Genomic DNA, 85,695 nt, shown 5'->3' with positions numbered 1-85,695 from the left:
AGGGCTATTTGGCATTTTGGTGCGATGTTGCCATTGATGCCAAGTTAGAACCGTTTCGCAAATTTGTAAACACCATCAAAGCACATTGGTCTGGTATAGTCTCTTATTTTGAGAATAGAGGCGTTACCAATGGTGTGCTAGAAGGTATTAACTCTAAAATTCAACTGGCCAAAAGAAGAGCTAGGGGATACAGCAACGTAGACAACTTCATAAGAATGATCTACTACATGTCGGGTAAACTTGACATGGCCTACCCACACGATTCGTTATAGGGCCATAATTTTTTATTGTCTATTTCTTTCCCTTCCGGTGTGAAAAATGCTACATGACGCCCCTGTGCCTCCAAAACAGTTGCGAAATTTTCATGTAGATTTTTAATGTAACTGTTTAGCTTTTTCCGGTTGGTGTCCACAAATTTTATTTTGTATTTCTCAATAAACTCTTGCTGCTTCGGTCGTTCAAGTCCTATGCATTTAAATACATAATGACCTCTGCTGTCAGAAACCTCGAGAATTAACCCCGGAAGTCCGGAAAATTTCCAAGGGCCTTCGTGTATCGGAATAGCTGGCGCAAACCAAGCTGTGTAGGTTCTGCCCAGATAGGTGGTGGTAGCAGCCTGACAAGAATAGTTGAGTATTTGTTTTCTTTGGTTAAGAATTTTCCAGACTTGCTTAGGAATACTTTCTATATAACGATAGGTGTTATGATCGGTCAATTTTACATTGACCTCCATTTGGTTCGTTTTTTTGTTTTTATAAATAATGGTGGCGGCAAGACCTCTGCCTTCTACATTAAATGCAGAACCTTTGGGAGCTTTCTTTTGCAGATTGTCTATGCCATAATACTGAGAATTCATCAATTTGGTATAGATATTCCCCAATGACAAAGTCAATTGATTGGTCAGTATAACATTCTTTTTTGTACTGTCAGGCAAAAAACTAAGTTCATAAGAAACCATAAGTTTGACAGTATCTATCACAACTTTCTCTTTTGTGTTGAAGGGAATAATACCTCCTGTACTTTGTGCATAAATGCTTTTAAAACTATATCCTAATATGATAAACAATATAATACTCTTCTTGCTCATAATATTTTATTTAGGGTTCACTAAATACCTTTCTTGGAGTTTAATTTCATTCTAATTCAATCGGATTGTAAGGAAAAGAAACGTTTTTACTCCCGTCTCCTCCTCTTACGGAAACATTGCTTCCGTACATAGCTTTTAAAAATGCGACAGGATTATCGTGATATCGTTTCATCGTTTTATTTAGTTTTATTCGATTTGTTCTTTCACTTTTTACGGAATATTTCACAATAGGTTCCTTCTGTGTCGACTTTTCAATTCCAACACACGAAAAACGATAATGTCCCCGGACGTCGGACACATCTAAAATAAATCCCGGCAGATTACCAAATTTCCAAGGGCCATTATTCACAGGTATCGCAAAAGTAAACCAAGCTTCGTAAGTCCTACCCAGATAATCACATACAGCCTTTTGGCATTGATATCCTTTTATTATTTTCTTTTCATTGGTTATTTTCCATTGGATATTCGGAATAGCTTCTTCATATTCCCATTTTCCTGACATATTCATTTGCACAACAGTCATTTTCCCTGCTTGAGTATTTTTTATAATCTCAATATCCCCAATTCCCCTACTGTCAATGTTTTTTTGAAAAGATTTTGTACGGTCTGTTTTTACTGCGTATTGCGAATTGAAAAACTTTGAATATTTATTGCCTATCAGTAAAACATGTTCACTATCCAAGGTTTTCATTCCATGCAAACTGTCCGGAATAAATTTTAGATGATACGTAAAACGGTAATTGGCACTATCCAACACGTTGAATTTCTGGTTGTCAAAAGGGGCTACTTGTGACCATGCACATAATGATGCCATTAAACAAATCACATTTAAAAATATTTTTTTCATATTTGATTACAGTTCAAGTTTATTTCACATAAAGATAAAGACAAATCTATTTCCATTTTATTCCAATTCAATAGGATTATAGGGATAGCTCAACAAATCAGCATTCGCTCCGCCTTTTATATGGATACCGCTTCCGGTCACGCTTTTAAAAAAGGCATTAGGCCTCTCATGCATATTCTTTATAAAGGGACGCATTTTCTCTCTTGTAGAGCTTTGATAATCCCATTTCCAATACTTGATAGGTTGCTTTTTCTTTAGTTTCTGTATGCCGATACATTGATACTCAAACTCGTTTTTATCATCGGAAACCTGTAATATCAATCCCGGAAGCCCATGGAATTTCCATGGTCCTTCAGATAGCGGTATTTCCGGTGTAAACCAAGCAATGTATGTTCTGCCTCGAAATGTGCATACAGCTTTCTGACATTGATAATTAAGAAGTGTTTTGCGATCGGAAAGCAATTCCCATTTAAATGTAGGCATAGGTTCTTCGTATTTCAAAACAGGACCGGTCATAAAGGTCCTGTACGAGACGGTCATTTTCCCTTTCGGATGATTTTTGTAAATATCTTCCGGTGATGCCAATCCTTGATATATAGGAATATTTCGTGTCCCTTTTTGGATTAGCATTGTACATACCGAATCATTATCAAACAGGTATTTGCTATACGTTTTAGACACATCGTTACCTATTTGCAGAATTTGTATATCCGTATTCCTATCATTAGTCGCTGTGCCACTTATAGCCTGCACTTCATAGGTTATGATGTAATTTGCAGAATCTAATACCATATATTTTGCATGACTTTGATATCCAGGTGGCATTTGTGCTTTTGCGTAATAGCGCACACACAGTAATGCCAAGAAGAACAGAAAGAGAAATTTTCTCATAAGTAAGTTTGCTTTTACCTTCATTTGTTCCATTTTTAATTATAATTTAAACAGATCGTAGTTTTTAATTGTTCCATATTTCGATTGCATCGTTTTCAAATGCTTTCTCAAAAGCGTTACAGTCCTTGCCAATAAAACGATGCAGACAAACTACAATTGGCAAAGGCAAAACAGCTCAAGTCGGTTTTATATAAAAGTTTTTTCATTTTACTCTAATTCAATGGGATTATAAATAAAAGTTAGTTGTTCTCTGTTGTTTATATCATTACCGTTTATCTCTCCAACGTAACCTTGGCCGGTTAACATTTGAGAAAAATGAGTGTGTAACTTTTTAATCACCTTATTTATTGATTCTCTATCTGTTTTTTCATATTTGGCATTGTATTCCACTATCGGTTTTTTATTTTTCATTTTTTCAATACCTATACACATAAAATGATACTCCTTTCTTTCATCAGATACATCTAAAATAAGCCCAGGCAATCCGTAGAATTTCCAAGGGCCCTCAGAGACGGGTATCTCAGGTGTAAACCATGCAATATATTTCCGTCCCAAATAAGTTGTCGTAGCTTTTTGACAAACGTAATTATGTATTTTCTTTTTCTCTGGTCCGATCAGCCATGATTGTCCTTGCAGGCTTTCGGCATAGGTATAAACAGTATTTCTTACACCAAAAAGCATAACTGTTACTTTCTGCATTTTGGATGTATATAGCTTGTAGATTTCCGTTCCTCCTAATCCAACGGCATCCATATTCCTAACCTCTCCTTTCTTATACTGTTCTTTCAGTGCACTTTCGTTATCCAAATAGAAATTATTAAAAAATTTAGAACACTTATTCCCTACAAGGAGAGCCATTATATTTGTCTCTTTCTTATTTTCCACCGTATCTCTCATGAAATTCAGCTGATATGTAAACAAATAATTGGCGGAATCTAACACGGTGTATTTTCTAACATCCAAAGGGGTAATGCGTCCTATCGGACTTTGAGCCAAGCAAACACATACATGTGCATATAGAAAAGTAGAAAGCGATAAAATGAATCTAAATTTAGACTGTTTTCTCATAAAGCTGCAAGTTTAAAGAATTCTCGAATGTTTCATATTTCGGCTGTATCGTTTCAGGCTATTTATTTAAGTGTTACGGCCCTTAAGGGAATAAATGCTCAAGTTAGTTTTACATAAAGCATGAATACCTTTTCCATTTTACTCTAATTCAATGGGATTATAAGGAAAAGACGAACTTCTTGTTCCACCTTTTACAGCCACAACTATCCCTCCCATACTTTCTATCATTGCAACAGGGTTTATATGTTCATTTTTAAACATTTTATTGAGCTTTTGTCGCGTCGTTTTTTCGTATTTGAAATTATAAACAACAATGGGCTCTTTTTTTGTCAATTCTTGTATTCCGATGCACTCAAACACGTAATGTTCACGGGTATCCGAAACTTGAAGAATTAATCCCGGAAGTCCGCCAAATTTCCAAGGGCCGTTGGGTATGGGAATTTGATGGGTAAACCACGCCGTATAATTTCTTCCCAAGTATCGAGTAGTCGCTTTTTGACAGGAATAGCCTTGTATTATTTTCTTTTCGGTACCAATTTCCCAGTTTTGAACAGGATAATCTTCCGTATATTCAAATTTACCTGTCATCCCCATTACTTTTACATTCATCTTGTTATTCGCTTTGTCTTTGAAGACTTCAGTTCCTCCAAGTCCTTGCATATTCATTCCTACAGCAGATCCTGCTGGAGCCGAAATATCGCTTTTGGACTTTTCGTATTCGGCATTATAGCTTTTGGATATTTTATCGCCAATCAACAGTATAAGTCTCTGTTCATCAACTTGCTGTCTCTTGGAGCTGTCCGGCATATATTTTAGACTATACGTGAAGCGATAATTGGCCAAGTCGATTTGGGTGCTCTTTGTCGGATCAAAATATCGCCCACCTCCTATACTTTGCGAAACTCCAGGGAAGCAATGAGCAAATATAATAAATCCAATGATTAATAACTTCTTCATATAATAATTACAACCATCTACAGAGTGTCCATTCGGACCTAATTTAACATAAGCACAAGAGCATGAGCAACCCCAAGAGCCTCCTCCTTTCAATTCTTTTATCTCCCGATTAGCCAAACTGTTTCCGGCCAATTTATTCAATTTAAATTGCTGAAGTCTCATGCCTTAAGTTATTTGTTTTTTCATTTTACGGTTAGCCAAACTGTTTTCAGCTGATTTATAAGGTTTAACTTTAATATCGCAATTTATTCCAATTCGATGGGGTTGTAAGGGTATGAAATCTTTTTTACTTCGGCTTCGCTTTTCCCGGGATAACGTAATTTGGTGCCAATACTTACTGCAAAATCAGCCGGTTGTTGATGCATCCGTTTTATCATTGAGTTCAGTTTTTCTCGATTTGTTTTTTGTGTATCCCATTCCCAAAAGACAATCGGTGTTTTCTTCTTTGGTTTCTGTATCCCAATACAAGTGTATGAATAATGATTCTGCGCATCAACTATTTGAAGAATTAAGCCCGGTAAACCTGCGAATTTATACGGCCCCTCTTTTATTGGAATTTCCGGAGTAAACCATGCCTCGTAGACTCGTCCTCGAAAAGAAGTTGTAGCTTTTTGGCAAGTATATCCCAGTATTGTTTGTTTCTCTGTAAACACTTTCCATTCAAAAGTTGGGATATTTTCCACATATTCCATAATGGGGCCACTCATAAAAGTACGATATACCACTGTATTTTCCCCCTTAGGATAGTTTTTGTAAACAATTACAGGTGGAACTAACTCTTGAAACAATGGAACTGCTCTTGTTCCTTTTTTTGTCAAAATAGAATTTATTGAATCCGCTTGATAAAGTAATTTACTGTACGACTTTAAAATTTTATTTCCTACTTCTAATACGACTATGTCTTTAGCCGGCTTCTTTGACTCTTCCGGATTATTAACAATAGTCAATTCGTATGTAACAAAATAATTTATAGTATCAATAACCGTGTATTTATCTATGCTTACCGGAATAACAGGTAATTGGGCATTGGTCGGCAAGAACCAGCATAATCCTACAAGGAATAAATATATTTTTCTCATTGGGGTATCAAATTTATCGTTTAAGTTTTATATTAATGTTACTTCAAAACTCACCTGAGGGAGTGTTGGCTAAGCACCTTTTTTATATCACCGGGGCTTAAATATTCTTTTCATACTTATTCTAATTCTATGGGATTATATGGGAAAGTCAACGTCTTCGTATCTCCGTGAAACTTCACACCTGTCGATTGAAAAAACAAGGTCGGATTTTTGTAAAAACTACGCAATAATTTATTCATTTTGATTCGTTCTATTTCTTGAAATTTCCATTTCCAAAGTTTAATGGGAGCTTTTTGTTTTAAACGTTCAATACCAACGCACTTGTACGTATAATGTTGCTGCATATCATTTATCTCCAAAATTAATCCTGGTAAGCCATTAAACTTATAAGGCCCTTCTTTCAATGGTATTTCTGGAGCAAACCAAGCTTCATATGTACGACCGCGAAATTCTGTAATCGCTTTTTGACAGTTATATGAAAGTATCCTCTTTCTTTCCGGCAATAACTTCCACTGAAAAAAAATCGCGGGTTCTTCATATCTAAATATAGGACCTGAAAAAAAAGTTCTATGTGTGACAGTCTGTTTTCCGATGGGATAATTCCTATACACTTCTACTGGTGGAACTAATTCTTGAAACCACGGGCTGGATTTTGCTCCTTTTTTTAACATAGCCGTAGAAATTGAGTCACCCTTAAAAAGCAATAAACTATAGGTCTTAGACAAGTCTTTTCCTATTTGTAATATGTGGGTATCCGTTGTAATCTTATTTGGTTTTGCCGGATCATTTATAATAGCAACATCGTAAGTTATAATATAGCTGGCAGAGTCTATGACTGTGTATTTATCTGTCATTTGAGGGGCCGGAGCAAATTGTGCTGACAACTGAATGTTACAAGCAGCAAAAAAAATCATACATAAGAAGGCTCTCACAATATTCATTTCACTGATTTTTAAAGATACTAAAGAGATTTATTTCCTGTATATGGAGTGTAGGTATTCTCACATCCGGGGCTATAATATCCGGATTTAGCACTTACCGCCAAATTAGCTCCGGAATGTAGAATTACCAGATTTGTCTTTCATAACACCAACCACAATCACAACACGCAGCATCACCGCCTTTCAAATCATTCATTTCCCGATTAGCCAAACTGTTTTCGACTAATTTATTCAATTTATTTTTTTCAAGTTTCATATCTGCAATTCTTTTAATGTTTATTGATTTTTTATTAGTGTCCACTAAAATCGCTAAGCGTTCTTTGAGATTATTGATATTTAGATAATTGTAGAAAAAATCCGAGAGAACGGACTTGAATTGGCAAGGACCACAATCTTTTTTCATATCTTATGATATGTTTAAAGATAAGTATGTATTCGCTCAACTTACATCCTTCTTGGATAGAAGCAAGTTTAATCGTATTGTGGCCAAGTATCAAGGCGACAAATACGTCAAGTCCTTCACCTATTGGAATCAACTCCTCGCTATGATGTTTGGCGGGCTTTGTAATCGTGAAGGTCTTCGAGACCTCATAGTTGCATTACAAGCACATCAAGAGAAGTGGTACCATCTTGGATTGGGTAAATCCGTTACTCGTAGCAATCTTTCGAAAGCTAATGAAAACAGAGATTACCATATCTTTGAAGACTTCGCATACTACATGGTCGAGCAAGCTAGAACAAAACCTATCAAATGGAGAAGACGAATGCCTAAAAATGTCCTTTCCGACTCAGAAGGGATATTGACTGTTTATAAGTCCTCAAAGGACTATCCAATCAAAATCCGTAAGGTTGAGTATTGGGATGAAGAACAGAATTGTCAATTCGTTTTCCTTACAAATGCTTTTGATTTGACCGCACTTCAAGTTGCCCTACTTTATAAAAACAGATGGCAGGTCGAGTTATTTTTCAAATGGCTCAAGCAACATCTGAAGATAAAAAAGTTTTGGAGAACGTCAGAGAATGCAGTACGAATCCAGGTCTATTGCGTCATCATATCGTACTGTTTTGTTGCTGTCGTTCAGCACGACATGCAACTGGAAAGAAGCATATATGAGGTACTTCAGATCCTTAGCATTTCACTTACCGACAAGTTTCATTTGGTTGATTTCTTCAGTCAATCTAAATTCAATAATGTCAAAGATCAAAGTGGTCTTGATGGACTTAGTTTGTTTGATAATTTTAATTTTTAATCTGTCCGATAATTTTTAGTGGACACTAGTGTTTCCATAATTACAATATAAACAATCTAAGTTACAGGCATCTGTTATCTCGAAAGTTATTTGTGGAGTATTCGCTAGTGCGAACTTAATGTCTTCTGGTTTTAAGAATGATTTAATCTTTGGCATAATTCCTTGCTTTTTAATATGTTATTATTTTATTGTAGCTCAATCGGGTTGTATGGATAATTCATTTTCTTTCTCGCTTCTATTGGATCTCCTCCTATAGCTTGACCTATGCTGATACAATAATTATAAGTATTGAGGTACATTCTTTTTTTTAATTTTTGCAATTGCTCTCTAGTGATAGTTTTATAATCCCATAACCAAAATTTAATCAAGCGTTGGCTTTTAGTTTTTTGAATCCCAATGCATTCAAAAACAAAATTATCTTGAATTTCTTTAATAGATAAGATTAGTCCCGGAAGCCCTCCAAATTTCCATGGTCCATTAGAAATAGGAATATCATTTGTAAACCAGGCTTCATAATCTCTACCTCTAAAATTTGTGGTAGCTCTTTGACAAGAATAGGATAAAATTTTCTTTTTTTCCGGTCGTAAAGTCCAATCCATAAGATTGCTATCTTCTTCGTACTGGTAAATAGGTCCAGTGAGTATAGAACGAAAAATAATCTTACTCGTTTTTGTATTGAGATTTTTATATACATCCTCTAAAGGTATACTTTCTTTTGCTGTAGGGAGAACACTGGCTCCTTTTTTTAGCCATTCTGTACTTGTTGAGTCAGCATCAAATAAAACCTTAGAGTAGGATTTGGAAAAGTCTTTACCCACTTCAACAATTATAATATCATGTCCCCTTTTTAAATTTTGAGGATCTTTTATGAAACTTAATTCATACGTTATTACATAATCTGCATTGCCTAGAACTTTGTACTTATCTAAGCTTTGTGGCATAGGTACTGGTTGAGCATAGGCACTTATACAAAAAATTGTTAAAGCAATTATATGCCCAATTTTTATATTTCCTAAATAAGTACATATTTTAGTTATATGTTTTATAATTTTTATTTTTTGCATCTGAAGAAATTTTATAATAAGACCTGGATACATTTTCAAAAAGTCACAATCACACAATCAAAAAGACTTTTCTATTCAAGCTCACAAGGCTACAGCCTTAGAAAATACAATATTTGATACGTAATGTAAAAAACTCCAAGATAGTTGAGATGGTTATGCTAAATCATCTCAACTTAATCTTTTGAAGTTTCATATCTGTAAAATTTTAATTAATAAATGTTTTTCGTATCGTTTTATGGGATTTCCATACAAAAATCTCCAAGCCCTTACCAATCAAACAATGCAAGTGAAAATCTCAAAATCGGTAAGGGATAGAACAAGCCAAGTTTGTTTTGCACAAGAAGTGAATATTATTTTTAGTTACTCTCATGGTCTCAAAATATTGAGTTTGTTCTCATAATAATCTGAACCTCACTTTCAGCATTACCGCCATCGGCCGGATGCCGTATTCGGAATAGTACGAATTTAGCGCACCATAAGATGCCGAAACGTATTTTTCCGTATTGAAAATGTTTGTCCAATCGAGCGAATAACGCACGCCTCCATTCACATACGTCAAGCCCAAATCGGCAAGCGAGAAGTTCTTGTCGCCCTGAATGGCGCTGTTATAATAATGTTCCAACGAACCGTTCAGGCTTATGCCCAACGGCAGCGAGATGTCTATTACGGCTCGGTGCGTAAGCGATTGTATCGGCTCAAAACTCTCTCCCGAACTGACCTTTCCCTTGCTGCGTCCCCACGATATTTTATATTCTGTGAGAAACCAACGAAACGGCTTTAAGTTTACCGACGCGCTTGCGTTTGTCCATTGGCTTTTATAGGTCACCAACTTACTTTGACGCATTTGTTCGCTTGCGGATTTTCCCCACGATGCGTCTGCCGAAACGACCAATGCCTTCCAGTCAAAACCTTTGCTCATCCGTCCGTTTACCGAAAAAGAATTACCGCCGTTGGATTGCATGGCGACTTGAGTTACGGACAACAGCCCGTCGAAGGTTTGAGCGTACATCCCTTCGCTATGGTAGCGATTGAACGAAATGCCGCCGCCCGCAAAAAACATATCTAAAATGTTCTTGTAAGATAAACCGAGCGAAGCGAATAAACTGTTTGAATCAAAAAGTTGTGTGTCATATCTGTTGATGCTGCGATAGTTTTGCAGGATATAGCCTGTATAAAGCGACGCGAGTCCGGGTGTCCGGGTGTAATATCCTGCCCCGCCGTTGGCTTCCAGCTGATTGGTGAAATTGTATCGTGCCGAAAGAGACGGTTGGAAATAAAATTTGCCGACATGCAACGTTTTATCATTCGTCTGCCGGTCATTCATGGAGGTGTACCGATACGTAACAGGCATAAAAAAGCTGATTTTCAGATTATCTCCGTTGTATGTCGCGTCAAGCGAGATACCGGCATTCATACGCGTCCAAGTTATGTCATTTCGCATTTCGGCATTCAGAACCGGATGAATAACGTTGCTATTGTCCGTTGTTTCCATATCGGAACGCAATGTTTGATGTTCAACATTGACGTTTGCCGTCGGGTTAATCCGCACATTACCTATCACTGCCGCCGATAGAAACGAAAATCTGTTGTTCGACGCGAAAGCGTTGTATCGCACGTTTTGCGAAAGAGCGGCGTATTCATTGCCTGCGTTTATAAGGTCAGGGTACAATCCCGGAGTAATGCGCAAGTGATGCGGCTGTGTGCGATAGGCGTTCCGGAGCATCAACTCTACGCCCTTCTCATTTTCTCCGCGTTTTATCCAATGGGTAACATTATTAGCGAAAAAACTTTTGTTATCCAACCGTTGTCCTATCGTTTGCCGAGTGTTTACTTCCCCCGAAGCGTCGTCCCAACTTCCCGAAACGTTGAGAAAATTATTGAAGTAGTTGCGGTCTTTGTTTAAGTTGTATCGAAGTTCCGTTTCAATGTTATTGGTCCTGTTTCGGGTCGAAATATCTTCTTCGATGATTTTTACATCTTCTCCCGGCAGTACGTATGATGTCCGGGCAAAGCTGTGGCGCCGGTCTTCGTTGTTGAAATAAATCAGATTGACGTTTACTTCGGCATCGTTTTTCAACTTGAACAGGTTGTTTGCCGTAGCTGCATGCGATGTGTTGAAGTTGTACCGCTCAAAACGTATGGATGGAGGCGAAGGCTGTTGCACGCCCGTCATTTGCAGTCCTCCGATAAGGTTGTCGGCGGTAAAAGAGCGCAATTCTTTGTTTACATCCGTACCGTTGTTGTTGGTTTTATAGGTAAACAGGTGCTGACGTCCTTTGGCGAAATACATCCCGGTAAGTTCTTCCTGCCACAAAAAGCTTTTATCGGTGCCTAATCCCAACATGGCCATCATACTGAAAATGCCTTTTTTGCTTTCCTTTATTTTCAGATTGATTGCCGCATCATTGGAAAATTGCGTTTTTTCCAATGCTTTTATGGGTTGATGATTCTCGAGAACTTGTACGGTCGCTATATCATTGGCGGAAATATTGTTGGTTGCAATGCCGTAGCGACCTTGCAACATATCGAGATTCTCAATATAAAACTTATTGATAGGCTTGCCTTTGTAGGTGATCTGCCCGCTTTCTTTCACATCGATACCGGGCATTTTCTTCAACACATCGCCAATGACAATGTCTTTTTTATCTTTGAAAGCCGCAACGGAATAATTGATGGTGTCTTTTTCGCCCCACATTTTGATTGGTTTTACAACCACCTCCCGAAGGGTAATGCTGCCTTCTTCTGTCGTAAAAGTAACGGTCTGGCTTTTGTTTTCCACGCGCTTGATTTGCCGCTTGATATCAAATGCGGATATGGTGATTAGCAGATGCGGACTGTTGCCTTTGTAAGAGAGTTTGTAATTCCCTTTTTCGTCCGTGAAGCTGTAATCCACTATGGCGCTGTCTGCCGGAAGCATCAGCATTACGGATATGTCGGGCAAGCCTTTATTGCCTTTGTCGATTACTCTTCCGGTTATGACCGTTTGGGAAAACGAAGGAAGCGTACTGCACAATAACAGCAGCCACCATGTTGGAATGAATATTTGTTTGTAAAAACAATGATTATCCATGTGATCAAGTATCAGAAATAAGAATGACACAAAGATATATTTTAAAAGCTAAAAACAAAATTCATCCGATAAATCCGTACTTTCTTTTAGTAAAAATTTATATGACTGTAAAAAGACCCAAAAAAGGCGGCGGGCTTTGAAAGTAAACACGCACGGGCTTTGAAAAAAAGGCGGCGGGCTTTGAAAGCAAACACGGCGGACTTTTTTTCAAAGCCCGCCGCCTTTTTAGACAGCTATGAAGTTCTTTCTCAGAAAAGATTCTTTTGCTATTGCACCCTAAAGCTGCTGCCGGCAATCGAGGGTGAAGAAGAGCTGAACAGACGTTACCAAGGACTAAAAATCAATCCCCGCGGTGAAGCACCGACCGAAGAAGCAGATAGCCCAAGACACCTGAAAGAATGGAACCGGAGAGGACTCCGAATTTAGCCTGATTCAGCAATACCGGATAATCGACGCCGAACGAGAGATTGGCTATGAAAAGAGAAACGGTAAAACCGATACCTCCCAGCAGAGATACCCCGGCAAGGTTGGTCCAGTTCATGCCTTCGGGCATGGTAGTGACACGTAACTTGATAGCCAATCCGGTAAACAGATAAATCCCGATGAATTTTCCAAGCAGAAGGCTGAGGGTAACCGCCATGCTGACATGACCTATCAAACTATCTCCGCCACCGAATACAACGCCTGCATTGACAAAAGCGAAAAGCGGAAGGATGAAATAGTTTACCGCCCCATGCAGGTTGTCTTCCAACGACTGAAGGGGGCTGATCACGCGGTCGGAAGCAGACTCCACTTCTTTCAGTTTGGCAATCTGCTCGTTAGTCAACACGATACTTTCCGACTCCATTTCAGGAAATTCGGAAATCGTATGACGGATACGTTCGATATATCTTCCGACATCAAGACGGGGCTTGGCAGGAATCACAAAGGCCAGAAGAACTCCCGATATGGTGCTGTGGATGCCTGATTGAAGGAAGAGATACCAAATCAGCACACCGATAATCAGGAAAAAGATCTTATTGTTCGTACCGCGTTGACCAATCAGATAGAGTACTAAAAACAGAAGGGCGGCAATCAACAAATAATCTACTAAAATATGAGAGCTGTAGAATATGGCAATCACCAGAATACCGCCGATATCGTCGACTACGGCAAAAGCGGTCAGGAATATCTTCAAAGACAAAGGAACACGATTGCCGAGCAAACTCAATACGCCCAAAGAGAAAGCGATATCGGTTGCCATCGGGATAGCCATTCCTCCACCTCCTTCAGTGCCCGGAGGGCAAATAAACGTATAAATAAGTACCGGGAGTAGCATACCGCCACAAGCGGCAATGAAAGGAAGAACTGCTTTACCGAAAGAAGAAAGCTCGCCTACCAATAACTCACGTTTAATTTCCAATCCCACCATCAAAAAGAAAATGGTCATCAAACCGTCATTGATAAACTCGATAACCCGAAGATTTTCTCCACCGTGTGAGAGCAGGTTCAATCGTCCGATCTGAAGATTGAGTTCGTGATTCAAAAATTCTTGATAAGCCGGAGCAAAAGAAGAATTGGCAATAACAGCAGCGGCAATAGCTGCCACGAATAGAAGGATACTCGCCGCAATATCTGACGACGAGAATTTCCGAAGATTCCTAAAAACTGACATATTACAAATTATTTTTATATAATGCCCTCAAATATAGTCATTTGTTTTAACCTCTATAGCTTATTAATGCTAATTTTTTGACCCATACGACAAATATACCAGTTAAAATCAAATTTAACACCAATGTAAGCACTGAAATCACCAATGCAGGACCTCCCAAATGATAACCTAACGCAATAAAAATAATTCCGGCGCCTACTTCACCGCGGGTAAACATGCCGATAGAAAGTGCCAAACGCTCTCTCAACTTCCTGTTACGATAGAAAAAAACAGGACAAAGCTTGCCGATATTCGACAGAAGTGAAACAACGAGTACATGGAAAAGAATCATTTCCCAAGACATCATAGGCTGCGAACCGGTGAGCGAATGTATGCCCGAATGATTCTCGGCAACACCCATAAAGTAGGGCATGCTCATACCCACCAGAAACATGAAGAGAAAAGAAATGCCGCTAGCGACTTTTTGTTCGGCCGGGCTATCATGGTTTTTATGCTTCATGACCATACCGAGCACGAAAGCGGGCAACAGCACTTCGATATGAATACTGCCTTCCGCCCCGTACAATTCTTTAGTTCCCAGATAGAGCAGATGGGTAGAAAGGAAAATCAAGACGGAATAAAAAAGAATGGCTTTCCAGTCTTGACGCAGATCGTATTTATTGAGTTGTTTCCAGCCCAAAGACAAAAGCAAAAATACGATGAACACAACAATAATAAGTTGCCAACGCATGCCGATCATCATTATCTGAAGCGGAATCATCAGGAGAATCGTATCCAAATCGTCGAAAATAGCCAATACCTGTATCTTCTTATAGATCCAACTGGCCTTCAGTCCGATGGCAGCGAGCATGGTAAACAGAATACCTGCCGAAGTAGGCGCGGCGAAACGGCTCAGGAGAAGATTCTCTTTCCATGCGCCCGAATGGTTCCAATACTCGGGAGGCATCAGCACGAATACATAATACACCGCAAGCAGAAGCCAGGGAAGCGCGGCTGTCACCATGGCGATCAGATAATCTTCGGCATAGCTTTTCCAACGCGACTTGTCGAGTACGAACTCCCGCCCCACATTAATCATTATAAAACTAAGACAGACATAAAGCAGTACATTCAACACGGATTTCACTGTTCCATAATCTTCTCCTGCCATTGCAGGAAGAAATTGCGAGATAATGAGCCCCAGCATCAGGAAGCCCGAAAAAGACAGAACTTTTCTCATATTTTACTTATTATTGTTGTTTTAAATAAAGCAGTTGCCACGGAAAGCTCTGCAGACAAAAGGCAACTATTATAAAATAATAAAACAGCAAGAGAATTTGTTCGGGACAATCCGGACAAATTTCTTGCTGTAATCGTTAATCGAGTTTCAACACGGCGAGGAATGCCTTCTGAGGAACTTCCACATTACCGATCTGTTTCATTCTCTTTTTCCCTTTCTTTTGTTTTTCGAGCAACTTGCGCTTACGGCTCACATCTCCGCCATAACACTTGGCTGTGACATCTTTTCGAACCGCCTTTATCGTCTCGCGGGCGATGATCTTGGCTCCGATGGCTGCCTGAATGGCTATCTCGAATTGCTGGCGGGGAATCAGTTCTTTCAGTTTCTCGCACATCCGGCGCCCCATGTCGTAAGCGTTGTCGAAATGCGTCAGTGTGGAAAGCGCGTCTACCGGCTCGCCGTTCAGAAGGATGTCGAGCTTCACCAGCTTGGAGGTATGGAACCCGCTCGGATGATAGTCGAACGAGGCATAGCCTTTCGAAATGCTCTTCAGCTTGTCGTAGAAGTCGATCACGATTTCTCCCAAAGGCATCTTATAGAAAAGCTCCACGCGGTTGCCCGATATATACTCTTGTTTGAGCAACTCTCCCCGCTTGCCGAGACAGAGTGTCATGATAGGCCCTATGTAGTCGGTGGTGGTAATGATAGACGCTTTAATATAAGGCTCTTCGATATGGTCTATCAGCGTGGGGTCGGGCATGCCACCGGGGTTGTGCACCTCTTTCACCCCACCCTGCTTATCGTATATCAGGTAAGAAACGTTCGGCACCGTGGTAATCACATTCATATCGAACTCGCGGTCGAGACGTTCCTGTACGATCTCCATGTGAAGCAATCCCAAGAATCCGCAACGGAAACCGAATCCCAACGCCAACGACGACTCGGGCTGGAAAGTCAGCGAAGCGTCGTTCAGTTGCAGCTTCTCCAAGGAGGCGCGCAAGTCTTCGAAATCTTCCGCTTCGATGGGATACACCCCGGCAAACACCATCGGCTTCACCTCTTCGAATCCGGCAATGGCCTTCGCACACGGACGGGCAATATGCGTAATCGTGTCGCCCACTTTCACCTCTTTCGAGGTTTTGATGCCCGAAATAATATATCCCACATCGCCGGTGCGGAGTTCTTTACGCGGAACCATATCCATCTTGAGAACTCCTACCTCATCGGCGTCATACTCCTTGCCTGTATTGAAGAATTTCACTTTATCGCCGGTGCGGATCACTCCGTTTTCAACCTTGAAGTAAGCGATGATTCCCCGGAAAGAATTAAATACGGAGTCGAAGATCAACGCCTGCAACGGAGCTTCTTCATCGCCTTCGGGATGAGGAATACGTTCGATGACCGCTTCCAGGATCTCTTCGATTCCCATACCCGTCTTTCCCGAAGCGCGAATAATCTCCTCGCGCTTGCAACCCAGCAACTCTACAATCTCGTCTTCCACCTCTTCGGGCATGGCGCTTGCCATGTCGCATTTGTTGATGATGGGAATAATCTCCAAATCATGCTCGATTGCCATGTAGAGGTTCGAAATGGTCTGGGCCTGCACCCCCTGCGACGCGTCTACAATGAGCAACGCCCCTTCACAGGCGGCGATGGAACGGGATACTTCGTACGAGAAATCGACATGTCCCGGAGTGTCGATGAGGTTGAGCACATACTTCTCTCCTTTATAAGTGTACTCCATCTGAATGGCATGACTTTTAATCGTGATGCCTCTCTCCTTCTCCAGATCCATACTGTCGAGCATCTGTCCGTTCGTCACCTGGATAGTGTGCGTAAATTCCAGCAGACGGTCGGCCAATGTAGATTTACCGTGGTCGATATGGGCAATGATGCAAAAGTTGCGGATATTTTTCATTCTATATTTCTGTTATTTTTATCTTTTTAGAGCGCAAATATACGTAAATGAAAGAAAATAAAAAAATGCGTTGATTACATTTAATACCATGTACCAACGCATTTTTTTATTGCTTAAGTGAGTTACTCGCTTAGACCAATTTGAAGAAGAGTTCACCTTCAACTTCTGCCACAGAGACTTTGTCTTCTCTCAACAGCCAACCAAGGCCGAGGAACAAATCTTTGTCAACCAGCTTGGCAGCTTTTTTCAGTTGCTTAGCAGTCATACCTTCTGTTCCGTTCAACGCGTTCCAGATCTTGCCTGCCATTTCACCTGCTTTTTCTTTCAACATTTACTTTGAAGTTTTAAGTTAGACATGCCGATAAAAATCATCCGGCCGAAGCTTTCAGATTTTATATCGGAGGCAAAGATAGTTATTTTCATGCTATATAACACGTGAATCAGCAATTTTTTATTAAAATTGTAACAAAAAGATGTTTTTTCGTTTATTTCGGATGCTTTTCGAGGTATTCCGCCCAAATACGGGCAGCTTCTTCCACCATTTTAGCGCAAGGTCTTTTGGCGTAATAGTGCGGCGTTCGCTCTTCGGGAAGAGACGATAGCGATTCTTTTTTATTCAGTCCGAGCAACTCTCTGCAAATCAACGAGCCGTTTCGTTTCTTAAACTCCGCCGCCAACTCCTGTACCAAGGCATAAGTGGCAGCTTTTCCCGCGCGGTCGGAAGCTTCAATGGTTCCCTTTTCCAAACCGGCAATCAGAAACATGCCGCATGCCGCTCCGCATGTCTCGCGCATACGACCTATGCCGCCTCCGAAAGCGGCTCCCATACGTAGGGCTTGCTGTTCGGTAAAGCCATACATATCGGCAAAAGCAGCCACTACAGACTGCGAGCAGTTGTATCCGCTCTTGAAAAGAGCGACTGCTTTTTCTACTCTATCTTCCATTTCTTCATTCATGTTCTATTTCCAACAGCATCGGACAGTGGTCGGAATGCACAGCTTCGTTCAAAATAGCCGCAGCTTTCAGCATGGGGCGCACCGATTCTGTCGTCATGCAATAATCAATCCGCCATCCTTTGTTCTTGGCTCTCGAGTTAAACCGATAGCTCCACCAGGTATACTCCTGCTTTTGGGGATGCAACAGGCGGAACGTATCGATAAACCCGGCCGACAGGAATCGCGTCATCCACTCCCGCTCTTCGGGAAGAAATCCGCTGTTTTTGGCATTTCGTATCGGATCGTGAATATCTATCGGCTCATGACAGATGTTATAGTCGCCGCAAAGCACCAGATTGGGGCGCGACTCGCGCAACTTCGTCACATAATCCTGATACGCTTCGAGCCAAACCATTTTAAAGGCCTGACGCTCGTCTCCGCTGGTTCCCGAAGGATGGTAAACGCTCACCACCGACAAATCTCCGAAATCGGCGCGGATAAAACGTCCTTCACGATCGTACACGTCGATTCCCATTCCGTATTCCACATGATCGGGCATTCGCTTCGTCAAGATAGCCACTCCGCTATAGCCTTTCTTCTCCGCGCAATGAAGGTAAGAGTGGTAACCCAGCGCTTCAAACATTAGCTCAGGATACTGGTCGGGCTGAAGTTTTGTCTCCTGCAGACAAACCACATCCGGATTTTCTCGCTCGAGCCACTCCGCAAAACCTTTTCCGACAGCGGCACGCAATCCGTTTACGTTGTATGTGATAATTTTCATTTTTCTATTCTTTTTATATTCAAGCAAACAGTAACATGATATTCAGCGCAGACACGATGGCGGCAATGGTATATAGCACGAAGGTGCTCCACCGGCTGTTGACATAGTCGCCCATCACTTTCCGCGAGGAGGTGAGCCCCACTTGCAAAAACACCGTGAAAGGCAGTTGGACGCTCAAAATCATTTGCGAAACGATCAGTCCCTTAAAGGGATCGCCGATAAAGAAAATGAGCAGCAAGGCTACACCCAACGACAAAAGAATGCCCACTTGCGAGTGACTGTCTTTTACATGATACGACTCGCCGAAAATACCGGCAAATATAGAACCCGCAGCCATCCCGCTCGTTATGGTAGACGAAACGCCCGCCATGAGCAAAGCCAACGCAAACACTATCGCCGCATTATTGCCCAACAGAGGCTCCAGGAGAGACTTGGCCTGTTGCAGCTCCTCCACCTGAATGCCGCTCTTGAAGAAAGTGGCGGCAGCCAGCAGAATCATGGCGCTGTTGATGGCCCATCCCACAATCATGGAGAAAAGCGTGTCAAACAATTCATATTTCAGCACTTTCCTGATGGAAGCCTCGTCTTGCTTGTTGTACTCATGGCTTTGTATCACCTCCGAATGCAAAAACAGGTTATGAGGCATTACCACCGCTCCCAACACGCTCATAATGATGAGCATGCTCCCTTTCGGGATAGAGGGAGTCACCCATCCGGCAGTGGCTGCCTGCCAATCGATTTCCACTAGGAAAAGTTCGTAAATAAACGAAAGTCCGATGACCGAAACAAAAGCGATAATCGAACGCTCTATCTTTTTATAAGAATTGGTAAACAGCATGATCGAAACAAACAGCGCGGTGAGTACCGACCCCCAGATGATGGGTATATCGAACAACATCTGCAACGCGATAGCGCCTCCCAGTATCTCCGCCAACGAAGTGGAGATGGAAGCCAGCACGGCGGTTCCGAGAACAGGACGGGATATCCATTTGGGCGTATATTTCGTAGCGGCTTCCGAAAGACAAAGCCCGGTGACAATGCCAAGGTGCGCCACGTTGTGCTGAAGAATAATCAGCATAACGGTAGAGAGCGTCACCACCCACAGCAACGAATAACCGAACTCCGATCCTGCCGCAAAATTGGAAGCCCAGTTTCCCGGATCGATAAATCCCACCGTCACCAATAATCCGGGACCGATGTATTTAAAAACGTCCAACCCTCCGAGATAACGTTTATGGTCTCTTCTTTTTAAGTCTTGAAAAATATTTTTTATCATTCTATCCTTTTTATTATTTCTCTTGAAAAGTATTCGTAATAGAACGGCAGAGATAAACGTTTTGTTCAAAAAAGAACAGCCTTCGGCAACCGAGGTCCACCAAAGGCTGTTCTTGCTTTCAACGAAAGGAATGTCCCGAAAATCGGTTTTTAAAAAGTTACTCTTCGCCTTCGGGTTTCATGTTGGTATAAACGGTTTGCACGTCGTCGAACTCTTCCAGACGCTCCACCATCTTGTCCAAAGTCTCACGCTGTTCCGCAGTCACGTCCTTCAGGTCGTTGGGGATATACGTAAAGTCACCGCCTACATCCTCGAACCCGCACTCTTCCAGATGCTTCTGAATAGCCGCATAGCTCTTCGGATCGCCGTAAATGGTGATTGTTCCCTCTTCCTCGTCCTCTTCGAACTCGTCTTCCACATCATAGTCGATCAGATCCAGAATCAGTTCTTCCATATCGATGCCCTCTTTCTTTTTGAAAGTGAACATGCATTTGTGGTCGAAAAGGAACGCCAACGATCCCATTGTTCCCAGATTCCCGCCGAACTTATTGAAAACCGATCGCACATCGGCCACCGTGCGGGTGGGATTGTCGGTCAACGTGTCTACGAACACCGCTACCCCGTGAGGCCCGTATCCTTCGTAAGTCATGCTCTTGTAGTCGCTCTGGTCTTTCCCCATCGCGTTTTTAATCGCGCGGTCTATATTATCCTTCGGCATGTTCTCACGTTTCGCGTTCGCGATAATGGCACGCAGCGTAGGGTTATTTTCAGGTTCCGGTCCGCCGGCTTTCACGGCAATCGCAATCTGTTTGCCGATTTTGGTAAACGTACGGGCCATGTGACCCCATCTTTTCAGTTTCGCGGCTTTTCTATATTCAAATGCTCTTCCCATTGGTTTATATTTATTTATTCTAAAACTTTATTTATCTCAATTTCGCTCCCAATTTGTCTTCCAGATTCTTCACCAGCTTCGACATGATTTTATCGATCATCTTATCGTTCAGCGTCTGTGTTTCATCCTGAAGCATGAAGCTCACCGCATACGATTTTTTTCCCGCTTCGAGGTTTTTCCCTTCGTACACATCGAAAAGTTCCACTTCTTTCAGCAGCTTCTTTTCGGTTTCGTAAGCAATCTTTTCAATCTCGGCAAAACGGACGTTTTTGTCGATCAACAACGCCAAATCGCGTTTCACAGCCGGGAATTTCGAAATCTCCTTATAACTGATTTTCACCGAACGCACGGCTTTCATCAATTCGTTCCAGTTGAGATCGGCATAATACACCTCATTGTCGATATCGAACGCTTTCAGCAATTTACGGGTCACCACGCCGAACGAGGCCAGGCGTTTTCCTCCCCGCGTGTTGACCGACAGCGCGGCGGCAAATACATCATCCGTCAGATTGCCGATTACCAGATTATGCAAATCCAAACCCAAACGCTTCAATATGTTCTCCACATACGCTTTCAGGTCGTACACCGAACTCTCTTCGTCGGGATGCGCCCACGAGTTGGAAACATTCTTTCCGGTCACCCACAGTCCCAGATGGTAATTCTCGGAGTAAGGGGCCAACACCTTCTCGGCGTTTTTCTTTTCACCGTCGAAATAATAGCAATTACCGAATTCGAAGAATTTCAAATCGGCATTTTTACGGTTGGCATTGTGGGCAATACTTTCCAGACCTCCGAACAACAACGTCTGACGCATGGCATTAAGGTCGGCGCTCAACGGGTTCATCAGCATCACCAGCCGTTGCGGCGGATAAGCTTCCAGCCCGTCGTAATAAGCGGCACGGGTCAGCGAATTGTTGAGTATTTCATTGAACCCGCATCCCACCAACTGCTCGGCAACCAGGTTCTGCAATTTGTTCGATTTATCGTGCTCGCCCTTCGTCGTCAGGCTCGACTTCAGTGTCGACGGAATCTCCACATTGTTGTATCCGTAGATGCGGAGGATATCTTCAATCACGTCGCAGTCGCGCTGCACGTCCACCCGGTAAGGGGGAACCGCCAACGTCAGTCCTTCCGGCGTCTCATTCATAATCTTCATCTCCAGGGCGGTTACGATGTTCTTCACGGTTTCCGCAGGAATCGCTTTGCCGATCAGGGTATTCACCTTTTCGTACGGCAGCTCCACCACGAAGTCTTCCGCCGGAGCAGCGCATACGTCTTTGATTTCAGAAGAAATGCTACCGCCCGCCAGCTCTTTAATCATCAGAGCCGCCAGTTTCAGGCAATAGACCACGCCGTTCGGATCGATTCCGCGTTCGAAACGGAACGAAGCGTCCGTATTCAAACCATGGCGGCGGGCAGTCTTGCGCACCCACGTAGGATGGAAATAAGCGCTCTCGATGAATACATCGGTGGTGGTTTCCGTAGAACCCGAATCCAAGCCGCCGAACACACCGGCAATGCACATCCCTTCCTCGCTGTTGCAAATCATCAGGTCGCGTTCATTCAGTTTGCGTTCCACGCCGTCCAGCGTGACGAACGAGGTACCTTCGGGCATTGTTTTCACAACCACTTCGTTGCCTTTTATCTTGCCGGCATCGAAGCAATGCAGCGGCTGACCGAATGCATGAACGATATAATTCGTGATATCCACCACATTATTAATAGGGCGTATACCGATCAGACGCAGTTTGTTCTGCAACCATTCGGGACTCTCCTTCACCGTCACTCCTTTCACGGTTACACCGGCGTAATGCGGACAGGCTTCGCTGTTCTCCACCTTCACCGCAATATCCAAATCATGGTTTTCCACCTTGAATCCTTCCACCGACGGACGTTTCAGTGTCGTCTTTTTTCCGCTCTGAATCAGGTAAGCGTACAGGTCGCGCGCTACCCCGTAATGCGAACAGGCATCGGCACGGTTGGGCGTGATATCCACCTCGAGCACGTAGTCGCTTTTTATGTTGTAGTAATCTTTGGCAAGCGTACCGGGCACGGCATCCGCAGGCAGCACAATGATTCCGTCATGGCTCGTACCGATACCGATTTCATCTTCCGCACATATCATACCGATCGACTCCACACCGCGGATTTTCGATTTCTTGATGGTAAAGCATTCGTCTCCGTCGTAAAGCTTCGTCCCCAAGGTGGCGACAACCACTTTCTGACCGGCAGCCACGTTCGGTGCGCCGCATACGATTTGTACAGGATCACCCTCTCCCAAATTAACGGTAGTAATATGCAGGTGATCGGAGTTGGGATGCTCCACGCAAGTCAGCACCTCGCCGATGACCAGTCCCTCCAGACCGCCTTTCACGGTCTGCACTTCTTCTACACCACCTGTTTCCAAGCCGATAGAGGTCAACGCCGCAGCCGTCTCTTCGGGAGTCAGCTCAAAATCGACATACTCTTTCAGCCAGTTATAAGAGATATTCATATCATCATTAATTTTATATTGTTTCTCAAAAGACTTGCAAAGTTAATAAGATTTTTCGGTTGGCGGGAAACGTTTACAGAGAAAATTATTAAAAAGGCAACGGCCCGTCGCCCGGCGCTCCGAACGGATTGTCCGTCTGCGGAACAAAATCCGGTGAAGGCGGAAGAGGCGCGGAACCCGAATTCAGTTTCGATCCCAGCATGGCTCCCGCAGGATCGCCCGGCATGGGAATCACCATATCGTCCTCCGGATTCGAGAAGCGGGTAAACTCCCCTTTGAATCGAAGCAACACATCGCCCACCGCACCGTTACGATGCTTGGCAATAATAATCTCCGCCATGCCGCGAAGGTCATTTCCACGGTCGTCCTGATAAATTTTATAGTATTCGGGACGGTGGATGAAACAAACCATATCGGCATCCTGCTCTATTGCTCCCGATTCACGCAGGTCGCTCAACTGCGGACGCTTCCCGTCGATACCTTCCCGGTTCTCCACCCCACGGTTCAACTGCGACAGGGCGATGATGGGGATATTCAGTTCCTTCGCCAATCCCTTCAGCGAGCGTGAGATCGTACTCACCTCTTCCTGACGGCTTCCGAAAGCCATGCCGCTGGCGTTCATCAACTGAAGGTAGTCGATAATAATCACACGCACACCGTGTTCGCGTACCAGCCGGCGCGCCTTTGTGCGAAGCTCGAAAACGGACAACGAAGGGGTATCGTCCACATACAGCGGAGCATCCAGCAGATCCTTCAGTTTATAGTCCAACTGCTGCCACTCGTAACTTGCCAACTGTCCGCTCTTGATTTTCTCGCTCGGAATCTCGCAGACGTTCGATATCAGACGATTCACCAGCTGCACATTGCTCATCTCGAGAGAGAATAAAGCTACCGGATTCCTGTAATTCACGGCAATATTCTTCGCCATGGAAAGAACGAAAGCCGTTTTACCCATTGCGGGACGGGCGGCAATGATAATCAGATCGGAATTCTGCCAACCCGAAGTCATCTTGTCGAGTTTGGTAAAGCCGCTCTCCAAACCGCTCAACCCATCCGTCCGCGCGGCAGCCTTCTGAATCAGCTTATACGCTTCGTCAATCACCGGATTGATCTGGGTATAGTCTTTCTTCATGTTCTGCTGCGAAATCTCGAACAGCTTGCCTTCCGCTTCCTGCATCAGATCGTCCACGTCCAGCGTCTCGTCGAATGCCTTGCTCTGAATATGACTCGTAAACGTTATCAGTTCGCGTGCCAACGCTTTCTGCGCAATGATCCGGGCATGATACTCGATGTGCGCCGAAGAAGCCACCTTGCTGCTTAGCTGAGTGATGTAGAACGGACCTCCCACTTCCTCCAGGTCCCCGCGCTTGCTGAGCTGCTCCTTCACCGTGAGAATGTCCACCGGCTTCTGATTTACCGCCAGATCGGTAATAGCAGCGTAGATCAACTGATGCCGGCGTTCGTAAAAAGAGTCCGGACGCAGGATTTCGCTCACCAGCGAATAAGCGTCTTTCTCAATCATCAAAGCGCCCAATACCGCTTCTTCCAGCTCCGGAGCCTGCGGTTGAAGGCGGCCATAATCATTGACCGGTTGTACTTTTGTCGATTTTGTGCTACGGGTATTTCTTCTTTGTTCGGCCATCCAGACAGTTGAGATTTTACAATTTACAATATACGATTCACTAAATTAGCAAGACTCATAAAAATCTTCTCCCACGTAAGGGATGACAAAGATAAAACATAATAACGAAGAATAGTAGCGGGCATCAAAGTTTTTATTATTTTTGCATTCACAAGCATTGTTCATTATTCGGTTCATAAATGCCGTACAGGCAATGCCGGTCAGTAACGGCCGACTGTCAATAATCAATCTTCAACTGTCATGATCTGTTTTCCGAACGCTAAAATAAATTTAGGACTGTCTGTCACAGAAAAACGCCCCGACGGATACCACAACCTCGAAACTGTTTTTTACCCTGTCGCATTGGAAGATGCGTTGGAAATCAACACTTCATCCCGAAACGGAGAAAAATTCCGGCTCACGCAGTATGGAACCAAGATTGCCGGCAACCCCGAAGACAATTTGGTAATCAAAGCCTGCAAACTACTCGACAACGATTTCGACCTCCCTCCGCTCGATATCCGTCTCTATAAGCACATCCCTTCGGGAGCAGGACTGGGCGGCGGGTCGTCCGACGCGGCATTTACGCTCAAGCTCCTTAATGAGTATTGCCGGCTTCATCTGTCCGAAGAGAGTTTGGAAACCTATGCCGCCATGCTGGGTGCCGATTGCACTTTTTTTATCCGCAACAGGCCCACCTTTGCCGAAGGCATCGGCAATCGGTTCTCACCGGTATCCCTTTCACTCAAAGGATACCGCATAGCAATCGTCAAGCCCGATGTTTTTGTCTCCACCCGCGAAGCTTTTTCAGCCATCCGCCCGCACCGCCCGCAGTATGCGGTGAAAGAAACGGTCTCCCTTCCCGTGCGCGAATGGAAAGAGAAGCTGGTCAACGATTTCGAGGCAAGCGTATTTCCGCAATACCCCGTCATCGGTGAAATCAAACGGGAACTTTACCGCTCGGGTGCCGTTTATGCGTCGATGAGCGGCTCCGGCTCTTCAGTGTTCGGGCTTTTCGAGCCGGAAGCCATCATCCCCTCTTTCTCTTTTGGCCCCGAAACATTTACTTTTCAAGGAGTGCTATGAGAGTAGCTGAAAAGTCAAGGAATCAAAAAGAAAAACCTCTTTTTTATAAAAACAAAACCCAAAGAAAGAATGAACCATAATATTGCAACGATATATTTATTCCAAGTACTGATACTGAATTTCAATACAGAAATTTATTTCTCATATTTTTTTATCAATAAAGAAACAAATTCCTGTAAATCTCCTTTCTGATTAGTTTTAATATATGCAGTCGACTTCACCCAAGAATCTTCAAAAGTTTTTATTTGTCTGTCAAGTTGTCCTTGATCAAAAGACTTATTGTGTTCTATAGCATCAATTACCGCATCAAAATATAAATTCCATCGGTAAGTATAATAATTCGACACTAATCCTGACCAAGTACGACTCGCATAATCGTTCAAACTTCCACCCCAAGTAGTAATCAAGTTGCGTGCATTCAATTCATAATAATCAGCCAATACAACATTTTCACTATACTCACGAGCTTTATTCAACCAATGGTGTATAGAAGTAAACGGATGGAAAGAAGTAAGTTTGTCGATATCGGTCAACAAATCTTGCATTTTCAAAATATATTTCTGTAAGTCTGCTTTATTCTTTGCGTGATAGGCCTTATCAAATTTGTTTTTTAATTCCAGAAAGTAATTCCCCATCCATTGTCGACCCACAGTAATAATATCAAGCTGTAAGGCATCCCTTTGAGAGATGTTTGCAGAGACCAATAGCTTCCAGACCTCAAACAAACGGTCATTATCATACTCTATTACCGTCCGCTTGTTCTTTTTATCCATGACTGGCCTCAAATTGGGCAACACTCCTAATGTCTTTGGTACTTGTACGTAAATATCATTGAAGAGGATTTGCCAGGCTTCACGAGCTTTCTTAGATATCCCTCCCACATGTCTGTCTGCTAAAGCATTAACCCATTGTTCATCAGTCAGACAATCAGTCCATGCCTTCTCAAAAATATATTCATAAGGAAATTGAACCACATCCAATCCCTCCAAAGTAGAACCAATACCACACAAATTGCTTCCGCCGTTCAGCAAGGCATTATTAAGGCGCTCACCACTTTCCTTCACATTACCCGTAAGAGTCGTATTACCTCCAAAATTTCCCAAATAGCACCAAATATAAGGCTGTCCATGAAAACTTTTTGTCGTTTTCCAAAGCTCTACATTCTCGCAATGATAATCCAATAACACCATTTTATTTTGAGGAACACCTGTCAATAAAGCCTCGACACGGGATGGAGTCCATTTTTTGCGATCAAAATAAAACATCCAGGTCATTTGCATCCATTCTGCTTTCGGATCAGCTTGCGTCAGAGTCTTATACATATCGGATGAGACCTGCTTCAAATAATCCGGTTCCCAACTGGGAGGATCTACCTCATTAAACGGATCTACTCCATAAATATGATCAGTACCGAAAAGCATATTCTGCTCATGCAGAAATAATTGTTGAATTTCCGCAAACAAAGGTTCTTCAGGATTTAAGAAATGACAACGATTTGCATCTGAGAACCCTGCCCATTTACTCAAATATTTAATATTTATGTGGGGATAGAGACGTTTCAAGGCTCCGGGCACATGTCCTGCAAAAGCGGGAAGTACAGGTCGCATTTTTAATTCACGTTCACGTGCCAATATTTTCTTCTGAAGTTCTACCTGAGTATCCAACCAATGTTTTGGTAAAGGTCCATTCCAACCGTCAATATTGGCCATACGATGCCAAGGGAGATAAGTCGGTCCTGTAAAATACGATCGGATTTCTTCATCGGTCAGCCCCAGTTTACTCCACACTTTATACCACACAGCTTCTTGTCCGGTAATAGCCAACGGCATGTTGACACCGTTCAGTGCCATCCAATCAATTAACCGTTCCCAATCGCTCCACTTCCAAAAAGGCATAGTATAACCATAAGTACAATAATTAAGGAAAAAGCGTCGTTCCACTTTCGCTTCTTTCCGAATCGGATAAGGTATGATAGGAAGCACTTCCGGCATCTCTACAGGAATATCAGCATACCAAGAAACTGTAGTTTTACAATAATACTTCAGATAATAGTTAAGCGCTACTGCCATCGAATTAGCGGAATTGCCACGAATCAAGATTTTTCCATCTTTACTTTCCAAAGTAAAAGAATCCTTTCCATCTTCTTTCTTCTCTTGACTGAAACAGAAGTAGGCAGTATATTCGGGAATCAAACGTTTAGCTAAATTCGTTACCACAACTGCCTCATCGGATAATGCCGACAAAGGAAGACATGTCAAACTTATCAATAATAAACAATATATTCGAGTCATAAAATAAAAATAATAGAATAAAATCAAGAAATAAAAAAGTAAAGTAATGCTGAAGAAACGGCTAATATCATTCCTATCAATGTCTCATAAGGAATCAACTTCAATCGGTCCTTAAAAATCAATCCACACACGCCTCCTGTAGTATGGAAAAACGAGCCATGCGGCAAATGATCTAATACCGTAGCACCGGCATTTACCATCAAAGCTCCCCATACACCAGAAATTCCGACTGATATGAGCGTATCGGCAAAAGACGCGGATGCCAACATCGCTCCAGCTGTGGTAGATGCAGTAGCTGCCGACATCAAAGCTCCCGAAACCGGGGCTACTATAGAATCGCTTAAATGACAATAGTTCAAAAACCAAAGAAGAAAGCTGTTAAGATCCGAGTTTTTGATAACTCCAGCAATAGTTCCTGTGCCAATAAGCAATGTAGCTACAGGTGCCATCTTTTGTAGTCCTAACTCAAGTATTTGGGGCACCTTTTTCCAACACCGGATACTGAGAATGCCTGCAACTCCACCTAAAGGCAAAGCAATAAGGGGATCAATAACGACACCGAACAACGGACGTAATGCCAGCAAAACAATAGTAACCAAAGGAGCCATCAGACTAGACCAAAGAGAAAGTTGTTCATGTGACTCATCTTTAACTTCAAAAACAAATTCTTTCGAAACCTGTTTTTTTTGAGATATCCATTCAACAAGAATCATCGTCATTACTAATCCAATAAATGCTGGAATTATACCTGCAAACATTACCGATGATAAATCGGTGTTGAAATTCTCAGCAGCGATAATGGTATTTGGGTTAGGAGAAATGATATTTCCCGACTTTCCTCCGCCTATCATAGCCAGTAATAAAAAGGAGGTCGGGATGTCTAACCGCTGATGAATAGACAAAGCTATCGGTGCTACTGTAATAACTGCCACATCGATAAACACCCCTACCGCACACAATAAGAAGGTGGCGAAAGATAAGGCTAAATAAATATGCTTCCTGCCTAAACGTAAAATAATAGTATTGGAAATCTTAGCAGCTGCTCCCGTTTCAATCAAAACGCCAGACAACACTCCTGCTGACAAGATGCGAATTACAGCCGGAGACACATCTCTGACGCCATCGACCATCACATTAACCGTTTCTATAAGCGAAAGCCCACCAGCAAGTCCACCAGCCAAAGCACCCGTCATCAGCCCATATACAGGGTGGATTTTATTTATAATAAGCCAAATAGCCAGCAATAAACCTAGCAAGGCACCCAGAGTCGTATACATTTCATTTGTCGTTTTATCAAGATTTCACACGTAGCATCAATCGCAAGATCTGAACAACCGTCCGGTTCAGGTTCTCTAAAGTCATTTCTTTCCGCATGGCTTTCTCCAACGAAAGCGGCGACGACTGAATGGAAAAAACAGCCGTAAAGCCCAATTCGTTCAATTTTTCCACCTCCTCTATGCAACCGCCCAAAGCGACAACGGGAACCTGTTTGGCTACAGCCCTGCCCAATACACCGCTCAATGCCTTGCCCATACCTGTTTGAGCGTCGATCTTTCCCTCACCGGTCAGCACCACATCCGCATCCGCCACCTCCTTGTCGAAGCCGATAAGATCAAGTACGATATCGATACCGGGTTTCAACGTAGCATCCATGAAAGGAAGCAAGCCGCCTCCCATCCCTCCGGCCGCACCGGCACCCGAAAGAGTGGCTACATCCTGCCCCGTTTCTCTCAACAGCACCTCCGCATAATGCCGAAGTCCTCTGTCGAGCAGGTCGACCTCTTCCGGAGAAGCTCCCTTCTGAGGAGCATACACGTATGCAGCGCCCTCCTTGCCGTAAAACGGATTGCTCACATCGCACGCTATGACAAACGAAGCCTCTTTCAAATCCGGTCTCAAACGCGAAAAATCGATCCGCTTTATTTTTCCCAGATTCCGCCCGATAGGGTGGAGTTCATCACCGGCTTCATCGAGAAAACGCAGGCCCAATGCCCGCATCGCTCCCGTACCGGCATCGTTGGTAGCGCTGCCTCCCAATCCGATGACAAACTTCCGATATCCTTTATCCAACGCGTGGGCTATCAGCTCCCCTGCTCCATAGCTTGTCGTATTCATGGGATTCCGGCGGTCCATAGGCACCAGCGGTAAACCGGCGGCAGCTGCCATTTCAATAACCGCCGTACCATCTTGTGAAACAACATACGAAGCGCTCCGCTCTTCCATAAGAGGACCATGGACCCGGCAGGAAAGGGTTTCTACAGGCAGATACCTGCCTATCGCCCGGGCCGTTCCTTCTCCTCCATCGGCTATAGGGAATGACTTCACCTCGCATTCCGGCCACAGTCGGCGGATGGTTAAAGCCAGAGAGTCACTTATATCCGAAGCGCTCACAGACCCTTTAAAGGAATCGAAAGCCAGTACAATCTTTCTCATAACGGTTTACATATTACGTAGTTTATTTACTTCTTTTATGGCAGCGTCCAATGCATTTTCAAAAGGTTGCGTACTATTATTCCAAGGAAGAGAAAGCCATTCTTCTTCCCAATTTTGAAGTTGATCGCGATGTGAAGAAAAATATAGCTCCATTCTCGGAATATAGTAATCTTTTATCAATCCACTCCAAAAACGTGCGGCATAATCTCGTTGACGCCCTCCCCAAGTTGTAACAAGACGCTTCGCATTCTTCTCATAATGGACTTTCTCATCAGAAGTAACGCCATAATCACGGGCCATCTTTACCCAAGGTTCCAAACGATATAACGGATGAGAAGCCAAAAGACGATCTACTTTCAACAAAATGTCAACAGCTATTTTCAAGTTATCCCGGGCATTTTCCTTGTGTCCTACAGAATCCGCTCTTAATGCTGCAATATAGGCTTTGTCAGCTTTTGCCGCTAGATAATAAGCTGCAAACTCAATAGCGTCATTAACATAAAGCCGGGAGCCTTTCAGACTATCGACGCAATCCAAAAACAATTCAACTCCATGTAAGAAATCGTCGCCAACATCTATTTTGCTTAACCTATGAGTATCGGGGACAACCGTTTGCCAAGTAAAGCGCGGATAAGAATATAAGCTCGAATAAGCTGTCTGCCGGAAGATATTCCATGCCATTTTCATCTTTGGAGGGAAAGAGCCATAACGCGCCTTACCATAGTTGTCAATCCAAGAATTCAAATGAATAGGTTCGTCAGTCCAGCCCATGTCTGCCAAAAGCTCATAAACTACCTCATTGTTCTCCAAACCTTCGGGGGCAGAGCCGAAGCCGACCAGGTTGCCTTTATTCGAGGTATGAAGTGCCATCGAAGATGAAGAGGCATACATCTGCAAATCACCGGTCATCGGAGTTTTTCCTCCAAAATTAGGGACATAACTAAATATCCACTTTTTACCATAAAATCCATCGTGCACTTTCCAAGTTTGCTCGGTATTCCATACCCATTTAGGATAATCATTTCCCAAATCAACAATAATCATCTTATCATCAGGAACATGACTTAGAAGAGCTTTCAAACTTTCTTTATCCCAAAAATCATGTTGATACCCGAAAGTCCATCCTTGCGTGACCCAAACAGCGTCTTTATTTCCTGCTGCAATAGATCGATAAATAGATTCGCCATATTGAGCGAGCAACTTGTGTTTCCCTTCCACATCGCTTTTATCAACCGGAAGGCGCATTTCATTAAAGCTATCCGAAAGATAATAAGTGTGTTTGCCGAATTCCTTTTCCCATTCCTGAACAAACAGTTTACCTATCTCTTCAAAATAAGGAGAGTCGGGTGGTAGCACGTAAGCATTATATTTAGGTCGAAAACCACCCCATTCTAAATGTTTAAAACTTATTTCAGGATGTTGATCAACAAAGGCTTTCGGCACAAAACCTGCAAAAGCGGGAACAATGGGTTTCATTCCAAGCTCATGCATACGATCAAGAACTTTGTGTTGCAGTTTCACCTGCTTTTCCATCCATTCGTCAGAAAGAGGACCTTCCCATGTAGTCAGGTTCCCCATACGATGCCACGGTAAGTGAGCAGGTGCGGTAAAGAACATACGTACTTCTTCTTTCTTTAATCCCATCTTCATCCACACCCGTTCAGCAATAGCTTCATTGGCAATAGTGGCAAGAGGCATATTCACACCTCGAAGTGCCATCCAATCAATTTCTCGTTCCCAACGGTCCCAATCCCAATAAGGTGTTGTGTAACCAAAAGTGCAAACGTTGAGGAAATACCTGAACTCATACGGCGAAGTCTGTTTTTCACCAAAATCAGGCCATTGATCCGGTAACTGGAAATGCTCTCCTCCCCAAGTTTTCAATGAATGACAAGCTTTTTTCATATAGCTATGAAAAGCATAACATAGAGCTACACTGCTACTGCCACTCAAGGTCAAATTACCATGTTCTGCTTTTATTTCATAAACATCTCTGTTCTCAACAGCAGGAATGATTTTCAAATTTATATCTGCTGCCCGACTCCCTATTTGCCTATAGATAACATCACGGGCAGCACGAACTTCAGTACTCGACTTAATTTTATGATATTCCAAATCAGTCACAACAGGTAAATGATCGGAAAGAGTGGAAAAAACAGGTTGGCTTCGAATTACCTTCCATCCTTTCATCGGCTTAGCAAACAAAAAGTCGATTCTTCGAACAGGATTTGAAGAGGGAATAGTTGGTCTAACATCCGGATCGGAAAACCAATTCTTCTCCATTGTTTTCACCACCTTGGATGAAGGAATGGAATTAAAATCACCTCCCAAAATAAGCGGATACTTCACATTCATAAAATGGTTGCAAATAAAATCGGCTTGTAATTCACGCGCATCGGCTCTTTGAGCATCAAGATGTGTAGAAGCAAAAACCAGCGTATCTCCATCCATCTCGAAAAGCCCTTCAAGTACGGCGCGTTGCTCAACATTTTTTTGAATGTGAGGTAATAAAGTCTTTTGGCTACTGATATACGGATAACGGGAAAGTATTCCGATACCATAATATCCTCCTTTATAATCAATGGTCTTGCCATACAAGCCAAACATACCGGTATAATATGCCAGTTCGGAGATGAAATTTTTACCGTTCTGTTTCGGAGCACGTTCACGCTGTGTATTACAGTCTACTTCCTGCAAAGCCACAAAATCAGGAGAAAAAGATTTGATATGCATAGCCAATTCTTCCAAAGAGGCCAGCTCTCCAAAACGCAGATTATAAGTCATCACGCGTATTCTCAAAGGTTCACTGGCATACAGACTGACCGTCAGCAAGACAAAAATAAAAAACAATATGTTTTTTTTCATACCAATAAGCTATAAAGGTTTCAATACAGATACAATAGGCAAATGATCCGAAGCATTAATCCCTGTAAAAACAGTGTGAGAAATTACATTAAACGCATTATCGGGTTTAAAGGCAATGTAATCGAGCTCGCGGTTGGGTTTGTCGGAAGGAATAGTAAACTTGGTTGGATCATTATTGGTCCTTTTAAAGCCATTACTGTCTAATGAAGAAATAACAGAGTGATCCGGTTTTGAATTAAAATCGCCTCCTAAGATTACGGGAGCTCCTGTCAGCTTATTCAGTTCGGCTAAAACAAATGGGAATTGCTTTACACGTTCCGATTCCGTTACAGACAAATGCGTTGTAGCCAAATAAATATCCTTTCCTTTAAAAGTTATTCGAGCACTTCCTAATACATTACTTCCTTTTATTTGCTGTCCGTCTATTTCTGTAGGAAGTTTGTGGTTAACGATAGAGCTCAGTTTATATTTAGACAAGATTCCGGCGCCATAGGCACCTTTTCCATAAGTCTTTTGCTTAAAAAAATAATAATATTTGAATCCGGACAATTTAGAAAGTTCTTCTACTTGGTCTATACCAAAGCTCCGGCTGGTACAAGAGTCTACTTCCTGCAAAAGTACGACATCCGGATTCTTTTCTTTCAATACTTTGGCTATATTATTCACCTCGGCATCCGATGGAACTCCCGAACCATAATAAGGTGCGCAATGACGAACATTATAACTCATGACAGCAAGATAGACCTTTTCCTCCGGATCATCATCCCAACCGTTTCCGCCTGGAATTTCTTTGTCATTACCGCTTCCACATCCAACCAAAGCACAACAAAAGTAAGTTACTGCTAATAAAATCTTTTTCATAGCTGTTTGATGTTTTAAATCGTCAAGCCTACATTTCTGCAGACTTGACTCTTAAATTTAATAATATACATTTTATTCCTCCCACCCGGGATTCTGTCCCAAAAGAGGATTTTTTACCCGTTCTTCATAAGGTACAGGCCAAAGATAATGCTTCTTCGGATCAAAATAACGGACTCCACCCTCGGCTGTCGATTTTTCATGGATAACATCTCCAAATTCATCCAAGCCGGTATCCGGATACGGATTCTTGCCCAAATCATTGAGACATACAATTTCACTGGGACCGGTAATGGCACGTCCAAAACGAAGTTCTCCTTCTTTCCAACGTATAATATCGGCATAACGCATACCGTCAAAGGTCATCTCAATACGTCGCTCACGCTTCAGCTCTGTCCAAAGATCCATATTCCAACGTTTTAATTCATCCAGATTCATGCGATGCATTCCCACACGATCTCGCAACTTATTTACCGTATTATCAATCTCTGATTGTGTAAGAGTACCATTTAGTTTATAAAGCGCTTCGGCATACGTCAAGAGAATTTCCGGAAAACGTATCACATTCAGGTTATTATGCGCTTTATTGACACCGGTCATACTCATTACACTGTATTTTTTAAAATAAAAACCTGTATAAGAATTGGCTCCATTTCGATTATTTCCACTCAATGAAGCAAATCGGGGTAAATTGAAAATTAAATTTATCTTATCAATATCGGGGTCTCCGTCATCACCACCCGGCCATTTGTCTCCCGGAGTATAAAGGGTCATTTTCATACGCGGATCCCTATTTTTAAAATAGTCTGCATAATGCTTTTCAGGATATGTATACAAATCGGATGTAACTACGTTATCATTCTTGTAATACTCCAATCCCGTTTTCGCCGGTTTGCCATCAATACACAAAAAAGCGTCTACCAATGTTTTAGAAGCCATAAAACGCACATAGTCAACAGGTGCGCAAATTTCCCTTGACGTATTATGCATACGCACGTCTTTTATATATAGACTATATATGATCGATTCATTGTTGGAGGGATTAATTTCCACATCCCCTTCATCCTGATAAAGCTTTGCATAATCATACAATCCATAAGGGCTATTCTTGATAATTTCTTCACAAGTAGCTTTCGCCACCTCATAGCGTTCGTTCTGAAGAGCAACACGCGCTTTCATCGCCAAAGCTCCCCAACGGTCAATACGTCCCACATTTCTGCCCAACTGTCTTTCAGCAGGTAATTTTTGTGCAGCCCAATCCAAATCAGCTAATACATAGTCTATGACTTGCTCTCTCGGATTACGTGGAACATAAGCTTCGTCTGCTGTAATGACGTGATCAACCCAAGGCACATCACCGAAAAAAGTAGTTAACATAAAATATTCAAAAGCGCGAATTACCTTCACTTCAGCAGCATATATATCTTTCACAGACTGATCGACTTTCGCTGTATTATAATTATCTAAAAAATTGTTGCAGATATAAATATATTCATATGCATTTCTCCAATAAGAAGTAAACGGAAATCCGTCGGTATAAGTATGTTTTCCTCCCGACACTTTGCTCAGTCCGCTCGTAATATTGCCCCACATCACAGTTTCAGCAGTAGATTCTGCCCACTTGATCAATGTTTCATAATCGAAAGCGTTGTAACAAGGATACAAGGCAGCACGCAATTGCTCCTCATTCTTCCAATAAGTTTCATTGGTCACCGAATCCTGAGGATATTTGTCCAAGAAGTCCGAACACGACGAACTTATAAACAAGCCCATCAATAAAACTCCTATACAACTATATCTTTTCATAATATTCTGATATTTAATTGATTAAAATGTTACAGACATACCAAGCACATAAGTTTTCACCTGAGGATAAGAGGCTCCTGATGTTTCTCGTACCTCCGGGTCGTAAGCGCCGAAATAATTGGTAAAAGTCAATAAATTATCGGCAGAAACGTATGCTCTCAAATTAGAAATACCCAAACGGACCAACCATTTTTTGGGAAAAGTATAACCTAGCTGTATATTTTTCAGACGAAGGTAAGAAGCGTCTTCCAACCAATAATCGCTAAATAATAAATTGTGGGTCTGTCCCTGATAAAGTCTTGGGTAAGAAGCGCTCGGATTGTTGGGTGTCCATCTATCCAAGTGTTCAACCTTCGGAGTAGAGTAGTCGTTAATAAAGCAATGGCGTGCCTCTTCTTCCAAATACCCGTTCACCTTTCCCACACCTTGCAAATAGAAGCTGAAATCCCATCCTTTCCATGATAGATAACCTTTGAAAGAGTAAGTGTAATGAGGAAACGGATCACCGAATACAACCTTATCGTATTCATCAATTATTCCATCAGGAACATTTTCCGGACCACTGATGTCTCTATATTTAATATCACCCGGTTGTACAATACCTGCGCTCGCTTTAGGAACTACAAAATTCGGATTAATATACTTACCGTCATCATTCTTTCCTTCAAAATCTGAAATTTGAGCCAATCCATCAGTCAGATAGCCATAATAAGCGCCGATCGCATCTCCTACCCTACGGATCTTATTGCCTAAAGTCGGTTCACTGGACCCCAAATCCGTAATTTTATTTTTTGAATCGGATATATTAAAATTGGCGCCATATTTTACCTGCCCTATGCGGTCACGCCAAGCGAGGTCGATCTCCCAACCCTTATTTTCAATTTTACCCATGTTTTCAAAAGGCAGAAAAGCAGATTTAGTCACACCCACAATAGTAGGATATACAGGTTTTACCAAAGCATTCACATTCTCTTTCTTAAACCAGTCAAACGACATAATAAGTCGGTTATTCATAAAATTCAAGTCCACACCCGTATTCAGCATACGGATTGTTTCCCACTTGATGTTTTTATTACCGAGTTTTTTCTGCACAAATCCTACATTGTTAAGTCCACCTATAGGATATGACTTTTCAACACGTTCAATTGGAGTAAGATACGGATAGAAACTATCACCTACATTCTGGTTCCCCAATTCACCCCATGATACTCTCAGTTTTCCCGATTCCAAAACAGGTTTGGCAAATTGCATAAAACTTTCTTTGGTAAAGTTCCATCCTGCGGAGAATGATGGAAAATATCCCCAACGATTATTCTTGGCAAATCGAGAAGTACCATCTATACGCATATTAGCTTCAAATAAATACTTTTCATCGTATGCATAGTTGAAACGTCCAAAATAAGATTGAAGTGCCCAATCTTTTTTATTACCTCCATTGGTCAGATCCTCAGTCCCGGTATCCAGAACAAAGATATTGTCTAATAGAATATTCTTGCGGCTTCCATCCAACTCGCTATAGTCATACCACTCTTGGGAGTATCCCAACAAAGCTCCAAGTTCATGTTTCTTGATGTTTTTTTTATAGTTCAGTGTCAGTTGCAGACTTTGTGTCAGTGCGTCTTGATGACCTTGATACACATAATTTTTCATTGCCTCATTATCCGGATCTGGTACCCCGTTCGGATCGAATTCCGGCAAAGTAGGGCGGAATTGGTCGGTCTCCCGGAAGTAATAATTGGCTGAATATTGACCATTCAGATAAAGATCCTCCATAATCTTAAAATTGGCTTCTACGATAGCGTTTAATGTTCTTGACTTTCTGTTTTCTGTTCCACCTTCATAAGCTACATATAGGGGATTTGTCACAGAACCGGTCGCCCAATAAGAAGTATCATGCCACATCCCGTTTTCATCTTGCTTTTTCCACTTAACGGGCAACAATGGCGACATACGTTGGGCCAACCTAAACACCCCGGATGTTCCGGAAAATCCGGATGTAGTCCGATAATAATCTACAAAACTGACTGTTCCATTTAATTTCAACCGATTATTCAATTCTGTATTTACGCTGATGCGTGCATTATGACGTCTCGACTTAAAGGCATCTCCTACTACTAAACCGTCTTGATTCAAATAACCGTATGACATGAAATAACCACTTTTTTCACCGCCACCGCGTATACTGATAGAATGTCCCGTCTGCAATGCGTTCTTTTTAAAAAGTTCATTTACCCAATCGGTATTGAAATATTCATTGGGAGATTCTCTCGAATCGTACTTTGCAAAAGCATCTTCACCGTAAGGTTTAGAGAAACCCGCCGCACTCATCGCCTCATTGTACAATTCCATGTATTGTCTTCCGTTCACCTGTTCCGGCAATGCGGTAGGCGCTTGGAACCCCACATAGCCTGTATAGATTATCTGCGCTTTCTCTTGCTTGCGACCTTTCTTTGTTGTTATCAAAATCACGCCATTGGCCGCACGAGCTCCATAAATAGCTGCCGAAGCCGCATCCTTGAGTACCGATATACTTTCAATATCGCTCGGATTCAGCAAGTTCATATCCCCGCCGGCTATTCCATCAATTAAAATCAAAGGCGAGGTACTGCTATTAATGGTATTTACGCCACGGATCTTAATATCCGGAGCAGCACCGGGTTGACCGGATGAAGAAGTAACGGTTACTCCTGGAAGAAGACCTTGCAAACCCGAACTCAGATTGGCCACCGGACGGTTTTCCAGGGCATCGCCCTTTACCATTGATACGGCTCCCGTCAAGTTTACTTTCTTTTGAATACCATAACCCACCACGACTACATCATCCAGTGTCACAGCATCCTCTATAAGAACGACATCCAACACTCCTTCTGCACGAACTTCCCGATTAAAATCCGCATATCCTATATAAGAAAATGTAACCGTACTTCCCAAAGGCACATTGAGTGAATAATTACCGTCAATATCTGTTGTGGTGCCATGCGATGTTCCAGGCACAAAAACGGTAACTCCAACAATAGGTTCGCCTGTTTGTCTATCGGTCACCCTGCCTTTAATATGCACCTTATTCTTATCATCTAATCTACCCTTTTGTACCACCTTGTTAAAAAGTAAAATACAACTTTCCTGAAAACGAAATCCCACATTTGTATTTCGAAATAAATCCTGAAGCACCTTCTCAAGGGCTTTATTTCTCACATTCAAGCTAACCTTAAGGTTCGGATCTACAAACTCTTTACTGTAAGCCACATCCATCGAAGACTGTTTGCCAATAATTTGCATGGCCTTTTCCAAAGAAACATCCCGCATTTTAACAGAAATTTTCTGGCTCTGAGCCAAGGCGGAAAGCGGAATGAAAAAACAAAATCCGCCTACCATACACCACAATCGGATGTATGAAAAAAAGTGTTTTTTTTCCATGAATAAAAATTTTGTAATTATTAGATTTATGGACTTTATTTTATCACATACGCGTATTCTGATTTTTTTATGATTCGAACAGGAGTAATAGACTCCATCATCTTCAACACATTGCTAAGATCCCCTCCTTTGGTTGACAAATTATACGTATAGCCTCGTATCTTATCGTTTTCAATCTCGAACGAGACATCAAACTGTCTGGAAAGCACTTTCAAAACAGATTCCAAGGTGGCATTTCGAAATGTCAGGCGATTTTCCCTCCACCCAGAAGCTTCCTTATAATATTCATTCATTGAAATCTTACAGCTACCATGCACTCTGTTGTATACTGCAGTTTGTCCGGGTCTCATGACATACAAAGCCGCATTCTCCATAAAACGCCCTATACTGATTTGCCCCTCATCCAAAGTTGTAATAACCTCCTCATCGCTTGGGTAAGCCGAAATATTGAAGCTTGTTCCTGTCACCTGCACTTGCAAATCTCCGGCAGTTACATAAAAAGGATGTTCGGGATCACTCTTTACTTCGAAATAAGCCTCACCTTCGAGAGCTACCCTCCGCTCATTTCCCACAAACTGTTCCGGATATGTCAGCTTGGTATCCGAATTCAGCCATACACGACTTCCGTCAGTCAACATGACTATTATTTTATCTCCTTTCAAAACTGCTACTTCCCGGCTTAGAGGCTTTTTCGAGCGACCCGCAAAGTTGTAAGTAAAATACCCGACATTACCGACCATCAGCAAAACAACTGCAGTCCATTTCAACAGAAAAGCCAACGAATGACGCTTCCTTTTTTTCATCCGTGCATAAATATGATCGTACACCTCAAACTCGTCAAATTCCGGCAGAGTCTTTTTGCCTAGATCCAAAGGTTTGTTTTCCAATATCAAATTCACATCTTTGTCAAGATAACGTTCGATGTAATCTATGATTTCACTGTCTATGCTATATTTCTTCCTTTTATGCATTTCATCGAATCTTTATATATAATACACAAAGAAAAACCAAAAGTATGATATAAAAATCAAAAAAATTATAGAAGGAGCAAACATAATGTAGAGGCTTCGCGAATCCAAACTTTAACTTGTTTGAGCGATTGGCTGTATTGAAATTTAATTGTGTTCACCGAAAGTCCCAGTACATCGGCAATTTCCTGATTAGAATATTTTCCGGATATTTTCATAAAAAAGATTTTCTTTCTTTGGGGCGAAAGTTTATCCACTACATGCTTAATCAACTCCAATTGTTCTTGTTCCAGCTCTTGCTCTTCAGCATCACCACCATCAATATAGTTCAACATCTCAAGGCAATCTTCTAATACAAAAATGTTCGTTTTCGAATCACGTAAAATATTCAGCAAATCATTCTTTAGCATAGTAAACAGAAGACGGTTGATAGGAATATCCTCTCGCAGATCTTCCCGCTTAAGCCATAACTTCATAAATAAGTTTTGAACGGCATCTTCCGCCAATGCCTTATTACAAAGATATTTAAAAGACAAGATGTAAGCCTGCCGGGCATATTTCTTGTAAATCACAGTAAAAGCAAGGCAATTGCCACGCTTCAGCTGTACCACTAACGTTTTTTCCTCCATCGATAACATATCTTTCATATCCAAGCTACTATCAAAAAAAAAACGATACTCCGATTCACATCGGAGTACCGTCACAACACAAACACAAAATAAAACACGACAAAACTACTACTCAATCAGGATGTTCGTGCCGGGGAGGCACAGCTACCCTCAACACATATTCACATATACACTGACGGTCCGATCCCGATCGGTTACAAGAGCCCAAGAGCCCTTATTCTGAAATTATTATTGTATACCTCTTTCTCGAAGTTTCAATTGCCAGTTCCAGGCAGACCGCAACGTATCTTCCAACGTTTCTACCGCTTTCCACCCGAGTTCGTTATTGGCAAAGTCCGGATTGGCCCACACCTTCTCGATATCTCCCGCACGGCGGCCTACAATCTGATAATTCAGTTTTACTCCGGTAGCTTTCTCAAAACCTCGAATCAACTCCAATACGGAAACTCCGCGTCCCGTACCGATATTGAAAACTTCCACTTTCTCTTTCTGCCCCTTCTCCAAGATGCGGCGGATAGCTATCACATGCGCTTTTGCCAAATCCACCACATTGATGAAATCACGGATGCAAGACCCGTCGGGGGTATTGTAATCATCTCCGAACACACTCAGTTTTTCACGGATACCGATCGCCGTTTGAGTGAGGTAAGGAACCAGATTCTGCGGCACTCCGCTGGGCAGCTCGCCCAACAATGCCGTGGGATGCGCGCCGATCGGATTGAAGTAGCGCAGCATGATCGCGTTTATCGGAGCCCCCGAAGCCACCGTATCGCGAATAATTTCCTCATTGATCTGTTTCGTATTTCCGTAGGGAGACTCAGCCTTCTTAATCGGCGCTTTCTCCGTCACCGGCAATTCGTCCGGCTGACCGTATACCGTGCACGAAGAAGAAAAGACAATCCCCTCCACCCCATGTTTGGGCATCAACTCGAGCAGGTTGATCAGGGAAACCAGATTGTTGCGATAATAAAGCAACGGTTTCTCTACCGATTCGCCCACCGCCTTGCTGGCGGCAAAGTGAATGATCGCTTTAATTCCTTTGTATTTGGCAAACAAAGCGTCAAGTCCTGCGAAATCCAGACAGTCCAGTTTTTCAAAAGCAGGACGGATGCCGGACACTTTTTCGATGTTGTCAACCACATCGGCGCTCGAATTCGACAGATTATCTATAATAACAACCTCATATCCACTGTTTTGCAGCTCTACAACGGTATGAGAGCCGATATATCCCGTTCCCCCCGTTACTAAAATTCTTTCTTTCATAAATATCTATATCGTGCGATTTATTTCATCGGTTTTTCTGTTTGATTTACAAAAATATAGAAATAAAATGAAAAACCAATCATATTACGCAAAATGTTATCAAATAACCTCTTTTTTTTATACTACACCCGAGAATCCCATGAATGCCATTGCCAGCAGACCGGCGGTAATCAGGGCGATAGGAGTACCCCGCATGCCTTTCGGCACTTTCACCAGACTCATCTGCTCGCGCAGCCCCGCAAAGAGAATCAGAGCCAGTCCGAAGCCCAAAGCGGTGGAAAAGGCATACACCACGCCGGTCAGCAGGTCATAGTCTTTCTGAATCACCAGAATGGCTACCCCCAGGATACAGCAGTTGGTCGTAATCAACGGAAGGAATACGCCCAACGCCTGATACAGGGCGGGCGACACTTTCTTCAGGATAATCTCCACCATCTGTACCAGGGCGGCAATGACCAGAATGAACGTGATGGTTTGCAGATACCCCAGTCCGAAAGCGTCCAGCACGAATTTCTGGATCAGAAAGGTGACAATGGTGGCTATCGTCAGCACGAACGTAACCGCCGCGCTCATCCCCATCGCCGTTTCTACTTTCTTGGAAACGCCCAGAAACGGGCAGATTCCCAGGAATTGCGACAATACGATGTTGTTCACAAAGATTGCCGAGATAAAAATCAATATATATTCCATAATGAATTCCTAATTATCTAGTTATCAATTACATTCAGGCTTTTTTCAGGCTGTTGATCACCGCGATGAGGTATCCCAGCGCGATGAATGCGCCCGGAGCCAGTACGAACAGCAGCATGCCGTACTCTTCGGGCAGAATCGCCAGATTGAAAATTTTGCCGGTTCCCAGAAACTCGCGCACGGCTCCCAGCAACGTCAGCGCGAACGTGAAGCCGAGCCCCATCCCTATGCCGTCGAACATCGAAGAGAGCGGATTGTTCTTGGCGGCAAAAGCTTCGGCACGCCCCAGTACGATACAGTTCACCACGATCAGCGGGATGAAAAGCCCCAAGGTAGCATACAGTTCGGGCACATAAGCCTGCATAATCATCTGAAGCAGAGTCACGAACGAAGCGATAACCACAATAAACGAAGGAATACGCACCATATCGGGAATCAGTTTCTTCACCGACGAAATCACCACGTTCGAACAGATAAGCACAAACATGGTAGCCAGCCCCATACCCATACCGTTGATGGCGGAAGAGGTCGTACCCAACGTAGGACACATACCAAGCAGGAGCACAAAAGTGGGATTCTCTCTGATAATCCCGTTCATCATTACTTTCAAGTTATTCATAGCTGTCTTCTCCTTTCTTCGTGATAGAATCATTGGCGGTCTCATCTCCGGGCGCGACGGCGGGTTCGTTTTTATGCGACGCCCCGGTAACGGCGTTCGTTTCCGATTCACCTTCGAGATAAGCAAGATAAGCGGCATTCACAGCGCTCAGAAACGCGCGCGAAGTGATGGTCGACGCCGTGATGGCATCCACCTGTCCGCCGTCTTTGCTCACTTTCAGTTCATTCTCTCCGGGGTTCAGCCCCAGAATCGACTTCCGGCTCTCTTCGTGCCTCACCGCAGACTCCCCTTTCGACGGAGAGTAGGCCCCGAACCACTTGTCGGCTTTCGAGCCCAGTCCCGGCGTTTCGGCATGAGCCAGCAACGAATAGTTGTAAATTCTGCCTTCGGCATCGAAGCCCACCAGCACTTTCAGTTCGCCGCCGAATCCCATCGACTTCGACTCCACCGCGCTGCCTATCCATTCTCCGTCTTTCTTGGCGGGATACACAATAAAGTTTACGATCTTTTTACCGTCTTTCTCGTCGAAAATCGTATCGCTTTCTTCCACCGGATTGTTGGTGAATTCCGGAAGCACTTCTTTCAACGCCTGATTCAAAGCTTTGGCATTGGCTTCGGCTATCGGTCCCTTCGTCAGTTCGTTCACCCAAGCGAGCAAAGCCACCGAAACCACCGTGACGCCCGTCAGTACGAGCAGCATATTCTTTAAAGATGATTGTAACTTTTTCATTTCTTCTTCGCCACCTCCCCGAAGCGTTTAGGTTTACAATAGGTATTAATGAGCGGAGTAAACGCGTTCATGATGAGAATCGCGAACGACATTCCTTCGGGATAAGCGCCGAACAGGCGGATAACGACTGTCAGCAGACCGATGCAGACACCGTAGATCAGCATTCCTTTCTTGCTCATCGGCGAAGTCACGTAATCGGTAGCCATAAACACCGCTCCCAGCATCAAGCCTCCCGAAAGCAGCTGCATCACCGGCGACACGTATTTCACGGGGTCAGCCAGATGCATCAACCCCGCGAACACGAACACGGTGGCAAGAATGGATACGGGAATATGCCAGGTGATGATCTTCTTCCAAAGCATGTAAACGAGTCCGAGCAGCAACGCCAGCGCGCTCACCTCGCCGATACATCCGCCGCTTTGTCCCAGCAGCAGGCTCAAAGCGTCGGGCAACTCGGCCAAAGCGGCTGTATTTCCGTGAATCGCCTGCTTCATCAACGCCAGCGGAGTAGCCGCCGTAGTAGCGTCGGTATAAGCCGTCAGTTGTCCCGCTACCGGCCAGCTGGTCATCTGCACGGGAAACGAGAGCAGCAGGAACACACGCCCTGCCAATGCCGGGTTGAAAGGATTGCAACCCAGTCCGCCGAACGACATTTTCCCTACGCCGATGGCGAACAAAGCGCCCAGAACGATGATCCAGAGGGGCAGGTTCGACGGCAGGTTGAACGCGAGCAGCACGCCCGTAATCATTGCCGAACCGTCGAGTATTGTGGTTTCCGGTTGCTTCATTAAGAATTTAACGATCGCCCATTCGAAAAACAGGCAAGCCGCCACCGAAGTAGCCGTTACGATGAGGGCTCCCAGCCCGAAAAAATAGAGAGACACCAGAAAAGCCGGCACAAGCGCGATGAGCACCCCGTACATGTTTTTCTGTATGCTGTCTCCGCTATGCACGTGGGGCGACAGTGATACGATCAATTTATTTTCCATATTCCTTTATTTTTTAACTTGACGTGCGCGAATCATCGCTCCCACCTTTCCTTTGCCCAGACGGCAATAGTCCAGCAAGGGGCGGTTGGCGGGACAGGTAAACTGGCACGACCCGCACTCGATGCAATCCATGATTCTTTCTTTTTCCATTCTTTCAAAATCTCCGTTTTCCGACAAAGCTCCGAGCAGATAAGGCTCCAAGCCCATCGGGCAAGCGCTTACGCACTTCGAGCAGCGGATGCAGGTCTGCACCTTGCCGCGTTTCGCCTCTTTCCGGTTCATGATCAGGATGCCCGAACTTCCTTTCGCAGTGGGCACCTCGATATTCATCAAGGCCTTTCCCATCATCGGTCCGCCGCCTATCACCTTTCCGGTATCTTCGGGCAGTCCGCCGCAAGCGTCTATCAGCTGGCTCATCGGCGTACCGATACGTGCCAGGAAGTTCGAAGGTTTCGCCACCGATTTTCCCGTCACCGTAATCACCCGTTCGAACAGGGGTTTGTTCTTCTGCACCGCCTCGTACACGGCAAAAGCGGTTCCCACGTTCTGCACCACCGCGCCCGTCGAGATGGGAAGCGCGCCGCTCGCCACCTGCCGCTTCGTAATCGCGTCTATCAGTTGCTTCTCACCGCCCTGCGGATACTGTACCTTCAGCGGAATCACCTCGATGCCCGCATACGTCGAAGCCACCTTCGTCATCAGCTCGATGGCGTCGGGTTTGTTGTTCTCGATACCGATGAACGCCTTGTTCACTTTCACCGCTTTCATCAGGATGGAAACGCCCACCATGATTTCTTCCGCATGCTCCAGCATCAACTGATGGTCGGCAGTCAGGTACGGTTCGCACTCCACGGCGTTGATAATCACGCATTCCGCTTTGAACGACGGCGGCGGAGTCAGCTTCACCTGGGTGGGGAAACAAGCGCCTCCCAATCCAACAATGCCTGCGTCCGCAATTTTCTTCACAATCTCTTCCGCCGACAGCTCGCACGCCTTCACCAGCGTTGCGCTGCGGTCTATCGTCTCTTCCCACTCGTCGCCTTCCACATCTATATAAATGGCGGGCTTCGCATAGCCGCTGGCATCCACCACCGTATCTATCTTCACCACCTTTCCGCTCACGGAAGAATGGATGGCAGCCGAAACGAAACCGGAAGGTTCGGCAATCTTCGTCCCCACCTTCACCATATCTCCCTTGCCTACCACAGGGCGGGCGGGAGCGCCGATATGCTGCCCCAGCAGGATGACCGCCTTTTTGGGCACTTCCGCCGTGATAATGGGTTGATGTGCCGACAGTTTATTTTCGTGTGGATGAACTCCACCGATTGAAAATGTCTTTAACATACAATTCTGTATTATAATTCTGTTGATTTCTTCTTTTTTTTTAAAGCCGGATGTTTTTCTGAGGCCGGCTGTTCGCTATGCCCCGACGTCTCAGTTCGCCGTTTCTCCGACCGCTACTTCCGCTTCTTTCGGCTTACGCGGAGGGAAATTCAACTCCACGATGCTGTTCTGCGGACAAACTTCCACGCACTTGCGGCACGATTTGCATTTGTACGGATCGATATAAGCCAGGTTGTTTTCGAGCGTAATAGCTTCGAACGGGCAAGTCTTCACACACTTGCCGCAGCCGATACAGCTCACCTCGCATGCTTTGCGCGCCACCGCTCCCTTGTCTTTATTCACGCACGAGATGTAGACGCGTCTCGACTTCTTCCCTTTCGGACGGATTTCGATAATCATCTTCGGACAAGCTTTCACACAAGCCCCGCAAGCCGTACATTTATCTTCGTCCACCTCCGGCAATCCCGTTTCCGGATTCATGTGAATCGCGTCGAACTGGCAGGCTGCCACACAGTCTCCGCATCCCAGGCAACCGTAGCTGCATCCCGTTTCTCCACCGTAGAGCGAAGCGGCGATCGCGCAACTTGGGGCACCGTCGTACAGGTTGATGCGCGGACGGTTGGCGCAGGTGCCGTTACATCTCACCACCGCCACCTTCGGTTCGCTTTCAGTAGCCGCCAGTCCCAGAATGTCGGCAATCTGCGCCATGACAAGCTGTCCGCCCACAGGGCAGTATTTTCCTTCGAGCGAACCCGCTTTCACACAAGCGTCGGCAAAACCGCTGCATCCGGGGTAGCCGCATCCGCCGCAATTGGCTTGAGGCAACACTTCCCCCACCTGGGCAATCCGCAGATCTTCATACACAGCAAATTTCTTGGAAGCCGCATAAAGCACGGCAGCGAGCACCAGCGCTATGGCTCCCAGCGAAACTACTGCAATCAGAATCAAATTCATAATGTTTTTTAGTTATTTATTGGTTTTACAGTAAATGAAAAATTTCGCTTCAAACGCGATTTGTTCAGCCACAAAATAAGGTAATAAGGCAACAATACGGCCAACGCCCCGATCCCCGCGTACAGTTCGCTTCCTGTCCATGCCATCAGCAGAAACAGCGAAACAATCAGAAGCGCGAAAGGAATCACGAAAGCCAACGCCACCGCCCTCATCCCCGTCGACGTGGCGGCTATCACCGTCACCTCCTCGCCCACACGGTACGAAGCGGCGCCGGCGTCGTAAATATCGATTATTTTATCCCGGCTGTCGGCAGAAGAGCAATGCCCCTTTACGCTACAGGAAGCGCATGCCGAGGTCTGGACAATCCTCACCGAAAGATGAGAACCCTGTATGTTTTCCACAATACCCGAATGTGTTATGGTATGATCCGTCATTTCCCTCAACTTACCATTTATAATTGATGCCGAAGCTCAGCAATTCCTTCAACTGGAAATAGCTGTCGCCTTCTACAGGCTTGGCGCTGTCGTCGAAGCGCGCGTGAATATAAAGTTTCGTCGACAGATAACGGTTCAGCACGAAATTAAACGTATTCTCCCAGTCCACGCGCGCCCATTTGTAGTTGGTCAGATAATTGAGGCGCGACTCCAGCGTCACCGAACGGGCCATTGTCCAGTTGAGCGTAGGCTTAATCTGCGAACCGAAATCGTTCTTCGAGTATTTCCCCTCTTCCAGACCGAACTTCACCTCATTCACATCCCTGTTTCCCACATAGCGCAGGTTATACATCAACGGAGCGATGAATACCGAAAGGTTGTATTTCTTTTTCTTCAGTTTGTAGTCCATACCGATACTGACCGACAGGTCGGCCGGAGCCAGAAAAGCCGAGATCAGCTCTTCGCTGTTGGCCTTGTATCCGTGGCAGAACTGCGTCTTGAACTCCGACGAAATGGTGTAATACCAGTTCGTTACCGCCCGCAATCCCAGCTTGTTCGTCATCCGGAACTGGTCGGTGGTAATCAGGTAGTCGTGAAACTTGTCCGAAGGGGTGGAACTCATGCCCAGCTTCGCTTCCACTTGGTTTTCGAACAGCACTTTTTCATTATCGTTATAGTTGGCGAACAACTGCAAAGTAGCCAGTCCGGAGTAGTTGCTCTCCCCTCCCTTATACCAGTTGTTCGAAACATGGTTCTGGCTGATCTGCAACGATCCGCTCCCCCCGGTAGTCCACCAGTTCGGCTTCCTGATCAAGATATCCGCCTGCCCCACATCCTCGCTCATTTCTTCCGGTTCGAACAGATGAATCACTTTGGCTTTGGAAGAAATTTTCGGTTTCAGGTCGCTGCGGAACACATCGCGGCTCATAATCCGGTCTTCGGTGGTCACCACCAGCTCCGGACAGTTCAGATACAGGCTCATCAACGCCTTGTCCACCACCTCGTTCACCCTTTTGTAGCGGGTAAATTCGGTATCGTCGAAAGCGGGGAAAACACCTTCCAACCGCTCCTGAGGCTCATATGGGCGCAGGGGCGTCCACTCCACCGTCGAATAGCGGGCTATCGGCGAATAGTAATAGGCCGGCAGGGTAAAAAGACGGAAATAAACAGGGTCCGAAGCGATGTAACGTTCGGGCACCGAAGGGTCGTTCAGGTAGTCGAGCTGTCCGATATGTTTATTATATAATATGGAGACGGTATCCATTTTCGGAGTGTTTCCGTTCATGTTCAGTTTCAGCATCAGATATCCGCTCAATCCGGTGGAAAGCGAATCCGCCTTACTTATCGCGGTTCCGGCAGTATCTGCGGCGCGTAAAGAAAACGCCGAAGCAAAGAGGCATGCAAAAACTGCCGGTAAAAAAAAACTTCTCCTCATGATATTCCTAAATTTTGGCACAAAAATACATTATTTTGTTTAGAATTCATAGCAATCTTTTAAAATTGCATTTTTTAATAATTTTGTAAGGGCGAAACTCTCCGACTTCCTCTTTTTTTTATAATTTTGCAGTTTTTAATTCCGATCATACTACATAAGTAAACATAATTTAAACAGTTACAGCTGTGGGAGAAACAAAGTATATTTTTGTCACCGGCGGTGTGGCCTCTTCACTCGGAAAAGGCATCATTTCATCGTCCATCGGTAAGTTGCTGCAAGCAAGAGGTTATAACGTAACCATTCAGAAGTTCGACCCGTACATCAATATCGATCCGGGCACATTGAACCCTTATGAGCACGGAGAGTGCTACGTCACCGTCGACGGGCACGAGGCCGATCTCGACCTGGGACACTACGAGCGTTTCCTGGGCATACAGACCACCAAGGCAAACAACATCACTACGGGGCGCATCTATAAAAGCGTCATCGACAAAGAACGCCGGGGCGACTACCTCGGCAAGACGATCCAGGTGATCCCGCACATCACCGACGAAATCAAGCGGAACGTGAAGCTGCTGGGCAACAAATACAAGTTCGATTTCGTGATTACCGAAATCGGCGGTACGGTAGGCGATATCGAATCGCTCCCCTACCTCGAAAGCATCCGTCAGTTGAAACGCGAGCTGGGGAAAAACGCTCTTTGCGTGCATCTCACTTACGTTCCCTATCTGGCGGCTGCCGGAGAGCTGAAGACCAAGCCGACGCAACATTCGGTGAAAGAGCTTCAAAGCGTGGGAATCCAGCCCGACATCATCGTTCTTCGCACCGAACATCCGCTCAACGAAGGATTGCGCAAGAAGGTGGCGCTGTTCTGCAATGTCGACGAGAAAGCGGTGGTGCAATCGCTCGACGCGCCCACCATCTACGAAGTGCCTCTGCTGATGCAGGAGCAGGAGCTCGACTCCACCATCCTCGAAAAGATGGGGCTTCCTTTGGGCGAGACTCCCGAACTGGGACCTTGGCGCACATTCCTCGAACGCCGCCACGCCGCCCGGTCGAAAGCACCGGTCAACATCGCGCTGGTGGGGAAATACGATTTGCAGGACGCCTATAAATCCATCCGCGAGGCATTGTCGCAGGCGGGAACATACAACGACCGCGAAGTGGAGGTGCACTTCATCAACAGCGAAAACCTCACCGACGAGAATGTGGCGGAAGCGCTGAAAGGCATGGCGGGCGTCATGATCGGCCCGGGATTCGGGCAACGGGGCATCGACGGCAAGTTTGTCGCCATCAGATACACCCGCACGCACGACATCCCCACCTTCGGCATCTGCCTGGGCATGCAGTGTATCGCCATCGAATTCGCCCGCAACGTGCTCGGTTATGCCGACGCCAACTCGCGAGAAATGAATGAGAAAACACCTCACAATGTCATCGACATCATGGAGGAGCAGAAGGCGGTCACCAACATGGGCGGCACCATGCGCCTGGGAGCTTACGAATGCGTGTTGCAGAAAGACTCGAAAGCTTTCGAAGCCTACGGGAAAGAGCACATTCAGGAGCGCCACCGCCACCGCTACGAGTTCAACAACGACTACAAGGCGCGATACGAGGCTGCCGGCATGAAGTGCACGGGCATCAATCCCGAATCGGATCTGGTGGAAATTGTCGAGATACCCGCGCTGAAGTGGTTCGTCGGAACGCAGTTCCACCCCGAATACACCAGCACGGTGCTCAACCCCCACCCGCTGTTCCTCTCGTTTGTGAAGGCCGCTATCGAAAACGAAAAAGCAAGTATTAATTAATTCTCTATAATCAACAAAGATGGATAAAAACACCATTACAGGTCTCGTGCTGATAGGCATCCTGCTCATCGGGTTCAGCATACTGAGCCGCCCGAGTCAGGAGCAGCTTGCCGCGCAAAAGAGATACTACGACTCTATCGCTTTAGTGCAGCAGCAGGAAGAAGCGCTGAAAGCCAAAACCGAAGCGGCGCTCGCCAACGAAAAGAAAGCCGCGCTCGCCGGAGACTCTTCTTCGCTCTTCTTCAACGCGGCAAAGGGAACCGAATCGCCGGTCATCATCGCCAACAATGTGGCCGAAATCACCCTCACCACCAAAGGCGGACGGGTACGGTCGGCTATGCTGAAAGAATATAAGGGGCAGGACAAACAGACGCCTGTCGTTCTTTTCAACGAAGAAGACGCCGCCATGAGCTTCAACTTCTATAACAAGCAGGGGGCCATACAGACCAAAGACTACTACTTTACGCCTGTCAACAAGACCGACAGCAGCGTGGTGATGCGTCTCGAAGCGGATGCGGACAGCTATATCGACTTCATCTATACGCTCAAACAAGACAGCTACCTGATGGATTTCCGCATTCAGGCCACCGGCATGGCGGACAAGCTGGCGAACACGGAATATGTCGATATCGAATGGAGCCAGAAAGCGCGCCAGCTCGAAAAAGGGTTCGGGTTCGAAAACCGCCTCGCCGAACTGACTTATAAGCTGAGCGAAGGAAAGGTGGACAATCTCTCCGCTGCCAAAGACGACGAGAAGAAACTCGAAGGACGCGCCGACTGGATCGCCTTCAAGAACCAGTTCTTCTCCTCCGCGCTCATCGCCGCACAGGATTTCGACAAGGTATCGGTACGCTCCAAGTTACAGAAAGAGGGAAGCGGATACGTCAAAGACTACTCCGCCGAGATGAACACGTTCTTCGACCCTACGGGGGCGAGGCCTACCGAACTGTTCTTCTATCTGGGGCCCAACCATTTCAAAACGCTGAAAGCACTCGACAAAGGACGCGAAGAGAAATGGAAACTGCACCGGCTGGTTTATCTCGGATGGCCCGTCGTGCGCACCATCAACCAGTACATCACCATCAACGTGTTCGACTGGCTCACCCGTTGGGGGCTGAGCATGGGTGTCGTTCTGCTCATCCTCACCCTCTTAGTGAAAGCGGCGGTCTATCCCGCCACGTGGAAGACGTATATGTCGTCCGCCAAGATGCGTGTGCTGAAGCCTAAAATCGAGGTGATCAACAAGAAATACCCCAAACAGGAAGACGCCATGAAGAAACAACAGGAAGTAATGGCGCTTTACAGCCAGTACGGGGTGAGCCCCATGGGCGGATGCCTGCCGATGATCCTCCAGTTCCCCATCCTGATGGCGTTGTTCATGTTCGTGCCGAGCGCCATCGAGTTGCGTCAGGAAAGTTTCCTCTGGGCAGACGACCTCTCTACCTACGACGCGTTCATCCATTTCCCGTTCCACATCCCGTTCCTGGGCAGCCACCTCAGCCTGTTCTGCGTGCTCATGACGGTGACCAACATCCTGAACACCAAGTACACCATGTCCATGCAGGACACCGGCGCGCAACCGCAGATGGCGGCGATGAAATGGATGATGTACCTCATGCCGGTAATGTTGCTGTTCGTGCTCAACAGCTATCCTGCGGGCTTGAACTACTACTATTTCCTCTCTACACTCATCAGCGTGGGAACCACCATCATGCTCCGCAGGACGACCGACGAAGAGAAACTCCTCGCCATTCTCGAAGCGAAGAAGAAAGATCCGAAGCAAATGAAAACCTCCGGATTCGCCGCCCGTCTGGAAGCGATGCAAAAACAGCAGGAACAACTGATGAAAGAACGTCAGCAAAAGCAAAACCGGAACAAGAAATAAGAGACTCCGCAAGAAGTTTCTCAAACCATGATTGGGGCTGTGTCGTGACAGAACGACGCAGCCCTTTTTCGGCTTAGCATGGGTGCTTCTTACGCAAACGTTGTTTCGATTTCTTCACCGCATCCACCGTGATTCCCAGAATTCGTGCAGTCTCGGCATTCGTAAACCCCAGCTTCTGCACCAGCTCGATACGCAGCGCCGCCTCGCTGATTTCGGGAAATTCGTTCAACACAGCGCTATACGCTTCGTAGTTTCCCTTTATAAACATCTCCTTGAAGCTTTGCCAATTCTCCTTGGTCATCAGGTGCGAAGTCAGCAGTTTTTCCATTTCCGGACCGCCTCCCGGCGATGTGGACACCATGTATTTTATCTCCGCCTCCAAGCGGACAATCTGCTTATTCTTCTCATCCAAGTAGTTTTGATAAGCCACAAGCGAGTTGTATGTTTTTTCGAGCTCTTTCTCCGAAGAGTCCTTGTCGCTCTGCAGCGACAAGATTCTTTTCTTATAATGGAATTTCTGGTTTTTCAGCATCCCCGCCACACGGAAAAACACCAAAACAAGGCACACCAACAGGCAGAAAGCGAACAACGATAAAACGATGTTTCTGTGTACCTCGATCCGTCGGTTGCTTTTCTCCATCCGGAGCTGATACGCGAATTCGTCTTTTTGTATCTCCAGATTGATGTATTTCAGCATCAATTCGCCGTCGGTGGCAGACAGGAAAGGTTGCAATCCGTTCACCTTCCTCAGAATTTTCAACGCGTTTTCAACGGTTCGCTCCTTAGTATCGATTTCTTCTATCAGCTCGGCAAAACGCAGCGCGCAATCGGCTAAATATTTCTTGCTGTTCAGATAGGCGTACACCTCTGTCAAATAGCTCTTGGCCGATTCAAAATCGTTTTTCCACAAATAAACCTTAGCCATTTGCATCGACGCGTACATGGTGTTGCCTTCATCGCCGATTTTCCGAGAAATGGCGATATCCCGCGTCAGCATCCGGAGAGCGATGTCGTATTCGCCATGGGCTACATGAATCTGTGCGATTTCACCCAACGCTTTGGCGTAATGCGTCGAATCTTTGTGCGCAAGCGCGTTTCTGATCGCTTTTTCATGAAACTTCAATGCCTCGTCCAACTTGCCTTGGCGATGGTAGATTGTTCCTATATTATTTAATAGCTCACAGTGTTTTTTATCCGTTTCGGGGGTATATATAAGCGAAGTAAGCAGGTACGACAAAGAAGTTTCATCGTCGCCGAGGGTGCCCCTGTAATAAGCGTTGAGACGGTAGGTCTCGCCAACCATGTACAACTCGCATTTGTTGAACGGGAAATCTTCTATCATTCTCGCCACGGTCACAAAATGCGGAAGGGCCCGGGTGTATTGGCCGAACGAGTAATAGTAGAATCCGTACTGCGTGTTGAGCCATGCCCTGAATCCCTTGTTTCCGTTCAAGGGGAACACCCTCAACGCTTTTTTGAAGAGCGAATCGCTTTTTTCGTTCACACCATCCTCCTGTTGCGCCCATAATTGGGCAAGGCGCACGTAGTATGCACATCGCAGCATTTGTTTATGTTCCCCCGGGCATGCGTCGATCTGTCTGTCGAAGTAGGTCCGCAGTCCGAGCGTGTCCGATATAGAGTCGCTTTTCCGGACAATGCGTTCAAATTCTTTCTTATCTATGCCACGCGCATACCCCGCAGATGAAAAAGACACCGTACAAATACCAAGCACACTTATCCATATCGAATAAATAAGTTGTTTCAAAATAGGCTCGATTTGTTATTCAATTAACTATGTCTATTTATTGTTATTATAAATAAAACAATAAAAATTACTGTCTGTGTCTCCATCGTTGCAAACCTGCCGGCATGTACCTCATCATTCGGTCAAAACATCTGACAACGAATCGCAGGTTCGCGTCCCTTTTTTTTATTATATAAGGAAATACGCTTTCACTACCTCTACAAATATAAATAAAAAAACGATATATCAGACACTTTTCGAGAAAAATATCAAAAATGTATTCGATACAGTGAAAGCCCACCTCATTTTGCAAATCGTTAACAATCTGATAGTTATTAACCTCATCTCGGATTATCCGATACCTTGTCCACCCATTTGTCCACCCCCTGTCCACCCATTTGTCTACCTAAAATATTTTCACTCTTGTTTAGATTCGTGTACTTTTAGACCAATCTTTAAGCGAAAAAGCCTAGCATTTCGCCCGAAACGGACACTTAACATCAAACATAAATTGCTATGAATAAAACTCTTTTTTCTCTTCTGCTAAGCCTATTTATTATAGGGGGCGGAGTAGCGCGCGCCCAATCGGCAGGGGTAAAAACGAATTTAGCCCATTGGGCGGCTGCGGGTACCCCTAATATAGGTATAGAGTTTTCTTTCAATCGGAAATACACGCTCGAGATAGGCGGCGGTTATAATCCTTTCAATTTTTCAGACACTAAAAAGGCGAAGCATTGGATAGTGATGCCCGAGTTGCGCTATTGGCTATGCGAAAGTTTCAACGGACATTTCTTCGGGGTGCATGCCCTCGCGGGCGAATACAACATGGGGGGATGGGATATTCCCATAGGAAGACTGTCTAAATTGAAAGATTACCGGTACGAAGGTTTCGCTTATGGAGGCGGACTCAGCTACGGCTATCAATGGATCTTGTCTCCCAGATGGAACTTCGAACTGAACTTGGGCGCGGGGTACGTATATCTCACTTACGACAAATATCCCTGCGTGAAATGCGGCAGCAAAATAGGAAGCAACCACAAGCACTATTTCGGAGTCACCAAAGCGGCTGTTTCTCTCATCTATTTTATGAAATAACATTTAAGCATTCTTGTAGTTATGAAACTGAAATACATACATATCTTGTCAATCATAGCGGCAACTGCCTTGTGTATCGAAAAAACGGAAGCGCAGACAAATTATGCCGATCAAATCAGCGTTCAAAATTTGGCTGTCCATAAGAAAGCAGGCGTCACGAGGGTGACGATGGACATCGACCTGAGCGAACTGGATATCAAGCGAAACCATCTCATCGTACTGACTCCCGTCATCAGCTCGCTCTCCGGAGCCGATACCGAAGCGTTGCCTCCGGTCGTCATCAAGGGAACCACCCGCGACAAAGTGCTGAAACGCCCCTTCCGGTGGAAAGGGAAAATAGTTTTCGAACCGGAGCCGGCGGCGGAAGTGGTACACCGCAAAGGCGCTTCGCAAAGCATTCCTTACGAAGCCGCTTGCCGGTATGCCGACTGGCAACGGGCGGCAAGGTTGCTGTTCTTCACCGAAGTGTTCGGTTGCGCCGATTGCGGCGTGGGGAAAGAGGAGAAATCGGTGGTCGAAAAAGTACTGCCCGACTTCTTTAAGCCCGATTACCGTTTCGCATACATCGTTCCCGAAGTGGAACCCGTGAAGCAGCGAAGCAAACGCCATAGCGCGCACCTGAACTACAAGGTGGGACGGTACGACTTGCTGACCGATTTCGAAAACAACGCCGCCGAGCTGGCGAAGGTCGACAAGATCGTACAAGAGCTGAAAACGGACAAAGACCTGAACATCACCCACTTCACCGTCTCGGGATATGCCTCGCCCGAAGACACCGAACAACGCAACATGCTGCTTTCGCAACGGCGGGCGGAGACATTCGCGCGCTATCTGAAGAAGAAACACGGATACACGCAGCAACAATTCAAGGTGGAGTGGTTCGGAGAAGACTGGAAAGGGCTGCGCAAGGCGGTAGTCGCCTCTACCCTGCCCAACAAAGACGCCATAGTGGAAATCATCGACAAAGAGCCCGGATGGGATGCCCGCGACACGCGCTTGAAGGCTTTGGACAACGGAGAGACCTACAACCTCTTGCTCACCGAGTTTTACCCGCCGTTGCGCCGCAACGACTACGACATCGCCTTCGTCTCCCGCCCGTTCAATGTGGAGGAAGCGAAGCAGGTGCTAAAGACGAAGCCCAAGCTCTTGAGCCTGAACGAAATGTTCCTGGTTGCCGAAACTTATCCGCAAGACAGCCCCCAATATAAAGAGGTGTTCGACATCGCTGCCGATACATTCCCCGAAAGCGAAGTGGCAGGCATCAACGCCGCCGTAGGCGAATTGCTGAAAAACAATCCCGATGCCGCCCTGAAAAGGGTGAGAAACTTTCCGGAGAACGACAAGGCATTGAATGTGATGGGGATTGCCCACGCCATGAAAAACGAGGAACCGCTTGCCAAGGCGGCTTTCAGCAAAGCCGCCCGGAAAGGGAACGCCGATGCCGCACACAATGCGGACCAATACCAAAAATACATCGAAGACAATTTATAGAAACAAACGTACTTGAGAACAAAAACCAATATTTAGAAACTTTAAAAAAAACCGAGTTAACTAATTAATTTTATTCATTCTTAAAACTTTTAATGTATGAAACTGGAAAAACTTTTTTTACTAGGAGCCATTGCCTTTGGGCTGGCAGCTTGTAGCAACGAGGACACACCGGTTGTTCAACAGGCGAAAAACGCCACAATGTCATTGAAAATCGTACAAGGCGGCACTCGCGCAATCGGAATTCCCGATGACATCACTGCAGGCGAAAGCAAAATCAAGAGGCTCGATGTGTTCGTATTCAACGGCGATGCTGTGGACGGGCATAAACAAGCGACCGGTGAGGATGTCACCGAAGTTAAAGACATTGCCGTAACTACCGGTTCACGCACAATGGTGGTGGTGGCCAACGCTACCGCCGACATGGGAACCATTACCTCGAAAGCTGCATTACTGGGTAAAGTTGCTTCCGATTTGGCAGCCCAAACTTTAGAAAACGGCCTGCTGATGACCAGCGAAGTAACCGAGGAATTCACCATTCAAGCCGGTAAGAATTATTATGGATATGCGGCAGGGCAAACTCCTGCAGGTAACGAAATCAGCGTAGGCGTACCGGTGAAACTGACGCGTGTACCCGCCCGCGTAGCATTGGTAAATGCTGTAACTCAATTCACCGGCTCGTACGCAGAATTCACATTCGAACCGGAAGAAATATTCCTGTTCAATGCCAAAAAACAATCCAAATATTTCGGCAATCCAGGAGCTTTGGTAGCAGGAACCGAATTGCTTTCAGGAGTTGATTTGAGTAGTTTCGGCGGGCCATTGAAACCGGCTGCATGGGAGACGGCAGATTACTTGAAAGACCCCTTTGAAAGTTTAGATATCTTAAGCGAAAAGCAGGTATACTATTATGTTTTCGAAAACGACGCTTCCGTACAACCCACTGTACTCTCCATCAAAGGAAAAATCAAAAAAAGCTCAGCCGATGATGACTATGCTACTGCCACCGAGTTCCCCGGCGCCATTGACAGTCAAGGTTACACCTACTATTCCATCGTAGTAAACGCGAATAAAGAAGGCTATACCTATGAAGGAGATACTCCCAAAGACAGTAAGATACTCCGCAACACCAAATACAACATCTCTGTTACCATCAAGCACTTGGGTAAAGACGATCCTACCGATCCGCCTACAGAAGCCGCAACGCTCGATGTGAAAGTGGAAGTTGCAGAGTGGGAAGTTGTAGGACAAAATGTAGTGTACTAATCAGTTGTGTGAATCAACCATTCGGTGCGTTTACCCCCGAACCGATAACACAACCATCCTGCCGCTTTGACGGCAGATACCGTGGGCGGAGAGCAATCTCCCCCACGGAAATAAAAATAACCCAAAAAATAAGGATATGAGTAACACAAACAAATACTGCTTTTTACTTGTAGCATTATTGCTTACCGGTTTGCTAAGCAGTTGCCTCAAAGAAAATGTTGCAGATTGCCCTCGACCGTTTCAAGTCACCGTCAAGGCAGTGGATGCCGATGGGAATGACATAACCGAATCGGGAGACGTAGAGCAAGTTATTCTGTTTGTGTTTGATGAAAATCAACAGATTTTCAAAACATTCACAATGACCGCCAACGAGGTAAAGCAACGCAAGCCCATAGATATCCGGATGGAATTTCCGGGATACAAATCGTTGAAATTTGCCGCATGGGCAAACTTGGACAGCAAAGTGGATTATTCGCAAATCAACACCGTGCAGCAACTGACGGACTTGTATGTGAAGCTGAAATCGGGGCAAGTCACCCGAAACATGATTACCGTCGCGCAATCGCCGGGCGATTTGTTCTTCGGCTCGCACGACGTGGAGGTGGAGTTCGGAAGCACCGAAATGGGACGGTCGCACGAGGTGCAGATCTTCCGTAAAACGGCCTCGGTCATCATCACCGCCCGCAAGTTTCCCGCAGGCGAATCGCTGTCGGACTACTCTTTCATCTTGCGCGAGTCGCCCGATACCTACGACTCCAACGGAGAGCTGAGCGGAAACATGGTGAATTACAAACCGGCGATCTCGGCTGTCGGAGACAACAAGCTGGCTACTTCGCTGTTCAACACGTTCCCTACCGCCGGGAATGAGTCTTACGTGCTCGAAATATACAAAAAAGGCAATTTACTGTACTCTTTCACCCAGGGTTCCGACGGCAAAGAATTTATTCCCGTGGTCGGAAAAACACTGAATATCGTCATCGACTTCTGGGCGGATCTCAGTATTAAAGTGGTAGTCACTCCGTGGGGTGTGATTTATCAGGATGTAGAATATTAATAAAAACGATAAAGTATGATGAAACCAATTTACAAGATATTTTTCTTATTGTCGGCCGCGCTTCTTTGGAACACGGCATGCAATAACGACGACCCATCGGGCGATAAAGGCGAACCGGCAGTCATATCTTTATCGATGAATAATATTCAAACCCGGGGAGGAGATCTGTATGCCGGCGAAGAGCTCATCACCCAAATACGCGTTTACGTATTCAGAGGCAACTATGTGGACGAAATGCAGGTGTTCAGTTCGGGCGAAGAAGAGTTTCAGAATCCGTTCAGGATACAAACCACCACCGGTCCGAAAACCATCTATGTGGTAGCCAATGAGCCTGCCGCGCTCACCGCCGCACTCGACGGCGTCACCACGCTCAACGCGCTGAAAGGTCTTATTACTCCCGCCGTCTCCATCCCGATGGAGCAACCTTTCACGATGACCGGCTACAAGCCTGTAGACATCGCCGTTGTTCCGGGAACTCCGGCTTCGGTGACGATAGACCTGACACGCCTGGTGGCAAAACTTACGTTAAAGATAAAGAAGGGGCCCCACCCCGAATCGAACGGCATCCCCATTGTACTGAAGGGAGTACGCCTCTACCGGGCGACGGCGAAAGCGGCGCTGTGGGAAGGCGAAAACGTGCCGGGACAAACTTACTGGAACCACAACGATACGGAAGTGGATGGCTTTGCAGTGACTGCCGGCGGCACCGATGTGTGGGGCGGCAGCAGGAAACCCGTATATGTGTATGAAAACATCGGATCGGTGAGCGACACGCTCAACCGGGCCGCCTACATCGTCATAGACGCCTTATACAACAACGTGAACGCCCGCTACAGGGCCTACATCAACGATGAAAACTCGGACGCCGACGACCACAACTATTCCCTCAAGCGGAATCATCACTACATGCTCACGGCAACCGTCAACTCCATAGGCGAAGACTATGACGGACTGCTGTTGCAATGCAAAACCATACCGTGGGATTTGGTAGAAAGCGAGCAGTCGTTCGAAGACGAAAATCCCGAAATTAACGTCATACCCGAATTCACGACTGTGGAAGGGAATGTCACTTCCATCGAAAACAACCTCACGTTCGACTTTACGCTCACCGCAGGTCCCGAAGGCGCCACATGGAAAGCCTCGCTGGACAACGGGCTGGAGTTCGGATTCGGAGACATCACCCAAACATACGGAGGGATAGGCGAAACGAAGACCATAACCATCAAGCCGTTGAAACCGTACAATCCGGCTGTGACACGCACCACACACTTTTACATCACCGTCACCAATCCGGCCAACGGAACGGCGGAACGCATAAAATTAGTAAACGGGCAACCCGATACGCAGATTTTAATCACACAAGACGACCATTAATACAGGAGGGAAAAAACTATGAAAAAAGCAAAACATATATTTTACGCATTATTCGCCGCGTTGAGTGTTTTTGTTTTCGCGTCGTGCCTGAGCGACAATCTCGAAGATTGCGGCTGCGCCGACTGCGGAAAACTCTCCCTGCAAATCAAGGTACCCAAGTCTGCCGTGATTACGCGTGCCGACGAGCCGGGCGTGGGCAACGAAAACACCATCACTTCGCTGAAGCTGTACTTCTTCGAAGGCGAAACCATGAAATACCGGGCTGCCATTGTTCCGCCCATTGCCGAAAACACGGACATACTGCTGCCGATAGAAGACACCTACGTCGACCTCTTCCAGGGCAATGTGAGCTACACGGTGTATGCCGTAGCCAATCTGGACGACGAATTGTGGGGCAAAACACTCACCGAATTCAAGCAGCACGTAGTAAGCAAGGCGATAGGCTCCGTCACAAACGGCGACTTTGTGATGATGGCGTCCGTGGTTCCGGCAGCTAACCTGAAATTGGGCAGCAGCGACAACCGGATCGGGAATTTCGAACTGAAACGGGCAGCCGTAAAGGCGCGCGTGAAGCTGACAACGTTTTCCATCACGGGAGGCGGATACACCTTGGGGCAACCCACGATCCGATTGAAGAACGTCACCGACCGGGGCTATCTGGACCACGAAGCATTGCCCGACGATGCCGAGTATTCCGATTCGGACGAAGCGGAAATCGCTTTCAACGGCACGCCGTCCGCGCCGTTCTACAGCTATCCCAACTTCTGGAGCGACATCGACGAATCGACTTATTTTCTCCTGACCTTGCCCATCACCAAAACATCCACGGGAGAGGAAAAGAACTATTACTACCGGGTGCCGCTGAACGGAAGCGAAACATCCGTCAAAGCCAACCATCTTTACGAAATCACGGTGGCGGTAAGCAAACTGGGAAGCCTCGACCCCGCCGACCCCGCGCCGGTCGACGCCTTCTTCAGCGTGAAAAACTGGGAGGAGAAATTGATGGTCTCCGAAATCAAGGCGCCGCATTACCTCATGGTATCCGAAACGTATGTGGAAATGAAAAACATCGATACGTATTTCATCGGCTACTCCACCTCAGATCCGGTGGCGATAACCGACGTGAAGGGAAAGTTTATCTATGTAAGCAACCAGACGGGGCAGCCGGTGATTGAAGATTGCACCGGCGACCAGATTCCGCAAGTCACGCTTCAGGCGGGAAGCAAAATCAAGGTATATTCGAAGGTTCCGGAGAACTACATCCCCAAAAAGATTACTTTCACCATCGGCCATCAAGCCTCTACCGGCATCGACCCCATAGAGGTCACTCTCTGGCAGTATCCGGCCACGTTCATCACCAACACCACAGGCATCAGGTCGAGCTGGAGACCGGACGGAACACTGGCTCCGGGACTTAACAACAAATCCATTTACCGCATTACGAACCTGGTTCCGAGCCAACTGCCTCCGAACACGGTGCTGGCATTCCCGCCGACCACAGAGGTAGGGTTTTATGAACGTATTCTTACTTGGATAAACTACACCTACGTACTAAAGCATACCGACTACATTACCGAGGACAGCGAAGAAGCCGCCTGTATGATTTCACCCAATTTCGAACTGGCATCGCAGCTGGGAGCTACTATACCATTATATTATAAGGAGACATGGTCGAGCAATGGATATCTGAAGTATTACAGCAACAATCAAGACGAGCGGTATGCGCTTCACACTTGCGCCCTTTACACCGAAACCCGTGTGGAAAACGGTCAAGAGGTGATATTGGACGATTGGCGGCTGCCCACCCGCGCGGAGATTCAGCTGATCGACCAAATGCAGCAACAAGGCACAGCCGTCACCGAAATCATGACCGGAAAGTATTATTGGTCGGGACTCAGCTCCGCAGCCATCAAGATTACGCTACCGACGGCCACAGGCAACGCAACTTCATACTGGGCCCACGTTCGCTGCGTACGGGATATAAAGGCCCCTCCGTTCGACAATTAAAAAAAGAGACAGCTATACAACATCGAAATACCACATAAAAATTGAATCGTATGAAAAAGTTACTATCGTATATACCCCTGTTACTTCTGGCAATGGCGCAGGGATGCAGTTCGGGAGAAGAACCTGCGGTTCAACCCCCATCTCCCCAAGGAGCCATCTCCTTTACCATCCGTGCGCCCCAAATTCCGCCATCGCGCTCCGGAGGCGATTTCACCATCAATCGTATCGACCTGCTGGTGTGCGATGACGCGGAACGGATATTGGAGAAAGCATCCACCGTACACAACGGCTCCGGGACATACACTGCCCAAGTAACTTATTCCAACGACCCGCGCATCGTACACTTTATCGCCAATTACGATTGGACGGGATGGAACGACGAGCTCATCGGCAAAGACGCCCGCGAAGCGCTGGCAGGCATCTCCACCACACAGTTTACCGCATGGAAGCGTATCGAACTAAGCGAAGGCATCACACAGCAGCAACCTTTCGGCGACACCCCCGTCGAAATGATTTGCAATATGGCGAAGTTCACACTCAGCGTGCAGAGCGGTCTGGAGAACGTTTCGTTCGCCATTTACAATTACGACCGCGGAACCATCGCCACATTCAATCCGCGCGCGGAAGGAACCGACGGGCACGTTTTCGATGAAAACGCCATTACCGTTCCTGCCGACGCGGAGCTGAAAGTGCCTTCGCTCTCCGATTTCCAACCCATGACGGGAGGCGCCGTCTTTACCTTCGAGCGCGACAACGCGTCCGCAGGGAACGACTATTCCTGCATGATTGTCAAAGGAGAATTCAGCGGACAAACCACGTACTACAAGATCGACATCGTGAACACCGATGAAGAGAGGCAAGACATCCGGCGCAACAACAGTTACCACATTAACGTAAGCAACGTGACCAACATAGGGCATCCCGATATAGAAAGCGCCATCGCGTCTGCCGCCGACAACACCAACTTCTCGCTCGACCCGTCGCTGGAGGTATTTCCTTCCATCACCGACGGCATACGCAAGCTGGAAGTGGACAAAAACTTCATCGTGGTCACCGAGCCTTCTCAATCGGGCAATTTCACCGCCACCTATTCCGTGCGCTCCGGAGAGAGCTGGGTGACGGACAACGGAAAAATGAGCGTAAGCCTCAAACCCGTCGAGGGCTACGAAGCGGCGGTGAGCAACGCCGTTATCAACTCCTCCACCGGCCATGTATCGGTTACGCTCCACAGCATCCCCGGTTCGGGCGAGCTCCGGTCGAAAATCGTTGTCCAAGTAGAGTATGAAGACGGCATCACCCCCGTGAGGCTATACCGCTCGGTGACGGTAGTCGTCCGTCCGAACTTCACCTTCCAAGCCTGGCAGGTGGGCACGGTTCCCGCTACGCAAGGCGCTACGATGCATGCCCGGGTGATGCTTCCCGGAACGTTCCCCAAGGAGCTGCTGCCGCTGGAAGTCCGTTTCAAGACCGCCAACTTCTTCCCGGCTCCGGCAAATCCGATGCGACTCACGATAATCGACCAAACTCCCGCATATATCTACACCATCACGGAGCGGGGAGTGGCAATCCCCCTTGAGTTCCTCTCCAACCGTGCCGTTTCTGCCGAAACCATGGTGGTGACGATAGACTACTGCACCCCGGTCAACATGCCGGTAAGCAATTAATAAAAATCCTTGATCCGCTGCTCTTCATCCAAACGACAGATGAGGAGCATGCGGTCTTTTTCGGCAACGATGTATCCGTCGAGCCCCTGCACCACGACCTTCCTTTCGTCGGGGGCATGCACGATGCAGTTCTTGCTTTCGTACAGGCGTATGTCGGGTCCCACGACGGCGTTTCCCGCTTTGTCTTGCGGCAGCAGGCCGTGAAGAGCGCCCCACGTACCCAGGTCCGACCATCCGAAAGAGGCGGGCAGCACGTAAATCTCCTGCGCCTTCTCCATCACCGCATAGTCGATGGAAATCTTCTCGCAGGTAGGGAACAGCTGCTCCACCATCTCCCGCTCCTGCGCAGTGTAGAAAGCCGGGAAGATACGGTCGAATATCTGCGCGATACCCGGAGCATACACGCGCATCACCGCCGTGATGGTGCGCACGTTCCATACGAATATGCCCGCGTTCCAGAAATAATTGCCCTCGGCGAGATACTTCTCCGCCGTCTCCCTGTCGGGCTTCTCCTTAAAGGCGTCTACCGTACATATCTCCTTGTCGGTGGCTATCGGATGCGCGGCGGCGATATAGCCGTATCCCGTTTCCGGACGCGTGGGACGAATGCCCAGCGTCACGATGGCGCTGCTGCGTTGCGTAAAGGCGAGCGCCTTGTTCACCACGCGGCGGAACTCCGTAGTGTCTATCACCAGCGCGTCGGCGGGAGTCACCACAATGTTGGCGTCGGGGTGCCTCTTCTTAATCTTCCAGCAGGCGTAAGCGATACAGGGCGCCGTATTCCGCGCGCAAGGCTCCGGCAGAATATTCTCCTCCGGCACCTCGGGAAGCTGCTCCTTCACCAACCCCGTATATCGCTCCGAAGTCACCACCCACACGTTCTCTTGAGGGCATATACCCGCAAAGCGGTCTACCGTCATCTGAATCAGCGTGCGTCCGCATCCCGTCACGTCGATAAACTGCTTCGGGCGTTCGGGCGTGCTCATCGGCCAGAAACGGCTGCCTACGCCGCCCGCCATAATTACAATGTGATTTTCCATCTTTACAGAAATTTAGAAATGGTTTTACCTGCAAAAGTACGCTTTTGAAAAACAAAAAGCAAGCCAATGCGAATCAACTATCGTTGTATAAGAAGTTTATTAAATACCAGACACTTGCCAACCAGTGTATTGAAGATATTGCATTTCACGACATGAACATATCAACTCAAATAAATGTGGCTAAAAACTTTTTACACATAGAACAATATAAAAAATCCTATGAGTTATTACATTCAATAGAAAATTCGATCGGCAAAAACAATATCCATAATAATGAGATTAAACGCTTACAAGGCATTGCGCTGTTCAGAATGAAGCAAAGATATACTCCGGAATATGCATTTTTATGGAAAAAGGAAAAATTGCCTCAAAATGGCGTAAGTAATAGATTTTTCGACTACTTCTCCTCAAGTTCCTGTTAAAGAGTAAAAAAAGATCCCTTGCGAAGCGAAAGAACCTGTTAATCAATAAAGGTATCAGTTAATTGTTCTTTCCCTAGTACATTCTTTTCTCGTACGGAGGTTTAAGAGAAACCTTTTCTTCCGGTTTTCCTGATATCCCGTATTTGATAAGGACAACTATGAAAATAAGAGTTACAAAAGAAAATATAGGGAGCAGCCAACTGCCAAATAAGGAAAATGTGGAAATGCAGAGAACTTTATAACCAGAAGAGCATAAGAATATGAACCATATTACAGTAATAAAAAGGCTTATAATCTGATTAATTCTTGATACGGAGAATCTATACGATAGTGTCAGTTCATACCACTTGTTATTATTCTTTATATGCCTTTTCATCAAGTCTCCTGTAAATTCATCTTCTAAATCATCTATAATCTTCTCCCAATTGGTTTGCCAATGTTTACTGGCTCTATTGACAAGATACCAACTAAAAGAAAAGATGAGACCAATGCATGTTATAATGAAAGCATAATTGTCCTTATCCTCAAATGCTTCGTTTTTGGAAGATATAACTGCAATATAAGCGACAAAGGCAGAGGCTATAAAGGCCCAAAAATAAGTGGCTCGTTTCCAATAAAGCCCTATTTCAAACTTTCTAATCTCGTGGGCTTTTTCAAAAGCAAGTTTCCTTTTCTCCTTTTCGATTTTTTTAAATTTATTCTGACGCATATACTTCGTATTTGGAAGTTAATGTAAATATTAAAAATCACGTTATATGTTTCACGAAGAATTGATATTGGACAACAACTCAAGCAGCTTTTTACAACTATTAGCTGGTGTGTATCAGAATGGCTTCGCTTGATACTTTTTTATCTTTGATTGCCTCTATTTACAACATGGCAGAAACCTGTGGGGGCAACCCAAGCTCATAAAAGATCTAATTGCTTGTAATATACCCGATAGATTTGCAGTTCTTTACAAAAACACGTGTGTCATAACTCTCGAACTCAATCTTCCTCTTTGTCATTACATTTTGTAAAACTTGCCATGTTCGCCTTCGCCCTGTTTTACGTTTTGACAGTCCCTGGCAATGATGATTTAACAGGCATTTCCTGATATATTTTTCCTTTTATCGTTTTGCCATTCAAATGCTTATTCCGTTTTATGCCATCACTCCCCCATGTACCCCACTGTTTAAAAAAGAATGCGGTTTCTTGTCTTTCACATTGTTCCTTAATCGAAAGAACCCATTCCTCAAGCATTGGTCGCGCATTTACTCCACTTTCTCCGCCAACAATAACCCAGTCAATATTATTTAAATCAAGATTTCCCAAATCTTCTAAAAGAGGTTCGCAAGATAGAAAACGAATAGGAGCATCAAGGTTTCTAAGAATATTTATTCTGCTTTTTGATGCTATATTTTCTACTGTAACTCCTAACCAAGCATTCTTGGGAATCTCCCGATTGCTAAAATACTCATTCATTCTCTCTGCTCTTTTTGTGAGAATTTGGTATCTGTGTTGAGGTGTTTGTTTGATAATATTCATGACCTTATCAATAAATTCGATAGGAACATCTTTATGAAACAAGTCACTCATCGAGCACACAAAAATTGTATGAGATTTTTTCCATAATAAAGGTTCTTGCAAATTAGCTTCATGTAGAGTAAGAGCAAAGCCATTTTTATATTTTTCTTGCCTCATAGCCTGCAATCTACGAGCCATAACTTCTGCATAACAATGTTGACAGCCTGCCGAGAACTTTGTGCAGCCAGTTATCGGATTCCAAGTTTTATCCGTCCATTCTATTTTGGTTGTTTTCATTGCTTCCTATTTACAATCTCAAAATTAATAATTCGTCTGTTTTTGTACACTTGTTCATAATTAACTAACGGACTTTTCCCCTCAAATGTTATCAATTTATCCTTTTTTAATTGTAGTATTACCTCTGATGCATGTTTGTCGATATGTCCTTCTTTTAATGTAAAATCGTATGCTTTTTTATTATTATTGATTTCACCCTTTAAAATCGTATCTCGTAGTTTTATTGAAAATTCTTCTATTTTATTATATATAGGTTTTCCAAAAAGATCTTGCTGATACAGAGATTTTTCTTCATCATTATTAATGTCAAAATTCGCTTCTCCGTTCAATTCGTTACGTTTCCATGCTGTTTTCAAAAATTTATCGACGGCACGAGGATGCGTGGCTCCAAAAATTATTCCGTATATATTAGTTCCTTTTTTTATAGTGAATGGGTATAAAGATAGTTTTGTATTTTGAGGCAAACGACTCTTCAGCTGTTCTAAGATACTTTTATGTATATACTTATAAGGGTCCTTTTTGGCTTTTTCAATATCTATATTGATATTCTCTTTAAATTCTGGTTCATTCCCAAATCTCAGAAAATACGATGAAGCTACATAGTATAGAAAGTCTGTCGTGTTTGTGCTGGCCAATTCTAAAAAATATTTATCGGACAAAAATTTAACACCATTTTGATCTAAATAAACAAGAGATGGTTTGTTTTTTATGGTCGAAATTTTCTCGAAAAATAAAACTTCAAAGTCTTTATTGCAATATTCAATATGAACATTAGCTCTCCTAAGTTCCGGGTTGTTTTGCATATATGTTTCACAGGCTTTTTTAAGTTTTTCGAATTTAGTCTTATCAAACTCATTAAAACATAAATTGATTTTTGTATTCTTTTGAAATATATTTCCTATTTGATTTTTAATCTGCCTCAAAATACGTATTGGGCTGCCTTCAACACACTTTTTATCATAACCTGGACCTGCGAAGAAGTCAAAAATCCATAATTCTTTGTATCCACCCATTACAAAAGTAGGTATCCACTCTTTTGCATAATCCTCAAATATTATGAGTTTCGTTAAAGTAGCCTCATCAAATGCTTTGCTGTGATGGTCTATACTCGCCATAGTTATTTCTCCTTATCTTTTAAAAATTCAACATTCTTCCTTGAATTACCGCTTCCATCATTGCAATGGCTTCCTGCTCTTTCAGGTGAGCCTCGTAGCGGAGAGCGTCGGCTTGTAATATCATTATTCTAGGCTATTTTGAACTTTATTGCTCCAAATCCTTACAAAAGTATGTTTTTTCGTGTTTTCGCCAAAGAAAACACGAGCTTATTTATATAAAACATCTCAACACTCTCTCTTTATATCGTAATGTTTTCTCTTGACAAGGTTTACCTCTTGGTAAAAAGAAGTTTAATCCGGGGGTTACAAATTATCCATTATCATGTCCCAATCCTCAGGCAGTCCGTCCGTTATGGCAAAGACCATCATTGGGCATGTTGTTTATCTGTGAGAGGCTTGCTCTGTCGGGTTTCAAACATCCCGCCATTTCATCATCACTTCCCAGTCGTCGGGCTCGCTTTTTCCCTGTTCGTTGGCGGGAACAGTGCCCACCACCACATTGCGGTGTTCTGCCAGCGCCTTGCGTATCTGCCTCACCAGCACGGGCATAAGCAGGGTTATCTGAACAGTTTCCGCCATCAGGCGAATGATACGGACGTATTGGCCGACGTGCAGGTCGCCCCCTTTCTTCGCCGCGCTCACGGTAGCTTTTCGGATATGCAGCTCGTCCGCCAAATAGTTATAAGTAATCAGGCGGTCGGCGTTCATGAAAGCCACCACCAGTTTCGAAATCGAATCGTAACGAAAAAAATCCATTGTCTATGCGTGTTTGTTCGAAATATAGATGTAAAAATAAAACAAGTTTTCGAAACTTACAAGCTCATCGGACGATTTTTTATGCAATTCATGCTTTTGCCCGTATATCATGGGAGATGAATGATCTTTTTTCTGAATTCTCAAGTGATTTTCTGCACAAAAACCTCCCCGAAAAAGCCCCTCCCATAATAAAAAAATAAATAAAAACAGTTCCACACGCCGGAACTGTTTTTAAAAATCACCGACTTATATTTGCCGCCGGAAAACGGGAAACGCCCTGCCCGCAAACAAATGCGGGGAAGGGCGGACTCCCGTGAGGAATAAATTATTTAACCTTATTATTAAAAAAATCATCGTATTATGAAAACTATTGATGAGATTTTCGTTTCCGTATACGGAAGCGTGTATTCCCGCGAACCGCGGACGAGCTCTTTCCGGCAAGTGATGAGCGACTGTATCCAACCCGTACATGCTTCGGCTGTGGAAACCATCCGGAGGTATCACGCCGAAGGCGACAACGAAGCGGCGCAACGGCTCAAGCGCGCCCTGCCCTGCTTCACGCCCGCCGGCACGTTCGAGGGGGCGCATGCCGTCCGCAACTTCCGCAAGCCCAGCCACATCGTGGGGCTCGACTACGACCATGTGCCCGACCGTCACGCGCTCATCCGCCTCTGCGCCGACGATCCGCACACGGTAGCCGCGCTCGAAAGCCCCACCGACGGACTGAAGGTGTTCGCCTACGTAGACAACATCGAGGGCCGATACCGCGAAGCGCAACGCCTCGTGAGCCGTTATTACGACCGCCTGCTGGGAATGGAGAGCGATCCCGCCTGCAAAGACGAGAGCCGCCTCTGCTATTTCACTTACTCGCCCGGCGGATACCTATCCACGTGGTTCGAACCTTTCGTGCTGCCCGAAGCCGAACCTTGCCTGTGCCCGGAAGGCCCTGCCCTACCCCAAACGGGTGGCGCCGACGAATGGCCGGAAAAAGAAGAGGCGACAGCCGACCTGAAGCAGTTCCTGATGTCCTATATTTTCTTAAATCCGCTGACACCCGGAATGCGTCATACCAACCTCTTCAAACTGGCCTGCGAAGCCTCCCGGAGACGGTATCCCGAAAAAGCCGTTTTCCGTGAAATTTTGCCTCGATTCAGCGGTACGGACTTCTCCGAAAACGAGATTAAAAGGGTTCTTTCGGCTGGTTATCAGAAAGTTAATGAATCGAAAGAGGAACAGAACGCCCGCCAAAAGCACGTTTTTGAAAACGTCAAAACGCCAAAACGCCCCTATGACTGTTTTACAAACGATGAAAACGAGTCGGAACGTTACTGGGAAGGAGAAGAACTTCGGAAAACAACCCCTTTCTTTCCCGAAGATTTGTTTAAAAATCTTCCCAAAATGCTCAGCGAATGCATCGTGGAAGAAGAGGACCTGAGGCAACGCGACATCTCTTTCCTTGCCGACCTCACTGCGCTCAGCGCCGCCCTGCCTTGCACTTTCGGCGTGTACAACCACAAGAAATACTCGCCGCACCTCTACAGCGTCGTCATCGCCCCCGCAGGCAGCGGAAAGAGTATCGTGCAGACCGGGCGTTACCTCATCGAAGAACTGCACCGCGACATCCTGCGCCAGAGCGACCGGGCGATGAAAGCCTACGAACAGGCGCACGACGCATGGCTGGCGAACGTACGGAAGCGCAAGAAGAAGACGGAGCAAGCGGAACAGCCCGAACCCGAACGCCCGCCCTTCAAGATGTTCATCATCCCCGCCACCACCAGCTACACGCGCATGCAGATGCAGATGCAAGACAACGGCAGCATGGGAAGCATCATCTTCGACACCGAAGCCCAGTCGCTCTCCACAGCCAACCACCTCGATTGCGGCAACTTCGACGATATGTTGCGCAAAGCTTTCGAACACGAGAATATCGACTCCTCGTTCAAGAGCAACGGCATGCGCCCCATCTGCATCTCGCACCCCAAGCTCGCCATGCTGCTCACAGGCACGCCGGGACAGCTCGCCACCCTGCTCAACAGTTCGGAAAACGGGCTGGCAAGCCGCATCCTCTACTACACCTACCGGGAAGCGCCCCGCTGGAAAGAGATGGGCGACCAGAGCGAATCGCTCGAAGACCGTTTCATTCCCCTCGCCCGGCGCGTCAGCGAGCTATACCGTTTCTGCCTCGAACATCCCCTGTTGTTTCATTTCACGCCCAAACAGTGGAGGCACCTGAACCGCACTTTTGCCGACCTGCTCGAAGACACCGTGCTTGCCAGCAACGACGATTTGCAGGCTGTGGTGAAGCGCTATGCCTTCATAGTGATGCGTGTCAGCATGATTCAAACCCGGATACGGCAGTTCGAGAACCTCGATACGGCCCCCGAAATCTACTGTTCCGACGTCGACTTCGAGCATGCGATGCAGCTCGTGCTCTGCTGCTACGAACACAGCCGGCTGCTGCTCTCGTCCATGACCTGCGAGAAAACAGAACCTTTGAATAATCCTGACAAATATGCGGATTTCTTCAACCATCTCCCGGCTGTTTTCACCACCGAAGAAGCGTATGAAGTCGCTGCAAACACCCGAGTGAGCAAACGCACTGTCACAAGGCTGCTAAAGGGGTTAAACGGACTGAAAATCAACAAAATAAAGCATGGAGTCTATGAAAAGTTGCAAAAAAAAGGGGACATAGTGACTTTTTGACGTTTTGGCGTTTTCAAATTTTCAAAAAATCCCCGGGACGCTTCTCCGAACGTCCCGGGGAAAACCTTCGACAAATAGTAAACTATTATTACAAACGAAAATGCGTTCAAACGTTTTTCTTAAAGCCTGCGGAGTTGGATCACAAAGCCCGCCGTGTTTGATGGTAAAGCCCGTCGTGTTTTTTTCAAAGCCCGCCGTGTTCGATGGCAAAGCCCGCCGCCTTTTTTTCAAAGCCCGCCGTGTTCGATGGCAAAGCCCGCCGACTTTTTTCCATCCGCAGTCTCCGGTTTTTCTTTTTCCCACCCCGTCAATGAACGTCATTGAGCGTCACGCCCGCATCCCGCTATACTATCTTTGCCATGTAATCGATTACCAACGTACTCAAAACCCATGTTTAACTAAAAACAAATCATTATGCAAAATTACATTGTCGTATCCCGTAAAAACCTGCAAAAACCGCAGGAAGCCCCCAAGTTCTACGCCATGGCGCGAAGTGGCCGCAAAGTCAGCGTCAAAGACGTCTGCAAACGCATCTCCGAACGGTCGTCGTACTCGAAGGGAGAACTTGAAGGCTGCATAGGCGAATTCCTTCTCGAAATACTGAACGTGCTGAGCGAAGGGAACATCGTGCAACTGGGCGACTTGGGAAACTTCCGCATGTCCATCAAAACCGGAACACCCACCAAGACCGAAAAAGAATTCACCACCTCGTGCATCAAACAGGGACGGGTACTGTTTTATCCCGGAAACGACCTCCGCAAACTCTGCAAGACGATGGACTTCACCCTCTACAAGCCCGACGCCAAAGCCGAAACGGAAGGAAAACCGAAACCGCCCGCAACAAGCGGTGAAAATGCGCACGGAGGCAGCGGAAGCGGACATTCCGAAGCTCCCGACCCGGGATTATAATCCCTCTCTCTCGCATTAACCTTCGTCCGTCTATCTCTATATCCTCTTTATCGACGAAGATTATAATCCCTCTCCTTCGCCTTGACCTCCAAAGTCGAGGCGAAAGAGAAAAGTACAGAACACAAGTAAAAACTTAATCTTAAAAAAACATGAAAAAACAAGTCGTCAAAAACATTCTCCAGTTCATCATCACAGTAGCCACAGCCATCATCTCCGCCATCGGAGTAGTCTCCTGTATGGGCCATTAATCGTTCGTGCCATGAAACAGTCCGCAGAACAATATCTCCCCCGTGAGATCAAGCTACTGGTCATCCATTGCAGCGCCACGCGCTGCAATGTTCCCTTCCCTGTCGAGCGTCTTCGTGAAAGTCATCTCGCACGAGGTTTCCGCGACATCGGCTACCACTTCTACATCACCCGTGACGGCAGGCTGCACCACTGCCGACCCGTGAGCGAGCCCGGAGCGCATGTACGGGGCTTCAACCGCCACAGCATCGGCATCTGCTACGAAGGCGGGCTCGATGAGCAAGGACGCCCCGCAGACACTCGCACCCGCATGCAACGGCTGGCGCTGGCCGACCTTCTCAGCATCCTGACCTATCAATACCCCGATGCCCTGATCGTGGGACACAACCAGGTCACCGCCGACATCCGCAAAGCCTGTCCCTGCTTCGACGCCCGGAAAGAGTACGAATACCTTCAAGGCTCCCCCAGGTAGCGGGTGATCAGCCTCACCTCTCTGGCCGTGAAAGCCTTTGTTTTCGGATGGTAATTCGTTTGGCGCATCTCCTGCATCAACGGTTCGCACCGGCGCATCCACCGCCTCAGCTTGTTCACCGCCACCCCCGCTTCGAGGTCGGGGAAATACATTCTCGCCAGTTCGTTTTTATCATAACATTTTACTACAAAATCATTCAATTCCATACTGTCTTTTCCATAGGTTTTACCCTATAAAGATAATAAATAAGCGGCTGAATCCCAAGAAATCAGCCGCTTATTTATCAATTATTTTCGCTATTCGTCAGGTCGTTTTTCTTATCTTTCCGGTTCCTGTCCGTATTCGGCATACACTTCTACGTGACACTCGTTACTACGTCGATCCATCCATCGCTACGGCAGTTTTGGGCATTCATTGAAGCCGATGCAGCAACACTCACCAAGTTTGCCTCTACCATTGATACAGACAAGCTGAAGACACCATCATCCCAAATGATCTTAACCGCCGTTGGAAATCTTACGTACCAGCAGGAAGTAACATTTTTCTTCGTAAGTATCCGATAAAACTGTTTTAATAGTAATATTTTGAATAGAAAAAGAAGTTATATTTCTTTTATTGTTCAAATTATTTCTATTTTTGCAGTATGAATAGACAATTAAGCGAAATAGGAATTATTCCAGTAACGACTTCAATCATTGAATCGTTATATCCAGAACTTAAGTCTGCTAACAAGAAAGTAACCTGGCTCGAGAAGCAAGGCTATATTATCAGGCTGAAGCGAGGACTTTATGTAGTCAACCCCGAACATTCAGGAAAGATTCTATCGAGTGAATTGATTGCCAATCACCTCTATACCCCTTCATATGTTTCAATGTCTACTGCGCTACGATATTATGGACTTATTCCCGAGGCTGTATATGTTAATCAATCAATGACAGTAAAGCACTCTCGTAGCTTTCAAACTCCAGTCGGCATTTATGACTACAAATATATTTCAAGAGAGGCATTTTCGATAGGAGTAAGGAGTATGCATAAGGGTGATTATGCATTTCTTATTGCATCACCGGAAAAGGCTTTGTGTGATTTGATTGCCAATTCCTCAAAGGTCTATCTTCGCTATATGAAAGATGTGGAAATATATCTTGAACAAGATATCCGTATGGATATGGATGAGTTCTATAAGATGGATGAAACTATATTCGAAGACTATATAAAGGTTGGCAAAAAGGCTGATTCAATCTCTATACTATTAAAATTACTGAGACGATGAAGAATGAGATATTTGACAATATGCTATCCCGCTATGACTTGACGACGGAGCAACATAAAAGAAACGCCATATTTGAAGTTAACCAACAGGTGATACTTGCTGGACTTTATTCTGGGGGCTTTTTTGAGTCAGCAGCGTTCTATGGAGGTACTTGTTTAAGAATCTTTCATGGCCTGCAACGTTTCAGTGAGGATATGGATTTTTCGTTACTTGCGCATGATGACAATTTCGATTTTACAAAATATTTTCCTGCTATCATTGATGCTTTTGCAATGGTAGGTCGTGAGGTTGAAATAAAGAAAAAAGATAAAAAGAATTTCAGAAAGGTCGAATCGGCATTTCTTAAAGATAATACTGATGTGTATGATGTAACTTTCCAAACCGAGAAGTCAATAAAGATAAAGATTGAAGTAGATACTTGTCCACCATTGAACTTTAAGACAGAACAGAAACTATTGCTTCTGCCACACTCATTTATGACTCATTGTTTTATACTTCCCGATCTGTTTGCCGGCAAGATGCACGCATTGGTCTACCGTGCATGGAAAAATAGGGTTAAAGGCCGTGATTGGTACGATTTTGAATGGTATGTACGCCATAATGTTCCGCTGGATTTTACTCATTTGGCAGAACGATGCAAGCAGTTCAACAATGAGAATATTACTCCAGAGTTATTTAAGGAGAAACTCATTGAGTGCCTCTCTACAGCTGATATAAAGCAAGTGAAAGAAGATGTATTGCCTTTCGTCCGCAATCCAAAAGAACTTGATATTTGGTCAAATGATTATTTCGTGCAGTTGGCTGGGATGATGAAAATGGGATAATCTTGTATGGTAAGCAGTAAGCATCCGATAAAGATAATAAATAAGCGACTGAATCCCAAGAGATCATCCGCTTATTTATCAATTATTTTCGCTATTCGTCAGGTCGTTTTTCTTATCCGGAAATGCTATGCTCATCCAATCAATAAACTAATTTCTTGGTCCGATAAACCGATCTCCATTGAAGTGAATCATATGATCCGGATTTTCTGCGATCCAAACTTCTGTTTCCCATGCAATGTCTGCCACATGTTTCTTAAATTCAGTCTTATCAGGGAAAGCTGTAACATACACTTTCCCCGCTTTACATTCTTTTGTGAAATCTTCCAACTCAATTACACGTTTCGGAGATACCGGACCGTGTGAGGTAACCACCTCAATTAAAAACAGCCACTCTTTATAGCTATCATAAATAACAATATCAGGCAATTTGCTGTGTTCGGTTATTGGAATGCCGATTTCTTTTAAAAGCTCCTTGTTGCAATAAAGATCTTTATTGGCCGTATCACCGATATAAAGAACCTTCGAACCTGACGCAAAACGAGGGGCAAACTCATTAATGACCATTGCTTGTATTTCATTATGCTTACCCGGAGATAATTTAAACTCCACATCTTCAATGGTGACCGGTATCATTTCCATCATACGATTTTTCTCATATTCCTCAATCAATCGTCCGACAGCATTATTAAAGCTCTGAGCTTTAGTTTTCCATTCTCCGGTATTATATGATTTTATCACTTCACAAGCTTCTTCGGTCAATTTATAATGGGCATTCGGGCTATTTACCGGTAAAGCCGGATTATCAGGATTGTAATCTACAATACGTGCTTACAAAAACTGATGAAGCACCTGGCGTCTGAAAGTTTCCCGTGTGTTAGGAGCATACGGTTGTTCCTTTTTATAGTTCCTATTGACAAACGCCATAATATCCTTACTGATTTTTAAGCTGTTGCGAGTAGTATCTGTCCACTTATCCTTCTCCTTCAATCCGCATGACGCAAGTAAAGTCAGAGCGGAAATTTCATTCTGCTGTGCGGGTGGTAACCCCAATACAGACAATATTTCTTGTGCTTCACTTATCTTACTCATACTACATGAAATATTTATTTACAATTTTATTTACGTTCACCATAGAATAATCATTCGTGGCAATTAAGTCTTTCCCAATACTCTTAATAACTTCAAGAGGAGGCATGGGCATTTCTCTCAGTTCCGTAGCACTGACATTTACATTCCCGTTGAATGTCCTGAAATAATTATCAAACAAATCGCTATTCAATAAAGCGGCTATTCCCATTACCTCCATACGATTCAAATGTCCTTTAGGACGATAAATATAATTCAGTTTGTTTTCTATTCCTACGTAGCCGCAAGAAGTCATATTGCCAAAATAAGGTGCGGCAATTAACCGGCTACTATCGTCTTTGGAACTAAAACGCCGCAAAAGGACATAATTCTTATTCGGCAATAAAGTTGATACAGAGCTTGCATTTATACGGATAAATTGCGGTTTTCCTTCTTTTACAACAGGATGATCTGCCAGCATTTTTACCACATTATGCAGCCAATATAATGAAGTAGTCTCCTCTTCGGCAGTATCACATAATTGTTCCTTTGACCGAAAAGCCACTACCGGACCGGTAGAAATCTGAATATGGTATTTATTCAAGTTACCATTCCATGACTTGAATAGTTTAATAATTTTCTCGTCTCGGAGATTGACGGGCAAATGCAATATCTGTTCTTTTGAAGTAAGGTCAATAATCTCTTTCTGCCGTACAGTTCTAATTACAGAAGCAGCTAGATCAAAAAGTCCTTCGCTATATGATAATATAATATTATAATCCGTTTCTTTTTTAGGGGAACACTTCATTATAAGTGTTTCCTGAAGCACATTATCTTTTGAGAATGTATCTTTCCTTGTATTGAAGAGATGAATAAAGTCGATCTGCACATGCTCGAACAAAAAATTACGGAACAAACGGAAATATCTTCCCGAAGTAAAACTTCTTGGAGTGATATATATCATCTGACCTTGTTCAGTAAGCAGTAAGGCGGACACAGCCATAAATATCGAATAAATATTGGGTTGTCCGTCTATAATGCATTGAGCCGCCTTTGCCCTTTTATCTTCCTTAGAAAGTTTGAAATAAGGGGGATTCGATATGATTAAATCAAATTTCTGTAAATTGTCTACTTTTTCGTAAATCGTATCAGCATATAAAACTGAATAATTGGACAAAATAAAGTCCTTACAAAATGAATGACAATCAATGCGAACATTATGACGCTCTCCCCATGTTGTTAGATATTCCAGCACCCTTTGTAATGCCGGCATAAGATTTTCATCGGTTTCGTATGCAACTAGCTCTATTCGTTTTACCTTTGATTGCAAAACCAGTCTCTCAATTGCCGCACAGGACAACAAAGCAGTTCCGCATCCCGGATCTAATATGGTAATGGAATCTTTGTCACAATCGATTTGTTTGCTCATAAAGTGAGCGATAGATATAGGTGTAAAAAACTGACCATTACTTTTTTTGAAAGTAGCGCTAACCGTATCAGCATATAGTTTGCCTATTCTATCGGCATAGTGGGTAGGTAATTCATCCTGATAAGGCTTTATTTCAGACCAGCTTATATTCATAATTGCAAAATTATAAAAAAACTTTGTATTCTTCTTATGAATGTATTTTTTCTTCGTAAGTATTCGATAAAGATAATAAATAAGCGGCTGAATCCCAAGAGATCAGCCGCTTATTTATCAATTATTTTCGCTATTCGTCAGGTCGTTTTTCTTATCTTTCCGGCTCCTGTCCGTACCCGGCATGACGGGCATATCCGTACTTGCCGTATCCGTAATAATAGCCGTATTTCTTCTTCCTCAGGTCGATGCCGTTGATTACCGTGCACAAGTTAGGCAGCTTCTGTTCTTTCGCCAGATCGTTGATCAGCAGGAACTCAGCCTTGCGCGTATAGTCGGCACGGCATACATACACCGACACATCCGCCACACGGGCTATGAGCAACGTATCCGTCACCATGCCGATGGGCGCGGTATCCAGAATCACGTAATCGAACTTCGCTTTCAGGGTAGCTATCGCCTTGTCCAAGCCTTCGCGCGCCAACAGCTCCGTCGGGTTGGGCGGCACCATTCCTCCGGGCAGGATGTACAGGTTGCCACTCACGTCCGAAGGCTGCACCAGTTCCATGATATCCATCGACGGGTTCGCCAGATACTGCGTGATTCCCTTTTCCTTGGTGGAGAGGCGGAACACTTTGTTCAATCCCGGCTTGCGGATATCCAACCCCACGATCACCACCTTCTTGCCCAAATAAGAAAGGCTGAGCGCCAGGTTGGAGGAAACAAACGATTTTCCCTCGCCGCTCACCGTCGAAGTGAACAGGATCACCTGCTTGTCTTGCAGCATAAACTGCAAGTTCGTGCGGATGTGGCGGAATGTCTCGCTCATCATGTTGTTTTGGTTCTCGAACACCGCAATGGAGCCTTGCTTGGCACCCTCGCCCGTCAACGGGATATCCCCTACGATAGGCACCGAGGTCAACTTCTCCACATCCGTATGTCCCTCGATCTTGTACTTCGTGAGGTCGAGCAGGTAAATGACTCCCACGGGAATCGCCAGCCCCAGCATCAAAGCCAACAGATAAATCATGCTTTTTTTCGGAGCCACCGGCAGGTCGTCCGCAATCGCCTCGTCGATCACCTTCGCGTTGTTGGCCGTAGCCGCCAGCGTGATGGCGTTCTCCTCCCGCTTCTGCAACAACATCAGGTACAATCCCGCTTTGATCTCCTGCTGGCGCGAGATGCTTACCAGCTCCCGCTCCTGTCCCGGCGCATTGCTGATGCGTTGCGAGAAACGTCCCGCTTCCCTGTCCAGATCGGCCCTCGTAATCATCAGTCCCTGCAACGTGCCGTCCAGCGTAGCCTGCACATTCGCCTTCATCGCCTGAATGCTCGTGTTCAGGTTCACGATGGCGGGGTTATCTTCCGTCGACGTGCGCAACAATCGTTTTTTCTCGATCAGCATCTCGTTGTAGCGGTCGATCGAAGCCGTCAGCGCGGCGTCCTGCAACCCCACATTGCTCGGCAACACCTCGTACTCGTTGCGCAACATATATTTCCGGAGGTCCTGCACCAGATTGATCTGCGTACGGTTCTCCGCCCGCTTCTTCTCATATTCCGCGCTTCCCGTCAATGCTATCTGCGCGTCGCTGCTCAGGTCGGTAATCCCCGCGCTCCGCTTGAACGCCTCCAGATTCGCCTCCGTACTCCCCAGCTCCTTCGAGATAATGCCGATGCGCTCATCGATAAACTGCGCCGTCTTCTGCGCGATCTCGTTCTTATCGTTGTTCGTGTTGCGGTTGTACATCTCCACCAACTTGTTGATGAAGTCCTTTCCGCGTTGCTTATCCGTATCTTTCAGCGAAATCACCGCCACCGAAGTCGTTTTAGAGGTCGGAGCAATGTTCAAAGCCGTGGAATATGCTTTCGCCACCTGCATCGGACGCTTGACAGTCGCCGTGATGTAGCGCTTCTCTTTCTTCAGCGAGTCGCCCGAAGCAAAAAAAGCCAGCGTGCCTTCGTCCGTAGGGAATACGGCAGGCAACTTCTCGAACCGCTTTTCATACTTCTTCTCCCCCACTTCCACGTTCACCTCCAAGGCGCCTTCGGGATGCAACACCATCCCCACCACCATCGGTTGCTTCAATTCGGAAGCCTCCTGCGGCGTCAGGCTCATCAATACCGGCGACGTCAGATACAGCTCCTGCTCCGGAAACGGATCCTCATCGCGATAAGCCACGTAAAGGTTCAGCTGTTCCACCACCTCTTTCACCAGGCTTTTGGAACGCAACACCTCCATCTCGTTGTCCAAGCTCTGCGACGAGCTCATGATTCCCGTCAGCCCCAGCCCTTCGAGCCCTGCCATCGCGTTATTTCCTCCGCCCTTCTTATCGTCCTTTATCAGCACCGTCGCCGACACATTATACACCGGCGGAGTTACGTACAGATACGCGTAAGCGGCGATCAGACAGACCGCCACCGCTCCCGCCAGCCAAGGCCAGTGAATGATGTACTTAAACAGCGTCTCCCGCAAATTAATATTTTCTTCCTCCTTCTCTCTCAAATTTCCCCTCGAAATTTCTTCTTTCATAAATCGCTATTCTTCTTATTTTAAGATATTAACCAACAAACTCGCCACCGACACCAAAATCGAGGTAGCGGAGAACCACAGGCTCGTGCTCGTTCCGATATCCGAACTCTTCGCCTTCGCCTTGTTCGGCGTCACATATACGATGTCGTTCTGTTGCAAATAATAATACGGCGACAGTATCGTCTCCGCCCTGTTCAGGTCGAGCGTGACAATCTCCCGTCTTCCTCCGGCGTCTTCCCGTATCAGCTTCACGTTGTCGCGCTTTCCGTACACCGTCATATCCCCCGCCATCGCGAGCGCCTCCAGCAAGTTCACCTTCTCGTTGTTGATCGTGAAAGTCCCCGGGCGGGCCACCTCCCCGATCACCGAAATCTTGTAGTTCACCATCCTCACCGTCACGATCGGCACCTCCTTCATATACGGCTTCAGCCGGTCTACAATCACCTGTTCCGTTTCCTTCTTCGTCATGCCCCCCACATACAGTTCGCCCAACACCGGGAAATTTATTTTCCCCTCATTGTCCACCAGATACTGCTGCAACACCGGCTGCGTGGTCGTATAACTCAGGTTCGCGTTCGACTGTGTCGCCACCGTCAGGTTGAAAGGTGCGGCCAGTTCCGGGCTCGTACACGACACCACGATGGTAAGCAAATCCTTCGGCATGATCTTCGCGTCGTACATCTCCTCCCCTTGCGCTTCGGGGTCCAACGCCTCCACATTTTGCAGGTAAGGCACTTTCTTGTACGAGTGGCAGGCTGTGAACAACATCAGCATCAACAAGCCGCATAAGGTTCGGTTTACTGTCTTCATATTTGATTCAAATTATCAATTTATATTAAATTCTATTTCACCCTTTAGTTTTTGCATATCACCGCAGCCATCGGAAGACGGAGAGCTACCGCTTTACACGATCATTTTACCAGGCGCAAATATACTAATAAATGCCATATTGCCAAAGGAGACATATTGGAAAAAGAAGAAAAACCCAGTGTATCTTACTTCACTATCGCTTCCTTGATACACTCCACAATGTAACGCACATCATCGTCAGTCACATAAGGCCCTGCAGGGAGACACATACCAATCTTGAAGAGCTCTTCCTCTACACCATTGGTGTACACTGGCGCATCAGCATAGACAGGCTGCTTGTGCATAGGTTTCCAAACCGGGCGGCACTCTACCTTCTTGCTCAACATAAACACGCGCATTGCCTCCACATTATCGTTTGGCTGACAATCTGTGGTTGGTGAATCCACGGCATGGATCACACCGGCAGCACCCCCCACCGCAGTCTTGATCACCTCCTTGTAGGCATTCTCCTGCCCCTTCACTTTCAAAGAAGGATCGAGAGTCATGGTACAAAGCCAGTAGTTGCTGTCATAATGAGGATCATCCGGCTGACGGTTCATCTTAATGCCAGGGATGTCCCTCATCAACTCCTCATAGAGATGCTGCACGTGTTTGTGGTGAGCAATATGCTGTTCAAGAACAGTCATCTGACCACGCCCGATACCTGCACAGACATTACTCATCCGGTAGTTGAAACCGATAGCAGTATGCTGATAGTAAGGGTATGCGTCACGAGCCTGGGTTGCATACCACATGATAGTGTTTGCATCCTCTTCATTGCGACAAATCAACGCACCACCACCGGAAGTAGTGATCATCTTATTACCATTGAATGAGAGCACACCGAACTTACCGAATGTACCGAGCACCTGACCGTCGAAGCGAGATCCCATCCCCTCAGCAGCATCTTCAATGACAGGAATGCCATACTTATCGGCAATGGCCATAATCTTATCAATCTGATAAGGCATACCATAAAGAGCTACCGGTACGATTGCCTTTGGATACCTACCGGTTTTCTCCTTACGGTCGATGATGGCTTTCTCCAGCAGTTCCGGATCCATATTCCAAGTCTCCTTCTCAGAACCGACGAATACAGGCTTTGCCCCCAGATAAGTGATTGGGTGTGAAGAAGCACAGAATGTAAAGCTCTGTACACATACCTCATCACCAGCCTGTACGCCACAAGCAATCAAAGCAAGGTGTACGGCGGCAGTACCGGCAGACAAACACACCACCTTACGGTCGAGGGCGTCACTTCCATCCGTCTTGTTGTTGGCAAACTCTGCCAAATCCTGCTCGAAAGCATTCACATTAGGTCCCATGGGTACCACCCAGTTCGTATCAAAAGCTTCCTTTATATACTTTTGCTCCCATCCCTCTTCACTCATGTGAGCGAGACAGAGATAAATTGTTTTACGTTCTTCTGACATAATATTATGTTGAATTATATTAATCTCAATTTAGAATTCTTCTCCTGCAAATTTTATTTTTCTACCAAGCACTGTAGCGAATATCATTTCTATATCTTTGATGAATGAGTAGTGGCGATAATAGTAGCAATTCAATCGCACCTTATCAGGATATATAACATTGTCATTATACTCCACAGCTATTTCTTGAGCCTCTCGCATGTCACCCTCAGCTTGTTTCTTGGCCACATACTCAGAAATCATTTCATCTTCCAAACGATACTTCAATGTAGCAGGACCAGTGATACCTGGTCTCAGTTTCAGCACGTCACGATCATCGCCCTCGAGTTTATCAGCATAGCCAGGAACATCAGGACGAGGCCCCACGAAACTCATGTTTCCGATGAGAACATCCCATAATCCGGGAAGTTCATCCAATTTATAATGACGCAATGTTGCTCCGAAAGGCGTGATGCGGCTGTCACCTGCTACAGATACTGATGAGCCATTATGCTTTACAGTCATTGAGCGGAACTTGTGGCAGTTGAATAACTTGCCACCTTTACCCACACGTTTCTGTACAAAGAATACAGGCCCTCCCGGCATTTTTACTTTCACCATTATGGCTACGATTAATAACACAGGCCAAAGGAAGAACAAACCTATCAGGGCAACAATCCTATCAAATATCCATTTTAATATCATGTTTTTTTTCTTTTTCTCGGAACTCACATTCAACATACCCAAGTGCCAATTCCAATCACATATTAGCATTCTGGTAAAAACGGAGTAGACTGTTACAGCAAAAACGGCCATGCTGTTACAGTTTTGACGAGGCAAAGTTAATGTTTTTTTCTTAAACTGTCTCCTTTCAATGTAAATCTAGATGCGGTATTGACTACTCTATCCAAGATAGCATCAGCGGCAGAGACATTACTATCGAGAGTTTCGTACCAATTTGCTACAGGCAGCTGGCTTGCAAAGATGGTAGACTTGTTTCCGTGTCTGTCTTCTATGATTTCCATTAGGTCGATTACCTGTTCTGTGGTTAGCTTCTTTATTGCAAAGTCATCGAGTATCAGCAGGTCATACTGCGAGAGTCGTTCGAAGAGTTTGGGAAGTCTACTTTCTATACGGGCCATTGTAAGCTCCTCAAAAAGTTTCATCACATTGTAGTAGCGAACCTTGTATCCACATAGGCAGGCATGGTGGCCAAGAGCTGATGCTAACCAGCTCTTACCTGTACCAGTAGGGCCTGTAATGATGATGGGATAGCCATGTCTGATGTAATCGCATGTGGCAACCTCATTGAGCAACGACTGATCTATGCCGCGTGCTGAATCAGCAGCTATCTCACCCGGCGCTACTGTATAACGGAAGTGGGCATTTTTGATGAGTCGGTGCGTACGGTTTGACATACGCATGTCGTTTTCTCCCTGGATGAGCATGCGCATTCCGTC

General features: G+C 45.4%; 71 protein-coding genes and 1 pseudogene. 19 read left to right on the top strand and 53 right to left on the bottom strand.

Going from position 1 to position 85,695, the window contains the following annotated elements:
• Positions 1–272 (top strand): transposase (locus C234_RS0105375; protein ID WP_027324930.1); only part of this gene is annotated, 272 nt, incomplete at its 5' end.
• Here the strand turns inward: C234_RS0105375 and C234_RS16735 are convergent.
• From C234_RS16735 to C234_RS0105335, 8 genes are all read right to left on the bottom strand, one after another.
• Complete coding sequence (locus C234_RS16735; RefSeq protein ID WP_051290168.1) at positions 251–1,087, bottom strand: GLPGLI family protein; 837 nt, start codon at positions 1,085–1,087, stop codon at positions 251–253. The genes C234_RS0105375 and C234_RS16735 overlap by 22 nt on opposite strands.
• 46 nt (positions 1,088–1,133) lie before the next feature.
• Entirely contained in the window at positions 1,134–1,934 is an 801-nt protein-coding gene (locus C234_RS16730) for a GLPGLI family protein (protein WP_051290167.1), read from the bottom strand.
• A 57-nt stretch (positions 1,935–1,991) separates the two neighbouring features.
• Positions 1,992–2,858 (bottom strand): GLPGLI family protein, encoded by an 867-nt coding sequence (locus tag C234_RS16725; protein WP_051290166.1) that lies wholly within the window; start codon positions 2,856–2,858, stop codon positions 1,992–1,994.
• A gap of 174 nt (positions 2,859–3,032) precedes the next feature.
• On the bottom strand, positions 3,033–3,893 hold the full coding sequence (locus tag C234_RS16720; RefSeq protein ID WP_081688116.1) for a GLPGLI family protein: 861 nt from the start codon (positions 3,891–3,893) through the stop codon (positions 3,033–3,035).
• A 138-nt stretch (positions 3,894–4,031) separates the two neighbouring features.
• Positions 4,032–5,012 carry a GLPGLI family protein gene (locus tag C234_RS15880; RefSeq protein ID WP_034536967.1) on the bottom strand — a complete coding sequence of 327 codons (981 nt, stop codon included), beginning with the start codon at positions 5,010–5,012 and terminating at the stop codon, positions 4,032–4,034.
• An 83-nt stretch (positions 5,013–5,095) separates the two neighbouring features.
• Positions 5,096–5,929 (bottom strand): GLPGLI family protein, encoded by an 834-nt coding sequence (locus C234_RS16715; protein ID WP_051290164.1) that lies wholly within the window; start codon positions 5,927–5,929, stop codon positions 5,096–5,098.
• 116 nt (positions 5,930–6,045) lie between these two features.
• On the bottom strand, positions 6,046–6,870 hold the full coding sequence (locus C234_RS16710) for a GLPGLI family protein (RefSeq protein WP_052001863.1): 825 nt from the start codon (positions 6,868–6,870) through the stop codon (positions 6,046–6,048).
• A 124-nt stretch (positions 6,871–6,994) separates the two neighbouring features.
• The gene (locus tag C234_RS0105335) at positions 6,995–7,273 is read right to left on the bottom strand and encodes a TIGR04149 family rSAM-modified RiPP (protein ID WP_027324928.1); all 279 of its coding nucleotides are present in this window, start codon (positions 7,271–7,273) and stop codon (positions 6,995–6,997) included.
• Between the two features lie 10 nt (positions 7,274–7,283).
• On the opposite strand from C234_RS0105335, the gene C234_RS0105330 reads away from it, so the two are divergent.
• Positions 7,284–8,120, top strand: a complete 837-nt coding sequence (locus C234_RS0105330) for a DUF4372 domain-containing protein (protein ID WP_027324927.1) — start codon at positions 7,284–7,286, stop codon at positions 8,118–8,120.
• A gap of 185 nt (positions 8,121–8,305) precedes the next feature.
• Here C234_RS0105330 and C234_RS0105325 read toward each other — a convergent pair whose 3' ends face one another.
• From C234_RS0105325 to dnaB, 12 genes are all read right to left on the bottom strand, one after another.
• A complete protein-coding gene (locus C234_RS0105325; RefSeq protein WP_158330236.1) occupies positions 8,306–9,184 on the bottom strand; it encodes a GLPGLI family protein in 879 nt (292 codons plus the stop codon).
• Between the two features lie 394 nt (positions 9,185–9,578).
• The gene (locus tag C234_RS0105320; RefSeq protein WP_248596482.1) at positions 9,579–12,254 is read right to left on the bottom strand and encodes a TonB-dependent receptor; all 2,676 of its coding nucleotides are present in this window, start codon (positions 12,252–12,254) and stop codon (positions 9,579–9,581) included.
• Positions 12,255–12,594: 340 nt separating this feature from the next.
• A complete protein-coding gene (gene nhaA / locus C234_RS0105315; protein WP_027324924.1) occupies positions 12,595–13,908 on the bottom strand; it encodes a Na+/H+ antiporter NhaA in 1,314 nt (437 codons plus the stop codon).
• Between the two features lie 46 nt (positions 13,909–13,954).
• Entirely contained in the window at positions 13,955–15,127 is a 1,173-nt protein-coding gene (locus C234_RS0105310) for a cation:proton antiporter family protein (RefSeq protein ID WP_027324923.1), read from the bottom strand.
• Positions 15,128–15,263: 136 nt separating this feature from the next.
• Positions 15,264–17,045 carry a translation elongation factor 4 gene (gene lepA, locus C234_RS0105305; RefSeq protein ID WP_021645631.1) on the bottom strand — a complete coding sequence of 594 codons (1,782 nt, stop codon included), beginning with the start codon at positions 17,043–17,045 and terminating at the stop codon, positions 15,264–15,266.
• Positions 17,046–17,175: 130 nt separating this feature from the next.
• Entirely contained in the window at positions 17,176–17,376 is a 201-nt protein-coding gene (locus C234_RS0105300) for a winged helix-turn-helix domain-containing protein (RefSeq protein WP_021645630.1), read from the bottom strand.
• 154 nt (positions 17,377–17,530) lie between these two features.
• Positions 17,531–17,989 carry a C-GCAxxG-C-C family protein gene (locus C234_RS0105295; RefSeq protein ID WP_027324922.1) on the bottom strand — a complete coding sequence of 153 codons (459 nt, stop codon included), beginning with the start codon at positions 17,987–17,989 and terminating at the stop codon, positions 17,531–17,533.
• 4 nt (positions 17,990–17,993) lie between these two features.
• Positions 17,994–18,761, bottom strand: a complete 768-nt coding sequence (locus C234_RS0105290; protein ID WP_027324921.1) for an exodeoxyribonuclease III — start codon at positions 18,759–18,761, stop codon at positions 17,994–17,996.
• Positions 18,762–18,780: 19 nt separating this feature from the next.
• Positions 18,781–20,034 (bottom strand): Nramp family divalent metal transporter, encoded by a 1,254-nt coding sequence (locus C234_RS0105285; RefSeq protein WP_027324920.1) that lies wholly within the window; start codon positions 20,032–20,034, stop codon positions 18,781–18,783.
• Between the two features lie 160 nt (positions 20,035–20,194).
• Positions 20,195–20,929, bottom strand: a complete 735-nt coding sequence (locus tag C234_RS0105280) for a YebC/PmpR family DNA-binding transcriptional regulator (RefSeq protein WP_021645626.1) — start codon at positions 20,927–20,929, stop codon at positions 20,195–20,197.
• A 31-nt stretch (positions 20,930–20,960) separates the two neighbouring features.
• A complete protein-coding gene (gene pheT, locus C234_RS0105275; protein WP_027324919.1) occupies positions 20,961–23,423 on the bottom strand; it encodes a phenylalanine--tRNA ligase subunit beta in 2,463 nt (820 codons plus the stop codon).
• A gap of 88 nt (positions 23,424–23,511) precedes the next feature.
• Complete coding sequence (gene dnaB / locus C234_RS0105270) at positions 23,512–25,065, bottom strand: replicative DNA helicase (RefSeq protein ID WP_027324918.1); 1,554 nt, start codon at positions 25,063–25,065, stop codon at positions 23,512–23,514.
• Between the two features lie 240 nt (positions 25,066–25,305).
• Here dnaB and ispE point away from each other — a divergent pair, with 240 nt between their 5' ends.
• Positions 25,306–26,130, top strand: coding sequence for a 4-(cytidine 5'-diphospho)-2-C-methyl-D-erythritol kinase (gene ispE, locus C234_RS0105260; protein ID WP_027324917.1), 825 nt, complete (start codon positions 25,306–25,308; stop codon positions 26,128–26,130).
• Positions 26,131–26,264: 134 nt separating this feature from the next.
• Here ispE and C234_RS0105255 read toward each other — a convergent pair whose 3' ends face one another.
• The 18 genes from C234_RS0105255 to C234_RS0105170 form a co-directional block, all read right to left on the bottom strand.
• The gene (locus C234_RS0105255; protein WP_027324916.1) at positions 26,265–28,421 is read right to left on the bottom strand and encodes an alpha-N-acetylglucosaminidase; all 2,157 of its coding nucleotides are present in this window, start codon (positions 28,419–28,421) and stop codon (positions 26,265–26,267) included.
• Between the two features lie 23 nt (positions 28,422–28,444).
• Entirely contained in the window at positions 28,445–29,698 is a 1,254-nt protein-coding gene (locus C234_RS0105250; RefSeq protein WP_027324915.1) for a GntP family permease, read from the bottom strand.
• 16 nt (positions 29,699–29,714) lie between these two features.
• Positions 29,715–30,854: a glycerate kinase gene (locus tag C234_RS0105245; protein WP_027324914.1), complete on the bottom strand. Its 1,140-nt coding sequence runs from the start codon at positions 30,852–30,854 to the stop codon at positions 29,715–29,717.
• A 6-nt stretch (positions 30,855–30,860) separates the two neighbouring features.
• Positions 30,861–33,638, bottom strand: coding sequence for an alpha-N-acetylglucosaminidase TIM-barrel domain-containing protein (locus C234_RS0105240; RefSeq protein WP_428829117.1), 2,778 nt, complete (start codon positions 33,636–33,638; stop codon positions 30,861–30,863).
• Positions 33,639–33,728: 90 nt separating this feature from the next.
• A complete protein-coding gene (locus tag C234_RS0105235; protein ID WP_027324912.1) occupies positions 33,729–34,580 on the bottom strand; it encodes an endonuclease/exonuclease/phosphatase family protein in 852 nt (283 codons plus the stop codon).
• A 72-nt stretch (positions 34,581–34,652) separates the two neighbouring features.
• Positions 34,653–36,383 carry a RagB/SusD family nutrient uptake outer membrane protein gene (locus C234_RS0105230; protein ID WP_027324911.1) on the bottom strand — a complete coding sequence of 577 codons (1,731 nt, stop codon included), beginning with the start codon at positions 36,381–36,383 and terminating at the stop codon, positions 34,653–34,655.
• A 21-nt stretch (positions 36,384–36,404) separates the two neighbouring features.
• Positions 36,405–39,800, bottom strand: a complete 3,396-nt coding sequence (locus C234_RS0105225; RefSeq protein ID WP_027324910.1) for a TonB-dependent receptor — start codon at positions 39,798–39,800, stop codon at positions 36,405–36,407.
• Positions 39,801–39,835: 35 nt separating this feature from the next.
• Complete coding sequence (locus C234_RS0105220) at positions 39,836–40,771, bottom strand: FecR family protein (protein ID WP_027324909.1); 936 nt, start codon at positions 40,769–40,771, stop codon at positions 39,836–39,838.
• A gap of 65 nt (positions 40,772–40,836) precedes the next feature.
• On the bottom strand, positions 40,837–41,415 hold the full coding sequence (locus C234_RS0105215; RefSeq protein ID WP_027324908.1) for a sigma-70 family RNA polymerase sigma factor: 579 nt from the start codon (positions 41,413–41,415) through the stop codon (positions 40,837–40,839).
• 210 nt (positions 41,416–41,625) lie between these two features.
• Positions 41,626–42,660, bottom strand: coding sequence for a UDP-glucose 4-epimerase GalE (galE, locus tag C234_RS0105210; protein WP_027324907.1), 1,035 nt, complete (start codon positions 42,658–42,660; stop codon positions 41,626–41,628).
• A 117-nt stretch (positions 42,661–42,777) separates the two neighbouring features.
• Positions 42,778–43,350, bottom strand: a complete 573-nt coding sequence (gene rsxA, locus C234_RS0105205; RefSeq protein WP_027324906.1) for an electron transport complex subunit RsxA — start codon at positions 43,348–43,350, stop codon at positions 42,778–42,780.
• A gap of 34 nt (positions 43,351–43,384) precedes the next feature.
• On the bottom strand, positions 43,385–43,969 hold the full coding sequence (gene rsxE / locus C234_RS0105200; protein ID WP_027324905.1) for an electron transport complex subunit RsxE: 585 nt from the start codon (positions 43,967–43,969) through the stop codon (positions 43,385–43,387).
• The gene (locus tag C234_RS0105195; RefSeq protein WP_034536963.1) at positions 43,962–44,699 is read right to left on the bottom strand and encodes an RnfABCDGE type electron transport complex subunit G; all 738 of its coding nucleotides are present in this window, start codon (positions 44,697–44,699) and stop codon (positions 43,962–43,964) included. The genes rsxE and C234_RS0105195 overlap by 8 nt, the downstream gene beginning before the upstream one ends.
• Positions 44,696–45,688, bottom strand: coding sequence for an RnfABCDGE type electron transport complex subunit D (locus C234_RS0105190; RefSeq protein WP_027324903.1), 993 nt, complete (start codon positions 45,686–45,688; stop codon positions 44,696–44,698). The genes C234_RS0105195 and C234_RS0105190 overlap by 4 nt, the downstream gene beginning before the upstream one ends.
• 6 nt (positions 45,689–45,694) lie before the next feature.
• Positions 45,695–47,032: an electron transport complex subunit RsxC gene (gene rsxC, locus C234_RS0105185; RefSeq protein WP_027324902.1), complete on the bottom strand. Its 1,338-nt coding sequence runs from the start codon at positions 47,030–47,032 to the stop codon at positions 45,695–45,697.
• 90 nt (positions 47,033–47,122) lie between these two features.
• Positions 47,123–47,986, bottom strand: coding sequence for a Fe-S cluster domain-containing protein (locus tag C234_RS0105180; protein WP_027324901.1), 864 nt, complete (start codon positions 47,984–47,986; stop codon positions 47,123–47,125).
• 8 nt (positions 47,987–47,994) lie between these two features.
• Positions 47,995–48,420 (bottom strand): SoxR reducing system RseC family protein, encoded by a 426-nt coding sequence (locus C234_RS0105175; RefSeq protein WP_027324900.1) that lies wholly within the window; start codon positions 48,418–48,420, stop codon positions 47,995–47,997.
• A gap of 10 nt (positions 48,421–48,430) precedes the next feature.
• On the bottom strand, positions 48,431–49,855 hold the full coding sequence (locus tag C234_RS0105170) for a DUF3078 domain-containing protein (RefSeq protein WP_027324899.1): 1,425 nt from the start codon (positions 49,853–49,855) through the stop codon (positions 48,431–48,433).
• 185 nt (positions 49,856–50,040) lie between these two features.
• On the opposite strand from C234_RS0105170, the gene pyrG reads away from it, so the two are divergent.
• Positions 50,041–51,663, top strand: a complete 1,623-nt coding sequence (pyrG, locus tag C234_RS0105165; RefSeq protein ID WP_027324898.1) for a CTP synthase — start codon at positions 50,041–50,043, stop codon at positions 51,661–51,663.
• Between the two features lie 19 nt (positions 51,664–51,682).
• Positions 51,683–53,548: a membrane protein insertase YidC gene (gene yidC, locus C234_RS0105160; protein WP_027324897.1), complete on the top strand. Its 1,866-nt coding sequence runs from the start codon at positions 51,683–51,685 to the stop codon at positions 53,546–53,548.
• Positions 53,549–53,621: 73 nt separating this feature from the next.
• Here yidC and C234_RS0105155 read toward each other — a convergent pair whose 3' ends face one another.
• Entirely contained in the window at positions 53,622–55,313 is a 1,692-nt protein-coding gene (locus C234_RS0105155) for a tetratricopeptide repeat protein (RefSeq protein ID WP_154656395.1), read from the bottom strand.
• Positions 55,314–55,808: 495 nt separating this feature from the next.
• On the opposite strand from C234_RS0105155, the gene C234_RS0105150 reads away from it, so the two are divergent.
• The 7 genes from C234_RS0105150 to C234_RS0105115 all read left to right on the top strand — a co-directional run bounded on the left by C234_RS0105150 (position 55,809) and on the right by C234_RS0105115 (position 65,240).
• A complete protein-coding gene (locus C234_RS0105150) occupies positions 55,809–56,387 on the top strand; it encodes a DUF3575 domain-containing protein (protein ID WP_027324895.1) in 579 nt (192 codons plus the stop codon).
• 21 nt (positions 56,388–56,408) lie between these two features.
• Positions 56,409–57,878 carry an OmpA family protein gene (locus C234_RS0105145; RefSeq protein ID WP_034536958.1) on the top strand — a complete coding sequence of 490 codons (1,470 nt, stop codon included), beginning with the start codon at positions 56,409–56,411 and terminating at the stop codon, positions 57,876–57,878.
• A gap of 96 nt (positions 57,879–57,974) precedes the next feature.
• The gene (locus tag C234_RS0105140; protein WP_027324893.1) at positions 57,975–59,141 is read left to right on the top strand and encodes a fimbrial protein; all 1,167 of its coding nucleotides are present in this window, start codon (positions 57,975–57,977) and stop codon (positions 59,139–59,141) included.
• Between the two features lie 136 nt (positions 59,142–59,277).
• Positions 59,278–60,195, top strand: coding sequence for a FimB/Mfa2 family fimbrial subunit (locus C234_RS0105130; RefSeq protein WP_081688114.1), 918 nt, complete (start codon positions 59,278–59,280; stop codon positions 60,193–60,195).
• A gap of 15 nt (positions 60,196–60,210) precedes the next feature.
• Entirely contained in the window at positions 60,211–61,569 is a 1,359-nt protein-coding gene (locus C234_RS0105125) for a fimbrial protein (RefSeq protein WP_027324890.1), read from the top strand.
• 18 nt (positions 61,570–61,587) lie between these two features.
• Positions 61,588–63,576 (top strand): fimbrial tip adhesin FimD, encoded by a 1,989-nt coding sequence (fimD, locus tag C234_RS0105120; RefSeq protein ID WP_051290162.1) that lies wholly within the window; start codon positions 61,588–61,590, stop codon positions 63,574–63,576.
• A gap of 50 nt (positions 63,577–63,626) precedes the next feature.
• Positions 63,627–65,240 (top strand): fimbria major subunit, encoded by a 1,614-nt coding sequence (locus C234_RS0105115; RefSeq protein WP_152532459.1) that lies wholly within the window; start codon positions 63,627–63,629, stop codon positions 65,238–65,240.
• On the opposite strand, the gene C234_RS0105110 is transcribed toward C234_RS0105115, so the two are convergent.
• A complete protein-coding gene (locus C234_RS0105110) occupies positions 65,237–66,280 on the bottom strand; it encodes a mannose-1-phosphate guanylyltransferase (protein WP_027324887.1) in 1,044 nt (347 codons plus the stop codon). The genes C234_RS0105115 and C234_RS0105110 overlap by 4 nt on opposite strands.
• 44 nt (positions 66,281–66,324) lie before the next feature.
• Here C234_RS0105110 and C234_RS17975 point away from each other — a divergent pair, with 44 nt between their 5' ends.
• Entirely contained in the window at positions 66,325–66,702 is a 378-nt protein-coding gene (locus C234_RS17975) for a hypothetical protein (RefSeq protein WP_027324886.1), read from the top strand.
• A gap of 73 nt (positions 66,703–66,775) precedes the next feature.
• Here the strand turns inward: C234_RS17975 and C234_RS0105100 are convergent, their stop codons facing one another.
• The 4 genes from C234_RS0105100 to C234_RS0105080 all read right to left on the bottom strand — a co-directional run bounded on the left by C234_RS0105100 (position 66,776) and on the right by C234_RS0105080 (position 70,376).
• Positions 66,776–67,411 carry a RipA family octameric membrane protein gene (locus C234_RS0105100; protein WP_027324885.1) on the bottom strand — a complete coding sequence of 212 codons (636 nt, stop codon included), beginning with the start codon at positions 67,409–67,411 and terminating at the stop codon, positions 66,776–66,778.
• A gap of 338 nt (positions 67,412–67,749) precedes the next feature.
• Complete coding sequence (locus C234_RS0105095; protein ID WP_021645592.1) at positions 67,750–68,505, bottom strand: phage Gp37/Gp68 family protein; 756 nt, start codon at positions 68,503–68,505, stop codon at positions 67,750–67,752.
• The gene (gene tcmP / locus C234_RS0105090) at positions 68,502–69,620 is read right to left on the bottom strand and encodes a three-Cys-motif partner protein TcmP (protein WP_027324884.1); all 1,119 of its coding nucleotides are present in this window, start codon (positions 69,618–69,620) and stop codon (positions 68,502–68,504) included. Before tcmP ends, C234_RS0105095 begins: the two co-directional genes overlap by 4 nt.
• 411 nt (positions 69,621–70,031) lie before the next feature.
• Complete coding sequence (locus C234_RS0105080; protein ID WP_027324883.1) at positions 70,032–70,376, bottom strand: hypothetical protein; 345 nt, start codon at positions 70,374–70,376, stop codon at positions 70,032–70,034.
• 360 nt (positions 70,377–70,736) lie between these two features.
• Between C234_RS0105080 and C234_RS0105065 the strand changes: the two genes are divergently transcribed.
• The 4 genes from C234_RS0105065 to C234_RS17030 all read left to right on the top strand — a co-directional run bounded on the left by C234_RS0105065 (position 70,737) and on the right by C234_RS17030 (position 74,706).
• Positions 70,737–73,079 (top strand): DUF3987 domain-containing protein, encoded by a 2,343-nt coding sequence (locus C234_RS0105065; protein WP_027324882.1) that lies wholly within the window; start codon positions 70,737–70,739, stop codon positions 73,077–73,079.
• A gap of 411 nt (positions 73,080–73,490) precedes the next feature.
• Complete coding sequence (locus C234_RS0105055) at positions 73,491–73,988, top strand: HU family DNA-binding protein (protein WP_027324881.1); 498 nt, start codon at positions 73,491–73,493, stop codon at positions 73,986–73,988.
• Positions 73,989–74,137: 149 nt separating this feature from the next.
• Positions 74,138–74,236, top strand: coding sequence for a smalltalk protein (locus C234_RS17350; RefSeq protein ID WP_148727201.1), 99 nt, complete (start codon positions 74,138–74,140; stop codon positions 74,234–74,236).
• A gap of 11 nt (positions 74,237–74,247) precedes the next feature.
• Positions 74,248–74,706 carry an N-acetylmuramoyl-L-alanine amidase gene (locus C234_RS17030; protein ID WP_081688113.1) on the top strand — a complete coding sequence of 153 codons (459 nt, stop codon included), beginning with the start codon at positions 74,248–74,250 and terminating at the stop codon, positions 74,704–74,706.
• Here the strand turns inward: C234_RS17030 and C234_RS0105040 are convergent.
• Complete coding sequence (locus tag C234_RS0105040) at positions 74,688–74,912, bottom strand: DUF4248 domain-containing protein (RefSeq protein ID WP_027324879.1); 225 nt, start codon at positions 74,910–74,912, stop codon at positions 74,688–74,690. The genes C234_RS17030 and C234_RS0105040 overlap by 19 nt on opposite strands.
• Positions 74,913–75,349: 437 nt before the next feature.
• On the opposite strand from C234_RS0105040, the gene C234_RS0105035 reads away from it, so the two are divergent.
• Both C234_RS0105035 and C234_RS0105030 read left to right on the top strand, forming a co-directional pair.
• Positions 75,350–75,976, top strand: coding sequence for a type IV toxin-antitoxin system AbiEi family antitoxin domain-containing protein (locus C234_RS0105035; protein ID WP_027324878.1), 627 nt, complete (start codon positions 75,350–75,352; stop codon positions 75,974–75,976).
• Positions 75,973–76,800, top strand: a complete 828-nt coding sequence (locus tag C234_RS0105030) for a nucleotidyl transferase AbiEii/AbiGii toxin family protein (protein WP_027324877.1) — start codon at positions 75,973–75,975, stop codon at positions 76,798–76,800. The genes C234_RS0105035 and C234_RS0105030 overlap by 4 nt, the downstream gene beginning before the upstream one ends.
• Positions 76,801–76,947: 147 nt before the next feature.
• Here the strand turns inward: C234_RS0105030 and C234_RS17970 are convergent, their stop codons facing one another.
• The 8 genes and pseudogenes from C234_RS17970 to C234_RS15850 all read right to left on the bottom strand — a co-directional run.
• Positions 76,948–77,433, bottom strand: coding sequence for a BsuBI/PstI family type II restriction endonuclease (locus tag C234_RS17970; protein WP_235342865.1), 486 nt, complete (start codon positions 77,431–77,433; stop codon positions 76,948–76,950).
• Positions 77,434–77,475: 42 nt separating this feature from the next.
• Positions 77,476–77,889, bottom strand: a pseudogene (locus C234_RS17965) (BsuBI/PstI family type II restriction endonuclease); the annotation flags it as partial.
• Position 77,890: 1 nt separating this feature from the next.
• Complete coding sequence (locus C234_RS0105020) at positions 77,891–79,447, bottom strand: Eco57I restriction-modification methylase domain-containing protein (protein WP_027324876.1); 1,557 nt, start codon at positions 79,445–79,447, stop codon at positions 77,891–77,893.
• A gap of 151 nt (positions 79,448–79,598) precedes the next feature.
• Entirely contained in the window at positions 79,599–81,974 is a 2,376-nt protein-coding gene (locus C234_RS15855) for a GumC family protein (RefSeq protein ID WP_051290161.1), read from the bottom strand.
• 15 nt (positions 81,975–81,989) lie between these two features.
• Positions 81,990–82,784: a polysaccharide biosynthesis/export family protein gene (locus tag C234_RS0105010; RefSeq protein WP_027324875.1), complete on the bottom strand. Its 795-nt coding sequence runs from the start codon at positions 82,782–82,784 to the stop codon at positions 81,990–81,992.
• A gap of 185 nt (positions 82,785–82,969) precedes the next feature.
• Positions 82,970–84,256, bottom strand: a complete 1,287-nt coding sequence (locus C234_RS0105005; RefSeq protein ID WP_027324874.1) for a DegT/DnrJ/EryC1/StrS family aminotransferase — start codon at positions 84,254–84,256, stop codon at positions 82,970–82,972.
• A 30-nt stretch (positions 84,257–84,286) separates the two neighbouring features.
• Positions 84,287–84,940: a sugar transferase gene (locus C234_RS0105000; protein ID WP_027324873.1), complete on the bottom strand. Its 654-nt coding sequence runs from the start codon at positions 84,938–84,940 to the stop codon at positions 84,287–84,289.
• A 137-nt stretch (positions 84,941–85,077) separates the two neighbouring features.
• Positions 85,078–85,695, bottom strand: a 618-nt coding sequence (locus C234_RS15850) for an ATP-binding protein (RefSeq protein ID WP_034538176.1), incomplete at its 5' end; no start/stop codon positions are given.

It is taken from the genome of Bacteroides pyogenes DSM 20611 = JCM 6294 (assembly GCF_000428105.1).
GTDB classification, from domain to species: domain Bacteria; phylum Bacteroidota; class Bacteroidia; order Bacteroidales; family Bacteroidaceae; genus Bacteroides; species Bacteroides pyogenes.
This window is presented reverse-complemented; position numbering and strand designations above follow the sequence as displayed.

What these genes read in the sequence shown, in the direction of transcription:
- C234_RS16735 (WP_051290168.1), bottom strand. Translation starts at nt 1,087, where the DNA reads ATGAGCAAGAAGAGTATTATATTGTTTATCATATTAGGATATAGTTTT.
- C234_RS16730 (WP_051290167.1), bottom strand. Translation starts at nt 1,934, where the DNA reads ATGAAAAAAATATTTTTAAATGTGATTTGTTTAATGGCATCATTATGT.
- C234_RS16725 (WP_051290166.1), bottom strand. Translation starts at nt 2,858, where the DNA reads ATGGAACAAATGAAGGTAAAAGCAAACTTACTTATGAGAAAATTTCTC.
- C234_RS16720 (WP_081688116.1), bottom strand. Translation starts at nt 3,893, where the DNA reads ATGAGAAAACAGTCTAAATTTAGATTCATTTTATCGCTTTCTACTTTT.
- C234_RS15880 (WP_034536967.1), bottom strand. Translation starts at nt 5,012, where the DNA reads ATGAGACTTCAGCAATTTAAATTGAATAAATTGGCCGGAAACAGTTTG.
- C234_RS16715 (WP_051290164.1), bottom strand. Translation starts at nt 5,929, where the DNA reads ATGAGAAAAATATATTTATTCCTTGTAGGATTATGCTGGTTCTTGCCG.
- C234_RS16710 (WP_052001863.1), bottom strand. Translation starts at nt 6,870, where the DNA reads ATGAATATTGTGAGAGCCTTCTTATGTATGATTTTTTTTGCTGCTTGT.
- C234_RS0105335 (WP_027324928.1), bottom strand. Translation starts at nt 7,273, where the DNA reads ATGAAAAAAGATTGTGGTCCTTGCCAATTCAAGTCCGTTCTCTCGGAT.
- C234_RS0105330 (WP_027324927.1), top strand. Translation starts at nt 7,284, where the DNA reads ATGTTTAAAGATAAGTATGTATTCGCTCAACTTACATCCTTCTTGGAT.
- C234_RS0105325 (WP_158330236.1), bottom strand. Translation starts at nt 9,184, where the DNA reads ATGCAAAAAATAAAAATTATAAAACATATAACTAAAATATGTACTTAT.
- C234_RS0105320 (WP_248596482.1), bottom strand. Translation starts at nt 12,254, where the DNA reads ATGGATAATCATTGTTTTTACAAACAAATATTCATTCCAACATGGTGG.
- nhaA (WP_027324924.1), bottom strand. Translation starts at nt 13,908, where the DNA reads ATGTCAGTTTTTAGGAATCTTCGGAAATTCTCGTCGTCAGATATTGCG.
- C234_RS0105310 (WP_027324923.1), bottom strand. Translation starts at nt 15,127, where the DNA reads ATGAGAAAAGTTCTGTCTTTTTCGGGCTTCCTGATGCTGGGGCTCATT.
- lepA (WP_021645631.1), bottom strand. Translation starts at nt 17,045, where the DNA reads ATGAAAAATATCCGCAACTTTTGCATCATTGCCCATATCGACCACGGT.
- C234_RS0105300 (WP_021645630.1), bottom strand. Translation starts at nt 17,376, where the DNA reads ATGTTGAAAGAAAAAGCAGGTGAAATGGCAGGCAAGATCTGGAACGCG.
- C234_RS0105295 (WP_027324922.1), bottom strand. Translation starts at nt 17,989, where the DNA reads ATGGAAGATAGAGTAGAAAAAGCAGTCGCTCTTTTCAAGAGCGGATAC.
- C234_RS0105290 (WP_027324921.1), bottom strand. Translation starts at nt 18,761, where the DNA reads ATGAAAATTATCACATACAACGTAAACGGATTGCGTGCCGCTGTCGGA.
- C234_RS0105280 (WP_021645626.1), bottom strand. Translation starts at nt 20,929, where the DNA reads ATGGGAAGAGCATTTGAATATAGAAAAGCCGCGAAACTGAAAAGATGG.
- pheT (WP_027324919.1), bottom strand. Translation starts at nt 23,423, where the DNA reads ATGAATATCTCTTATAACTGGCTGAAAGAGTATGTCGATTTTGAGCTG.
- dnaB (WP_027324918.1), bottom strand. Translation starts at nt 25,065, where the DNA reads ATGGCCGAACAAAGAAGAAATACCCGTAGCACAAAATCGACAAAAGTA.
- ispE (WP_027324917.1), top strand. Translation starts at nt 25,306, where the DNA reads ATGATCTGTTTTCCGAACGCTAAAATAAATTTAGGACTGTCTGTCACA.
- C234_RS0105255 (WP_027324916.1), bottom strand. Translation starts at nt 28,421, where the DNA reads ATGACTCGAATATATTGTTTATTATTGATAAGTTTGACATGTCTTCCT.
- C234_RS0105250 (WP_027324915.1), bottom strand. Translation starts at nt 29,698, where the DNA reads ATGTATACGACTCTGGGTGCCTTGCTAGGTTTATTGCTGGCTATTTGG.
- C234_RS0105245 (WP_027324914.1), bottom strand. Translation starts at nt 30,854, where the DNA reads ATGAGAAAGATTGTACTGGCTTTCGATTCCTTTAAAGGGTCTGTGAGC.
- C234_RS0105240 (WP_428829117.1), bottom strand. Translation starts at nt 33,638, where the DNA reads ATGACTTATAATCTGCGTTTTGGAGAGCTGGCCTCTTTGGAAGAATTG.
- C234_RS0105235 (WP_027324912.1), bottom strand. Translation starts at nt 34,580, where the DNA reads ATGAAAAAGATTTTATTAGCAGTAACTTACTTTTGTTGTGCTTTGGTT.
- C234_RS0105230 (WP_027324911.1), bottom strand. Translation starts at nt 36,383, where the DNA reads ATGAAAAGATATAGTTGTATAGGAGTTTTATTGATGGGCTTGTTTATA.
- C234_RS0105225 (WP_027324910.1), bottom strand. Translation starts at nt 39,800, where the DNA reads ATGGAAAAAAAACACTTTTTTTCATACATCCGATTGTGGTGTATGGTA.
- C234_RS0105220 (WP_027324909.1), bottom strand. Translation starts at nt 40,771, where the DNA reads ATGCATAAAAGGAAGAAATATAGCATAGACAGTGAAATCATAGATTAC.
- C234_RS0105215 (WP_027324908.1), bottom strand. Translation starts at nt 41,415, where the DNA reads ATGAAAGATATGTTATCGATGGAGGAAAAAACGTTAGTGGTACAGCTG.
- galE (WP_027324907.1), bottom strand. Translation starts at nt 42,660, where the DNA reads ATGAAAGAAAGAATTTTAGTAACGGGGGGAACGGGATATATCGGCTCT.
- rsxA (WP_027324906.1), bottom strand. Translation starts at nt 43,350, where the DNA reads ATGGAATATATATTGATTTTTATCTCGGCAATCTTTGTGAACAACATC.
- rsxE (WP_027324905.1), bottom strand. Translation starts at nt 43,969, where the DNA reads ATGAATAACTTGAAAGTAATGATGAACGGGATTATCAGAGAGAATCCC.
- C234_RS0105195 (WP_034536963.1), bottom strand. Translation starts at nt 44,699, where the DNA reads ATGAAAAAGTTACAATCATCTTTAAAGAATATGCTGCTCGTACTGACG.
- C234_RS0105190 (WP_027324903.1), bottom strand. Translation starts at nt 45,688, where the DNA reads ATGGAAAATAAATTGATCGTATCACTGTCGCCCCACGTGCATAGCGGA.
- rsxC (WP_027324902.1), bottom strand. Translation starts at nt 47,032, where the DNA reads ATGTTAAAGACATTTTCAATCGGTGGAGTTCATCCACACGAAAATAAA.
- C234_RS0105180 (WP_027324901.1), bottom strand. Translation starts at nt 47,986, where the DNA reads ATGAATTTGATTCTGATTGCAGTAGTTTCGCTGGGAGCCATAGCGCTG.
- C234_RS0105175 (WP_027324900.1), bottom strand. Translation starts at nt 48,420, where the DNA reads ATGACGGATCATACCATAACACATTCGGGTATTGTGGAAAACATACAG.
- C234_RS0105170 (WP_027324899.1), bottom strand. Translation starts at nt 49,855, where the DNA reads ATGAGGAGAAGTTTTTTTTTACCGGCAGTTTTTGCATGCCTCTTTGCT.
- yidC (WP_027324897.1), top strand. Translation starts at nt 51,683, where the DNA reads ATGGATAAAAACACCATTACAGGTCTCGTGCTGATAGGCATCCTGCTC.
- C234_RS0105150 (WP_027324895.1), top strand. Translation starts at nt 55,809, where the DNA reads ATGAATAAAACTCTTTTTTCTCTTCTGCTAAGCCTATTTATTATAGGG.
- C234_RS0105145 (WP_034536958.1), top strand. Translation starts at nt 56,409, where the DNA reads ATGAAACTGAAATACATACATATCTTGTCAATCATAGCGGCAACTGCC.
- C234_RS0105140 (WP_027324893.1), top strand. Translation starts at nt 57,975, where the DNA reads ATGAAACTGGAAAAACTTTTTTTACTAGGAGCCATTGCCTTTGGGCTG.
- C234_RS0105130 (WP_081688114.1), top strand. Translation starts at nt 59,278, where the DNA reads ATGAGTAACACAAACAAATACTGCTTTTTACTTGTAGCATTATTGCTT.
- C234_RS0105125 (WP_027324890.1), top strand. Translation starts at nt 60,211, where the DNA reads ATGATGAAACCAATTTACAAGATATTTTTCTTATTGTCGGCCGCGCTT.
- fimD (WP_051290162.1), top strand. Translation starts at nt 61,588, where the DNA reads ATGAAAAAAGCAAAACATATATTTTACGCATTATTCGCCGCGTTGAGT.
- C234_RS0105115 (WP_152532459.1), top strand. Translation starts at nt 63,627, where the DNA reads ATGAAAAAGTTACTATCGTATATACCCCTGTTACTTCTGGCAATGGCG.
- C234_RS0105110 (WP_027324887.1), bottom strand. Translation starts at nt 66,280, where the DNA reads ATGGAAAATCACATTGTAATTATGGCGGGCGGCGTAGGCAGCCGTTTC.
- C234_RS0105100 (WP_027324885.1), bottom strand. Translation starts at nt 67,411, where the DNA reads ATGCGTCAGAATAAATTTAAAAAAATCGAAAAGGAGAAAAGGAAACTT.
- C234_RS0105095 (WP_021645592.1), bottom strand. Translation starts at nt 68,505, where the DNA reads ATGAAAACAACCAAAATAGAATGGACGGATAAAACTTGGAATCCGATA.
- tcmP (WP_027324884.1), bottom strand. Translation starts at nt 69,620, where the DNA reads ATGGCGAGTATAGACCATCACAGCAAAGCATTTGATGAGGCTACTTTA.
- C234_RS0105080 (WP_027324883.1), bottom strand. Translation starts at nt 70,376, where the DNA reads ATGGATTTTTTTCGTTACGATTCGATTTCGAAACTGGTGGTGGCTTTC.
- C234_RS0105065 (WP_027324882.1), top strand. Translation starts at nt 70,737, where the DNA reads ATGAAAACTATTGATGAGATTTTCGTTTCCGTATACGGAAGCGTGTAT.
- C234_RS17350 (WP_148727201.1), top strand. Translation starts at nt 74,138, where the DNA reads ATGAAAAAACAAGTCGTCAAAAACATTCTCCAGTTCATCATCACAGTA.
- C234_RS17030 (WP_081688113.1), top strand. Translation starts at nt 74,248, where the DNA reads ATGAAACAGTCCGCAGAACAATATCTCCCCCGTGAGATCAAGCTACTG.
- C234_RS0105040 (WP_027324879.1), bottom strand. Translation starts at nt 74,912, where the DNA reads ATGGAATTGAATGATTTTGTAGTAAAATGTTATGATAAAAACGAACTG.
- C234_RS0105035 (WP_027324878.1), top strand. Translation starts at nt 75,350, where the DNA reads ATGAATAGACAATTAAGCGAAATAGGAATTATTCCAGTAACGACTTCA.
- C234_RS0105030 (WP_027324877.1), top strand. Translation starts at nt 75,973, where the DNA reads ATGAAGAATGAGATATTTGACAATATGCTATCCCGCTATGACTTGACG.
- C234_RS17970 (WP_235342865.1), bottom strand. Translation starts at nt 77,433, where the DNA reads ATGATACCGGTCACCATTGAAGATGTGGAGTTTAAATTATCTCCGGGT.
- C234_RS0105020 (WP_027324876.1), bottom strand. Translation starts at nt 79,447, where the DNA reads ATGAATATAAGCTGGTCTGAAATAAAGCCTTATCAGGATGAATTACCT.
- C234_RS15855 (WP_051290161.1), bottom strand. Translation starts at nt 81,974, where the DNA reads ATGAAAGAAGAAATTTCGAGGGGAAATTTGAGAGAGAAGGAGGAAGAA.
- C234_RS0105010 (WP_027324875.1), bottom strand. Translation starts at nt 82,784, where the DNA reads ATGAAGACAGTAAACCGAACCTTATGCGGCTTGTTGATGCTGATGTTG.
- C234_RS0105005 (WP_027324874.1), bottom strand. Translation starts at nt 84,256, where the DNA reads ATGTCAGAAGAACGTAAAACAATTTATCTCTGTCTCGCTCACATGAGT.
- C234_RS0105000 (WP_027324873.1), bottom strand. Translation starts at nt 84,940, where the DNA reads ATGATATTAAAATGGATATTTGATAGGATTGTTGCCCTGATAGGTTTG.